Origin of the sequence: Streptomyces anulatus (assembly GCF_014650675.1) — a bacterium.
Lineage (GTDB): Bacteria > Actinomycetota > Actinomycetes > Streptomycetales > Streptomycetaceae > Streptomyces > Streptomyces anulatus.
Genome location: NZ_BMVK01000013.1, coordinates 56,123 through 170,354, shown reverse-complemented (window position 1 = coordinate 170,354; position 114,232 = coordinate 56,123). Strand labels below are relative to the sequence as shown.

Below are 114,232 nucleotides of genomic sequence, written 5' to 3'. Positions count from 1 at the left end.
CAGACCCTCTCCGTACAGGCGCAGGACCGCGCGGGCAACCGCGGCCCGCGCACCGACTACACCTTCCGGGTCGCCCGGGAACCGGCCCCGGTGGCCCACTGGAAGCTCGCCGACGCGGCGGGCTCCCGTTCGGCCGCCGCCGAGAACGGCTCCGCCGCCCGGGCCGGTACCGGGGTCACGTTCGGCGCGCCCGCGCCGTCCGGCACCCCGCTCACCTCCACCGCCTCGCTCGACGGATCGGGGCACGGATTCCTGACCCCGGGCGCCCCGGTCGTCACCGGCACCGCGAAGGACTTCGCCGTGGGCGGCTGGGTGCGCCCGGCGCGGGTGGACGGCACGCGTACGGTCCTCTCGCAGGACGCCGGCACGGCGCGCGCCTTCACCCTGGGGCTGACCCCGGTGGGCTCCGGGCCCGCCTGGTCGTTCTCCGTCGGCGGTGCGCGGGTCACGGGCGGGCTGCCCGAGGCCGGCGACTGGGCGTACGTGCTCGGCCAGTACGACGCGGGGAGCGGCACGGTCCGGCTGTATGTGAACGGCCGCGAGGTCGGCGAGGAGACGGCCGCCGTCCCCGTGGCGGGCGAGGGCGACTTCCAGATCGGGCGGGCCCGGGGAGCGCAGGGCTACCGGGACCGCTGGCAGGGCGAGATCGGTGACGTACGGGCGTTCGACCGCATCGTGGTGCCGGGCGAGCTGACGGCCCTCGCCACCCGTACCGCGCTCCGGGTCGGCCACTGGGCGCTGGACACCGCACCGGACGGCCTCGCCCCGGAGACGGGCGGGGGCGCGCCCCTGAAGCTGGGCGCCGGCGCCTCGGTCTTCCGCCTCGACGACGACCCCTGCGACATCTTCGACCCGGACTGCGTCCAGGACTGGCCGCTGGAGGGCGACGGGCACCTCGGCCTCGACGGCGTCTCGGGCCACGCGGCCACCGACGCGCCCGTCGTGGACACGGCCGGCAGCTACACCGTCAGCGCCCGCGTCCGGCTCACCGACGACGCTCCGGCCGGGCCGATGACGGCGATCTCCCAGGGCGGCGAGCACGGCGACGCCTTCAAGGTGCGCTTCGACCCGGAGAACTCCAGCTGGGACCTGGTGCTGGCGCACGCCGACGAGCCGGGGGCTCCGGAGACCGTGCTCAGCCGGATCGAGCAGCCGGACGGCGGTTTCGGGGTCGGGCACCGGGTGACCGTCGTCCATGACGCCTCGGCGAACGAGGTGTCCTTCTACCTCGACGGGGTGAAATACGCGGAGGGCGGCACGGCCGCGTTCGACGCGCCCTGGGAGAGCACCGGCGGGCTCCAGCTCGGCCGGGCCCGCACCGCCGAGGGCTGGGGCGAGCAGCTGAAGGGCGTGGTGGACAGCGTGTACGCCTACGAGGGCGTGCTGTCCGAGACGGAGATCCGGCAGCTGCCGTAACCGGAGGTGTCCCGGCTCGCGCGTACCGTACGGAGGGTGTGGGCTGGGACACAAACGGGAGTGCTCCCGGGCTGTGCGGGCAACAGCCCCGTACGGGCAGTCCGGAGCGACACGCCGTACCGGGTGGTGAGCGGGACATCTCACCATCTGGTATGGACGGGTCTATTCCGGACTGCTCGTTAAACTGAGCCGACCGCAGTAATGACTGAGCGAGGAGCGCACGTGGGCCTTGTCGTGCAGAAGTACGGAGGCTCCTCCGTAGCCGATGCCGAGGGCATCAAGCGGGTCGCCAAGCGAGTCGTCGACGCCAAGAGGAACGGCAACCAGGTGGTTGTCGTGGTGTCCGCGATGGGCGACACGACGGACGAGTTGATAGACCTCGCCGAGCAGGTGTCTCCGATGCCTACCGGCCGTGAATTCGACATGCTGCTGACCGCCGGTGAGCGGATCTCCATGGCCCTGCTGGCGATGGCGATCAAAAACCTGGGCCACGAGGCCCAGTCGTTCACGGGCAGCCAGGCCGGTGTCATCACCGACTCGGTCCACAACAAAGCGCGCATCATCGACGTCACGCCGGGCCGCATCCGGACCTCGATCGACGAGGGCAACATCGCCATCGTCGCCGGGTTCCAGGGCGTGAGCCAGGAGGGCAAGAACATCACGACCCTCGGCCGCGGCGGGTCGGACACGACCGCCGTCGCGCTGGCCGCCGCGCTGGACGCCGAGGTCTGTGAGATCTACACCGACGTCGACGGCGTCTTCACCGCGGACCCCCGGGTCGTGAAGAAGGCGAAGAAGATCGACTGGATCTCCTTCGAGGACATGCTGGAGCTGGCCGCGTCCGGCTCCAAGGTGCTGCTGCACCGCTGCGTCGAGTACGCACGCCGTTACAACATCCCGATCCACGTCCGCTCGTCCTTCTCCGGACTGCGCGGCACCTGGGTCAGCAACGAGCCGCAAGGGGACCAGCAGGTGGAGCACGCGATCATCTCCGGAGTCGCCCATGACGTCTCGGAGGCCAAGGTCACCGTCGTCGGCGTCCCGGACAAGCCGGGCGAGGCGGCCGCGATCTTCCGCGCCATCGCGAACGCCGAGGTCAACATCGACATGGTGGTGCAGAACGTCTCCGCCGCGACGACCGGCCTGACGGACATCTCCTTCACCCTGCCCAAGGCGGAGGGCCGCAAGGCCATCGACGCCCTGGAGCGGACCAGGAGCAGCATCGGTTTCGACTCGCTCCGCTACGACGACCAGATCGCGAAGATCTCCCTGGTCGGCGCCGGCATGAAGACCAACCCGGGCGTCACGGCCGGATTCTTCGAGGCGCTGTCCGACGCGGGCGTGAACATCGAGCTGATCTCGACATCCGAGATCCGCATCTCGGTGGTCACGCGCGCCGACGACGTCAACGAGGCCGTGCGCGCCGTGCACACCGCCTTCGGTCTCGACAGCGACTCCGACGAGGCCGTCGTCTACGGAGGCACCGGCCGATGACCGGACACCGCCCTTCGCTCGCGGTCGTCGGCGCGACCGGGGCGATCGGCGGTGTCATGCTCCGGATCCTCTCGCAGCACGCGGACGTCTGGGGCGAGGTCAGACTCGTCGCCTCACCGCGCTCGGCCGGCCGCAAGCTGGCCGTGCGCGGTGAGGAGAGCGAGGTCCTCGCGCTCGCCGAGGACGTGTTCGACGGCATCGACGTGGCCCTCTTCCTGGTGCCGGACGAGGTGTCCGCCCACTGGGCCCCGATCGCCGCCTCCAAGGGCGTCGTCGTCATCGACGACTCGGCGGCCTTCCGGCTCGACGACGACGTGCCGCTGGTCGTCCCGGAGATCAACCCCCATGCCGCCCGGCTCCGGCCGCGCGGCATCGTCGCGTCCCCGAGCTGCACCACGCTGTCGCTGATCGTCGCGATCGGCGCGCTGCACGCCGAGTTCGGGCTGCGCGAGCTGATCGTCTCCTCCTACCAGGCGGTCAGCGGTGCGGGCCGGGACGGTGTCGCGGCCCTGCGCGAGCAGTTGGCGCTGGTGGCCGGCACGGAGCTGGGCACCCACCCCGGGGACGTACGCCGGGCCCTGGGGGACGGTACGGAAGCCACGGCGAGCCCGTTCGCCGCACCCGTCGCCCTGAACGTCGTGCCCTGGGCGGGTACGGACGCCGGGGACGGGTGGTCCTCCGAGGAGATCGCCATCCGCGAGGAGTGCCGCAAGGTGCTGGGCCTGCCGGATCTGAAGACCACCGCGACCTGTGTGTACGTCCCCGTGGTCGCCACGCACTCGATGTCCGTCCACGCCCGCTTCGAGAACGAGGTCGCCGTCGACAAGGCGCACGAGATCCTGGCGACCGCACCCGGCGTGGTGCTCTTCGACAGTCCGGCGTCCGGAGATTTCCCCACTCCGTCCGATGTAGTGGGCACCGACCCCACCTGGGTGGGCCGCGTCCGGCGTTCGATGGACGACCCGCGCGCCCTGGAAATGTTCCTTTGCGGTGACAATCTCCGAAAAGGTGCGGCTTTGAACGTGGCGCAGATCGCCGAATCGGTCGCCGCCGAATTCCCCCGCGGTTGATCGAACCTGTTTTGTAGGATCTGTGAACGCCCTATGAGTAATTTGCTGGTCTGAACCTCTTGAGCTGGGACGTTGTCGTATCCGACGATGATCTCCCGGCCATCTGCAACCGCACCTCGGCCGGGCTGCGTCTATGCGGTCACTTCTTGCGTGGCCAGACGCGACAACGGGGCATTTGGGGAAGAGCAGGTACGTATGAGGGCATGTCGCACAGCGTCGAACGTGGCGCCGTACGCGTACAACCCTGACGGGGGGAAGCGTGTCCAACAGGCGTGGCAGAGGTTCTCGACATCACAGTGGTGGGCCCGTTGCGAGGCGCGTCGGTGCGTCCGCTCCGGCGGCCCCGTGCGCCCGGCGGCATGCCGGTGATCGCGCCCATGCCCGCCGCGCGCCCGGCACAGTTGCCCTCGCAGCGCGGGGGTGCTGAAGAGACGGTGGCAGCTGGAACCACGGTCGACCATCTCACCGAGACCTATCGCGCCCACTACCGTTCGCTGCTCGGCCTCGCGGCCCTGCTGCTGGACGACACCGCGTCCTGCGAGGACGTGGTGCAGGAGGCGTTCATCCGCGTGCACTCCGCGCGCAACCGGGTCCGTGAACCGGAGAAGACCCTCGCGTATCTCCGGCAGACGGTGGTCAACCTCTCGCGCTCCGCGCTGCGCCGCCGCATCCTCGGGCTGAAGCTGCTCTCCAAGCCGATGCCGGACATGGCGAGCGCGGAGGAGGGCGCCTACGACCAGCTGGAGCGGGACGCGCTGATCAAGGCGATGAAGGGGCTGCAGCGACGCCAGCGCGAGGTGCTGGTGCTGCGCTACTTCGCGGACATGACGGAGGCCCAGGTCGCCGAGACGCTGGGTGTCTCGCTGGGCTCGGTCAAGGCGTACGGTTCCCGGGGTATCGCGGCGCTGCGCGTCGTGATGGAGGCTCAGGCATGAGCGGGCCCGAGCAGCGCGACGAGCACAGGCACGAGAATGACCCGACGGGAAACGGAATTGTGAACCACGGGCCGGAGAAGACTCCGCACACCGATCCGGACCGGCCGCACGAGGGGAGCGCGGGGCCCGAGCCGGGCGAGACCCCGGAACCCGCGCCACCCGCGCGGGTGGACAGCGAGGTCACCGAGGACCCCGACGGGCAGGGCCCGGGGCGGGGGACGGCGGAAGCCGCGGCGGACACGGGCGCGGATGCCGCGCAGGAGCCCGCGGAGGCCGCGGCGGAGACCGCCGCCGGTAAGGACACCGACACCGCCTCCGGCTCCGACACCGCCTCCGGCTCCGGCAAGGACCCCGGCAAGGACCCCGGCAAGGACCCCGGCTCCGGCTCCGGAGCGCCGGACGACGACCTCGTCGGCACGCTGACCGACCTCTTCGCCCGTGACCGGGGCGCACCCGCCTCCGACGAACTGGACGAGGTGGCCCTGCGCCGCATGCTGCACGGTGCGGTCCGGGAGCTGGCCCCCTCCGAGGGGACCCTCGACCACCTCCACCGCGCCGTCCCCGCCCGCCGGGCCAGGCGACGGCAGGCCGTCGTCGGGGCGGCCGCGGCGGCCCTGCTGATCGGCACCGCCGTCCCCGCCTTCGTCCACGTCGCGACCTCGGACGGCCCGTCCGCCGCCCGCCCCGCCATCGCCGGACACGGCGAGCAGGCCCAGGGCGGCAACGGGGACGAGACCGGCCCCGAGGCGCCCGGCCGGCGGACCGCGGAGCCCACCGAGCGGGAGAGCGAGGGCAGCGCGGGCGAGGCCGACCCGGACCCCAGCCCCACCGAGGGCGAGGGCAGCGACCCCGACGGCACGGCGACGGGCGTGGCGACCGACTCCCCGAGCGCGGATTTCGCCTCCCTGCCGGTCTGCGACCCGAGCCAGCTCGGCGTCGCGTCCGCGGGTACCGACGCACCGGGAGCCGACGGCACGGTCTACGGCAGCTTCAAGATCGCCAACGTGTCCGGCACGGACTGCACGGTCAGCAGCAACGGCACGGTGGGCTTCACCGCCATCGGCGCGGCCGACCCGCTGAAGATCGGCGTGGTCCAGCACGCCGCGGGCGACGCGGCCCCCGGGCTGCCCGACCCCTCGCAGGAGCCGGGCACGGTGCTGTTGAAGCCGGCCATGGCGTACGAGGTGCGGTTCGCCTGGGTGCCGACCGACACCTGTCCGACCGTGGGCCCCTCACCGAGCCCGACACCGTCGGCGGACGGGGCGGGCGGATCGGTCGGCGAGGGGGGCACCGATCAGACCTCCGGCGTCGACACGCAGTCGCTGCACGAGGACGGCGGAGCCACGGCGGAGGGCAGCGTCGCTGTCACGCACACCCCGGAGACGGGAGCGCCCACCGCGGAGACGAAGATCCCCAACGCCTGCTCGGGCACGATCTACCGGACGGGCGTGCTCCCCACGTCGTAGCCCGGCCACGGTACGGCCGCGCCTACCGTACGGCCGCGCCGCCGCGTCGCGGTCCGGCTACCGTACGGGCGTGCCCGCCACGTCGCGGTCCGGCGAGGCCGGGTCCTCCGGGGCCGGGGCCGCCGGGCCCTCCGGGCCAGCGGCGGGGTCCTCCGGGACGAGGCCGAGCTCGATGTCGCGCAGGGCCTCCGCCTCGCGGCGTACCAGCCGGAACCACATGAAGAGCACGAAGCCGGCGAAGACGAACCACTCGCCCGTGTACCCCAGGTTCTGGAAGGCCTTCAGATCGAGGCCGCTGCCCTCGGGGGCCGCCGCGGGCACCGGCTTCATCGCGCCGCCCGTACCCCCCGTCTCGGCCTCGGGAAGCGTCACCCAGGCGTCGTACACGTCGTACGGCACGAGGTTCACCAGGGTCGCGGCGCTGATCATGCCGACCTGGCCCCCGGGCAGCCCGCCCCGGGCGTTGACACCGTCACTGCGGGAGTTCTCGGAGGCCTGGAGGTCGCCGGTCACCGTGACCTCGCCTTCCGGCGCGGCGGGCACCCGGGCGCCGGTCGCGGAACCGGGCAGCCAGCCCCGTACCACCGGCAGGGCCTTGCCGCTGTCCGTGCGCAGCATGTTCAGGACGTAGAAGCCCTGACGATCGTCCAGCTTGCGGCCGGGCACCAGGAACTGGTCGGCGTACGTGCCGGTGGCGACGGCCGGGCGGCCGGACGTCACCTTGTCGACGGGCAGCAGCTCGTCCAGGGGTTTCGCGGCCCGGGTGCTGGGATCGGGCTGCTTCTCCGCCTGTTCGTGCGACTGCACGCGGTCCTCGAAGCGGCCGAGCTGCCAGGTGCCCATGAACACGCAGAACGGGATGGCCAGCACGACGAAGAGGTTGATCCCCCACCATCGCGGGGTCAGCAGGAACCGGTACACCCCTCAAAGGTACGGTTCCCCGCCCCGGGTTCCCGGAGCGGGGTCCGCCATTTATCCGGTTCTTACGCCGCTTCCGGCCCCGGGGCGCCGACGACGGCGCCTCCCCCCAGGTGCTTCAGGGCGAACTCCAACTCCAGCCGCACCTGCTTGATCCGCTCCTCCACCACCAGCGAGCCGTGCCCGGCGTCGTACCGGTACACCTCGTGGACCGCGCCGCGCGCCGCCAGCCGGTCCACGTAGTTCTCCACCTGACGGATGGGACAGCGTGGATCGTTGACGCCCGCCGAGATGTAGAGGGGGGCGCGCACCGCGTCGACGTACGTCAGCGGGGACGAGGCCTCGAAGCGCTCGGGAACCTCCTCCGGCGTGCCGCCCAGCAGCGTGCGGTCCATCGCCTTCAGGGCCTCCATCTCGTCGTGGTACGCCGTGACGTAGTCCGCGACCGGCACCGCCGCCAGGCCCAGCGCCCAGGAGTCCGGCTGGGTGCCGAGCCCGAGCAGGGTCAGATAGCCGCCCCAGGAACCGCCCGCCAGGACCAGGCGCTCCGGGTCCGCGAGCCCCGACGCCACCGACCAGTCCCGCACGGCCGCGATGTCCTCCAGCTCGATCAGGCCGACCCGGTGCTTCAGCGCGTCCGTCCAGGCGCGGCCGTAGCCGGTGGAGCCCCGGTAGTTGACCCGCACGACCGCGAAGCCGTGGTCGACCCAGGCGGCGGGGCCGGAGGCGAACGCGTCGCTGTCGTGCCAGGTCGGCCCGCCGTGGATCTCGAAGATCGTGGGGAAGGGGCCCTCACCGGTGGCGGGCTTCTGCACGAGGGCGTGGATCCGGCCGCCCGGCCCCTCCACCCAGGCGTCCTCGACGGGCACCGACGCCGGGGCCTTCGCGCCCGGCGGGTCCAGGACCACCGCGCCGCTCGTCGACCGCACCACGGGCGGCCGCTCGGCCGAGGACCACAAGTACTCCACGGTCCCGTCCGGACGGGCCGTGGCGCCCGACACGGTGCCCGCGGGGGTCTCCACACGCACGGGAGCCGGGGCCCCCGGCTCGTACCGCCACAGCTCGCTGCGGGCCTCGAAGCTGTGCTCGACGAGCAGCGCGGAGCCGTCCGGATACCACTCGGCCCCCACATCGCCCGGCAGGTCGACCGGCAGCACGGTCTCCGTGCCCGCGACCGGGTCCCAGATCATCGGCTCCCAGCGGCCCCGGCGCTGATGCCCGACGAGGAGCCGGGTGTCCCCGGCCACCGGCGCGAACCCCAGCACGGCGAGCCCCAGCTCCTTCGTGCCGCCCTCGGTGTCGTCCAGCTCGGCCACCGTGGAGCCGTCGGGACGCACCACGCGCAGCGCGGAGTGCATCGCGTCGCCGTGCTCGGTGTGCTCCAGCGCGATCAGGGTCCCGTCGTGGGAGAGGTCCCCGACCCCCGCGGACTCCCGGTGCCGGTAGATCTCCACGGGCTCGCCGCCCGGCGTCGGCACCAGATGGACCGTCGTGCCGTCCTCGTCGGTCGAGCGCCCGATCACCGCCGAACCGTCCCGCCCGATGGCCAGACCCGCCGGGTAGGAGGGGGCGAGACCCGGGGCGGCCGGCTCGTCCTCCCCGCCGCCGAACGGCTGGCGCATCCACACCCCGAACTCGTCGCCGTCGGTGTCGCTGAACCACCAGACGGCTTCGCCGTCCGGCGTCAGCACGCCGTCCGTCGTGCCGTTCGGCCGGTCCGTCACCTGGCGCTGCCGCCCGCTCGACCGGTCCCACGCGTACAGCTCGTAGGTCCCGGTGGCGTTGGAGACGAACAGCGCGCGGTCGGGGGCGTCCTCGGCCCAGTCGGGCAGGGAGACGCGAGGCGCACGGAACCGCATCTCCCAGTCGGGCACTGCTGCATCAGTCGTCATACCCCCATCCAACCCGATCCCGGGAGCAGGCCCGTAGCGGGATTCCGATCGCTATCGGGGGGCCGGCCCGGATCGAAAGGCGAGCGAAGCACTCCTTGCGGACGCCCGTGCAATCGACCGCTTCGGGCGATATTTCCCGAACCATTTCTCTCCGCTTCTCTCCGCCCTCCTGGGAATGGACAGCACCGAATAACCTCTCGCTTCACTCCCACCCCATCGGTAGCTTTCCGGACATGTACTCCCCGACTCCTGACGACTGGCACGACACCAACCGCGCGCGCTGGGACGAACGCGTGCCGATCCATGTGGCGAGCGACTACTACGAGCTGGAAGCGTTCCTGGCGGGCAAGGACGTGCTGCGCGCCTTCGAGCTGGCCGAGGTCGGCGACGTCACCGGGAAGACCCTGCTGCACCTCCAGTGCCATTTCGGCCTGGACACCCTCTCCTGGGCGCGGCGCGGCGCCGCACAGGTCGTGGGCCTCGACTTCTCCGAGCCCGCCGTCGAGACCGCCCGGGGCCTGGCCAGGTCGCTGGAGCTGGGCCCGGAACGGGCGTCGTTCGTCGCGGCCGACGTGTACGACGCACCGGCCGCCGTCCCCGACTCCGCGTACGACATCGTCTACACGGGCATCGGCGCGCTGGGCTGGCTGCCCGACCTCGACCGCTGGGCCGAGACCGCCGCCTCGCTGGTCGCGCCCGGCGGATTCCTCTACCTCGCGGAGTTCCATCCGCTGACCGACTCGATGGACGAGACCGGCTCGGTCGTCACCGACGACTACTTCAGCCGCGACGCCTGGGTGGACGAGACGCCGGGCACGTACACCGACCTGGACGCGCCGACCGTGCACAACCGCAGCGTCGAATGGCAGCACCCGGTGGGCCGGGTCGTGACCGCGCTCGTCGCGGCCGGGCTGCGCATCGAGTTCCTCCACGAGCACGATTCCACGCTCGTCCAGCGGTTCAGCACGCTGGAGCGCCACGAGGACGGCCACTACCGCTTCCCGGCGGGCCGGCCGAGGATCCCGCTGATGTACTCGATCAAGGCGTCGCGCCCCGCGGCGCGTCAGGGATAGCCGCAGGCCGGCGTCGCCCCTCCGGGCTTCTCCGGCCGATTGTCAGTGGCGGGGTACACACTCGTTTCCATGACCGACACGACAGGCGTAACGGCGGGCGGAGCCACGCCCGGTACGGCTTCCAGCACCACGCCCGGTACGGCTTCCAGCACCCCGCCCGGAACGACGACGGCAGCGCTGCGCGGCGCGGTCGAGGCGTACTGGACGGCAGCCGAGGCGCGCGACTGGAGCGCGTTCGGGGCGACCCTCGCCGAGGGCGTGGTGTACGACCTGCCGCAGACGCGGGAGCGGATCCTCGGCAAGGAGCGGTATCTCCGGTTCAACCAGGAGTATCCGGGCGACTGGCACGTCCGGGTCGAGCGGATCGTCGCCGACGCGGAGGGCCGGCAGGCCGCGGCCCGGACCGGTTTCACCGTGACGGGGGATCAGCCGGGGGCGCAGCCCGAGGAGATGGACGCCATCCACTTCTTCACGTTCGACGAGGAGGGGCTGATCACCGGGGTGACGGACTTCTGGCCCGAGTCGTACGAGCCTCCGGCCGGCCGCGAGCACCTGGTCGAGCGCTACTGAGAACGGCGGCCCACCGGTCACCCGGTGAACCGCCGTTCCGTAGGCGGAGATGCGCAGCAGCTACACGGCCGAGCGGAAGGCGGGCAGATAGCCGCCCGACTGCCCCGCGGCCTTGGGGTGATACGAGTTGTAGATCGGCACCGAGACGCTGTGGAGCCAGGCGTCGCCGGAGCACAGCTCGTGCCCGGTGAACTCGTCGACCACGCTGGAGAAGGTGAACCCGGCGTCGGCGGACCGCTTGGCGATGACGTCGTTCAGAACGTCCGACGCGTTGTTGATCGCGGCCCGTTCGGCCTCGGTGAGCCCGGCGAAGCAGCTGCCGGCCAGCTTGTAGAAGCGCGGGTAGCCGAGAACCACGACCTGGGCCTGCGGCGCGCGGGCCCGGATGCCGTCGTACAGCGAATCGAGGCTGCCGGGCAGGGAGTTGTTCATCTGCGAGACGGCGTTGTTCACGCTGCTGATGCAGGTGGCCTCGCTCGACAGCACGCAGTCCTGCATGACGTCGGCGAACCCGACGTCATTGCCTCCGGCGGTGACGCTGACCAGGGAGGTGGACGAGCTGAGCACCCCGAGCTGGCTGCTGGCCACGGACGAGGTGGTCGCTCCCGAACAGGCGACGAAGTCGAACGACGCGGGGGAGTTCGCCGCCTGCCACAGATACGGGTAGGCGTTGGTGCTGCGCCGGCAGTCACCGCTGTCGGACAGGTAGCTTCCGGCGCCGACGCCCGAGGAGTAGGAGTCGCCGAGGGCGACATAGCCGCCCGCGGCGGCCGAGTCGGCCGCTGAGGCCGGTCCCGCGGCGCCGAGCGCGGCCACGGCGGCGAGCGCGAGAGTGACGACGGACGCACGAATTCTTCGTACTGACATGGCTGCCAGCCCTTCGAAGTGTGGGGGGATGAGGGGATGGAGAACGCACGGTGGGTGACAGGTGGGGGAGAGGGAGCGATGGAGTTTCTAGCAGCTCCCGGTACCCGCCGGTAATGCCCGCGCGAGAAGTCGTCTGATATGCCCGAATGATCGTTCGGCGAGCCATGCTCCGCGCGTAGATAAACGCCCAACTCCTGGCCAGAACCTGCAAGTTCAAGGGCGCCCCGCGCGCCCCGGAGGGGTCGGACGTGCGGCGACGCGCCGCACGGAAGGGCCCTGCCCGGGCCCCGGCGCGTGGGTGATTTCATCCGGACGGGTCAACTCCGGGCAGCACCGTACGATCGAGCCGCCGGCCGATGGCGGAGCGTTGGAGCAGGGGCCCAAGAGTGTGGGCAGGAAGGCTGACGAAGGTGTGACCGGGACAGGCGCGCTCGCCTCGGAACGCGAGGGAAGCAACTCAACTGCTCTACCCGGACGGTGACCCCTGGCTACCTGTCGGGTGCTCGCCGGCGCCGGGGAGCAATGGCACGCAAGTCCCTAGAGGCCGCGTAGCGCCTCGTACAGGTCGCCGTAGGCGGCCCAGCAGTCGATGCTGCCGTTGTCGTACGGGCTGCCCATGTACCAGTCGTCGTCATCCACCGGCTTCACGAGACACAGACTGTGGAACCCGAGAACGATCTCTGAGGGTGGCATGTCGTGGGTGTCGCCGAAGCCGACCCACTTCACTGGCCGATCGGGATCCAGGGCGACAGCCTCTCGGTCTCCCGATACGTCGCGGATCCGCTGCAGAGTCCATCCCCGGGGAAGTCGCGCGTCGGCCATCTGCGGATGATCTCACTCGCCCGGAGCGACTGGTCACGCAGATAGACACGCACAAAGCCGGAGGGCCGGTACTGAAATCAGTACCGGCCCTCTGACCTGCTGCTTAGCTGTCGGGGTGGCGGGATTTGAACCCACGACCTCTTCGTCCCGAACGAGGTTCGAGCAAGATCGGTACCTGCGCATATCGTAAACGTGCAGGTCAGGAGATTGGGCTGAGGCGGTGCCGAGGGGGCTCGGTTGGCACCCCGTCGAAGATCATCTCCCAGAATTCTCCCAGCGCGGTTCTAGCCTCGCGCTTTCATGAAGCGGGCCGTCCGACAAGTGGTCAGGTAAGCGAAAAGTGCCTCTGAACGGCAAGAATGAGGATTGTCGAGGTCCTTGTTCCCGCTCCAGCCGGAGGCACTTCTCAGGTGAAGAAGCGTATCGGGTCGTACCCGCGTGTCCGTATCGAGGGCGGGGGCCGGGCGGTGGTCTCGCAGGCCGGGGGCGTGCTGCAGGTCGAGACGGTCCGCACGGCCGGCTCGGACACCGCGATATCAGCGGCGCTGACGCCGTGGCGGAAGGCTCGGGTGGTGCACGATCCGGGCAAGATCCTGCTGGACGTGGCGCTGGCCGTCGCGCTGGGCGGGGACTGCCCCGCGGATGTCGCCATGCTGCGGGCCGAGCCGGCCGTGTTCGGAGCCGTGGCCTCCGACCCGACGGTCTCCCGCCTCATCGACACCCTCGCAGCCTCCGGGGAGAAAGCCCTGTGGGCAATCCGTGCCGCGCGGGCTGAAGCCCGCCAGCGGGTATGGCGGTTGGCCGGCAGGGAAGCGGCCGACGCGGGCGAGACGGTGACCGTGGACCTCGACGGTGTGCTGGTGGTCGCGCACTCGGACAAGGAGGATGCGGCCCCGACCTGGAAGAGGACTTACGGGCATCACCCGCTGATGGGGTTCGTCGACCACGGGCCGGGCGGCACGGGTGAGCCGGTCGCGGCCCTGCTCAGACCACGCAACGCGGGATCGAACACGGCGGCCGACCACTCACCGCCACCCAACTGGCCCTGGCCCAGCTGCCGAAGAAGTACCGGCGCGGGCGCCGGACCCTGATCCGCACCGACTCCGCAGGCGGCACCCACGACTTCGTCGCCTGGCTCTTGCCAGCGACAGCCACGCTCGTCCGTTGGCGTTCCACGTGACCGCAGCCAGGCGGGCGATGCGCCGTCGTTCGAAGCGGTGCTGGCAGGCATTCGTGTCCCGCAGCTTGGGGAGGGACGACCGAGGGTCCGGCCGAACGCTGTTCTGGCGGACCGCGCGTATTTGTCCCGTGCGATCCGGAGCCATCTCCGTCGGCGCGGGATCCGTGCCGTCATTCCCCAGCCGTCCGACCAGGTAGGTCACCGACGGCGACGCGGTCATGTGGGAGGCCGGCCTCCCGCCTTCGACGCCGAGGCGTACAAGCAGCGCAATGCTGTCGGGCGATGCATCGCCCGGCTCGACAGTGGCGTGGTCTCGCAATGAGAACGGACAAGCTGGCCATTGTCTACCCGGCTGCACTCCACCTTGCTGCCATTCTCATCTGGGCCAGGCGATAGCCCTCTGTCTCAGCGATGGTCATCCGGCGCGCACTCGGGTCAGGTGAGGTTCATGACGGGACCTTCAGCGAGTTCCCGTATGTGAGCCGGTCGTGGGCGCACGGCATTCTGGCCGGGCGCGGAAGGGGAAGGTCTCGCCGCTGGGCGGGGAGGCTCTGCGGTCAGACCAACAGGGGGGAAGAGTCGTTCAAGAGGTCCGGCCGTGGCGAATGGATCGCCACGGCCGCGCCACACCCACTCTTCTTCGGGCGACAGTTAGCAGTGCAAGCCCTCACCACGTTTTCCTGTGCCACTGGACCGGTTCGACATAACCTGGAACAGTTCGAGCAGCGCCAGCTGTTCGGTGCCGGTCTACAACACCCCATAGAGTGAGACCGGGGGCGTGTCGTATATCTGAGACGCCCCCGGTCCAAGCCTTCGATCGGAATGTGAAGAGAATGTGGATCGAGCGAATCGCTGAGGCTACACACTGGGAGCCGCTTCGGATCGATATTCCCTGGAAAAGCATCGAAGAAGATCTTGGTACTCAACTGCCCGAAGATTACAAGAAACTCGCCGAGACGTTCGGCAAGGGAGAATTCTCGGAGTTCTTGCGTGTTTTCACCGTCGATGCCACGAGGCAGTTCGACCTGGTCAGGATCTGGAAGAAGTATCTCGAGGGTGGCCCGCAGAGCGGCCCAGATCCCGCCTTCAAGCCCTACCGGATGTACCGGCCAGGGCGGCGCGGCCTCATTCCCTGGGCGTTCGGTGAGATGAAGTGCAGCTACTTCTGGCTGGCGTCCGCGGATGAGGATCCGGCGAGATGGCCCATCGTCACACAGGGAGATCCGTATCCCTGGCACGAAGTGAACATGTCCACTTCCGAGTTCGTCTGCCGAGTGCTGACCGATCCCGATTTCGAGCCGTTCTCGATCGCGAGGCAGTTTCCGGAGCCTGACTTCTATCCGATGGACTGAAAAGTCATCTCATTGGCGAGTCTGCGGTAGCAGATGAGTGTGCAGGCGATGCTGGTGAAGGCCAGGAAGTGATCGGCCTTGCGTTCGTATTTCAGCCCTGCCCAGCGCGCCTACTCGAGGTCTATGGCCGAGTCCGCCGATGGCTCACGGCCCATCGCCTCGGACGGCGTGGCCTTGATGCTGCCCGGAGCCCAGCCAAGGACTTCTTCGAAGCTTCGGGCAACAATCGGGGTGGGCAGGTCCCCACGGTCGCCTCCGAAGGTCCTGAAGGTCGCCTCACTCAGCCAGGTGCGGCGCGCGAGTTCACGTTCCGAGATGCCTTCGGCCTCACGGAACTCGATGAGGCTCTCGCCAGCCGCGCAGATTCCTCTCCGCTCATGACCGCAGTATGTCGCAGAGCCCAGGCTGGGACAGCCCGCTGACTTCTTCGCCCTCGCCATGCAACCGGCGATCGTCACCAGCCCTGACCTGCACGCCAATCCCATGACAGAGTCAGATATCAGACAAAGACTCGTATACCGCCCTCTGGGGCCATGACCCGATTCGGGCGATCGTCGACTACTGCTCGACCTGCATGCGACGGACCAGACGACCCTCGAACTCGTACACATGACGGACCTCCTCTCGAGCAAGGACGGAACCGCCCGGGTCGCGAGCCACCAGTCTGACCGCGACTTCGATCCGGCCGTCGCCCCGTTCCCGAAACTGCACAGGCGTGAGAGACAGCCGAAGCTGAGCCCACTGGCGAATCCAGTAGTCGCGGACCGACGCCCGTCCTTCGAGGTGCCCGCCTTCCCAGCCGTTGGGCCACTGGACATCGGGGGTCATGGCCGCGAGGACCCGATCGATCTCGCGGGCGTTGAACGCCTCGTACAGCTCGCGGAGCTCCCGCGATCGGGCGGACGTCGACGGCCTGTCGTCACTATGGGGCACTGAATCGTCCTCTCGCCAGAACACGCGTGTTGCGCTGGTGCTGCGGGCTCGACGTCGCCGACCTTCGCGATCGTCAGCGGCCGAGCGGGTCACAGTCCACCAGCCGCTCGGATGCTGGCTCCGGTGACATAGCTGGCCTCGGAGCCGAGCAGCCAGACGATGGCCGGAGCGATCTCGTCGGGCTCTCCGGCTCGGCCCAACGGGATGCGTGCGGCAGCGCGCCCGGCGCGGTCCGGATCCCCGGCATCGGCGTGGATCCTCGTGTGCACCGTGCCCGGCGCCACGGCATTGACCCGGATCCCTTGATCGGCGACCTCCTTGGCGAGTCCCACGGTCATCGCTTCGACCCCGGCCTTGGCTGCGGCGTAGTGGACGTAGTCGTGTGCCGAGCCCAGCGTGGCTGCTGCCGAGGAGACATTGACGATTGCCCCACCGTGTCCGCCGCGGGTGGTGGACATTGCCCGGACCGCCTCACGCGCGCACAGCAGCGCGCCGACGAGGTTCACGTCGACGACCCGGCGCAGCACCGCGATCGGGGTGTCCGCCAAGTCTCCAAGATGTGCGGTCAGTCCGGCGTTGTTCACCAGTCCGGTGACGGCGCCCAGGTCCGCGGCAGCGGCGAACAGCTCGGCAACGTCATCCTCGTCGGTCACGTCGCCGGCCACGGCGACGGCTCTCACGCCGTGGTCCTGTGCTGCCGCGGCAGCCCTCTTGGCCGAGGCGCGGTCGTCGCGGTAGCCGACGATCAGGTCGTGTCCTGCACGCGCCAGGTGCGCGACGGTGGCGGCGCCGATCCCTCGCGCCCCGCCGGTGACGATCGTAAGCGGACGGACTGCCGGTGGCACGGGTCCCGCGGTTCGGCTTCGTGTGTCACTCATGGTTGTCAGTCCTGTCGTGGCTGGTGTCTGCACTCCAGGTCTCCCAGAGGGCTGCGTAGGAGGTCGCGGTGGTGACGAGGTGGTCGTGGTGGCCGAGCTCGGTGATGCGGCCCCCTTCCATGATGGCGATGCGGTCAGCGTCTCGGGCAGTCTGGAGTCGGTGGGCCACGGCGATGATGGTGCGGCCCTGGATGGTGGCGGCGAGGGCTTGTTCGGTGCGGCGAGCGGTCGTCGGGTCCAGCAGGGCGGTGGCCTCGTCGAGGACGAGGGTGTGGGGATTGGCGAGCAGGACTCGGGCGAGCGCGACGTGTTGGGCCTGGGCGCCGCCGAGCCGATGGGTGCCGAGGTCGGTGTCGAGCCCGTCGGGGAGGTCGTCGAACCAGTCTGCGCCGAGGACGTCGAGGGCCTCGAGGAGCTCGGCGTCGGTGGCGTGAGGTGCCGCGATGGTGAGGTTGTCGCGCAGAGGGTCGGCGAACACGTGGTGCTCCTGGGTCACCAGGACGATGTGCTGGCGAAGCTGCTCGGGTGCGAGGTCGGCGACGTCCGCACCGCCCACGGTGACCCTTCCTGATCGGGGACGGTCGATGCCGGCAATGAGGCGACCCAGGGTGGTCTTGCCTGCTCCCGACGTCCCCACGACGGCGAGATGCTCGCCGGCCCGGACGTCGAGGTCGACACCGTGGAGGACGTCGGCCCCGTCATAGGCGTAGCGGACGTCGGTGACGACGATGTCCTGGTCGGTGGGGACGGCCGTGACGCCCTCGGCGCTGCGTCGTGGCGGTTCCGCTGACGAGGCGAGCCCCTCGATGCGGGCGAACGAGGCGGCGCTGCTCTGCAAAGTCTCCACCCAGATCAGGATCGTGTCGATCGGGGTGGTGAGCTGGCGCAGGTAGAGGACGACCGCGACGACGGTGCCGAGGTTGAGCTGGTGGTCGAGGTAGAGCAGGCCGCCCACGCCGAACGCGGCGCCGACGGCAAGGGCGGTGGAGGCGTCGATGGTCGGGAAGAACACGCTCCGCAGGCGAAGGGTGCGCAGCTGGGCCGCTGTCGCGGCAGCGATCGCGGACGAGCAGTCGGCGGCCCGCCGCTCCTGCAGGCCGAGCGCTTCCACCGTCCGGGCGCCGGCGGCGGTGCCGGCCAGGACGTCGGCGACCTCGGCATGCGCGGCTGCCTGGGCCAGATAGGCCGACCGGGCGCGGCGCAGGTACCAGCGCAGGACCACGGGGATGGCGACGAGTGCGACTAGTCCGACGGCGCCCAGCACGGGGGAGAGCAGGACGACGGCGACGATGATGATCAGCGCCTGGGCAAGGGCGAACACCATCTCTGGCGCGGCGTCGCGCAGAGCGAACGACACCAGGCCGGCGTCGGTCGTGGCACGTGAGGTCAGGTCGCCGGTGCCGGCCCCTTCGACAGCTCGTGCAGGGATCCGCATGAGCCGGTCGGCCAGCTGCTCGCGCAGTCGGGCGGCGGTCCGTTCGCCGAACCGGTAGCCCAGGCGGCGGGCCTGGTGCCCGATCAGGAGCTGCGCGGCCGCGGCAAGCACCACGAGGAGGCCCAACCGGTCGATGGTCGCGACCCCAGCCCCGGCCTGCACCTCGTTGACGATCTGCCCGAGCAGCCACGGCCCAACCAGACCTGCGCCCGCCGCCGCGCAGTTGGCGAGCAGCACGGCGATGAATGCTGCGCGGTCGGAGCGGATGAGCCGCCACGCAGCACGGCGGACCTCGCCGGGCTCTGCCACCGGCAACGGCTGCGCGCTCATGCCTGGATCTCGGGGTCGTGGGCGCTGGTGGCCGGTCGTCCGCGGTGGACCAGAGCGGCGTAGGCGGGGTTGGCCAGCAAGTCGGTGTGGGTGCCACTTGCGACCACCCGACCGTCGGCGAGCAGGTGCACTTCGTCGGCTCCTTGCAGCACGAGCGCGGACGTCGAGGTGACCAATGTGGTCTTGCCGCGACGGTGGTGGATGAGGCGGTCGACGATGGTGGCCTCCGTGGCGGCGTCGAGCGCCGAGGTCGGGTCCACCGCGAGCAGGACGGTCGGGTCGGCAATCGTCGCCCGAGCGAGCCGGACGCGTTGGCGTTGACCGCCTGAGAGGTTCCGTCCCCCGGAGTCGATCCTCGACCCGAGGCCCTCGGGCAGGCCCCGCACCACGTCGTCGGCGGTGGCTGTGTGCAGCGCGTCCAGGATCGCAGCCTCACCGAGGCCGGTGACGTCGAGGCGACCGGCCACCACCTGGGCCAGTGACCCGGCGAACAGGGCGGCGTCGTTGTCGGCCACCAGTACCTGCTCGTGCAGTTGGGCGGGATCGAGCTCGGAGGTCGGCTGCCCGGCCCAGGTGGCACCTGGGCGGAAGCCGCCGAGCCGGTCGACGAGGGCTACGGCGTCGGAGTGCTGGGCGGTGGCGACCGCAGCGAACGTCCCCGGTGTGATCCGCAGCCCGGAGGCCTCGTCGATCAGGTCTCCCCGCCCCGGGGGCACCGCCGTGCCGGTGCTGTCGGGGCGCACGTCCAGGAAGTCGGTCACCCGACGTGCGGCCACGAGAGCCTGGCTGAGGTCGAGCGCGCCCTCGATGAAGGAGGCCACCGGCACCGCCAGCACCGCGGCGTAGCCGGCGACCGCGACCAGTTCGCCCACCGTGATGCTGCCCTCGACCGCGAGCCGGGCGGCCAGCCACACCACCGCTGCGGAGAACAGTGTCGGCAGCCCCAGACCGGCTGCCTGGATCACGCTCGTGACGCGGCCGACCCGATAGCCGTGCTGCAGCAGCCGCTGCGACTCGGCGCGGAAACGTTCGGCGTAGAGCGCTTTGCCGCCCAAGCCGTTCAGGACGCCCAGCCCCGCGACGATGTCCACGATCCGACCCGTCACGCGGCCCTGCTGCTCGCGATACGGCGTACCGACTGTCCGGAGCCGGCGCGTCGCCGGGCCCACGACCATGGCCAGGACCGGAACCCCCGCCAGCACGACCACAGCCAGTGGCACCGAGATCCGCAACAGCAGCATCGCTATCACCACGTAGGCGAGCACCGCACCGACTCCCGGCCCGGTCGCGGTGAGGCTGCGCCCGATCGTCCACGCGTCCCCACCTCCGATGGCCACGACCTCCCCGGTGAGCGCGCGACGCGCCATCGTGTCTCCCAGACGGATGCCGTGGGCGTTCACCTCTGACACCGTCCGCAGCGCCGCATCCATGCGCACCCGGGTCATGGTGCGATGCCGCCAGATGCTCAGGCCCGCCAGGACGCCCCCGACCAGGAGCAGGACAGCCGTCCACCCAAGCACCACGTTCTGCTGGCTCTCCGCGAGGCTGTCGATCGCACGGGACAGCACGTACGGCGGTAGGGCGAGCCCCACCATCCAGGCGCTGCCGAGCACCGCTCCGAGCGTGACCCGGCCGCGCTGCCGAGACACGAGCCACGCCAAGTACGACCACGGGCCACGGGTGTGGGGGCGCGTCGGCGGCACGGTGCTCCGGCGCATGTGTCGGCGTCCCCATGCCTTGCCCGTCTGGACCACGACGACCAGCATCACGGCGAGAAGTGCGGCGGAGGTCGCCGGGACGAGGTCCAGAGGCAGCGTGTAGCTCATCACGACCCGAGCCGCAGCATCGATGAGGAAGGCCAGTCCGAAGCCCCAGGTCATGCCCCGCATCGCTCGCCGAAAGGTCTCGCTCGTCTCCCAGGACCGGTGCCAGTCCTCGGCGGGCGCCGGGGGCATGAAACCGACGGTCGCCGTGAAGACGAGCGGTCGTGCCCGCAGCAGCGACAGCAGGACCCAAACTCCGACGAAGCCGGTCAGATAGCTTTCGCGGGCCATCAGGGGCCGCGAGTCGGCAGTCATGAGGCCGATCGCAGTCCCGACGGTGATGAGCCCGAGAGCGAAGAGGCTACCCCCGGGGACGCGCCGCCGGAGGACCAGGCCGGCGCTCAGGCGGAGCATAGGCAGGGCGGCCCCGGCGAGGAGCGCTGTCCAGACGGATGCGCCCAGTGCGCGGAGCACGTAGTAGGACGCGAGCGGGACGACGAGGTCGATGAGGAGGAAGCCGGTGAAGGCGGCCGGACCGCTTCTCGAGGCCCTCATCGTGGCTCCGTGGCCTGCAGTGCACGTCGGACGATGGTGACCAGGTGCTCGGCGTGGCCTCGTGCGTCAGCCGTCGGGTCGCAGGCGGCGCGGGCCGCGGCGGCGTCGATCGACGCCCGCATCGTCATGGCCAGAACCCCGGCGTCCACATCCGCGGCCTCACCCGTCGCCTGCCCTCGCTCGATCAGCTCTCGCAGGTGGGCGCTCAAGGGATCCTCGCCTCCCCGGGGGCCGTTCGCAGGTCGCATGTTCGCCGCCACCTCCATGACTGCGCGCACGTGCCTCGGATGGTCGGCGACGAAGGTGAGGTTGCTCCTGATGTAGGTCGCGAGCTCGCCGATCACCGAGTCGCTGTCGCCCGTCGCCTGGCCGATCTGCTCGCCGGCCTCGCGGTAGAGGGAGGTCACCACCTCGCTCAACAAGTCCTCCTTGGTTGGGAAATGGTAGGTCACCACTCCTTTGCTGACGCCTGCGCGGCGAGCAACCTCGGCGACGGACGTGCCTGCGAACCCCAGCTCTACCAGCACGTCCACCGCGCAGTCGACCAGCTCGGCCTTCAGGGCCAGGCCGCGGGGCGACGGGGTGGGTGAAGGTGTCGTACGCAGGTGCGAATCTGACACCGCCGTCCTTGCAGGGTGGACGACCTCAGCGCGATGCCGGAGCGTTCCGGATGGCCTGCGCGGTGGCGCTCGGGTCGTAGTCCTGGGGAACGCCGCCGACGAGGATGATGTCGCCCTGGATGTGGCGGGAGCGGAGGGGTGCGATCTCCCGGTAGGCGGGAGAGTCCCACCAGTCCCTGGCCTCGTTGATCCCGGGAAAGCCGATCACCACGACGTGTCCGGCCCACGCGCCCTCCTTCACCTCCGGTGGCGTGCCGTGCACGAGGAAGCGGCCCCCGAAGGGCTCGAACGTGCCGGCGATCCGCTCCATGTACTCGGCGATGTCCGGGTGCGGCTCGGCGTCGCGCAGATGGGCGATGGCGTAGGCAGTCACAGAAGGTTCCTATCTGGAGAGGGCCGGTTCGCGTGAGCGTCAGTCGAGCGGTCTGAGTTGGCGTGGCCGTGAAGCCGGTGGACAAGGAAGTCGAGGATCTCGTCGCGTGCCGTGGCGGTCGGTTCGCCCTCGCGATCGACGAGGTGAACAGTGACCACGCTGTGGGGATAGGGAACGTGAGCAGCGAAGAACGGCGGTACATCACGATTCGCGGCAGTGTCGGGGAGTTCGCGGCTGACGAAGGAGTCGCCCAAGGCTTGCGCGTAGGTATCGAAGCGCGCCCTGGTGCAGACCTTGTCACCCTCGAACCGGTAGGCCAGGACGGTGAGATCGTCACGGTCGAGACGTTCCTTCACGGCGGTGAGCTCGGCGTCGCTGATCTCCAGGACACCCGGCTCATCCAACGGCAGGGACGGCTGGCAGGCCACCGGCGCGACGACGGCGCTCTCGAGCATCATGGTGATGGCGAAGTTGCCGGTGAAGCACATCCCGACCGCGCCCACACCTGTTCCCCCGCACTCACGGTGCGCCGAGCGAGCGAGGGCCATCAACCACGTCGTGACGGGGCTCGACTCGCCACCGCCGAGGGCGCGGAACTCCTTCGCGACGCAGAGACGACGAAACACCTGTGCCCCGCTGTTGGCGTCACCGAGGGCGCCGTCGGTGCCGAAGAGGGAAGGCAGGTAGACCGTCATGCCACGATCGCGGACCCATCGGGCGAAACGAGCGACGTGTGGGCTGATGCCGGGCATCTCGTGCATCACGATCACACCGGGACCGTCACCGCTGACATACACGCGACGTACCTGGCCGAGGAGCGAGATGGACCGGACGGTGAAGTCGGCGAGGTCGTCGTCTTGGGTCACGTCGTGATCCGTCATAGAGATCCCCCTGCGATGGATCGTCGCGGAGTGCGGCCGATCTGGTGACTACGATGGATCACGATGAAGTCCTTGAGAGAGCGAGACCGGCCATATTCCGGGCGGTTCGAGACATGACCTCGGTCCGCGTACTGGATCTCGAGGGAGCGATGGCCACCTCCGTGGCCATCACGGCTGATGTCCTCGACACCGCGAACCGGCTGGCCCTCCGATCGGGACAGGCCGATCAGTTCGACGTCCAGCCCTGGGTCGCCAACGACTATGGAGACGCCACGGAACCGGTGGATCTCGTGGTCGTCCCTGGCCTCGGGATGAGAAACACCCAAGAGGTTCGCAGCCGACTCGCAGCGCCCGATGCCAGAGCGGGGGCGCACTACTTGAAGGAAGCCGCCGCAGCAGGTAGCGAGATCGCAGCCTCGTGCGCCGGAGTGTTCCTCCTCGCCGAAGCCGGCATCCTCGATCAGCGACGTGCGACTACCACCTGGTGGCTGGCGCCGCTGTTCGCCTGCAGGTACCCCGCAGTTCGGTTGACACCTGCTGATCTCGTCGTCACCGACGGCCCGGTGACAACCGCAGGCGCAGCCTTGGCGCACCTGGACCTGATGCTGACGCTCGTAGGGCGTCACGGTGGGGAGGCGCTCGCCCGGGGGTGCGCCAGGTACCTCGCGGTTGACCGTCGTCGGTCGCAGTCTCCCTACGTGATGCCCGAGACAATCGAGGGCGCCGACAGCGATGTCGCAATCGCGCGGTCATGGGCGCTCCAGCACCTCGACACAAGCATAGGAGTGAGGGACTTGGCCGCTGCCGCACACCTCAGTCCGCGCACCTTCACCCGCAGAATCAGCGAAGCCACAGGTATGTCGCCTGCTCGATTCCTACGACGCCTGCGTGTCGAGCGAGCTGTCGAGCTTCTGCACAACACTGACCTCGCCGTCACCGGAGTCGCCCATGCAGTCGGGTACAGCGATCCGACGGCACTTCGACGGGCCATGAGCCAAGAGCTCGGCATGAGCCCCCGGACAGTCCGCGGACAACGCACCCGCGCTCACTGAAAGACATCCGCGACCGGCGCGCCCCATCGCTTTGCACGAGAGCGTCGGAAGGCCGTCGGCACTCGGCTCGGCCGAGGGTCCTTCAGCGGACCAAATGGCCGGAGGGCGTCAGTCACCAGAGCAGGAGGGTCATCCGCACGATCGGAGATGTCGGCTATGGTCGTCGCCCGAACGAGTCGAGCAGCCGGATCTGTGGTGACGCGTCAGCAGGCAGCGTTCCGCTCGGACCGGCGCCATACGCTCCGAAGGCAAGCATTTCGTCCAGATGCGGCTCGACCGTGTTCAGCACGCCGACAACAGTCTGCGGATCAAGGGTCTCGTCGAGACGCGCGGCACGCAGGAGGTCCCACGCATGCACTACCAGGTCGACGAGACGGAATCGCACGTAGGCAGCGACGGGAACATTTCCGTTCGGGCCCGCGACCTGTTGCTCGGGCGACGTCGCGAAGAATGCCTGTGCTTGGCGCTGTGCGGACTCACTCACGTCAGCGACTGGGTCACCGCCGACCTGCTTGGCTGCGAGCATGGCGTGGGCCTCGTCGCGCCCAACGCCTGCCAGCAGAAGTGCGGTGAAGCGATTCCCCACCACCACGTGCTCAATCAATTCGCGTACCGAGACTCCCGACGGCGTCGGTTGCTCCGACGAGTCCGCGGGCAATTGGCGCACAACTCGTTCGAACTCTGCCGAAGCTGCCCTGATCAACTCCATGTGCTACAGGCTAGCGGCACGAGCCACTCGTCCGGGAGGCGACCAACCCGAATTGCCTGCATACCCCCGGCAAGGGTTCGGCCGGTTCCACTCCACGAGCTGCGTCTCGCGAGGGAATCCCGTACTGGTCACGCTCTGGTGACTATCGGGCGCACGCTGAGCGTGCCACAACAGGATCGATCAGCGGGACGCAGTTCGGTGGAGCCGTCGAGCACCGCGATCGGTCGGTCAACGTCTCCAGAGTAGGTGGTGGACCACCCCGCTGGGGCTGGAGCTTCGGCGTTTCCGTGACCTGGTGGAGACCGGGGCGATGAGCCTGTCGGAGGTCTCCAAGGAAACCGGACTGAACTGGCGGACGGTCAGCAAGTACCTGTCCGCTGACTCGTCCGCGCCGCCGCGCCGGGTGGCAAGTGGTCAGCCGCGCAAGCGAGTGGTCGACGAGGTCGCTCCGCTGATCGACGCGATGCTGCGGGCCGAGGTCCTGATGAAGGACGCGGTGATTCACGAGCGGCTGGCCATGGAGTACGGGTTCACCCGGGAGCTACCAGCGGGTCAAACTCCTCGTGCAGGAAGCCCGCCCAAGGATCGCGGAGGAACTGGGGATCACCCGCGAGAGCTGGCAGGGATGCATCGCAGGTTCGAGGTGATCCCGGGTGCTCAGGCTCAGGTGGACTGGGGCGATGAGGGCAAGCTCCTCGCCCACCTGGGCATCCCGAAGGTGCACTCCTTCCACATGGTGCTGTCGTACTCTCGTGATCCGTTCTGCTGCTTCACCACCAGCCTGGACCTGCAGACGTTCTTCGAGTACCACCGGCGGGCATTCGCGCGCCTCAACGGAGTGTCGATGACGATCGTCTACGACCGCACCAAGACAGTCGTGCGCCGTCACGTCGCCCCGGGTGAGGCGCATCCCCACGATGCGGTCTGCTCGCCCGGGGCGAACTGGGAGGCGATTCGGGCGAAGTGGGCCTCCAGCCAGGCGCGTTCGAAGGTTTCCATGGCAGTTCCCTCTCATCCGTTCCGTCCGGGGGCCGTGCGGGGAAGTCCAGGTGGTCAGCGTGTGCGAGCGCGTCCGAACAGCAGCCGGTCGGCGGCGAGCGCGTCGTCCAAGTAGGTGTCGAGGCGGGCGGCGTCAGCGGTCTGCGGCAGTGGGTCCAATCCGAGCAGGAGGACGGCCCCGCTGTTGCGGGCGACCAGTTCGGTCCAGGGCCGGCGGGTGGGCAGCCGTAGCTTGCGGGCGGTGCCGGGAAAGCTCATCAGCACTTGCCCGCCGACGACCTGCAGGCATCGGGTGAGCTCGCGAACGGGCGCCCGGGAGCTGGCCAGGCCGCCGAGGCTGTCGGAGAGCCGACGCATCCGGGCCTCAACCGCCTCGGCAGTGTCGGGGCCTGTGAAGGCCGGGCTGTGGGTGATCAGGATGTGCGCGACCTCGCGGCCGTCCGGACTGGTGCCCGGCCAGGTCCAGGAAGCGAGCGAGACCAACAGCCGCAGTTCCGGACTGGATGGGGTGAGGATGAGGGTCATGACGTCGTCCCTCCCTCAGCTTTGAAACAGGACCAAACGACTTTCCCGACCGGGATGCGGTCCAGAACGCCCCAGTCGTCGGCAAGCACGCTCACCAGCGTCAGGCCGCGTCCGGACAGGTCCGTGTCGGCGGCCTGGCGCACCGCGGGGAGCCGGCGGCGGCTGTCGTGCACTTCCAGCCGTACTTCTCCCTCGTCGGCATCCAGCTTGACCAGGAAGCCGTGGTCGGCGAGGGTGCCGTGGACCAGGGCGTTCGTGGCGAGCTCGGAGACGCAGAGCCGGATGTCCTCGGCGCGGTCGTGCAGGCCCCATCCGGCCAGGGCATCCCTAACGAACTTCCGTGCCTGGCCGATCGATTCGGGCCGGGCCGTGAAGAATCGCCGGGTCGTCTCGGTCATCGCCGTCCTCATGACTCGGCGTCCAGAACGCGGGTACTCCCTGCGCTGCGTCGGCGACCGGGACCGTGGTGGGAGACCGGCAGGTGTGTGGTGCAGGGGCGGCGGACCAGCAGCAATCGGGAGCCGGCCGTCTCGATCCGGTGTCTGCGCTGGGCGGCTATGGCCTTCGGCCCCAGGTGCGACATGGCCGGGGCGATCACGCCATAGACGTCCGGCAGGGCCAGCACGTCCAGCAGCCCGGTGAACGCCGCCGAGTCGGGCCCAGAACTCACGTCACGGTCGGTGAAGACGCCGGAAAGTTGCAACTCGTGGCTGCGGCAGTACTCGGCCAGCGACGCGGCCAACGCCGCATGCCGGGCCGCGGGCACCTTCACCAGCCGCAGGAGGCCGTAGACGACCGGACCGTTGACCTGGCGATGCTCCGTGAGGGGTTCCATGCTGAGGACCGTCCAGAATGCTCGACAACTGATGACCCCTTCAGCGTGGCTGCCCGCCAACCCCGGGCCAATCACTGCCCGTTCTACTTCCGTTCCACTTCCGTCCCGCCGACTGCACGGAGCGTGCTTCGATGGCTGGCGGAAGGGAGCGACGTGTGGCGACCGTGCACCAGTGGACCGGCCTGGAGGCCAAGGCCCTGCGTCTCGCCCTGCGACTGAGCGTGCGGGCCTTCGCCCAGCAGCTCGGCCTGGCCGTCGCGACGGTCTCCAAGTGGGAGTCCAAACTCACCGGCACCGAGCCCAGACCCGACACCCAGGCCATCCTCGACACCGCGCTTGGCCGCGCGGACGCCGCCGTCCACCTGCGCTTCGAGACGCTCCTGTCCGAGATGACCAGCCCCTTGACCTCCGCTCGGCGACGTATTGCCGCCTTCGGCCCCCGGGCCTGGGAGTACGAGTCGTGGGCCGACGACCTCGACCGGGTCGTGGTCGCCCTGTCCCGGCAGAACTTCACCTTCGCCGACAGCCTCCTTGCGCGGTGGCTGGGCCGGTTCAAGGCCCCCGAGCTGGACGAGAAGGGCCTGTATCTGTTCGCCCGTTCGACCGCCCTGCTCGGCGACCTCAAGCGCGACCAGGGCGTCGTCCTGGGCCCGTTGTCGGCCCAGCACTCCTACGCAGGCGCCCGATCCGTCTTCACCCAGCTCGACATCCCCCGCCGGGTCGCCCAGCTCGACCTGTCTCTCGCGGTGGTCACCGAGATGTCCGGGGAGCTGGAGAGCGCCGCCCGCAACTACGAAACCCTCGCCGTCGACGACCGGCTATCGCGGCGTGACCGGGCCCGCGCGAGGCTGTGGGTGGGTACCGCGCTGAGCAAGGACGGCAACCACGAATATGCGAGCCGCGTCATGCAGGCCGCGACCCGCGACTTCGAAGACCTCCAGGAACCCGACGACTGGTCGGTGGCCCACCAAAAGCTTGCCCTCGCCGCCCGCGGCGCCGGCGACCTCACCCAGGCCCTACATTTCATCGACATCGCCCGCCACTGCGGGACCACCGAATCACCGATGCAACGCGTGCGACTGGACACCGCTCATGGCCACATCCTGCTCTCCGACATGGCGACCCGGGATGATGGACACCTCGTCCTCGACCAGGCCGCCAAGGTGGCCGCGCAGTACGGACTCGTGCACCAACTGCGCAGTATCGAGGGCATCAAGGCCATGAGCGAGGGGCCGACCGGCCCCCGGCAACGGTGACCAGGGAGAAGCGCGTGAGCGACAACCAGCAGAGCATCACCGAGGACCAGTGGCGCCAAGCCAAGCTGATCTGGGACTACCACCAGATGCAGCACGAGCTGCGGCCCGTCAATGTGGCGATCGGGCTGGGCAGCCACGACCTCGGTGTCGCTGCCCACTCCGCCGAGCTGTATCAGGCCGGGCTCTTTCCGACCCTGGTGTTCACCGGCGGCAACAGCCCGACCACCGCCCAGGTCTTCCCGCGCGGCGAGGCCGTCCACTTCCGCGAGCACGCCATCGACCTCGGCGTCCCCGCCGAGGCGATCCTGCTGGAACCGAACGCCGGCAACACGGGACAGAACATCACCTTCTCCCGGGAGGTCCTCGCCGCCGCCGGCATCACCCCGACGACGGTGCTGCTGGTCTCCAAGCCCTACATGGAACGGCGGTCGTTCGCGACCGCCCGCAAGCTGTGGCCCGACGTCGAGATCCTCTGCGCGTCGGAGCCGCTGGAGTTCGACGATTACGTGAAGTCCATCGGCGACGAGAAGCTCGTCCTGGACATGCTCGTCGGTGACCTCCAGCGGGTGATCGAGTATCCGAAGCTCGGTTTCGCCATCGAGCAGGAGGTCCCGGAGGACGTGCATGCCGCGTACGAATTTCTCATCCACGACGGCTTCACCAGCCGCCTCATCACCTCGTGACCTGCCCCAGCCGGGCGGGCTGTGTGCCGTTCACCAGCCGAATTTCCTGCCTCGGCTGACCACGCTGGCCAAGCTGTTCGCGGCGGACTACTGGATCGTCCTGGACGACGTGCAGTTCACCCGCCGCGACTACCAGCATCGAGCCCGCCTCGCCGACCTCGGCGACCCGGCCCGCCACCAGTGGCTCACTCTCCCCACTCACCTGCCCCAGGGACGTTCGACCCTCATCAGGGACGCGGCAATCGCCGAGCCGGAGCGGACCCGCCGCCGGACCGCGGGGATGCTCCGGCAGCACTATGGCGCCAGCCCGCACTGGCCCGCCCTCGCCCAGGCTCTGGACCCGGTGCTGGATGCCTTCACCACCGGCCGGACCGCTGCCGCCGCCGAGACCTCCACCCGCGTACTGCTGGACCTGCTCGGCTGGAAGGGCAAGATCCTCACCAGCAGCCGACTGCCCTCCCGGCCGGGCCGGTCCCAGCGGCTTGCGGACCTCGCAGCCGCAACCGGAGCCCGCTCGTATCTGTGCGGGACCGGCGGCATGGGATATCTCGACCAGACCCCCTTCGCCGTCCAGGGCATCGACGTGACACCGTTTCGGCCCCCGCCCTGCAATATCTGGGCCTCCGGCCGCCGTATCAGTGCTCTGTGGGCCCTCGCCGCGCTCGGGCCGGACGCTATGGCTGCCCGCCTCCGGGCGCTCGCCGCCGACCAAGCCGTCCTGCAGCCCGCAGCTTGACCACGATGTCTCCTCGACCACGAAACACCCAGCCGACTTGGATCTGAGCCATACATGGGTTTCGTCCGGAGCTAGGGGTTGAGGCGCAAATACTCCGGATGATCCCGGCATCGGAAACCGGGGACCGTCGGCCATGTTCCGCTCGCTCTTTGGTCAGCGCCGGTGCGACGGTGACCGCGGTTGAGGTGCAGCGACGCCCGCTGGAATGACTGGAGCGCTGTGCGCTTGTGCCGCACTACGGGCCTTGGCCGCCTGGGCCCGAGGACTGGGGGCATGACGCTCGGCGAGGCGGCGGACACGCCAGGTCAGGGCACGGGTGGGGCTGTGGGCGTCATCCAACGGGCGTTGGCCGAGTGCCTGGTCCAGAACGGTGGCCGCGTTGTGCCCGGCGGCTTCCGCTTCGGCGAGCACGGTGGTGAGCGCGTCCCAGGCAGGGTCGTTCAGGATGCGCTCGGCGTGATCAGGGGCCGCCTGCTGGAGGTGGCGGGCGAAGCGCTGCTGCATCTGGAGGCTGGGGGCACGTCGTGCGAGGCCCGCCAGGACCGGCTCGGCGATCTGCCCGTACGCGATCTGCAGATGGACGAGAGCCTGCTCGGCTGCTGCCTCTTGCTGGGCGTGTCGGCGCGTGCGATGCCAGTGCATCGCGAACGCCACCGCCGTGAGCACGGTGTCCACAAGCATGGTGAACGTGGCCCCGTCGCGGTTTGCGGGCCTCTCGCGCAAGATCGCTTGGACACTGCGACGCAGGACGCGGGTGCTGTCCAGGTCGGCGGCGATGCGGGAGCGGGTGGCGCGCTCGAAAGCGAGGGCGGCCTTGCCGAGTTCAGCCCTCACTGCGGTAGGCGCGGTGATCGCCAGGATGTCCAGTGTTGTGCCGAGCGCGACCAGCTGCCCCTGGGCGGTCGGATCGTCGCCGCGTATGAGGTGGTGGGGGATGCGTTCGGCGGCGGCTGTCGCCTGATGCCACGGGTCACCCGGTCGGGCAGCGACCGGCGCAGAGCTAGTGACGGCGAAGCTCTTGCGGACCTTGGGCAGGGACAGGTCGGGGGCGAGGGTGGAGCCGGCGTAGAAAACTGGCTCGCCCTTGTCGTTGGTGTCCTCGGGCAGAGCGAAGTTGCAGCCGAGCGCGTCGCCGGAGGGACCGAGCTTGAGGCGCACGGTCACGCCCGTCGCCTCCAGCAGGGCGAAAAACTCGGCCTCGTCGGATGCCGCCGCGACGGCCCGGCGAACCCGTAGGCGTAGAAGATCTCGGGAGGTGGCGTCCTGGCCCAGACGCTTGGCCTTGAAGTGCTCCTTGCTGCTGTGGCGCTTGGCGCCGGTGCCGTCGCCCTGTTTCAACCGCCTGAGACCGTAGTCGACCTCGATCTTGCGGGCCTCGCGCTGGACGGCACGCTGGTCGTAGCCGCGCTCGGGACGCCGGCCGTCCTGGCGTACGAGGGTCGCGGCGATGTGGATGTGGTCGTCGGCGTGGCGGACGGCCACCCATCGGCAGGCTTCGTCGTCCCCGGCGGGTGCGATGCCCGCGGCGGCCACGATGCGGCGGGCGATGTCGGCCCACTGGGCGTCGGTGAGGATCGGGTCCTCGGGAGCGGTGCGGACGGGACAGTGCCACACGGTGTCCCTGGGCGCTTTGTCGCCGAGCATCCGCACGGGCTGGTCGAGCTGCGCGACGAGCTGGGCCATCGCGTCCTTCGGATCGCGGTGGGGACTGCGGCCGGGGTCAGGGGCGAAGCCGTTCCAGGAGGCCACGAGGTGCGGGTCGACGTGTTCGTTGGCGCGGCCCTTGCCGAAGAGGTAGCCGATCGTACGGCTGGTGGCCTTCGGGCCAGAGCTGAGGATGATCTTCGGTATCACCCGCTCACCGCCCCTCGGTTACCTGGGCAATGGCGGTGTCCAGTGCGGCGACGGACGCGTCGATGCGGTCGAGGAGACGTTGGACGGCGGCGGGGTGGGGCCAGGAGCCGTCCTTGTGGAGGTGCCAGGTGAGCTGATTGAGGTTGTTGCCGATCTTCCCGAGCTGGCCGTTGGCGGCCATGAGCGCCTTGATCATGGTGCGGTAGTCGGCTACTGAGGCGGTGGGATCCTCGGCGCGGGCGGCGGCGAGCGAGCACTCAGCCACGTAGCCGCCGAGCGCCATGTGGCTCAGAGCGGCGGCGTTCTTCACGAGGGTGAACTCGTCTTCGTTGTAGCGCGGGTGGACGCGGCGCTCGCGCAGCTGCTTGTCGCGCAGGCGGCGGCGATGCGTGGGCTTAGATGGCGGGGTCGACGACTGCTTGCTGGTCCCGATCACGGTCGGCCTCCCCAGGCCGGCCGACTCCGGTGCCGCCTCGGCGCCGGACGCCTCCGCCTCCCGTGGGGCGGAGGCCGGGTAAGGACTCCTTACCCGACAACTTGCTGCGCTGTCGGGGTCGGTGGTCATCTCCTGCTGTTGGGATGGGAGTTCGTGACGCTGGTCGTGCACGGGCTGGTTCTCCGAGGGTGGCTGGGAGCGGAGTGATCGCTGGGCCCGTGTCCTCGTGCTCGTCGGCACAGGAGGGCACGGGGCAAGCGCAGAGATCAGGCGGCGCCGGAAAGGGCTGTAGCTGGGTGCTGTTCCTGCTGTTGGTCGGCATCGTCGAGTCCGCCGAGAGGCTCGCCCTCGACGCCGCCGTACGTGACGGGCTCGGCGTTGGTGGTGCGCTCGGCCCTCAGCTGGTCACGCACGATGCGGGCTCGCTTCTGGCCGATCTCCAGTGCGCTACGCAGACGCATGGCTGTCAGTCGGTCGTCACTCCAGTCGGCGGTCAGGAGCCGTGCCTCGTCTAGGACTTCGGCGTCGGTGCGGGGGCGGTCGGCGGTCGACTTGGCGGTGGCTCGACCCCGACCGGCCGCCCGACGCGGCGAAGCCCCGGTCGACGCCGACACGGCGGCCGACTGCCGTGATCGGCTAGAGGTGGCCGAGGTGTCGGCCTCAGTCGGCCCTGTCACGAGCCCCTCCACGACCTTCGTGGGAGTCGGCTCGGGTACCTGCGCCGGGCCGGATTTGGGCTGGTCAGTGGCGTGCACGTCGGCTCGTTCGCCGTCCGACTCGATGGCTGGACGGCCGGCCGGCTGGGCAGAGGCCATTTCGGCAGAGTCGGCCGACTCGGGGTTGTGGTGCAGCACCTTTGCCACGAGGTCCGATCCGAAGTAGATCGACCCGACCGGGAGCGAGGTGGCCAGCAGCACGAGGGCCCAGTTCGCGGGGTCCCAGTCGGCCAGTCGGCCCCACCGCGTCGACTCGGTGTGCAGGGTCGGCATGAGGCCGTGCACGTAGTTCAGCAGGAGGCTGGCGAGCGTGTAGGTCGCAAGGACCCGGAGCGCGAACTTCCGGTCCGCACCCGTGAGCACGAGCGTGGCGACCAGTGCGAGGGCCATAAGGCCGTCGACCACGATCGGGTAGAGCAGGGCGGCGGTGGTGTCCGCGCCGATGGTGCGGGCCACGTCGGACAGTGCGTTCCACGAGACCCGAAAGGCCATGAGGACCACGGCTACCAGCCCGAGGACCAGGGTGGTACGTGCGCCTGTCCGGCGAGCATCTCGTGGAGCAGTAGCAGGGTGATGCCGATGCGAATCGCTTCGGCCGAGGAGGGCGGTGATGCGGGCAAACAAGCGGGGTACTCCAGGTGGGCTCGGGGGCGGCGGCCTTGGCGCAGGGGAGGGCAGGGGGTGGCCGCCGTGAGGTGTGATGTCTCGTACCACTCGTCGCGTGCCTGGTCAGGACAGGTACGGGTGGCGTGGTGATGTCGACTCGACTCGTTGCGGCTCTCCCACTCGTCCCCGCGCTGACCTGCGCGGGGACGAGTGATGCGAGTGGAGTCGGGTCAGGCTGCGGTGTCGGGCAGCGGCTCATCCGCCGGCCGGGCTTCCTCGGCCACAGCCCTGGGCTCGGGGCAGTAGCGGGCCCAGGTGTCGAGGAATTGGTTCCGCGCGAAGCCCTTGGCCTGGGTGCCGTCGGGGAAGCGGCGGTTGGCTGAGCCGATGCCGTACGGCTTCAGGAGCAGCTGCAGTCCCCGTGGAGTCAGCCCGTTGGCGCCGTACTCGGCCCAGGGAGCTTCCCGATCCGCGTTCAGGGATTCCAGCAGATGCTTCGTGCTCAGCACGGCCGGGTCGCCCACAGCGGCGAAGGCGCGGCGGATCCCGACCAGGAGGCGGGTGCGTAGACCGCCCTCCTCGTCCTGACCGGCCTCGTAGTCGGTCATGGTTCGGCAGGCGGTGCGGGCGAGCGCGGGCCAGTCGCCCCCGGCGAGGTCGGCGATGATGACCAGCGGTTCCCAGGTGTCTGCCGCGCGGTCCTCGACCGGCATGGGGGGCTCCGTGGCCATCGCCTGCTCGTACAAGGGTTGCAGCCAGGCGTGCAGGCGGTCGCGGATCTCGTTCAGGGCAGGGGTGTCCCGGTTGGTGCGGAAGGACGCCACCTTCTCCCCTGCCGCGCGGCGGCGCATCCGGATCACCACCGCCCGGTCCATGATCGTGTCCGGCAGGTCACCGATCCCGGCGAGCGCGGCCATGGCGAAGGTGGGGAACTCCTGCACCTGGTGCTCGGGCCCGGATACTCGCAGAGTGGGCCGACCACGCTGGTGCCCCGCGTTGATGAGGCCGCGGACCTCCTCGTTCTTCTCTGCGGCCTTGGTGGTACTGAACATGGTGTCGGCCTCGTCTACCAGGAGAGTCGGCGGGTCGTCCCCGTCGATCGAACGGAAGATCGCCGCTGCGCTGGCGTTGACCGTGATCAGGCGGTTGTGCACGGTCTCGGTCACCACGTCCAGCAGCCTGGACTTGCCGCAACGCTTCTCCGGCGCGACGATCGCCAGGCGCGGCGCGTGCTGCCAAGCGCGCTGCAGATGCGTCGCCGCGACCCACAAGGCCACCGCCGTGACGGCCTCCTCGCTCGGCATCGCCACGTACCGCTTTACCTGCGCTCGAAGGGCATCCAGGATTTGCGCTCCTTCGGACAGCGGCGGTGGCGAGGGGCAGTCGTCGCTGTCCTCCTCTGGCGAAGGCGCAACGGGGCCGGCCGGTTGGCCGGGCACGGCGACTGGAGGCCACGAGGTGCCGGAGCCGTTGGGACGGGATGGCGTATTCGGCTGGGGATCGGTCATACTTGGCATCAGCTCCTCTGCTTGCGGGCCATATGGGACGGCAATCCCGGTCTCCGCAGGTTGATCGCTAGGGATGGCGGTTGAGAGGTTTGCGCTTGAGCCCCCTGCATCGCCGGGGGCTTCTTTCATGTCACGTGCGGTCGTGCGGGCTCCTCGGGTTGATCGGGTGGGACCACCACTATGCCATATCAATTGCGGATCGCAGAAGTGTTCTGCATCTCGCAGTAAGCATGTTACTGTTAGGGGGTCCTTGCAAATGGCAGGGGAGTGCTACGTACGGAAGGGGGCGGCCATGGCGGATGAAGACCCGCCGCAGGGCGTACTACTCAGCGGTGAGGGCAACGTCGCTGTGCGCATCAAACTGGAACGCGAGGCGCGCGGCTGGAGCACCAACGCCCTGTCCGACCGCATGAACGAGGCCGGCTTCGAGATGAATCCGTCCGCGGTCTGGCGGATCGAAAACGGCAAGCGCCGCATCAACCTCGACGAGACCATCGGCTTCGCCGAGGTCTTCGGCCTCGACCTGCGCAACCTCGTCGGCCCCCCGCAGCTGGCCGCCAAGGCCCGCGCCATGGAGCTCATCGACGAGATCATTGACGCGTTCCGCGCGACCCAGAGAGCCAATTTGGCTTTCACCGAGGCGCGCGACGCCCTCGACGCCTACCTCGCCGAGTATCCCGATATCCGCGAGGAAGCCGACGTGATGGTCTCCAACGCCATGGCGGAGGAGGCCAGCAGGACCATGCTGAAGATGCACGGCCCTCCGCATGGCGGAGACGTCGAGCCTGCTGACGAGGTATAGCCCCCTGCTCCCTCTCCCGTACTGGGACCGCAAACCCCCAGTACGGGCAGTCCAACCTCATCCCTAGCGATCGACCGGCGGGTCGGCGTTGCCGCGCCCCATACCCGCCAGAAGAGGACCCATCCCTTGCGCCAACCCGCGATAGCCCCTGCCTCCGCACTGACTTCGCATGCCGAGGCCGCCCTGCCGCGCCTCTATGCCCCCGAGGAGGTCGCCGCCGTACTCGGCTGCTCCGCCTGGTGGGTCAAAGACCGTGCTCGTCGGCGACTCATCCCGTTCACCCGCGTCGGCCGCGCGTACCGCTTCTCGGACGACCACCTCGCGGAGATCATCCGCATGCACGAAGAGCGTCCGGTCCGGACTCCGCAGCGCCCTGGTACCCCTGCGCCGCCCCGGAAGCCTCGCGCTCGGCAGCAGCCCGATACGACCGTGCCCACCGTCCGCCTCAAGGCCCGGCCGCCACGCCGGACGACCAAGCCCCAGTACGGCACCGCTGCTTAACGCACCCCACACAGCAGAAGGGAGAGAAATCTGTGGGTTACGCAGAAAAGCGTGGCGGCTACTGGCGCGGCCGCTACAAGATCGAGGACGGCAAGTACGGCACCGTCGCCGATTCCACGGGCGTCGTGGTCAAGTTCGCTACCAAGCGCGAGGCCAAGCAGGCTGCAGACGCGGAAGAGGTGACCGTTCGGCGCGGTGAGTGGCGCGACCCGGGCCTTGGTCACGAGACCTTCGGCGCATACGCCAGCCGCTGGTACGCCGGCCAGGACCTGGCCGCCTCGACCATGCAGAACTACAAGCGCCACATCGAGGAGCACCTGCTCCCCGACTTCGAGGACAAGGCGCTCGCGGGCATCCTGCGCACGGACGTCGACGCATGGGAGAAGAAGGAGCGGGCCGAGTACGCGGCCTCCAGCGTCAAGACCTGGCGCTCGACACTCCACCTGATCTTCGAGGACGCGATCGACGAGGGTCTGCTCACGTCCAACCCGGCGGCCCGTCGGCGCGGGCGAGGCAAGCGAGCCGGCCGTTCCCGTGACCGCGGCCCGGAGAAGGTCGTCACCGACGCACTCGGCATCCTGCTCACTGCAGAGCGGGCCGCCCTACTGTCCGGACGCGACGACGAGTTCGTCGCCACGGTCCTCAAGGGCTACACCGGCAAGCGCTGGGGTGAAATCGTCGGCTTGGAAACGGTGTTCGTCCGGCGAAACGCTATCCGGGTTGAGTGGCAGCTGTACGAACTCGACACCGGCGAGCTGGTGCGCTGCCCGCCCAAGGATGACAGCTACCGCGACATCGACTCGACGGACTGGTTGTCGGCCCTGGTCTTCAACCACATTGCCCGCACGAAGCCGATGCCCTGCCCCTGCCACGGCAGGACGTACGTCTTCCGGGGCCAGGGTGTGGCGCGTACCGGCGGACACCAGGGCGCGAAGCTCGGCGATGTCGCCCGCCGTGCCGAAGTCTCCACAGGCACGGTCTCGAACGTCCTCAACCATCCCGACCGTGTACGCGAGGAGACCCGCATACGAGTCGAGCTCGCCATCGCAGAGCTCGGGTTCGTACGTGGCGGTGCTACGTCTGCGCATGCTGCTCACTGGCGCCGAAACGGCTTCGCCACCTGGCTTTTCACCCCGGCGTCCTCCGGCTGGTACCCGAAGAAGGCGCCCCAGGAGGCCCGCCCGGTGCCGATCCTCGGCGACCCGTGGCCCGGCATCCCAGCCCGAGGCCGAGGGGCAGCCGCTCGGGCTGACGCCTGCTGGCTACCGATCGCGAAGGGCCTCACGCCGCACGGCCTGCGCCACACGCACAGGACGATGATGGAGGACCTCGGCACGGAGAAGGTCCTCATGGACGAGCGCATGGGCCACATCGACGGCTCGGTCTCCGCGCGCTACGCCCACGTCACGCCTGGAATGCGCCGACGCCTCATGCTCGGCCTCACCGAGCAGTGGGAGGCGGCACTCGCCGCCAGGTGTGCTCTGCACCCGCGTTCCCCGGTATCTGCGCTGGACCGGCTCCTGCAGGGTGGCGGCTGAGGAGGCAGAGGCAGGCCCAGCCCTCCCTAGGAGGGCTGGGCCTCGCCAGGTCCCCAGGTGTCTCCCTTGCGGATGTTGCAGATCCAATGGGCTGCCTGCAGGTTCTCGGCTGTGTGCGCGCCGCTCTCCGCGACCGGCTGGATGTGGTCGAGGGTGGCGGACCACGGGTCGGGCCACTCAGCGGAAGGGTTCATGGCGCGGTGGCACAGCTTGCATACCCATTGATCGCGATCGTAGATGTCGACCGGGTCCACCTGATCAGCGCCTGCGTTGAGAGTGCCATAGCCGCGCATGCGGGCCTGGTAGCTGTTGCGGGCCCGGGTGGAGCGCCGCTGCTTTTCCGAGCGGGCGGCATATGCCGGAGTCCAGAGGGTGGGTGTCGGTTCGGCGACGCAGACCCAGGCTTCCCAGTCGTAGGTCTTCGCGCCTTCGTACACGTCACGGAAGATCTCGTTCTGCCAGTGCCACTGCCGGCCGTCGTCTCCCTCGAACGAAGTCTGCTGGACGAGGGGGTGTTCTTGGCCGGGCACCTTGGTCCACCACAGGATGCGGTCCGTGTAGGCCAGAAGCGCGCCGGTCTGCTGGTGGATCGCGACCATCGGCTCTGCGTGGGGTTCGGAGTTTGCCCGGACCAGCGCGACGATCTCGTCAGCGCCCAGGGACGTTGCGGTGGCGTACGCCGTGACGGAGTCGTGCCGCTCGATGACATCGCCTTCGATGGGGCTCAGCCCGTAGAACGCGTAGGGGAAGTCGTCGTCGGCCGCCCTGGTGCCGAAGACCTGCGGTTCCCGTGCAGCCGCGAACCGGACACGCTGGTCGGCATCGGCGGAGGATCGGTCACCTCGATCAGGTATGGCGGCCAAGTCGATCTCACCCTTCGCGATCCGCGTCCTCGTGCGCCGCTTGAGAGTGGTGTTGCACCGACCCGAGCAGACGTGCCGATCGCGGTGCTCCCAGTGCGCGCTCTTTGGCACGGGCACTCCGCAGATCCGGCAAGGTTCGCCGCCCGTGGCACGTTCCGCAGCCGCGAGGATGGGGTTCCAGTAAGGATCACCAGGAACCTTGCGGGTCCTGGCGGGGTCGGGCACCGGAGGCGTCCCCGGTGTGAGCGTCTGCATCGGGCGCCGCACCTTCGGCGCGTCCTTCGGGCGTTCGACCCGCTGCCTCTTGGCAGCCGAGTTACGGCAAGGATCGGAGCAGTACTTCTGGCTGCGCGGGCGCCAATATTCCATCACCGTGCCGCAGACCGAGCACGGGCGACCCGCTCGTTCAGAGGCGCTGTTGTCGGCGTCGTCGGTGCTGCTGAGGCTGTAGTCGACAGGCTGTCCTCAGGTCGAGTGGTCGACTGAAGTTCGCGACCGCGCAGGTGCGAGCGGACACGTGGGAGGCGTGCCTCCCTTGCCGGGCGATCGGCCGCTGGGAGAAGCCGACCAAGATCTTCTCCCAGTTTTCTCCCAAACGATCTCCAGGAACGAGTCAGGGGCCTGATCCACTAAGTGGATCAGGCCCCTGACCTGGTGTTTCAGCTGTCGGGGTGGCGGGATTTGAACCCACGACCTCTTCGTCCCGAACGAAGCGCGCTGCCAAGCTGCGCTACACCCCGATGTCCACCGGTCTCCCGGCGACATCGATTACTTTAGCCCACCGGCGGCCGGAGGCGAAATCCGGTTTCTCCGGTGCTGGAACCACCCCGCCACGTTCGGCCGGAGGTGGTCGACGGCGGTGATCAGGACGCCCAGGGCGGCGAAGAGGAGGCCGAGGGCGAGGGCCTGGGTGAGGACTCCGGCGTAGCCGTACGTGTCGACGTCGAGGAACGGGTATGGGTAGCGGGCCGGGGCGCCTGGGGAGAGCAGGGCTCCGCGGGTCAGGGTGAGGCCCAGGTAGGCCGCGGGGGCGGACAGCCAGAGCGGGATGTGGGCCACGCGCAGGGTCCGGGGGGCGGTCAGCAGGAGCCAGTCCGTGGCGACGGCCAGGGGGGTCACCGTGTGGAGCAGGAGGCTCACGGTGGTGGACCAGCCGGCCCCGGTGTTCGGGTCGCCCCGGAGGGCGCTCGCCGGGGAGCCGTGGTTCACCAGCACCAGGTGGTACATCAGCCCGGTGACCGCGGCGAGCAGGAGCACCCCACCCGACAGCCTCGGCGACAGTGGCGGGCCGCCCCGCCAGGAACGTACGGCCGACCACCCGAGAGCACCCGCGACCAGGATGTTCGCAAGGACCGTGAAGTGGATCAGCGTCGGTGGCGCGTAGCCGGTCGACAGGGCGATGGCCGGGCCCGCGACCGCTGCCCCGCACGCGGCCGCCCGCAGGGCCGTGGCCCAGGGGCGGCGGGGCCCGGCGGGGTCCGGGAGCACCTCTGCCGCCCGGGGGCGGGGGAGCAGTGTGGCCCGGGGCGCGGTCATGATTCGTACCGTAAGCGGGTGGGAAGACCCCCGCGATTCGTCCGCCCGCCGAGCGTGAAGGCGGACCGCCCCGAGCTCGCCCGCTGTGCGTGGGAGTGAACCGTTCCGCGCCCGCCGCGCCTACCCCGCCGAGCGGGAAGGTGAACCGCCCCGCGCCCCCGCTCAGGCCTTCGGCGTCAGTGTCAGCAGGGTGACCTCGGGCGGGCAGGCGAAGCGGACCGGGGTGTAGCGGTTGGTGCCGCAGCCCGCGGAGACGTGGAGGTAGGCGCGCCGGTCGCCCACCGTGTGGCTGGACAGGCCCTTGACCCGGTCGGTGTCCAGGTCGCAGTTGGTGACCAGCGCCCCGTAGAACGGGATGCACAGCTGTCCGCCGTGCGTGTGGCCCGCCAGGATCAAGGGGTAGCCGTCGGCCGTGAAGGCGTCCAGGGAGCGCAGGTACGGGGCGTGGACCACGCCGATGGAGAGGTCGGCGCCGCTCGTGGGGCCGCCCTGGACCTCGGCGTAACGGTCCCGCTTGATGTGCGGGTCGTCCAGACCGGTGAACGCCAGCTCCAGGCCGTCGAGCTTGAGCCGGCCCCGCGTGTTCGACAGGTTCAGCCAGCCCGCCTCGTCGAAGGCGTCGCGCATCGGCTCCCACGGGTTGTGGACGACGCCGACCGCGGGGGCGTTGCCGTTGAGGCCGTGCTTGCCCCGGGCCTTCTCCAGGAGGTAGCGCGCGGGGTTGCGGAGCTTGGGGCCGTAGTAGTCGTTGGAGCCGAAGACGTACACCCCCGGGAACTCCATCAGCGGGCCGAGCGCGTCGAGCACCTCGGGCACGGCCTCCGGGTCGGAGAGGTTGTCGCCGGTGTTCACGACGAAGTCGGGGCGCAGTCCGGCGAGCGACTGGAGCCAGGCGCGCTTCTTGCGCTGCCCGCTCACCATGTGGATGTCGGAGACCTGGAGCACCCGCAACGGGCGCGCCCCGTGCGGGAGTACGGGGACGGTGACCCGTCGCAGGCGGAACGAGCGGGCCTCGAATCCGGCGGCGTAGGCGAGTCCGGCGGCGCCGACCGCCGCGCCGACTGCCGTGACTTTCAGGGGTACTCCGTAGCGTGCGCGCATGCGCCCATCGTCGCAGAAGCGGTGCCATGAGCGGAAAACCGGTGGGGCGGCCGGAAAACCTGCGGGCGGCTCCGGCCCCGCACCTGTCACAATCGCGGCATGACCACGCTCAAGTCCAAGCTCAAGGAAGACCTCCACACGGCCATGAAGGCGCGTGACGAGCTGACCTCGTCCACCCTTCGGCTCACCCTCACCGCGATCACCAAGGAAGAGGTCAGCGGCAAGTCGGCGCGCGAGCTCTCCGACGACGAGGTGCAGAAGGTGATCGCCAAGGAGGCGAAGAAGCGTCGTGAGGCGGCCGAGGCCTTCGCCCAGGGCGGCCGGACCGAGCAGGCCGAGCGGGAGAAGGCGGAGGGCGAGCTGCTCGACAGCTACCTGCCCAAGCAGCTCTCCGACGACGAGCTGAACGCGATCGTGGCGTCCGCCGTCGAGGAGGCGAAGGCCGCCGGGGCCGAGGGGCCGCGTGCGATGGGCGCCGTCATGAAGATCGTCAACCCGAAGGTCGCCGGGCTCGCCGAGGGCGGCCGGGTCGCCGGAGCGGTGAAGAAGCTCCTCGCCGGCTGAGGCGCGCGGAGCGGAGAAGAAAAGGGTGGGCGCCCCGGTCCAGGACCGGGGCGCCCACCCTTTTCCGTCATCCGACTACGAGTACAGGTACGAGTGCGGGTACGGGTACTCGTGCGGGTCAGGGGCCGTTCTGTCCGCCGTCCTGGCCCCGTCCGCCGCCACCGCCCGGTCCGCCGATCACGCCGTCCGGGAGTTCGATGCCGGGGAACCGGTCGCCGGGCTTGGCGTCGTCGCGGTCCTCGTCGCCGCGGTCGCGGTCCCGGTCGCGCTTCTCCTTGTCCTTGTCTTCCTTCTCCTTGCCGCGGGGGACGGCGACCGGGTTGAACCCGGGAGTCTCCGCCGCGTCCAGCGCTCCGGTCATCGCGATGCGCCAGATCGGCCCGGGCAGGCAGCCGCCGCAGACCTTGTCGTAGACGCGGCCGCCGATGGTGACGTTGAACATCGAGCTCTTCTCGCCGACGTCGTCACCGACCCACACCGCGGTGGAGAGGTTCGGCGTGTACCCGACGAACCAGGCGTCCTTGCGGTCGTTGGTCGTACCGGTCTTGCCCGCGTTGTCACGGTCGCTGAGCCCGGCCTGCGTACCGGTGCCGTCCTCCACGACGCCCTTGAGCATCTGGTTGATCGTGTCCGCGGTCTTCTCGCTCATCGCCCGCGAGCAGGACGTCTTCGGCACGGGGATCTTCTTGCCCTGCGGGTCCTTGATGGACTCGATGGCGATCGGCGTGCAGTACGTGCCCCGGTTGGCGAACGCGGCGTAGGCGCCGGCCATGGAGAGCGGGGTGCTGACCTCACCACCGAGGGTGATCGAGGGGTACTCGCCGACCTTCTTGCCGTCGCCCCGCTCGTAGCCGACCTTCTTGGCCATCTCCACGGTCTCGCAGAGGCCGGCCTTCTGCTCCAGCAGCGCGAAGTAGGTGTTGATGGACTTGCCGAGCGCGCTCGTCATGTCCCAGGTGCCCTTTTCGGACTCCAGCTCGTTCTGCAGGGGCCAGTCCGCGTAACCGGCCGGCGAGCCGGCGCAGTTCCGGAAGTCCCGCTCCTTGAGCGTCATCTTCCAGTCCGTCGAGAACGTCGTCGCCGGGGTGATGCCCTTCTCCAGCGCCGCCGCCGCGGTGAACGGCTTGAACGTCGAGCCCACCTGGAAGCCGTACGTGCTGCCGCCCATCTTGTTGCTGACGGCGAGGTTCAGCACGGTCTCGTTCTGCTTCTGGTCCAGGCCGTACGGGCGCGACTGGCCCATGGAGAGGATCTTGCCGCTGCCCGGCTGGACCTGCACCACGGACGCCGCGAACTTGTCGTCCTTGTAGACCCTCGCGGTGGCGGCCTCGTTGGCCGCCTTCTGGGCGCGCGGGTCCAGCGTGGTCCGGATGGTCAGACCGCCGAGGTTCCAGAGCTTGGCCCGGTCCTCGTCGGTCTTGCCGAAGGCGGGGTCGGTGAGGATCGTCTTGCGGACGTAGTCGCAGAAGAAGCCGGAGCCGCTGACGGCGGTGATGCAGCCGTTCTTCGGCCGGGAGACCTTCAGCTTGATGGGCGTCTCCATGGCCTTGTCGGCCTCGGCCTGCGAGATGTCCTTGACCGCGGCCATCCGCGCCAGCACGATGTTGCGGCGCTTGGTCGCTTCCTCGAGGTCGTTGACCGGGTCGTAGCGGCTCGGCGACTGGACCAGTCCGGCCAGCAGCGCCGCCTCCTCCAGCTTGAGGTCCTTGGCCGGCTTGGAGAAGTAGCGCTTGGACGCGGCCTCGACGCCGTACGCCTGCTGCCCGAAGAACGTGATGTTGAGGTAGTTCTCCAGGATCTTCTTCTTGCCGAGCTCCTCCTCGACCTGGATCGCGTACTTCAGCTCGCGGACCTTGCGGCCGAGCGTCTGCTGCGTGGCCTCGGCGACCTTCTCCGGGTCGTCGCCCGCCTCCTCGACGAAGACGTTCTTCACGTACTGCTGGGTGAGGGTCGACGCGCCCTGCGCCGCCCCGCCCGCCTGCACGTTGCGGTTCATCGCGCGGAGGATGCCCTTGAGGTCGACCGCGCCGTGCTCGTAGAAGCGGGAGTCCTCGATCGCGATGATCGCGGCCTGCATGTACGGCGAGATGTCCTTGAGCGGGACCACCGTGCGGTCGCGGGAGTACACCGTGGCGATGGTGCCGCCGTCACGGTCCTGGATCGTGGTCCGCTGACTGAGCGGTGGAGTCTTGAGGTTGGAGGGGATCTCGTCGAATCCTTCGACCGTCCCCTTGGCGGCGAGCCCCAGCGCTCCGGCTGCGGGCAGCGCGATGCCTGCCAGGACAGCTCCGGAGAGCGCGGCGACACCGAGGAACTTGGCGGCCTGCTGGGTCGTGGTGAGACCCCCGCCCGAGCGCTTCTTTGGCATAGGGGGCAGCCTAATCCGTAGTGATGAACGTGTCGCAGGAGCAGGGGTCTCTCGGAGCGTTCGGGTACCGGACCGTGACATCCGGACGGGTCGACCACCTGTCGACCACCTGCCGACCGCGTGCCGGACGCCTGTCGGGCGGACCGGCCGCGGTCTTCCGGCGGGAGCGTGCCGCGCATCGCGGCACGGGCGCGCGGACGCGGGGCGCCTACGCCCTACGTTCTCATTCGCCGGACAGACGGACAGGCCTTGGCCTAAGCTGCTCTCAACTGTCACAGCAGTCCGGTTCCGTATCAAGCCCCCTGCAATCCCATGCGCATCTTCTGGTCATTCTTCGCCCGGCGGATGAGCAACCGCATTGTCCTTCACGTAGCCATCGAGGCGCTCCCGAAATCGCCCCGTATGTCGCGAGAAGTCCCTTGCAACTTGAGTGCACTGTCCCCTTTTCGCGGAGATAGTCGCGCATGTCCTCGGCTCACTCCCCTGGGTGATCTGCCGCATACGCATAGTCCGTTCGGACCATTCAAGATTGGGCCCGAAGGGGGTGTTGTGCTGTCCCCACCTTCCGTAACGTCCTCAACTGGCAGCGGTGAATATGCCGCTACCGCCGTGGGGGAGCCTCGATTCGGGAGAGGACGGCGCCGGGATGGGCTGGGTAACCGACTGGAGTGCGCAGGCAGCCTGCCGCACTACCGATCCGGATGAACTGTTCGTACAAGGGGCAGCGCAGAACAGGGCCAAGGCGGTGTGCACCGGATGTCCGGTGCGGACCGAGTGCCTGGCCGATGCGCTCGACAATCGCGTCGAATTCGGCGTGTGGGGCGGAATGACGGAGCGGGAACGCCGCGCACTGCTGCGGCGCCGGCCCACCGTCACGTCCTGGCGCCGACTGCTGGAGACCGCACGCAGCGAATACGAGCGGTCCACCGGCATTCTGCCCGGAGTCATCGGGCTGGAGGACGAGGAACTGCACGAGACGTACGCGGCCGTCGGGTAGCCGTCGGCACCACCGAGCCGGCCCGGGCCACCAGGTCAGGGCTGCTGTGCCGTCAGGTCGCGGCCGCTGTGCCACCAGGTCGGGGGCACAGCGCCGTCAGGTCGGGGCCGCGTCGCTCCGGATGGTGCTCGTGCTGCCCCGGCGGTGGGGTCCGCGTCGCTCCGGCGCGCGGTGCCGGCGTCGCTCCGGCGGGTCGTGACTACGCCGCTCCGGCAGGGGCCGGCGCGGAACCGTCCGCCAGGCGGTCGCCGATGGCCCGGAGGCCGTCCAGGTCGTGTACGTCACCGGGCAGCGCCGCCACGGCCGTCACCGGCACCTCGGGGTGCAGCGCGGTGAAGCGGTCGCGGGTGCGATGCTCGCGGGCGACGACCTGCATGCGCTCGGCGTGCAGACGCAGCAGACCCGCCGTCAGTTCCTCGACGCCTACGGCCTCGTCGGCGGTCGCGCCGGCAGGGCCGGCCGCGTCCGCAGGGCTCGCCGCACGGCCAGGGCTCGCTGCGTGGTCAGGGGTGGTCGCGGATGTCGCGATGTTCTCGTGGGGCGGCTCGTTCTCCGTCGTGTCCTGGTGCTCGGCTGCGGGCTCGGGGCCGGACGCCTGCCCGGCCTCGGGGGAGAGGGGCGGCTCGGTCGGTCCGGAAGAGGTGACCGCTGGGTCGGGGGCTTCCTGGTCACCAAGGCCAGCTTTCCCGGCCCTCTGATCCACAATGCGGGCGTCGCCAAGATTTTCTGCGGCGGCCAGCGCCTGCTCGGCGGAGAGCCGCGAAGCCTCGCTGCCGTGCACACGGTTGAGGACCAGACCGGCCAGCGGCATCTTCTCGGCGGCCAGCCGCTCCACGAAATACGCGGCCTCGCGCAGCGCGTCCTGCTCCGGCGTCGCCACCACGAGAAAGGCCGTGCCGGGCGCCTGGAGCAGCTTGTACGTGGCGTCCGCGCGGCTGCGGAAGCCGCCGAACATGGTGTCCATCGCGGCGACGAACGTCTGGACGTCCCGCAGGAACTGGCCTCCGAGCAGCTTGCCCAGCGTTCCGCTCATCATCGACATACCGACATTGAGGAACTTCATTCCGGCCCGGCCGCCCACCTTCGCGGGCGCCATCAGCAGCCGGATGAACTTCCCGTCGAGGAACGACCCGAGCCGCTTCGGCGCGTCCAGGAAGTCCAGCGCGGAGCGCGAGGGAGGGGTGTCGACGATGATCAGGTCCCACTCGTCGCGCGCCCGCAACTGCCCGAGCTTCTCCATCGCCATGTACTCCTGCGTACCGGCGAAGCCGGCCGACAGGGACTGGTAGAAGGGGTTCTCCAGGATCGCCCTGGCCCGTTCGGCGTCCGCGTGCGCTTCGACGGTCTCGTCGAAGGTCCGCTTCATGTCCAGCATCATGGCGTGCAGTTCGCCCTCGCCGTCGATGCCGTCGACCCGTCTGGGCACGTTGTCCAGCCGGTCGATGCCCATGGACTGGGCGAGCCGGCGGGCCGGGTCGATGGTGAGGACGACGACCTTCCGGCCGCGCTCGGCGGCCCGTACGCCGAGGGCGGCGGCGGTCGTGGTCTTGCCGACCCCGCCGGAGCCGCAGCACACGACGATCCGGATGCCCGGGTCGTCCAGCAGCGCGTCCGTGTCCAGACCCGCCTCGGCCGCATCCGTACCGGATGTGTCCGCTGTCATGCGTCCCCTTCCTCCCCCGCGCCCTGCTTACGGAGCTCCGTGGCCAGGTCGTGCAGCGCGGCGAGGTCCACCCCGTCGCCGATCAGCGGCAGTTCCGCCGTCGGCAGCCCGAGACCGGCCAGCACCGCGCGCTGCTCCCGCTCCAGGCCGACCCGCTCGGCGTGCTCGGCCGCCTGCTCGACCAGGGGCCGCACGAGCGCCGCGGAACCGGTCACCCCGGCCCGGGTCAGCGTTTTGGCGATCTCCTTGCGGCGGCCGCCCGCGGCGGTGCGCAGGGCGTCCTCGTCGAGCAGGTGCGGGCGGACCATGTTCACGAAGACGCTGCCCACGGGCAGTTCGGCGGCGCGCAGCTCGGCGATGCCGTCCGCGGTCTCCTGGACCGGCATCTCCTCCAGGAGGGTCACCAGGTGGACCGCGGTCTGCGGGGACTTCAGGACCCGCATCACGGCCTGGGCCTGGTTGTATATGGGTCCGATCCTGGCCAGCCCGGCGACTTCGTCGTTGACGTTGAGGAAGCGGGTGATCCGGCCGGTCGGCGGGGCGTCCATGATCACGTGGTCGTAGACGAACCGGCCCTGCTTGTCCTTGCGGCGTACGGCTTCGCACGCCTTGCCGGTCAGCAGGACGTCCCGGACGCCGGGCGCGATGGTGGTGGCGAAGTCGATCGCGCCGAGCTTCTTCAGTGCCCGGCCCGCGCTGCCGAGCTTGTAGAACATCTGGAGGTAGTCGAGGAGGGCGCGCTCGGCGTCGATCGCCAGCGCGTACACCTCGCCGCCGCCCGGCGCGACGGCGATTTTGCGCTCCTCGTAGGGGAGCGCGTCGGAACCGAAGAGCTGGGCGATGCCCTGCCTGCCCTCGACCTCGACGAGGAGGGTGCGCCTGCCCTCGGTCGCGAGGGCGAGCGCTAGGGCGGCGGCGACCGTGGTCTTACCGGTGCCGCCCTTGCCGCTGACGACCTGGAACCTGCTCACGTATTCGAGCCTAACCAGTCCGGCCCCGGCCTACGCACGGGACCGTACGTGCCAGGCGTTACAGTCGGGCCCATGACCAAGTGGGAATACGCGACCGTGCCCCTTCTCGTGCACGCGACCAAGCAGATTCTGGACACCTGGGGCGAGGACGGCTGGGAGCTGGTCCAGGTCGTTCCCGGCCCGAACAACCCCGAGCAGCTCGTGGCCTATCTGAAGCGGGAGAAGGCGTAGTGGCGGGCGCTGTCGAGGCGCGCCTCGCCGAGCTCGGCCTGACCCTGCCCGCCGTCGTGCCGCCGCTGGCCTCGTACCAGCCGGCCGTGCAGTCCGGGGTGTACGTGTACACCTCGGGCCAGCTGCCGATGGTGGACGGCAAGCTCGCCGTCACGGGCAAGGTCGGGGCCGAGGTCACGCCGGACGAGGCGAAGGAGCTCGTGAAGACCTGCGCGCTCAACGCGCTGGCCGCCGTGAAGTCGGTCGCCGGCGACCTGGACCGGATCAAGCGCGTCGTGAAGGTCGTGGGCTTCGTCGCCTCGGCCTCCGACTTCACCGGCCAGCCCGCCGTGATCAACGGCGCCAGCGAGCTGCTGGGCGCGGTCCTCGGCGACAAGGGCGTGCACGCCCGCAGCGCCGTGGGCGTCGCCGTGCTGCCGCTGGACGCACCGGTCGAGGTCGAGGTCCAGGTGGAGCTCGACGACGCCTGAGGTCCCCTTCCGCCCGCGCTTTTCGATCCCGTCCGGTCACCTCGACCGGGCGGGATCGGTCGTGTGGGTACGGGGTATGCCGTGGGGGTATGGGGCACGCCCGGCGTGTACGGGGCATGTCGGGCCTCCGCGACGATCGGGAAGCCTCTCGAACGGCGATCAGGGACCTCTCGAACATCGGCGCGGTTCCGGATAGCCTCCGGCCATGTCCCAAGGTCAGTGGTACCCCCCGGAATGGCCCGACCGGATCCGGGCCCTCGCCGCCGGTGAGCTGACGGCCGCGGCACCCCGGCGGGCCGCCACCGTGATGCTGCTCCGCGATCCCGGCGGGAAGGGCGGCGCGCCCGGTGGCCCTGTCGTGCACATGCTGCGGCGGCGGACCTCCATGGCGTTCGCCGGAGGCGCGTACGCCTATCCGGGTGGCGGAGTCGATCCGCGCGACGACGACCGGCTGATCGGGTGGGCCGGGCCCCCGTTGGAGCAGTGGGCCGACCGGCTCGGCGTGGCGACGGTCACCGAGGCGCAGGCCGTCGTCTGCGCGGCGGTGCGCGAGACGTTCGAGGAGGCGGGCGTCCTCCTCGCCGGGCCGACCGCCGGGACCGTGGTCGGGGACACGACCGGGGAGGACTGGGAGGCCGACCGGGAGGCGCTGGTCGCCCGGGAACTGTCCTTCGCGGAGTTCCTGGACCGGCGTGGCCTGGTGCTGCGCTCGGACCTGCTGGGCGCCTGGGCGCGCTGGATCACCCCGGAGTTCGAACCGCGCCGGTACGACACCTGGTTCTTCGTCGCGGCGCTCCCCGAGGGGCAGCGCACCCGGGACGTCTCCACCGAGGCCGACCGCACGGTGTGGATCGCCCCCGCCGAGGCGGCCCGCCGCTACGACCGGGGCGAGCTGCTGATGATGCCGCCCACCGTGACCACGCTGCGGGCCCTCGCGCCGTACAGGACGGCCGCCGAGGCGCTCGGAGCGGCCGACGGGCAGGACATGACCCCGGTCCTCGCGCAGGCCCGCCTGGAGGGCGGGGAGCTGGTGCTGAGCTGGCCGGGGCACGACGAGTTCACCAAGCACGTGCCCGCGGCGGGCCCGGGGGGCGGTGGAGCGTGAGCGACGCAGCGGCCCTGCCCGGACAGCCGCGCGGAACCGTGGCCTCCGGCCCGGCGACCGCCCGTACGGTCAACATCCTCGCGCCCAACCCGTCCGCGATGACGCTCGATGGGACGAACACCTGGATCGTGGCCGAGCCCGACTCCGATCTCGCGGTCGTCATCGATCCCGGGCCGCTCGACGACGTACACCTGAGGGCCGTGATCGGGGCCGTGGAGCGGTCCGGGCGGCGCGTGGGACTCACGCTGCTCACCCATGGCCACCCCGACCACGCGGAGGGTGCGGGCCGGTTCGCCGAGCTGACGGGGACGAAGGTGCGGGCCCTGGACGCGGCGCTGCGGCTGGGCGACGAGGGCCTCGCGGCGGGCGACGTGATCACCACCGGCGGCCTGGAGCTGCGGGTCGTGCCGACGCCCGGGCACACCGCGGACTCGCTGTCGTTCCATCTGCCGGCCGACCGGGCGGTGCTGACGGGCGACACGATCCTCGGCCGAGGCACGACGGTGGTCGCGCACCCGGACGGGCGGCTCGGCGACTACCTGGACTCGCTCAGGCGGCTGCGGTCGCTGACGGTCGACGACGGCGTCCACACGTTGCTGCCGGGCCACGGTCCGGTGCTGGAGGACGCGCAGGGGGCGGTGGAGTTCTACCTGGCCCACCGTGCGCACCGCCTCGCCCAGGTGGAGACCGCGGTGGAGTCCGGGCACCGTACGCCGTCGGAGGTGGTGGCGAAGGTGTACGCCGACGTGGACCGCTCCCTGTGGCCGGCCGCCGAATTGTCGGTGCGGGCGCAGCTGGAGTACCTGACCGAGCACGGGCTGATCCAGAGCTGATCCGGAGCTGATCCAGAGCTGATCCGGAGTCGGCCTGGGGCTGACCTGGGGTCGACCCGGGCTGACCTGGGCTCGGCACGGCGAAGGCCCCGCCGACGGGCGTACCGGAGTGCGTACTCCGCTACGTGCTCCGGTCGGCGGAGCCCTGTGCGTACGGGGGCGGGGTCAGCGCGAACGCTTCGCCAGCCGCTCCACGTCCAGCAGGATGACCGCACGTGCTTCGAGGCGCAGCCAGCCGCGGCCGGCGAAGTCCGCGAGCGCCTTGTTGACCGTCTCGCGGGAGGCGCCGACCAGCTGGGCCAGCTCCTCCTGGGTGAGGTCGTGCACGACGTGGATGCCTTCCTCGGACTGCACGCCGAAGCGGCGCGACAGGTCCAGGAGGGCGCGGGCGACACGGCCCGGCACGTCGGAGAAGACCAGGTCGGACATCTGGTCGTTGGTCTTGCGCAGCCGCCGGGCGACCGCGCGCAGCAGCGCGGTGGCCACCTCCGGGCGGGCGTTCAGCCAGGGCTGCAGGTCGCCGTGGCCCAGGCCGAGGAGCTTGACCTCGGTCAGCGCGGAGGCGGTCGCCGTACGCGGGCCCGGGTCGAAGAGCGACAGCTCCCCGATCAGCTCGCCGGGACCGAGCACGGCCAGCATGTTCTCGCGCCCGTCGGGCGAGGTGCGGTGGAGCTTCACCTTGCCCTCGGTGACCACGTACAGGCGGTCACCCTGGTCGCCCTCGTGGAACAGCGCGTCTCCGCGCGCGAGGGTCACCTCACTCATCGAGGCGCGGAGCTCCGCGGCCTGCTCATCATCGAGCGCCGCGAAAAGCGGGGCGCGCCGCAGAACGTCGTCCACGAGTTCTCTCCTTGTCGGCCTGTTCAGGGAACCGTGGTCCCCATCATGCCGGACGGTAAAACAGTGCGATCAATCACAAACCAGTTTGACGCACGGGCGTGCCGGACCCTACGGCAGGGGGCCGATCGGGGGTGGATATGCCGTGACAGCGGTGGTTGTCGGTGCCTGGCTCTAGGCTGGCCGGGTGTCCAGAACGCCGGGGAGAGCGCAGGCCAAGGGGGCTGACGGGGTGCCGAAGGGCGGCGATTCCGCTGTGGGCGAACAGCCCCGGCCACGCCCGGAGAATGCCGCGAATGGCTCCCTCGGAGGCGCGCACGGCTCACCCGGAGAGCCGGGGAAGCCGCTCCGGAAGTCGGCCAGGAGGTCCGCAGTGTCATCGTCGTCATCGCCAACGCCCGGTAAGTCCAGCAAAACCGACAAACCTGGCAAGTCCGACAAGGCTGCCGCAGTGCGCAAGGCGGCCAAGGCGACCACGGCGCGCAAGGCGCCGAAGGCGGAGTCGCACCTCGCGATGGTCCGCCGGGCGCGCCGGATCAACCGCGAGCTCGCCGAGGTCTATCCGTACGCCCATCCCGAGCTGGACTTCCGTAACCCGTTCGAGCTTCTCGTGGCCACGGTCCTCTCCGCCCAGACCACCGACCTGAGGGTCAACCAGACCACCCCCGCGCTCTTCGCCGCCTACCCCACGCCCGAGGACATGGCGGCGGCCGTGCCGGAGGAGATGGAGGAGATCATCCGGCCGACCGGGTTCTTCCGGGCGAAGACCAAGTCGCTGCTCGGACTCTCGGCCGCTCTCCGGGACGAGTTCGGCGGCGAGGTCCCCGGACGCCTGGAGGACCTGGTGAAGCTGCCCGGCGTCGGCCGCAAGACCGCCAACGTGGTCCTGGGCAACGCCTTCGGCGTCCCCGGCATCACCGTCGACACGCACTTCGGACGTCTGGTGCGGCGCTGGAAGTGGACCGACGAGGAGGACCCGGTGAAGGTCGAGGCGGTCGTCGCCGGGATCTTCCCCAAGAGCGAGTGGACGATGCTCTCGCACCGGGTGGTGTTCCACGGCCGCCGGATCTGCCACGCCCGCAAGCCCGCCTGCGGGGCGTGTCCCATCGCCCCGCTCTGTCCCTCGTACGGAGAGGGCGAGACCGATCCGGAGAAGGCGAGGAAGCTCCTCAAGTACGAGATGGGCGGCTATCCGGGCCAGCGGCTCAGCCCGCCCGCCGACTACCCGGGAAAGCCCGCGCCCGCGCTCGGGGCGGAGTGAGGGTCACGCCCCCGCCTCCGCCTTCACTCCTCAGGACGGAACGGCTCGGAACGAAATGGCCGACGACAGGCGTTGTGAATCAACGGGGGTGCCCATGACGCACGCGCAGACACACCGCATGACACAAGCCGGGAACGGCTCCGCCGAAGGGCTGGGGTACACCAGCCCGGGAGGGCCGGGAGGGCCGGTGCCGGGAGGCAGGGACGCCGAGGCCGGGGTCGCCGTGACCACGGACGGCCTCCCCGCATGGCTCGACCCCGTCGCCCGCGCCGCGCGCAGCGTCCAGCCGCAGCAGCTCAGCCGCTTCCTGCCGCCCGAGAGCGGGGCGGGCCGGCAGTCCGCCGTCCTGGTCCTGTTCGGCGAGGGGGAGCGGGGGCCCGAGCTGCTGCTGATGGAGCGCTCCGGGACGCTGCGCTCCCACGCCGGGCAGCCCTCCTTCCCCGGCGGCGCACTGGATCCCGAGGACGGCGACCAGGCCACCACCGGACCCCTGCGGGCGGCGCTGCGCGAGGCCGAGGAGGAGACCGGGCTCGACCCCCGCGGCGTACAGCTCTTCGGCGTGCTGCCCCGGCTCTACATCCCGGTCAGCAGCTTCGTCGTGACACCCGTGCTCGGCTGGTGGCGTGCGCCCAGCCCGGTCGGGGTGGTCGATCCGGCCGAGACGGCCCGGGTCTTCACGGTCCCCGTGGCGGATCTCACGGATCCCGCGAACCGGGCCACGGCCATCCACCCGAGCGGTCACAGCGGCCCGGCATTCCTGGTCGAATCGGCTCTCGTCTGGGGTTTCACGGCCGGAGTGATCGACCGGATTGTGCACTACGCGGGATGGGAACGCCCCTGGGACAGGGCCAGACAGGTGCCGCTCGACTGGCGCGCATGACACGCTGGCTGTCCTGCTGCGCTGTTCCGGGCCCGGCCCGGACCCCGTCACCACCGACGGGCCAGGTGACGAAACTGCGAGGCTACAGACGGTGAACGTGCTGGACATCCTGCTGCTGCTGGCTGCCGTGTGGTTCGCGGTCATCGGCTATCGCCAGGGTTTCGTCGTCGGCATCCTGTCGGTGATCGGCTTCCTCGGGGGCGGTCTCGTCGCCGTCTACCTGCTGCCGGTCATCTGGGACCGGTTGACCGAGGACGCCGAGGTCTCCACCGCCGTCGCCATCGGCGCGGTCGTCATCGTGATCATCTGCGCCTCGATCGGCCAGGCCTTCACCACCCACCTGGGCAACAAACTCCGCCGGTACATCACGTGGTCGCCCGCGCGCGCCCTGGACGCCACCGGCGGGGCCCTGGTCAATGTGGTGGCCATGCTGCTGGTGGCCTGGATGATCGGCCTGCTGCTGGCGGGCACCTCGCTGCCGACCCTCGGCAAGGAGGTCCGCCAGTCCTCGGTCCTGCTCGGGGTCGACCGGGTGATGCCCGAACAGGCGCCCAGCTGGTTCCAGGACTTCTCCTCCGTCCTCGCGCAGAACGGCTTCCCGCAGGTCTTCAGCCCGTTCGCCAACGAACCGATCACCGAGGTCAAGGCCCCGGACCCGGCCCTCGTGGGCAGCCCGGTGGCAGCCCGCGCCAAGAGCTCGATCGTCAAGGTCGTGGGCACGGCCCCGAGCTGCGGCAAGGTCCTCGAAGGGACCGGCTTCGTCTTCTCCGAGCGCCGGGTGATGACCAACGCCCATGTGGTCGGCGGCGTGGACGAGCCCACCGTCCAGATCGGCGGCGAAGGCCGGCTGTACGACGCGAAGGTCGTCCTCTACGACTGGCAGCGCGACATCGCGGTCCTGGACGTCCCCGATCTCCGGGCCAGGCCGCTGCAGTTCACCGGTCCGGACGACGACGCGGAGACCGGCGACAGCGCGATCGTCGCGGGCTTCCCCGAGAACGGCGCGTACGACGTGCGCTCGGCCCGCGTCCGCGCCCGCATCGACGCCGACGGCCCGGACATCTACCACCGGGGCACGGTGCGCCGCGATGTGTACTCGCTCTACGCGACGGTGCGTCAGGGCAACTCGGGCGGCCCGCTGCTCACTCCGGACGGGAAGGTGTACGGAGTGGTGTTCGCCAAGTCGCTCGACGACCCGGACACCGGCTACGCGCTGACGGCCGACGAGATCCGCGAGGACATCGAGATCGGCCGCGAGGCCAACCAGCAGGTCGACAGCCAGGGCTGCGCCCTCTGAGGGCCGTTCCCGGCGGGCGCGGCCGGCGGATCGTCAGTTACGGGGGTGTCGGAGCCGTGCCGAGACCCAGCGGGCCCGACGGCGGAGGATGCGCGGAATCCCGAGACGGGAACGGTGAAGGTCATGCACATCGTGCACCCGGCCGCGGGGGCCGCCCCCCTCATGAGTGCTCACACCGGCTGACGCGGTGGAGCGGCGGTTGCGTGCTTCGTCAGTGAAGTCGTGCGTCCAGCCCATACCCCGACGTCTGCCCGTGACCCAAGGTCGGTAATCGTGTGGGAGTCAGCCAATTGGCCTATGCGGCAGGCAATTGGCTGTTCGTCGGACACACGTGCCCGTGACGGGCGGGCGGCTACCGGTCGGGCTCGGGGTCCTTGAGCCAGTTGATGAGTTCGGTGGAGAAGCCGATCGGATCCTCCTCGTGCGGGAAGTGCCCGACACCGTCGAAAAGTCGCCACCGGTAGGGCGCCTCGACGTACTGGCCGGACCCGGCCGAACTACGGGTGCGGACCGCCGGATCGAGCGACCCGTGCAGGTGCAGCGTGGGCACCCGGACCGGGCGCTTCATCCGCCGGTTGAACTGGATCCCGTCCGGCCGCGCCATCGACCGCACCATCCAGCGGTACGGCTCGATCGAGCAGTGGGCGGTCGAGGGGATACTCATGGCCCGCCGGTAGACGTCCAGGGTCTCCTCGTCGGGGAACTCCGGGGTGCGGGGGCCCGCCCAGTCCTGGATGAGGCTTCCGACCAGGGCGGCGTCGTCCGCGAGGAGCTGACGCTCCGGCAGCCACGGGCGCTGGAAGCCCCAGACGTACGAACCGGCCCGCGACTGCGCGAAGTCGGACAGCATCGACGAGCGCCAGCGGCGCGGATGCGGCATGGAGGAGACGACGAGCCGGCGCACCAGCTTGGGCCGCATCACGGCGGCCGTCCAGGCGAGGTAGCCGCCGAGGTCGTGGCCGACCAGGGCCGCGTCGGACTCGCCGAGGGAGCGGATCACCCCGGTGACGTCGAGGGCCAGGTTGGCGGGGTCGTAACCGCGCGGCGTGCGGTCGCTGCCGCCCACTCCGCGCAGGTCCATCGCGACGGCCCGGAACCCCGCGTCGGCGAGCGCGGGCAGCTGGTGACGCCAGGTCCACCAGAACTGCGGGAAGCCGTGCAGCAGGAGCACCAGCGGCCCCTCGCCCATTTCCGTGATGTGGAACCGGGCGCCGTTGGCCGCCACGTCGCGGTGGGTCCAGGGGCCGTCGAGGCGCACCGGACCCCCGGCGATGGTCCGGCCCGCGGGGCTCGGGGCCGGTCCGGCCGAACCCTCCGGGTCCACCGGACCCGTCGGGCCGAATGCGCTGGAATCGGGAACCGTCATGTGGACGAGCGTGCCACAGCGTCGGCCTTGCCCTTACCGGAGTCCTTGCCGGAGCCGCCCTCGATGCTCTTCTTCGTCAGGGAGCTGCCGGAGCGCTCGATGATCGCGTCGGCCGCGATCGACGGGCGCGGGTGCGGCTTGGCCTTCTGCAGGACGGCGGCGGTCTGCTTGGCGGAGGCGATGGACTTCTCCGGCGGCTTGATCTTCTTGAACTTCCGCAGGCCGATGAATCCGATCAGGGCGGCCAGGAGAATGAAGGCGCCGGCCACGATCAGGAAGGACCACGCCAGGCCCAGGCCCAGGTTGTGGATCCCGTACGCGGCCGCGAAGCTCAGCATCGGCATCGTGAACAGCAGCAGCACGCCCGCGGCGATGAACGCCGCGCTGCCGATCGCCCCGCGCTTGACGTCCTGGCGCACCTCCGCCTTGGCCAGGGCGATCTCGTCGTGCACCAGCGCGGACATCTCGGCCGTCGCCGAGGCGACCAGCTGCCCGATGCTGCGGTCCGCACTGCCCGCGTAGTTGCCGGGGTCGCTCATCCCTGACTCCCTCTCCGTCTTCGACACATCCGATGTCAGATCATGCCGGACTGTTCGGCTTGTTGCGCGCTGCCCCCGCCCGCTCTTCGGCGAGACGGCGGTGTTCGGCCGCCTTCCGCTCGTGAATGACGGCCATCCGCAGGTGATATTCCGGATCATCCTGCTCATAGACGTCGGGTACCCCGGATTCGTCCTCGTCCAGCTCCTCGGCCGCGATCAGTGCCCGGTACTTGCGTACCCGGATCTTGAGCAGCACACAGGCGAGCAGGGCCGCGATCAGCGAACCGAGCAGTACGGCGGCCTTGATCTCGTTGACCATCTCCGGATCGCCCTCGAAGGCGAGCTCGCCGATGAGCAGCGAGACCGTGAACCCGATGCCGGCGAGCGAGGCGACCGCGAAGACATCGGCCCAGGCCAGGTCCTTGTTCAGCTCCGCCTTGGTGAAGCGGGCGGCGAGATAGGTGCCGCCGAAGATACCGACGGTCTTGCCGACGACGAGACCGAGGACGACGCCGAGCGTCTCGGGCCGGGTGAAGACGCCGGCCAGCGCCTCCCCGTTCAGCGCGACCCCGGCCGAGAACAGGGCGAACAGCGGGACGGCGATTCCGGCCGACAGCGGGCGGACCAGGTGTTCGATGTGCTCGCCGGGGGAGTGCTTCTCGCCCTCGCGACGGGTGCAGCGCAGCATCAGACCCATCGCGACACCGGCGATGGTGGCGTGGATGCCGCTGTTGTACATCAGGCCCCAGATGACCAGGGCGAGCGGAACGTAGACGTACCAGCCCCGGACGTCGAAGCGGAGGAGGAAGTAGAAGACGGCCAGGCCGAGGACCGCCCCGCCGAGCGCCATGAAGTTCAGGTCCGAGGTGAAGAACACCGCGATGATCAGGATCGCGAAGAGGTCGTCGACGACGGCCAGGGTGAGCAGGAAGGCGCGCAGCGCGGACGGCAGCGAGGTGCCGATCACCGCGAGGACGGCGAGGGCGAAGGCGATGTCGGTGGCGGTGGGGACCGCCCAGCCGTCCGTCGAGCCGCCGCCGACGACCGTGGTGAGGGCGTAGACGAGGGCGGGCACCGCCATGCCGCACAGGGCCGCCACCACCGGGAGGGCCGCGGCCTTCGGATCGCGGAGTTCGCCCGCGACCAGTTCGCGCTTGAGCTCGACGCCGGCGACGAAGAAGAAGACGGCGAGCAGTCCGTCCGCCGCCCAGTGCGCCACGGAGAGGTCCAGGCCGAGGCTGCCGGGGCCGAAGTGGAAGTCGCTGACCGCTCCGTACGAGCCGCCGAAGGTGTTCGCCCAGACGAGTGCGGCCACCGCCGCCACCAGCAGCAGTACGCCGCCGACCGTCTCGGTACGGAGGGCCTCCGCCACGTAGTTCCGCTCGGGGAGCGAGAGCCTGCCGAGCAGCGGGCGCCGGGGCGGCGCGGGCGGCGCGGGTGTGGGCGGGTTGGGCGGTACCACGAGAGGACCTCCAGGTCAGGGCGGCATGAGGGCATGACTGATGGACATGCCGACCAGACTTCCCGGCGCCCCTGTGGAGATGTTCTCTGCAGTTGTCGGTGAAGCGCCCACTCTACCGGGGGCGTAAAGAGCGGGACCGTATTGGGTGATCTTCAGACTAAATGCCCGATGGGCACCCGGCGCGTTGCCGGATGCCCATCGGAGCCGTACTCATGCGTCTGTTCCGTGCTGTCGGTCCTAGTCCTCGGACGAGGAGGACGGCAGCTGGGTGGTGATCAGGTCCATCACGGAGGAGTCGGTCAGCGTGGTGACGTCGCCCAGTTCGCGGTTCTCGGCGACGTCGCGGAGCAGACGGCGCATGATCTTGCCGGAGCGGGTCTTCGGCAGCTCGGCGACCGGCAGCACCCGCTTGGGCTTGGCGATCGGGCCGAGGGTCGCGCCGACGTGGTTGCGCAGGTCGGCGACCAGTTCGTCGGAGGAGGTCGCGGTGCCACGCAGGATCACGAACGCCACGATGGCCTGGCCGGTCGTCTCGTCGGCGGCGCCGACCACGGCGGCCTCGGCGACCGACGGGTGGGAGACGAGGGCGGACTCGACCTCGGTGGTCGAGATGTTGTGCCCGGAGACGAGCATGACGTCGTCGACCCGGCCGAGCAGCCAGATGTCGCCGTCCTCGTCCTTCTTCGCACCGTCTCCCGCGAAGTACTTGCCCTCGAAACGCGACCAGTAGGTGTCGATGAACCGCTGGTCGTCGCCCCAGATGGTGCGGAGCATGGAGGGCCACGGCTCGGTGAGGACGAGGTAGCCGCCCCCGCCGTCCGGTACCTCGTTGGCGTCGTCGTCCACGACGGTGGCGGCGATGCCCGGCAGCGCGCGCTGGGCGCTTCCCGGCTTCGTCTCCGTCACGCCGGGCAGCGGCGAGATCATCATCGCGCCGGTCTCGGTCTGCCACCAGGTGTCCACGATGGGGCACTTGTCGGCGCCGATGTTCTTCCGGTACCACATCCACGCCTCGGGGTTGATCGGCTCACCGACCGAACCCAGGACGCGCAGCGAGGACAGGTCGAACTTCGCGGGGATATCGTCGCCCCACTTCATGAACGTACGGATCGCGGTGGGCGCCGTGTAGAGGATCGTGACGCCGTACTTCTGCACGATCTCCCAGAAGCGCCCTTGGTGCGGGGTGTCCGGGGTGCCCTCGTACATGACCTGCGTCGCGCCGTTGGCCAGCGGCCCGTAGACGATGTACGAGTGCCCGGTCACCCAGCCGATGTCGGCGGTGCACCAGTAGACGTCGGACTCCGGCTTGAGGTCGAAGACCGCGTTGTGCGTGTACGAGGCCTGGGTGAGGTAGCCGCCGGAGGTGTGCAGGATGCCCTTCGGCTTACCCGTGGTGCCCGAGGTGTAGAGGATGAAGAGCGGCTGCTCCGCCTCGAAGGCCTCGGGGGTGTGCTCGGCGGACTGCCGGGCGGTGATCTCGTGCCACCAGACGTCGCGGCCCTCGGTCCACGCGGTGTCTTCGCCGGTGCGGCGGACGACGAGGACGTGCTCGACGTTCTCGAAACGAGATACGGCGTCGTCGACGGCGGGCTTGAGCGCGGACGGCTTGCCGCGGCGGTAGCCGCCGTCGGCCGTGATGACGACCTTGGCGTCCGCGTCCTTGATACGGGCGGCGATGGCGTCGGCCGAGAAGCCGCCGAAGACCACGGAGTGCGCTGCGCCGATGCGGGCGCAGGCCAGCATCGCGATGGCGGCCTCGGGGATCATCGGCAGGTAGACGGCGACCCGGTCGCCCTTGCCGACGCCGAGTTCGGTCAGCGCGTTGGCGGCCCGGGAGACCTCGTCCTTCAGCTCCGCGTAGGTGATGGCCCGGCTGTCGCCCGGCTCGCCCTCGAAGTGGATGGCGACCCGGTCGCCGTTGCCCGCCTCGACGTGGCGGTCCACGCAGTTGTACGCGACGTTCAGCTTGCCGTCCGCGAACCACTTCGCGAAGGGCGGGTTGCTCCAGTCGAGGGTCTCGGTCGGCTCGGTGGCCCACGTCAGGCGGCGGGCCTGCTCGGCCCAGAAGCCCAGCCGGTCCGCCTCGGCCTGCTCGTACGCCTCTGCGGTGACGTTGGCGTTGGCGGCCAGCTCGGTAGGCGGAGCGAATTTCCGCTCTTCCCGAAGCAGGTTGGCCAGGCTCTCGTTGCTCACGACTTCTCCCAGTCCCAGGGTGTCCGTTGTGTCCCGGGGCATAGCTCATCAGGCGCGGGGCCAGGTGACAAGGGCCTGCCGGGAATTGGTTTAGACCTGTGTCTTCGTGTATGGAGCCATGATCCCGCTCCGCGGTCGAGGGTCGCCGTACGACGCGTGGCGCACGGCGGTTCCGTCCCCGCCGGGTGTGTCGGGATGCATCGGGGTGCGTCGGGGTGCGTCGAGGTGTGATGCGGGGCGGGGTCACCTGATTGCACGGGCCCGGGACTCGCCCGGTTCAGGCCGGAGGCGTTCGGGCTAGTTGGTAACTCTTATCAGTGAATAGGCAGCTTTTCATTCGGTATGTCGCCCTTGCTGTGCGGAACCGCGTGCGAATTTGGCCGCGCCGTGTCGGCACTTCAACGCAAATAACCTGCAAGGAAGAGGGTGGGCGGATGATGGCCGCCACGAAGAGGATCGTCTTGGGCGTCATGTCCACGGCCTTGGTCGCTGTTCTCGCGGGCTGTTCCGGAACCGGGTCCGGAGGGTCCGGGGGCGCCGGAGCCGATGCGGAGAAGGGTGCCCACGGCGCCAAGGAGAACCCCCCGGCCGCCGCCCCGAAGAACGCGGTCAAGCTCATCGGGGACGGATCCACCGCCTTCACCGGGGTCCAGCCGAAGGTGCCGGCCGTCGAACGCCTGGCACCCGGCGAGAAGCCTCCCCAGTTCGTGGTGTTCTCCTGGGACGGTGCCGGAGAGGACAGCCAGAAGCTCTTCTCGCACTTCCGCGGCGTGGCCAAGAAGTACAACGCCAAGATGACGTATTTCCTCAGTGGCGTGTACCTGCTGCCGGAGGAGAAGAAGGACCTCTACAACCCGCCCCAGCACGCCCCGGGCCGTTCCGACATCGGCTTCAACGACACCGAGGGCATCCGCGACACCCTCAACGAGGTGCGTGCCGCGTGGCTGGAAGGCAACGAGATCGGCACCCACTTCAACGGCCACTTCTGTGGTGCGGACGGTGGCGTCGGGACCTGGTCCGTTGATGAGTGGAAGAGCGAGATCAGCCAGGCGAAAGCTTTCGTCAAGAGCTGGAAGACCAACACTCCGGAGCTGAAGGGCGAGGCCCCGCTGCCCTTCGACTACGACAAGGAACTGGTCGGCGCCCGCACCCCCTGCCTCGAAGGCCAGAAGAACATGGTCGCCGCCGCCCGGACCATGGGCTTCCGCTACGACTCCAGCGGCGTCGGCAACCAGGTCTGGCCCAAGAAGAAGGACGGGGTCTGGGACATTCCGCTCCAGCTCGTTCCGATGCCGGGCCGCGCCTTCGAGACCCTCTCGATGGACTACAACTTCATGGTCAACCAGTCCGGTACGACCACCCAGGGAGACCCCTCCCAGCACGAGTACTGGGGCAACCAGATGCGGGACGGGCTGCTTCAGGCCTTCGACCGCTCGTACAACGGCAACCGGGCGCCCCTGATCATCGGCAACCACTTCGAGTCCTGGAACGGCGGCACCTACATGCGCGCCATCGAGGAGACCATCGCGAAGGTGTGCACCAAGGAGGGCGTGCGCTGCGTGTCCTTCCGCCAGCTCGCCGACTGGCTGGACGCGCAGGACCCGAAGGCGCTGGCCAAGCTCACCACGCTCGGCGTCGGCGAGGCGCCCAAGACGGGCTGGTCGTCCTACCTCGGCACCCAGCAGGCAGCCGTGAAGCCCGCGGACAAGGGCACGGAAAAGGCCCCGGACCAGGCTCCGGCCGAGAACGCCGGAAAGGCTCCGGGCGGGGACGCGGGGAATTCCCCGGGCCAGGCTCCGGGCGGAGACGCCGGGAAGGCCCCGGGCGGGGATGCGGGAGATGCCCCGGGGCAGTCCCCGGGTGGTGACGCCGGGGACGCCCCGGACCAGGCCCCGGACCAGGCCCCGGATCAGGCCCCGGATCAGGCCCCGGATCAGGGTGACGCGGGAGCGGATCCCGCAGGAGCGACTGGCTGAAGCACCGAGTGAACAACCGGCCGAAACATCGGCCGGCCGCGCTCGCCGCATCTTCGCCGACCATTCGCCTGCCACTCGCCGGCCGCCTTTCGGCGGCCGGCGCATGTGGGCGGCAGACGTGGTGGGACGGGGCGAGCGAGGACGGCGGGCGAGAACGGCGGGCGTGGTGGCGAGGGTGGGGGCGGCGAGGAGGGCCCACCACGTGAGGCGTCAGGCGGGTGCGGTCACGCCCGCTCCGGTGCGCCGTTCGTCGAGCACGAAGGCGGGGTCGACCTGGGCGGCCAGGTCGGCGCCGGTCTTCTCGTTGCCCCAGCTCTCGGCGTTCTTCAGGTGGAAGTGCACCATCTGGCGCGTGTAGCGCTCCCAGTCGCGCAGCCCGTACGAGTCCTCGGCGGTGTCCTGCAGTGTCTGCAGGGCCATCCGGTTGTCGGCCTCCAGCAGCTCGAACCTGGACGGCCGCCCCTTCTCCATCGACCGTACCCAGTCGGAGTGGCCGATCCCGATCAGCAGGTCGTCGCCGACTTCCGCGCGCAGGAACTCCAGGTCGTCCGGGCCCTGCACCTTGTTCCCGACGACCTTCAGGGCGACGCCGAAGTCGCGTGCGTACTCCTTGTACTGGCGGTACACCGACACCCCCTTGCGGGTCGGCTCCGCGACCAGGAACGTCATGTCGAAGCGCGTGAACATACCCGAGGCGAACGAGTCCGAGCCCGCCGTCATGTCGACCACGACGTACTCGTCGGGGCCGTCGACCAGGTGGTTGAGGCAGAGTTCCACGGCCCCGACCTTGGAGTGGTAGCAGGCCACTCCGAGGTCGGACTCCGTGAAGGGCCCTGTCGCCATCAGCCGGACGTCCCCGTCGTCGAGCCGCACCGTGCGCGAGCAGGCCGCGAAGATCGGGTTGTCCTCGCGGACCCGCAGCAGCCGGGAGCCCTCGCCGGGCGGAGTTGTCTTGATCATCGTCTCGGCGGAAGCGATACGGGGGTTGGCGCCCCGCAGATAGTCCTTGATGAGGGGGAGGTGCGCACCCATGGCGGGCAGCGCGGCGGCCTCTGCCTCGTCCAGACCGAGAGCGGCCCCCAGGTGCTGGTTGATATCGGCGTCCACGGCGATGACGTGGGCTTCGTTGGCGGCGAGGTGGCGGATGAAGAGCGAGGACAGCGTGGTCTTTCCGCTGCCGCCCTTCCCGACGAAAGCGATCTTCATGTTCACCTAGGGTAGTGGGTCGATTGCGGTGTGCTGTCACTGTTCGTGAAGATGGCCACTTGGGGGTGGCGCGGGTGTGGTGGGCGCGTAGCCTCGCTACTTATGAGTACGACTGCCTCAGACCCCCTCGCCGCGCTCGGTTCCCTGCCCGGCGTTCCCGATGCTGTGGACTCCGTGCGCAAGGCTGTCGACCGGGTCTACGGTCATCGCGTCATGCGGCGCCGCAGCAATGAGGTCACGGCCGAAGCCGCACTGCGGGGTTCTCGTGGTTCGGCCGCGCTGGCCGGTGCCGACTGGAACCTCGAAGAGGTGCGTCGGCGTACCGACTTCAGCGGTGAGGACGAGGCGCGTGTGGTCGGCGCCGCGCTGAGGCTTACCGCAGAGGCGGGGCAACTCCTCTCCATCTGGCGGCAGTCGCCGCTGCGGGTGCTGGCTCGGTTGCATCTGGTGGCGGCCGGCGGGGCGACTCCCGACGACGCGGTGGGGCGCCCTCGGCTGGCGGGCGAGTCCGTCGACGAGCCGCTGATCGAGGCGCCGCTTCCCGGGGCCGAAGAGGTCGCCGGACGGCTCGAAGGGCTCTCGCAGCTGATCATTGCGGGCGGCAGCGCCCCCGCGCTGGTCACGGCCGCCGTGGTGCACGGCGAGCTGCTGGCGTTGCGCCCCTTCGGCTCGCACAACGGTCTGGTGGCCCGGACGGCTGAGCGCATCGTGCTGATCGGCAGCGGGCTGGACCCGAAGTCGATCTGCCCGGCCGAGGTGGGGCACGCGGAGCAGGGCCGGGCGGCGTATGTCGCGGCGTTCGAGGGCTACACGGCCGGAACCCCGGAGGGTATGGCCGCCTGGATCGCCCACTGCGGGCGCTCCGTCGAGCTGGGTGTGCGCGAGTCGACCGCGGTGTGCGAGGCGCTTCAGCGCGGCGCCGCCTGAGAACCCCCGTCGCGGCTGCGGCCCGGGCGCCCGATGCTGCCTGGTGCCGGATGGTGCCGGATGGTGTCCTTGGGGCCGAGGTGACCTCGGGTGCGGATGCGGCCTCAGGTGGGGCCGAGGTGGCCTCAGGGGGCGGCGCGGCCCCAGGCCCGACGCGGTCTCAGTTCCGACGCAGGCTCAGGTCCGGTGCGGCGGGCGTCGGAGGGGCGAGGCAGGCGTCGGAGGAGGATGGCTGCCGGGCGGCCGAAGGGTGATGGCGCGGGGCAAGGGTTGCGGCGGTACCGATGTGCGGTACCGCCGCTGGCACGTCCGCCCAGTTACCAAGCGTCCTCGTAGTTTGCCCATCAGGTCGGGTACTTTGCCCGTCACCTGGTGCGGCTGGCCCGTAATCGACGGGTCGACGTCGCGTGGGTGCTCGGCTTTCGTGCTCGGTCCGTGGGGCCGTTCTGCGTTACAGGTCATCCTCGCGGATGTCCTTGGTCTCGCGGGCCGTTAAATCCTTTGTACTCCAGGACCAGGGGAAGGGAAACCCCTGGCCCCGCTTCTTTACTTTTAGGTTCAATCAAGGGCGAATCGGGCGGGGGAGGTGAGGTGAGGCGAGGTGCGGCTCCGGTGGAGTGGCCTCGCCTCACCTCGCTGTGCCTCGCCCCGTTTCACCCGGGCAGGGTGGCGCCGGCGGTGCGTCGGCGGCTGGCGTACCAGACCAACCCGGCGGTGACGGCCGCCGCGCCGACCGCGGCCGCAGCGACGAGGGCGGGGCGGGGCGGCATCGAGAAGGCGGGCAGTCGCTGCTTGAGCCGGACCGGGCGGTTGAAGACGAGAATCGGCCACTCGCGAAGGGTCGCTTCGCGGCGCAGCGCGCGGTCGGGGTTGACCGCGTGCGGATGGCCGACCGACTCCAGCATCGGTACATCGGTCGCGGAGTCGCTGTAGGCGTAGCAGCGCGAAAGGTCGTACCCCTCCGATACCGCGAGCGCCTTCACGGCCTCGGCCTTGGTCGGTCCGTAGGCGTAGTACTCGACCTCGCCCGTGAAGCAGCCGTCGTCGCCGACGACCATGCGCGTGGCGACGACGCGGTCGGCGCCGAGCAATTCGCCGATGGGTTCGACGACTTCGGCGCCCGAGGTCGAAACGATGACCACATCGCGTCCCGCCGTGTGGTGTTCCTCGATGAGCGTGGCGGCCTCGTCGTAGATGATCGGGTCGATCAGGTCGTGCAGGGTCTCGGCGACGATCTCCTTGACCTGCTGGACGTTCCACCCCTTGCAGAGGGCGGAGAGATATTCACGCATCCGCTCCATCTGGTCGTGATCGGCGCCCCCGGCGAGGAACACAAACTGTGCGTACGCAGTGCGCAGTACAGCGCGGCGGTTGATCAGTCCGCCTTGGTAGAAGGACTTGCTGAAGGTCAGCGTCGAAGACTTCGCAATGACCGTCTTGTCCAGGTCAAAGAAGGCTGCTGTGCGCGGCGAGAAGCAGTTTTCCACAACGCTGAGCATAGGGGCCCACCATTCGGCGTAAACTCCGGCGCGTGGGTTTGCCTGAGAAGGCCCTCGGGTACACCATGGAAGTCACGGATCGTTCGCGACCGTGCTAACCCGGTCCGACTCCTCCCCCCCCCGAGTCGGCCGTGGGGACGACCCCCGCTCTCCCCCCCGGCGGGGGTCGTCGCATGTCCGGACGCGTTTTAGGGGCGGAAACCACCTGAGCCTCCCGTCTGGCCGTCATCGGCCCGATCGTGCGAGCCGGGTGTTGTGCGACTCGTCTCGTCACAGTGTGTAGCCAGAGGGCTGCGCTCCGGAAGTCGCTGGTTCGGGTTACGGAGTTATTCACAGCCCGGAAGTTGTCCACAGTTTTTCATCAAGATCCACATGATTTTCCGCGGTGCTGCACGTTGATTCCACCCGCGAAGTCCGCGGGTGCCGGAATCGCGCATCTCGGAAACGCTCCGAGAACACCGCGAACCGCACTGAAGGGGCAGTGAGAAGGGGGCGGAGATCGTGGCTGGATCCATCGCAGGAGAAGGGGCGGCGGTCGCCGAGGGGCGGCGCGGAGGCCCGCTGATCGTGACGGAGGACGTGGAACTGCTCGACGACCTGCTGCGGCTGTGCGCGGCGGCCGGAGCCGAGCCGGAAGTTCATCACGGGCCGCCCGGACGCCGTGGCGGCTGGGAGCGGGCTCCGATGGTGCTGGTCGGAGACGACGCCGCCGCGCGTTGCCGGGGCGCTGGCCGCAGGAAGGGGGTGATGCTGGTGGGCCGGGACCAGGACGACCCGGATGTGTGGCGGCGGGCTGTGGAGATCGGGGCCGAGTATGTCCTGCGGCTGCCCGATTCCGAGAGCTGGCTCGTCGATCAGATCGCCAACGCCGCCGAAGGAGTGGGGCGGCCCGCGTTCACCGTCGGCGTGATGGGCGGGCGGGGCGGCTCCGGCGCATCAACGCTGGCCTGCGCCCTTGCCGTGAGTGCGGCGAGGTCCGGTAGGCGGACGATGCTGATCGACGGCGACCCGTTGGGTGGCGGGATCGACGTCCTGCTCGGCGGCGAACGTGCCGAAGGCATGCGGTGGCCGGATTTCGCCCAGTCGAAGGGCCGCCTCGGGGGCGGAGCCCTGGAGGACTCACTGCCCGCGCTCCACGGGCTGAGGGTGCTGAGTTGGGGTCGGGACGACGAGGTGGTGATCCCGCCGCAGGCGATGCGTGCGGTGCTGGCCGCCGCGCGGCGACTCGGTGGGGTGGTGGTCGTTGACCTTCCCCGCCGGGTCGACGAGGGAGTCGCCGAAGCATTGGCCCAACTCGATCTCGGCCTGCTCGTGGTGCCGGGCGAACTGCGTGCGGTAGCAGCGGCCAGGCGCGTCGCGGCCACGGCCGGAATGGTCCTGGACGACCTGCGGGTGGTGCCCCGGGGGCCGTATGCGTCAGGTCTGGACGGGCGATGGGTCGCCCGGGCCATCGGTCTCCCGCTCGTCGGTGAACTTCCTGTGGAATCGGGCCTTCTGGTCTCCCAGGACGATGGCACTCCGCCCGGCGGCAGTGCCCGGGGCCCGTTGGCCCGGTTCTGTTCGGCCTTCTGGGAACAGGTGGCGGCGGCCGGTGACACCAGCCCCGTGACCGGCCCGCCCGGGGGAGGTGCGGCATGACGGACGAACTGCTCGACGCCGTACGCCAGCGGCTGGCACGCAGCGGTGCCGCTCCCACTCCGGCCGGAGTGGCCGCAGCTCTGCGGGCCCAGGGGCGGCTGCTGGGGGATGCCGAGGTGCTCGGGGCCGCGGCAGAGCTGCGTGGCGAACTCATCGGCACGGGAGTGTTGGAGCCGTTGCTCGCGGATCCGGAGGTGACCGATGTGCTGGTCTCCGCACCGGACCGGGTGTGGGTGGACCGGGGTGGTGGGCTCCAGCTGACGGGCGTCACCTTTCCGGACGCGGCTGCGGTGCGGAGGCTGGCCCAGCGTCTCGCCGCAGTGGCCGGCAGGAGGCTGGACGACGCACGGCCATGGGTGGACGCGCGACTGCCTGACGGCACACGGATGCACGCCGTGCTGCCCCCGGTGTCCGTCGGCTCGACCTGCCTCTCGCTGCGCGTGGTGCGGCCACGGGCCTTCTCGCTGGCGGAGTTGGTGGACGCGGGCACGGTGCCGCCGGGCGGAGACCGGATCCTGCGGGCCCTCGTGGAAGCGCGGATCTCCTATGTGATCAGCGGCGGCACCGGGGCGGGCAAGACGACGCTCCTCGCCAGCCTGCTGGGCGCGGTCGGTGTGAACGAGCGGATCGTGCTCGCCGAGGACTCCGCCGAACTGCGGCCGGACCATCCGCATGTGGTCCGCCTGGAGTCCCGTCCCGCCAATCAGGAGGGAGCGGGCCGGGTGACTTTGCGAGATCTGGTGCGGCAGGCGCTGCGCATGCGGCCCGACCGGCTGGTGGTCGGAGAGGTGCGGGGCGCTGAAGTCACCCAGCTGTTGGCCGCATTGAACACTGGGCACGAAGGTGGGTGCGGCACCGTCCACGCCAATGCCGCTGAGCATGTCCCCGCCCGACTGGAGGCGCTGGGCACTGCCGCCGGTCTCGACCGGGTTGCTCTGCACAGCCAGTTGGCGGCCGCGCTCTCGGTGGTCGTGCATCTCGTGCGGGACCGTGCGGGGCAGCGGCGGGTCGCCGAGGTGCACGTCCTGGAGCGGGACGCGGCGGGCCTGGTCCTCACGGTTCCGGCTCTGAGTTGGGGTGTCGGCGGATTTGTTCCGGAGCTGGGATGGGAACGGCTGCGGTCGCTGATCGGGGGTGCGCTGTGACGGGGACACCGTCCGCGTACGCGGCTCATGCGGTGGCTCTCTGCGCGGGATCAGCGGTGTGGCTCGCGATAGTGCGGGACACGGGTGTTCGGCGGGCGCGGGTGCTGTTCGTGGACGCTCCCACCGAGCCGCGTCGGACATGGAGCCGGTGGCCATGCCTGCTCAAGGCCCTGGAGCGCGTGACGGAGTCGGCCCGGGGGCATCGCGAGTGGTGGTGCGTTCCGGTCGCGGTGCTGCTTGCGGTGCTGGGAGGTTCCGTGCTGCCGCTGGTCGGGGGAGCCGTGGCGGTCCCGTTGGTGCGGCGGTGGCTGCGGAGGCGGGCCGGAGCACGGGAGGCGGAGAGGGCCGCGGCCGCGGTGGCGGCGTTGTGCGGAGCCGTGGTCGGGGAGCTGCGGGCCGGCCGTGAGCCGGGCCAGGCGTTGCTGGTGGCGCTGCGCGAAGGCCTGGCGGAGGACTGCTCTTCGGTGACGCCCGCTTCCACCGGCCGGCTGGGGGAGGCGGAGGCCGCGGTGCTGGCGGCGGCACGGTTCGGCGGTGACGTGCCGGCGGCTCTTCGGCAGGCGGCACAGGGCCCGGGGCTGGGAGGCCTGTCCGGGATGGCCGCGTGCTGGCGAGTGGCCGTGGACGGCGGGGCCGGGCTGGCGACCGGGCTGGAGCGCCTGGAGGCCACGTTGCGAGAGGACCGGCGCAGACGGGAGGAGCTACGCGCTCAACTGGCGGGAGCGTGGTCGACGGTCGTGGTCCTGGCACTGCTCCCGGTCGCGGGTCTTGGGCTGGGAGCGGCACTCGGAGCCGACCCCTTGCGCGTGCTGCTGCACACCCCGGGTGGCCTGGCCTGTCTGGCGGTGGGGGCGTCCCTGGAGGCGGCCGGGCTGTACTGGGCCTGCCGGATCGTGCGGGGAGCGGAGGCGGCGTGAACGCGGCGGACGGAGAAGTTCTCCACAGCCTGGGGATGTCGGCGGCGGTGCTGGGCGCGGCGGCCCAGCTGGCATCCGTGGCCTCCGCCGGATTCCGGAAGCGAGCGGTTCGCGGGCGGGGCGCACTGTTGTTGGGGACGGTCATTGCGGCACGGCCCGGCAGGTGGAGCCGGCTGGTCGCACCGTTGCGGGCGAGCTGTGGTTCGGGTCCTTCCGAGGCCGCCCGGCGGTGGGCGGCTCCGGCCGGGGCCTGGCTGGCCGGATGGATTCTGGTCGGTGGTGTGATGGGCTGCGCGGTCGGTTCGGTCGCGGCGTACGGGATGTGGCGGTGGCGGCGGTCCCGCCCTCGTACGCGTCCCGGCGACAGCCATCCGGAGAGGGCCGTGATCGCCCGGCAGCTTCCGCTGGTCGCGGATCTGTTGGCGGCCTGTATCGCGGTCGGGGCAGGCCCTCGGGAGGCTGCCGAGGAGGTGGGTGAATCCATCGGTGGCCCGGTCGGCGACCGGCTGGCCCGAACCGCCGCCGAGATCCGCCTCGGCGTTGAACCGGCCGAGGCGTGGGGTCGGTTCGGGGAGATACCGGGCGCAGGCCCGCTGGCCCGCTGTCTGCACCGGGCAGGTTCGACGGGGGCCCCGGCCGCAGAGCCGGTTGCCAGGCTGGCCGAGTCGATGCGTGCCGAGCGAGCTGCTGCGGCGGTGGCGCGGGCGCAACGGGCCGGGGTGCTGATCACCGCGCCGGTCGGTCTCTGCTTCCTCCCCGCCTTTCTGGCGGTCGGGGTGGCGCCGGTGATCATCGGCCTGGCCGGCGACCTGCTCGCGACCGGCCGTCCGGGCCGGTGAGGTTGCGCGGGCCGGGTATGCCTGCGCGGGGTTCGCGGCCGACCACGACCTGTCGGTCATTCATTTTCGCTGTCACTCACGGGTGTTCCGTTCGGGCGCCCGCTCGTCATCGATGCTCATCGGGGGATGAAATGGAAACGAAGTTCTGGGACCGGGCCGTCGACGTTCTGCGCGGAGGCCGACGGTCCACAGGAGTGCCGGACCGGACGGCGAAGTGGGCCGCACGGTGGGCGGGGCGGCTCGGCCGGTCCGACCGGGGGATGACCACGTCCGAGTACGCGGTGGGAACCATCGCCGCGTGTGCCTTCGCGGCGGTGCTCTACAAGGTGGTGAACAGCGGGCCGGTGATGTCGGCGCTGCAGTCACTGGTCGAGGACGCGCTCGATGCGAAGTTCTGAGACCCCGCCGGGGTCCTGCCCGGGGAAGGGGCCCGTGGCGTCGGACCGCCGCCTTTCCCGGGGGCGGGACCGGGGGCTGCGCGGGCGCCGGCCCGCGAGTGGCGACGGGTGCGGAGACAGGGGTGCGGTGTCCGCGGAGGCGGCCGTGGTGATCCCGGTGCTGGTGACCTTCGCCATGGCGCTGCTGTGGGCGTTGCTGGCGGCCTCGGACCAGATCCGGTGCGTGGACGCGGCGCGGGCGGGGGCACGGGCGGCTGCCCGCTCGGAGCCGGAGGCGGCGGTACTGGAAGTCGCGCGTGACGCGGCGCCCCACGGCGCCCGGGTCGAGGTGCGGCGGGCCGGAGACCTGTGGCGCGTCCGGGTGGAGGCCCCGACCCCGGGGCCGGGCGTGCTGGCCCTGACGTTGAGCGCCGAGGCGGCTGCACTGGCGGAGGACACGGTCGGGGGTGCCGGGCCATGAGGGCGAGGGGAACCGCAGGCCAGGGGCTGGACGGGCTGGGCGGGCGTCGCCGTCGGGGCAGGTTCCGGCGGTGGGCCCGGGCCCGGGTCCAGGCCCGGCACCAGGCCCGGGACCGGGCCCGGGATGAAAGTGAGGGGGAGGGCAGCGGGATGGGCCGTGGCGGGGACCAGAGGGTGGGTCGGATCGCGAACCGGGATGCGGGTCTTGGCGCGGACCGAGGCATGGCGACGGTGTGGGTGGCTGTCACCGCGGCTGGTCTCTGCGCCGTGTTCGCCGTGGTGCTCGCGCTTGGCCAGGCCGTGGCTGCCCGTCATCGGGCGGGTGGGGCCGCGGATCTGGCGGCCCTCGCGGCTGCGGACCGGGCACTGGAAGGGGTGGTGGTCGCGTGTGAGACGGCCCGCAGGGTAGCCCTTGCGCAAGGGGCTGAGCTCGTTCGCTGCGCGGTGCACGGGGAGATCGCCGATGTGACTGCCCGCTCGGGATTCGGGCCCTACCTCCCCACCGTCAGGGCCCGGGCCGGACCACCGGCGGATCCCTGGGCCGGACCACCGGCGGATCCCCGGGCGGGACCACCGGTGGATCCCCGGGCCGGGCCCTGACCACGACTCGATCCCGGGGCCGGAACTCCGGCTGGCCCCCGGACCTGTCCACCGGCCTATCCCTGGGCTAGGCCATGCCCACGACCGATTCCCGGGCCAGAACTCCGGCCGATTTCCGGGCCGGGCCTTGACCACGATCCGATCCCTGGGGCCGGCTTCGGCGTGGTCCTGCTGTTCGATGAAGTCGGTCCGACAGGTGTGGTTGGTCCGTCAGTGGGTTGTCGGTCCGTCAGGGGGCGTCGGTCCGTCAGGTGTGGTCGGTTCGTTCGGTTCCGGGGGTGCGGCCCTGAGGAGTTCGGTGAGCAGGCGTACGGCTCCGCGTTTGTGCAGGGGTTCGTTGCCGTTGCCGCACTTGGGGGACTGGATGCAGGAAGGGCAGCCCGCCTCGCACTCGCAGGACGCGATGGCCTCCCGGGTCGCCGTCAGCCACGTACGGGCGGTGTGGAAGGCTCGCTCGGCGAATCCGGCTCCTCCTGGGTGGCCGTCGTACACGAAGACCGTCGGCAGCAGGGTGTCCGGGTGCAGCGGTACGGACACGCCGCCGATGTCCCAGCGGTCGCAGGTGGCGAAGAGCGGCAGCAGGCCGATCGAGGCGTGCTCCGCGGCGTGGAGTGCGCCGCCGAGGATCTCCGGATTGATGCGGGCCGCGTCGAGCTGGTCCTCGGTGACCGTCCACCACACGGCGCGGGTGCGCAGGGTGCGGGGCGGCAGGTCGAGCTTCGTCTCGCCCAGGACTTCCCCGGTGATCAGCTTCCGGCGGAGGAACGAGACGACCTGGTTGGTGACCTCGACGGAGCCGTAGCAGAGCCGCCCCTGCCCCCAGGGGATCTCGGTGTCGGTCTCCAGGACGGTGATGGCCGTGGTGTCGCGGGCGACCGTCGAGTACGGCGGGTCGGCCTGCTCGACCAGGGCGACGGAGTCCTCCAGGTCCAGTTTCCGGACCAGGTGGGTGCGGCCCTGGTGGAGATGGACGGCCCCCTCGTGGACGGCCGTGTGGGCGGCGGCCGCGTCGACGGTGCCCAGGAGGCGGCCGGTGCCCTCCTCGACGATCTGGATAGGACGCCCACCGCCGCCCCGGATGTCGGCCAGGTCGGCGGCCCGTTCGCGCCGGGTCCAGTGCCAGCCCGACGCCCGTCTGCGCAGCAGCTTCGCCGCCTCCAGTTGGGGCAGCAGTTCGGGCACGGCGGGGCCGAAGAGGGCGATGTCGGGCTCGGTGAGGGGCAGTTCGGCGGCCGCGGCGCAGAGGTGGGGGGCGAGGACGTAGGGGTTGTCCGGGTCCAGCACCGTCGACTCGACGGGCTGCTGGAACAGCGCCTCGGGGTGGTGCACCAGGTAGGTGTCCAGCGGGTCGTCCCGGGCCACGAGAACGGCCAGGGCGCCCTGCCCCGAGCGGCCGGCCCGGCCTGCCTGCTGCCAGAGGGACGCCCGTGTGCCCGGGTAGCCGGAGATGACGACCGCGCCGAGGCCGGAGACGTCGATGCCCAGTTCCAGGGCGGTGGTGGCCGCCAGACCGAGCAGTTCGCCGGAGTGCAGCGCCCGCTCCAGGGCCCGGCGCTCCTCGGGGAGGTATCCCCCGCGATAGGCGGCGACCCGCTTCGGCAGTGAGCGGTCGACCTCCGCGAGGCGCTCCTTGGCGATCACCGAGATCAGTTCCGCGCCGCGCCGGGAGCGTACGAAGGCGACCGAGCGGACGCCCTGGAGGGTCAGGTCGGTGAGCAGGTCGGCGGTCTCGGCCGTCGCGGTACGGCGTACGGGTGCGCCCTTCTCGCCGTGCAGGTCGGTCAGCGGGGGCTCCCAGAGGGCGAAGACCAGCTCGCCGCGGGGGGAGGCGTCGTCGGAAACCTCCCGGACCGGCAGGCCCGTCAGACGCCCGGCTGCGACCGCGGGGTCCGCCGCAGTGGCGGAGGCCAGCAGGAAGACCGGATCGGCCCCGTAGCGGGCGCACAGGCGGCGTAGGCGGCGCAGGACCTGGGCGACGTGGGAGCCGAAGACGCCCCGGTAGGTGTGGCACTCGTCGATCACGACGAACCGTAGGGCACGCAGGAAGGACGCCCAGCGGGGGTGGGACGGCAGGATCCCGCGGTGCAGCATGTCGGGGTTGGTCAGGACGTAGTTCGCGTACTGCCGCACCCATTCGCGTTCCTCGACGGGGGTGTCGCCGTCGTAGACCGCGGGCCTGACGGCGTTGCCGAGCGGGGCCGCGAGCGCCTTCACCGAGCGCCGCTGGTCGGCTGCGAGGGCCTTGGTGGGGGCGAGGTACAGGGTGGTGGCCCCGCGGCCGTTGGGGGCCTCGGAGCCGTCCAGGAGGGTGCTGAGGACCGGCGCGAGGTACGCGAGGGACTTCCCGGAGGCCGTGCCGGTGGCGATCACGACCGATTCGCCGTCCAGCGCGTGCTCCGCCGCAGCCGCCTGATGCGCCCACGGATGGGCGATCCCGGCTTTTTCGATCGCCGAGATCACTTCTGGCCGGATGCGATCCGGCCAGATGGCATGGGTTCCCGATCTCGGGGGCAAGTGCTCCGTATGAGTGATGCGCGCGGCCCGGCCCGCCCCTGCGGCGAGCCGGTCGAGGATCATGGCGGGAGAGGGGCGCGAGCCCCCACTCTCGGGTGGTTGTCCGGGACGGTGATTCTTGGCCATCGGCACCGAGTGTGTCACTGGCGTGACGGACAATGGTCCCAAGGCGTCGTGCATGGCTGCTGGTAAGTGATTGAATGCCATCGCGGCTGGCGATCCGTCCCCTGGCCTCCGTCGGGGAGACCGAGGGGCGACCGCTCGATAGCAAGGTGCTGGAGGATCCGTGGACCTGTCCCTGTCGACTCGCAATGTGTCCGGCCCTGGTGGCGACCGTACGGTCGTCGAGGTCGGTGGCGAGATTGATGTGTATACCGCGCCCAAGCTGCGCGAGCAGTTGGTCGAGTTGGTGAATGACGGCAGCTACCACTTGGTTGTCGACATGGAAGGCGTCGACTTCCTCGACTCCACCGGCCTCGGCGTGCTCGTGGGCGGCTTGAAGCGTGTCCGGGCCCATGAGGGCTCGTTGCGCCTGGTCTGCAACCAGGAGCGCATTCTCAAGATCTTCCGGATCACAGGTCTGACCAAGGTGTTCCCGATTCACACCACGGTCGACGAGGCTGTCGCCGCCACCGACTGAGGTCGGAGCGGACCGGCCCCCGGGTCGGTCGGCAGGCAGTGAACAGGCCGACAGCGGCAGCGCATGGGCCGTGACGGGCAGGCGGTCGACCCTCGGGTCGGCTGTCGGCTTTGTCGGTTTCCGGAAGAGGAGAGCAGGGGTGCCGGGCGACACGCCCGGGGCCTCTGAGGCGTACGCCCGATCGTTCGAGGGGGATGTCATGGCCACCGTTGAACTCCGCTTCAGCGCCCAGCCTGAACATGTCAGGACGGCCCGCCTGGTGGCGGCCGCCGTGGCGCGCAGGGCCGGTGTCGACGAGGCGGTGCTCGACGAGGTCAGGCTCGCCGTCGGGGAGGCGTGCAGCCGCGCGGTCGGGCTGCACCGCAGTCACGGCATCACCGCGCCGGTCAGCGTCGCGCTGACCGAGGAGGAGAAGGCGTTCTCCATCGAGGTCGGGGACAGTGTTCCCGGCCCCGGCGGGGATCCCGCCGGGGCCGGGGCGCGCAACGGCTCCGGTGCGTCCGGAGCGGGGCCGGACCGGCCCGATCCCGAGGCGGACGGTGAGGGCGAGGACGAGATGGGCCTCGCGGTCATCAGCGGTCTCGTCGACGACGTGGAGGTCCGTTCCGGTGCGGGCGGCGGAGTGATCCGCATGAGCTGGCCGACGGCCGACGCCACCGCACGACCCTGAGGGCCCGCGCCTGTGCCCGTACCCATACCCGCGTTCGCACCCGCGTTCGCATGTTCGCACCCGCGTCCGTGGTCGTTGTTCCAGGTGCCGAGGCCAGTGTCTGAGGCTAGTGCTGAGTGCTGAGTGCCGGGACCCGTCCTGTTGTCCCGGCACGTTGAGACCCGTGGGTCTTGAGGTGCGTGGGAGATGTTTCGTTTTTTCAGGCCCTGCTGAGCAGGGCCTTTTTTCTTGATTCTCTTCGCAGTAATGTGCCTGCCCCATTACTGCATTCGAGCAGGATCTCTCCGCTGATCTTTCGGCGTTGGGGGGAGAGCGATCAATTCTCTTCCCGCCCACTGTTTTGATCAGGTTCCGCTCCCTACAATCCGTCCACGACTTGAGCGCTGAGCGTCAAGGAGGACGTATGGCGGAGTTCTTCACCACCCCAATGGCAGCACTGACGCAAGAATCCGCGTTTTCCGACCGACCCGTCTCCCTCGCGGCGGCGGTACTCACCGACGGCAACCGGCTGATCGTCATCGTGGTGGCGGTCGTCGCCGTCGCCGCGCTGATCGTCGCCCAGCTGCTCGTACGCCAGGTCCTGGCGGCCGGCGAGGGCACCGAACGCATGAAGGAGATCGCCGCGGCGGTCCAGGAGGGCGCAAACGCCTATCTGGCCCGGCAACTGCGCACGGTCGGTGTTTTCTCCGTCGTCGTGTTCTTCCTCTTGTTCCTGCTGCCTGCCGACAACTGGTCGCAGCGCGCCGGGCGTTCCCTCTTCTTCCTGGTGGGTGCGCTTTTCTCGGCGGCGACCGGATACATCGGCATGCGGCTCGCCGTGCGGAGCAATGTGCGGGTGGCCGCGGCCGCGCGTGAGGCGACCCCAGCGGAAGGGGAACCGGAAAAGGATCTCACCGCTGTCTCGCACAAAGCGATGAAGATCGCTTTCCGTACCGGTGGCGTGGTCGGAATGATCACGGTGGGACTCGGTCTGCTCGGGGCCTCCTGCGTGGTGCTCGTCTATGCCGCCGACGCGCCCAAGGTGCTGGAGGGATTCGGTCTCGGCGCGGCGCTGATCGCCATGTTCATGAGGGTCGGCGGCGGGATCTTCACCAAGGCCGCGGATGTCGGCGCCGACCTGGTGGGCAAGGTGGAGCAGGGCATCCCGGAGGACGACCCGCGCAACGCCGCCACCATCGCCGACAACGTGGGCGACAACGTCGGTGACTGCGCGGGCATGGCCGCCGACCTCTTCGAGTCGTACGCGGTGACGCTCGTCGCCGCGCTCATCCTCGGTACGGCCGCGTTCGGCGACTCCGGTCTCGCCTTCCCCCTGATGGTCCCGGCGATCGGTGTCGTCACCGCGATGATCGGAATCTTCGCGGTGGCCCCGCGCCGCGCCGACCGCAGCGGGATGACCGCGATCAACCGCGGCTTCTTCATCTCCGCGGTGATCTCGCTCGCGCTGGTGGCCGTCGCCGCCTTCACCTATCTGCCCTCCTCGTACGCCGAACTGGGCGGGGTCACCGACGAGGCGATCGCCGGGCACGGTGGCGATCCGCGGATCTTCGCCCTGGTCGCGGTGGCCATCGGCATCGTCCTGGCCGCGCTCATCCAGCAGCTCACCGGCTACTTCACCGAGACCAATCGCCGCCCGGTCCGGGACATCGGAAAGTCCTCGCTCACCGGCCCGGCCACCGTGGTCCTGGCGGGCATCTCCATCGGCCTGGAATCGGCCGTCTACACCGCGCTGCTGATCAGCCTCGGCGTCTACGGGGCGTTCCTGCTGGGCGGTACGTCGATCATGCTGGCGCTCTTCGCGGTCGCGCTCGCCGGGACGGGGCTTCTCACCACGGTGGGCGTCATCGTGGCCATGGACACCTTCGGGCCGGTCTCGGACAACGCCCAGGGCATCGCGGAGATGTCCGGGGACGTCACGGGGGCCGGAGCCCAGGTGCTCACCGACCTGGACGCGGTCGGCAACACGACCAAGGCCATCACCAAGGGCATCGCCATCGCCACCGCCGTCCTCGCGGCGGCGGCGCTCTTCGGGTCCTACCGCGACGCCATCGCCACAGCGGTGGACGAGGTCGGGGCCGGGGCGGGCGAGCTGGGGCTGAGCCTGGACATCTCGCAGCCCAACAACCTCGTCGGCCTGATCCTGGGCGCCGCGGTCGTCTTCCTGTTCTCCGGACTGGCCATCAACGCCGTGTCCCGGTCCGCCGGAGCCGTGGTCTACGAGGTCAGGCGGCAGTTCCGCGAGCATCCCGGGATCATGGACTACTCGGAGAAGCCGGAGTACGGGCGCGTCGTCGACATCTGCACCCGTGACGCCCTGCGCGAACTGGCCACGCCGGGCCTGCTGGCGGTCCTGGCGCCGATCGGGGTCGGCTTCACCCTCGGTGTCGGCGCCCTCGGCTCGTACCTCGCCGGCGCGATCGCCACGGGCACGCTGATGGCCGTCTTCCTCGCCAACTCCGGCGGCGCGTGGGACAACGCCAAGAAACTCGTCGAGGACGGCCACCACGGCGGCAAGGGCAGCGAGGCCCATGCCGCGACCGTCATCGGCGACACGGTCGGCGATCCGTTCAAGGACACGGCGGGTCCGGCGATCAACCCGCTGCTCAAGGTGATGAACCTGGTCGCCCTGCTCATCGCCCCGGCGATCGTGCAGTTCAGTTACGGAGCGGACGCGAATCCCTGGGTGCGGGCGCTGGTGGCCGTCGTCGCCATCGGGATCATCGTCGTCGCGGTCTACGTCTCCAAGCGGCGCGGCATCGCCGTCGGCGACGACGACGCCTCGGGGGACGGAGGCCCCTCGATCCCCGCGCCGGATCCCGCGGCGGCCCCGTGAGGCGTACGTAGCGAGCTGCGCCGGGCGCGCGTAGCGGTGTGACGCGTGGTCAAGGAAAGGGCGGGCGGTGCGTGCTGACGTGCCGTCCGCCCTCGTCCGTCTCCTCCGCGCCCCCTTCCGTCGTCGTCCGTCGTCGTCCGGTGTCGTCCGCGTCGGCGGGGTCGATGATCAGGAGCAGCCTTTCGGATGAGTGACCGATCGCGTGTCCGATTCTCCGCGCGAGTGGCATCTCCCTCATTTCCCTTGGTGCAAATGGCTTCAAAAGCATGCACACCGGATGACCGGCACCCGGCTGTCGTCCCCTCGGCGTGTAAGTTCCGGGGCCGAGAGCCTTGGAAGGGACCAATCCGGTGAACAAGAAGCTTGCAGCCGCACTGTCCGGCGGTGCGGTACTCGTACTGACGCTGTCGGGCTGCAGCGACGACAGCGACAACAAGGTCAACGACTGGGCCAAGAAGGTCTGCGACCAGGTTCAGCCGCAACTGCAGAAGATCGCCAACGCCAACGCCTCCATCCAGCAGCAGACCGCGGACAACAGCAAGCCCGCCGACGTCCAGAAGACCGACTCGGCCGCCTTCCAGCAGATCTCCCAGGCGTACAAGTCACTGGGCGCCGCCGTGGACTCGGCCGGCCCGCCGCCGGTCGACGACGGCGAGACCACGCAGAAGGAAGCGGTGAAGGAGCTCAACGCCTCCTCCAAGGCGTACGCCGACCTCAAGACCGAGGTCGACGCGCTCGACACCAAGGACCAGGCGAAGTTCGCCGACGGACTGAAGGGCATCGCCGACGAGCTGAACAAGATCAGCACCAGCGGTGACCAGGCTCTGAAGAAGCTCCAGTCCGGCGAGGTCGGCGTCGCGATGTCGAAGCAGAAGGGCTGCCAGAAGCCGACGGCTTCGACCGGCCCCTCCGGCTCCGCGGCGGCCGGCTCCGACGCCTCCACGGAAGGCACGGACGCCGACAAGAAGGATGCGACGGAGCAGGACGCGACGGAGAAGGACTCCGCGGACAAGGACTCCGCGGAGAAGAAGGGCTGAGCGCCGTTCTCCCGGCCCGGACACCCGGTGGGTGCCCGGGCCGCTGCCGTTGTCGGTGGGAGCGGACACAATGGGTGGGTGAGTAAGAGCAGCCTTCCCGCACCCGACCACGCCGCCGCCCTCCGTGAGGCCCTGCTCGCCGCGGACTTCACCGCGGACGGGCTCCTCGACCGCCTCGGCGCGCCCGCCTATGCCGCCCTCGCCCGCAGCGAGACGGTCCCCGCCCTGCGGGCCACCCGGGGCGACACCCCGCTCGACACGCTGGTGCGGCTGTTCCTTCTGCAGCGCCCCGTCGCCGAGGAGCGGGCCCGTGCCGCCCTGCCGCTCGCCGAGTGCGTCGCGGACGGCTGGGTGAGCCGGGCGGACGGGACGGTCCGTGCGGGCGTCGACGTACGGCCGTACGGGGGGCCGGACGGCGAGGACTGGTTCATCGTGTCCGACCTCGGGTGCGCGGTCGGCGGTGCGGGCGGGATCGGTTCGCGCGAGGAGGGCGTCGTCCTCGGTGTCGGCGGGGCCTCCACCACCCTCGCCGGGATCACCGTCCGGACGCCGGTCGCCTCGGCCCTCGACCTCGGTACGGGCTCCGGCATCCAGGCGCTGCACGCCGCCCAGCACGCCACCCGGGTCACCGCCACCGACCTCAACCCCCGTGCCCTGGAGTTCACCCGGCTCACCCTCGCCCTGTCCGGCGCCGCCCCCGCCGACCTGCGCGAGGGCTCGCTCTTCGAGCCGGTGGGCTCCGACACGTTCGACCTGATCGTCTCCAACCCGCCCTTCGTCATTTCGCCCGGCGCCCGCCTCACCTACCGGGACGGCGGCATGGGCGGCGACGACCTGTGCCGCACGCTGGTGCAGGAGTCCGGCGACCATCTGAACGAGGGGGGTTACGCCCAGTTCCTCGCCAACTGGCAGCACGTGGAGGGCGAGGAGTGGCAGGACCGGCTGCGCTCCTGGGTGCCGCAGGGCTGTGACGCCTGGATCGTCCAGCGCGAGGTCCAGGACGTCACGCAGTACGCCGAGCTGTGGCTGCGGGACAGCGGTGACCACCGAAGCGACCCCGCCGAGTACGCCGAGCGGTACGAGGCGTGGCTCGACGAGTTCGAGGCGCGGGGCGCCACGGCCGTCGGATTCGGCTGGATCACGCTGCGGAAATCCGCCGCGGCAGCGGCCGGGAACCCCTCGATCGTCGTCGAGGAATGGCCGCACGCGGTGCAGCAGCCGCTCGGACAGGCCGTCCAGGAGCACTTCGCCCGCCAGGACTACCTCCGCGACCAGGACGACGCGGCGCTGCTCGCCGGACACTTCGTCCTCGCCGCCGAGGTGGTGCAGGAGCAGGTCGGCATGCCGGGCGCGGAGGACCCCGAGCATGTGGTGCTGCGTCAGCACCGCGGCATGATGCGGGCGACCAAGGTCGACGCGGTGGCCGCCGGGTTCGCGGGCGTGTGCGACGGCTCGCTGCCCGCCGGACGGATCCTGGACGCCATCGCGCAGTTGATGGCGGAAGACCCGGTGCTCCTGCGCGACCGCACCCCGCAGGCGATCAGGCTGCTGGTCGAGGAGGGCTTCCTGGAACCGGCGCCCGGCGCCGTACCGCAGGGCCAGTAGGGCGCCGAGGGTTCGGCGGTCGCGGAGCCGGTAGGCCGCGGAGGAACCCGAGGGTGCGGAGGCTGTGGGCCAGTAGGCCGCGGAGCCAGTAGGCCGCGGAGGGGACCTGAGGGTTGGGAGGCCGCGGAGGTACGGCGGCCGGTGACCCGGATGCCGTGTCCGTACGACCGTGATCGCGACCGCTTCCCGTTCCGGTACGGAGTAGGAACGCCCCCCGGTCGGGCGGTGTCGTCCTTGTCACCAGTGGGTTCCCGCTCGGCCCGCTCTCCGACGCGCCCGGACCGCACATTCCGGTCGTATGCGGCCCAGGGTGCCCCGTATACGGCCGATGGTGTTCCGCCGGTCGGCGGGGGAGTGCTGTTCACCCTGGGTTCGTGTGGGCGATGCCCCGGGGTGACAACCTCCCCGTGCCGGACCGCCGAGGTCCGGCTCCGGGACCGGTCGGTCCGCCCCGGGTGGTTCGCCACGACGGTCCAGGAGTACGACATGGAGAGCGTCTCAGCAGTCTTCGCCGGCACGGCCCTGGCGCTGTTCGGGGCCGCCCTCCTGATCTGGACCGGGGCGCGAGCCCTGCACCGCGCGCCGGTGGCGCACGGTGTGAGCCCCGTCGCCTCCACCGCACTCACGACCCTCTTCGGCGTAGTTTTCCTCGGCCTCGGCGTGTGGTGCTTCACGCTCGTCTGATCCCCGCCCCCGGCAGGGCGGCGCCCGGGCCGACAGGTTGCCCGGCGGACACCGCGACCACCTCCGAAAAGACACTGGCCAAGCCTCCGCGCGGCGCGGACCCGGCGGTCCGGGCGGCAGGAATGGCGGAAGTCGGGTTACCGTTCGAGTGGCCGTTGCGGGCTTTTGCCGTTTGACACGGGGGCGGGTTGTACCGTCACACTCCGCAGCGACAGCACCGCGGGCAGCGTCATGACGCTGCCCGGATGCCCATCGAGTGTCGACCGGAGAGAAGAGCGAAGTTGTCCCCGACCAGCGAGACCGCACAGGGCGGCCGCCGACTCGTCATCGTCGAGTCGCCTGCCAAGGCGAAGACGATCAAGGGCTATCTCGGCCCCGGATACGTCGTCGAGGCGAGCGTCGGGCACATCCGCGACCTCCCGAACGGCGCGGCCGAGGTCCCGGACGAGTACACCGGCGAGGTACGCCGCCTCGGGGTGGACGTCGAACACGACTTCCAGCCCATCTATGTCGTCAACGCCGACAAGAAGGCCCAGGTCAGGAAGCTCAAGCAGCTGCTGGCCGAGTCCGACGAACTCTTCCTCGCCACCGATGAGGACCGCGAGGGCGAAGCCATCGCGTGGCACCTGCAGGAAGTCCTCAGGCCCAAGGTCCCGGTCCACCGGATGGTCTTCCACGAGATCACCAAGGATGCGATCCGGGCCGCCGTGGCCAACCCGCGCGAGCTCAACCAGCGCATGGTCGACGCCCAGGAGACCCGCCGCATCCTCGACCGCCTCTACGGCTACGAGGTCTCGCCGGTCCTGTGGAAGAAGGTCATGCCGAAGCTCTCGGCGGGCCGCGTCCAGTCCGTCGCCACCCGGCTCGTCGTCGAGCGGGAGCGCGAGCGCATCGCCTTCCGCTCCGCCGAGTACTGGGACCTGACCGGAAAGTTCGCCACCGGCCGCACCGGTGACGCCTCCGACCCCTCGACCCTCACCGCCCGCCTCAGCGCGGTCGACGGCCGCCGCATCGCCCAGGGCCGCGACTTCGGCCCCGACGGACAGCTGAAGGCCGGCTCCGCCCAGACCCTGCACCTGGACGAGACGAACGCCCGCGCCCTGGCCGCCGCGCTCGCCGACTCCTCCTTCGCGGTCCGGTCCGTCGAGTCGAAGCCGTACCGCCGCTCCCCGTACGCCCCCTTCCGGACGACGACCCTCCAGCAGGAGGCGAGCCGCAAGCTGGGCTTCGGGGCGAAGGCGACCATGCAGGTGGCGCAGAAGCTGTACGAGAACGGCTTCATCACCTATATGCGTACCGACTCCACGACCCTCTCGGACACCGCGATCTCCGCGGCCAGGGCCCAGGTCACGCAGTTGTACGGGGCGAACTACCTCCCCGAGAAGCCGCGTACGTACGCCGGGAAGGTCAAGAACGCGCAGGAGGCGCACGAGGCGATCCGCCCCTCCGGCGACCGCTTCCGCACCCCCGCCGAGACCGGCCTCACCGGCGACCAGTTCCGGCTCTACGAGCTGATCTGGAAGCGGACCGTCGCCTCCCAGATGAAGGACGCGACCGGCAACTCCGTCACCGTCAAGATCGGCGGCCGGGCGAGCGACGGCCGGGACGCCGAGTTCTCCGCCTCCGGCAAGACAATCACCTTCCACGGCTTCATGAAGGCGTACGTCGAGGGCGCGGACGACCCGAACGCCGAGCTGGACGACCGTGAGCGCCGGCTGCCGCAGGTGGCCGAGGGCGACGCGCTGTCCGCCGACGAGATCACGGTCGACGGGCACGCCACCAAGCCCCCGGCCCGCTACACCGAGGCCTCGCTGGTCAAGGAGCTCGAAGAGCGCGAGATCGGCCGCCCCTCCACGTACGCCTCGATCATCGGGACCATCCTGGATCGCGGTTACGTCTTCAAGAAGGGCACGGCGCTCGTCCCGTCCTTCCTGTCCTTCGCCGTGGTCAACCTGCTGGAGAAGCACTTCGGCCGGCTCGTCGACTACGACTTCACCGCCCGCATGGAGGACGACCTCGACCGCATCTCGCGGGGCGAGGCCCAGTCCGTGCCGTGGCTCAAGCGCTTCTACTTCGGCGCCCAGCCCGGTGACGACACCGCCGGGATCGGCGCGGCCTCCGACGCGGGCAACGGCGACGGCGACCACCTCGGCGGGCTGAAGGCCCTGGTCACCGACCTCGGCGCGATCGACGCCCGGGAGATCTCCTCCTTCCCGGTCGGCAACGACATCAAGCTCCGCGTCGGCCGCTACGGCCCGTACATCGAGCGGGGCGAGAAGGACGCCGAGGGCCACCAGCGTGCCGACGTGCCCGAGGACCTGGCCCCCGACGAGCTGACCGTGGAGCTCGCGGAGGAGCTGCTGGCGAAGCCCAGCGGCGACTTCGAGCTGGGCGCCGACCCGGTCAGCGGCAACCAGATCATCGCCAAGGACGGCCGCTACGGCCCGTACGTCACCGAGGTGCTGCCCGAGGGGACGCCGAAGACCGGCAAGAACGCGGTGAAGCCGCGGACCGCCTCCCTCTTCAAGTCCATGTCCCTGGACACGGTCACCCTCGCCGACGCCCTCAAGCTGATGTCGCTGCCGCGCGTCGTCGGCGAGGACGCCGAGGGTGTCGAGATCACCGCGCAGAACGGCCGCTACGGCCCGTATCTGAAGAAGGGCACCGACTCCCGGTCGCTGACCTCCGAGGACCAGCTCTTCGACATCACCCTCGAAGAGGCCCTCGCGATCTACGCCCAGCCCAAGCAGCGCGGCCGGGCCGCGGCCAAGCCGCCGCTGAAGGAGCTCGGCACCGACCCGGTCAGCGGTGCGCCGGTCGTGGTGAAGGACGGCCGCTTCGGCGCGTACGTCACCGACGGCGAGACCAACGCGACGCTGCGGACCGACGACAGCGTCGAGGACATCACGCCGGAGCGCGGCTACGAGCTGCTCGCCGAGAAGCGCGCCAAGGGGCCCGCCAAGAAGAAGACGGCCAAGAAGGCCCCGGCGAAGAAGGCGACGGCCAAGAAGACGGCCGCGAAGAAGACGACGGCCACCAAGACCACGGCCGCCAAGAAGACCGCGGCGAAGAAGACGACGACGGCCAAGAAGGCGACGACCGCCAAGACGGCCGCCAAGAAGACGACGACGGCGAAGAAGACGGCTTCGGCCTCCTCCTCCGCCCCGTCGGACGACTGACCCCGTCGCGCGGATCGCACCAGGCCGCCCGGTACCTCGATCCCCGTGATCCAGGTGCCGGGCGGCCTGGTGCGTGAGGGGGCCGGGCCGGGCGGTGCGTGAGCGGGCCGGGCGGCGGTGTGCAAAAAAGGTCTCGCGCACCATGGCCGGAAGCTGTCTGCGTCCATATGTTCGGACGGGCCGACGGTCACCGCACCGCTGCCGATAGGCTGGGCGGATGACGCGAGCCGAGCAGCCAACGGTCGTGAGCCCCACCTCCGACACACTTGCCGCAGACTCACGCGAGCGCGCCGTACGGGCCCTGTTGCGTATTCCCCCGCTGAAGCGGTTGTGGAGCGCCCAGCTCGTCGGCGGTATCGGCGATGCACTCGCCCTTCTCGTGCTGGTCCTGCTGTCGCTGCAAGCGGCGGTCCTTGAGGGCTCATTCGGCACCGGATACCGCGGGGCGGCCTTCGCCGTCGCCGCCGTCTTCGGTGCCCGGATCCTTTCCACCCTGTTCTTCGGAGCCGTACTCCTGGGGCCCCTGACGTCCCTCACGGGGCCCGGCGGAAAGCTGGACCGGCGATGGCTGATGATCGGGGTGGACGGGCTGCGCCTGGCGCTCCTGGTCGTCGCCCCGCTGTGGATCGACTGGACGCCCGACAAGGCGCTCATGATGATCCTCATCACCGTCTTCGTGACCGGCGCCGGTGAGCGCCTGTGGGCCGTGGCCAAGGACAGTGCCGCCCCGGCGCTGCTGCCCGCCCCGCCCCTCGAAGGTGCGGCCGTACGCCCCCTGCCCGACCACCTCGACGCCCTGCGCCGCCTTTCGCTGCGCACGAACTTCCTCGCCGTGCCCGCCGCCGCGGTGGTCCTGCTGGCCGCCACGCTGGTCGGCAACCTCCTGGGCTCGGGCCTGGAGTGGTTCTCCTTCCACCAGGCGGCCCTGGGGTCCTACGTCGCGGCCGGGCTCTTCTCCGCCTCCATCTCCACCCTGTACTTCCTTCAGTTCCCGGCCACGCAGACGCCCCGGCCGCGCTCCCCGCTGGAGGGCCTGCGCCGCCCGGCCACCGGCAACGGCCCCGACAAGGGCCGCACCGGCGCCGTCCCCCTGCTGGTCGCGGTCTGCGCGGCCCTCGCCGGAACCGTCGCCGCCGCAGCGGCCGTCTCCGTACTGCACGCCTACGACCTCGGCGGCGGGCCCGCGACGTTCGCGCTGCTGGTCCTCGGACTGACCGGCGGCACCGCCCTCGGCATCCGCACCGCGCGCCACGTGCTCCCCACCCTGTCGCGCCGCCGCCTGCTGGCGATGGCCACGACCGTCACCGGCCTCGCGCTTCTCGCGCTCGGCCTGGTGCCGGACACCGCGACCGGGATCGCCATCGCGCTGCTCGCCGGTTACGCCGCCGGGGTCGCCGCGAACACCGGGCACACCCTGATCGACCAGGAGACCGAGGCGTTCCGGCAGGCCCGGACCACCGAGCACCTCCAGGCCGTCGTCCGGGTGCTCGTCGCGCTCGGCGCGGTCGCGGGCCCCCTGCTGGCCGCCGCGATCGGACGGCACCGCCTGGTCGCCGGCGACTTCGTCTTCGCCCACGGCGGGGCCGCGTTCACCCTGATGCTGCTCGGCGCGCTGCTGCTGCCCGTCGCCGCGCTCGTCCTCGCCAAGACGGACGACCGGGCGGGCGTGCCGCTGCGCCGGGACCTGCGCGAGGCGCTGCGCGGCGGCGACCCCGCGGTCGCGCCCGCCGCCACCGGCTTCTTCCTCGTCCTGGAGGGCGGCGACGGAGCGGGCAAGTCCACTCAGGTCGAGGCGCTCGCCGACTGGATCCGGTCCAAGGGCCACGAGGTCGTCGTGACCCGCGAGCCCGGGGCGACCCCCGTCGGCAAGCGGCTGCGGTCGATCCTGCTCGACGTGTCCTCCGCGGGTCTGTCCAACCGGGCCGAGGCCCTGCTGTACGCCGCCGACCGCGCCGAGCACGTCGACTCCGTCGTCCGCCCGGCGCTGGAGCGCGGCGCGATCGTCATCTCCGACCGTTACATCGACTCCTCCGTGGCCTACCAGGGCGCGGGCCGGGACCTGGCCCCGACCGAGATCGCCCGGATCTCGCGGTGGGCGACGAGCGGCCTCGTACCGCATCTGACGGTGCTGCTGGACGTCGACCCGGCGACCGCGCGGGAGCGGTTCACCGAGGCGCCGGACCGGCTGGAGTCGGAGCCCGCCGAGTTCCACGAGCGGGTGCGGTCCGGGTTCCTGACCCTGGCCGCCGCCGACCCGACCCGCTATCTGGTGGTGGACGCCGGCCAGGAGCCGGAGTCGATCACCACGGTCGTACGTCACCGGCTCGACCAGCTCCTGCCGCTCTCCGAGGCCGAGATCGAGGCCATCGAGGAGGCCCGGCGCCAGGCCATCGAGGAGGCCAGGCGCAAGGCGGAGGAAGAGGCCGCCCGCAAGGCCGAGGAGGAGCGCCTGGAGAAGGAGCGCCAGGAGCAGCTCGCCAGGCTGCGCGCCGAGGAGGAGGAGCGCAAGCAGCGCGAGCTGGAGGAGGCCCGCCGCCGCGAGGCCGAGCGCCAGGCGGAGGAGGCCCGGCAGCGCGCCGAGGAGGCCCGCCGCCGCGCCGAGGAGGACCGGCTCCGGCTGGAGGCCGAGGAGCGGGTCCGCGAGGCCGAGCAGGAGCGTCTGCGCAAGCAGGCCGAGGAGGAGGCCCGGCTCCGCAAGGAGGCCGAGGCACAGCGCCTGGAGAAGCAGCGCAAGGCCGAAGAGGCCCTGATGCGCGCCGAGGAGGCCCGTCGCCGGGCCGAGGCCGAGGCTGCCGCCCGTACGGAGGCGGCCCGGGCCGAGGCCGACCGGGCGGAGGCCCGGCGTGCGGAGGAGGCGCGGGCGTCCGGCACCTCCCGTACGGAGACGTCCTCCCCGTCGTCCTCGTCCTCGTCCTCGTCGTCGGCCTCGCGGTCGTCCTCCCGGTCGGAAGGCCCGTCCGTTCCGGAGAACGAGCTCACGGTGCCCACGCCGATCGTGAACCCGAACGAGATCACGCAGCCGGTCCCGGCGGTCCGGCCGGAGGACGACCGTCCTTCCGGATCCGGTACGGGCACGGGTGCACGTTCGGGTTCCGCTCTCGGGGACGACGAGACGGCGATGCTGCCGCGCTACGCGGACCAGCGGCCGGCGGACCGGCCGCAGGCCCGGGAGGCGGACGAGACGGCCGTGCTGCCGCCGGTCTCCGCCGATCAGCCCTCCGACCGGGTGCCCCAGGGCTTCTTCCGGGACGAGAGCCCGGCGTCCTCGCCCGCGGAGAGCGAGAACGAGCGCACCCGGGAACTGCCGCAGGTCGAGGACCCGAACGCCGGGGAGACCCCGGACCGGCAGCAGGGCCGCCGCAAGCGCCCCCGCCCGGACTGGGCGGAGGAGACTCCGCTGGACGATCTGCCGACCCTGGCGGACGAGCTGCTCGGGGGCCAGGAGGACGACGGCCCCGCACGCCGGGGACGCCGCCCGCGCGGCTGACGCCCCCCGCCCCACCGCCGACGGTGAAGTCCCGGCCCGTCCGCCCCTCCCGGGGCGGGCGGGCCGGACTGTCAGTGGCGTCCCCCACAATGGAGAGCGACGGGACGGACGGCCCACCGTGCCCCCTCCGTCCTCCCGCCGAACGACGCTCGAACGCCACCGCCGCACCACAGCACGGCACGACACCACCGGAAGGGCGGTGACCCATGACCGTATGGGACGACCTGGTCGGACAGATCCGCGTGCAGGAACAGCTCGCCGCCGCCGCCAAGGACGCCGACGCCCTGGTCACCGCCGTGTCCGACGGCAAGCCGCTGGACCAGGGCTCGAAGATGACGCACGCCTGGCTGTTCACCGGACCGCCCGGTTCCGGCCGGTCCACGGCGGCACGGGCCTTCGCCGCCGCGCTCCAGTGCACGAGCCCGGACCGGGCGCTGGGTGGCGTACCCGGCTGCGGGTTCTGCGACGGCTGCCACACCAGCCTGATCGGCACACACGCCGACGTCCAGATCATCCGTACGGATCTCCTCTCCATCGGCGTGAAGGAGACCCGCGACCTGGTCCGGCGCGCCCAGCTCTCCCCGGCGGTCGGCCGGTGGCAGGTCATCGTGATGGAGGACGCCGACCGCCTCACCGAGGGCGCGGGCAACGTCCTGCTGAAGGCCGTCGAGGAGCCCGCGCCGCGCACGGTCTGGATGCTGTGCGCCCCCTCGCTCGAAGACGTCCTGCCCACGATCCGCTCCCGCTGCCGGCACCTCACCCTGAGCACCCCGCCGGTGGAGGCGGTGGCCGACGTCCTGATCCGCCGCGACGGCGTCGACCCCGAGCGGGCGCACTCCGCGGCGCGCGCCACCCAGGGACACATCGGCCGGGCGCGCCGTCTCGCGACGGACGAGCGGGCGCGGGCGCGGCGGGCGGCGGTGCTGAAGGTTCCGCTGCGGGTCGCCGACGTCGGCGGCTGCCTCAAGGCGGCCCAGGAGCTGATCGACACGGCCACCGACGACGCCAAGCAGATGGCGGAGGAGGTCGACGTCAAGGAGACCGAGGACCTCAAGGCGGCGCTCGGCGGGGTGGCCGGGGGCCGGATGCCGCGGGGTACGGCGGGGGCGATGAAGGAGCTGGAGGACAAGCAGAAGCGCCGCAAGACGCGTACGCAGCGGGACAGTCTCGATCTGGCGCTGACCGAGCTCACCGGGTTCTACCGGGATGTGCTGGCGCTCCAGCTCGGCTCCCGGATCGCCATCGCCAATGTCGACGTGCAGGACTCCCTCGACCGGATCGCGGAGTCCTCGACGCCCGCGCAGACCCTGCGCAGGATCGAGTCGGTGATCGCCTGCCGGGACGCGATGGACCGCAATGTGGCGCCGCTGCTCGCAGTAGAGGCGATGACGATGGCGCTGCGGGCGGGCTGAGAGGATCCCGCAGTGGGCCCTGTTCACCCGAATGAGCAGGGAATCGGACGACTCGTCACCCGGCGGATACGCTCCCTGAATGGATACCAGGCGGCTGCTCCGCACCTTCGCCATCGGGATCGGCACTGCCGGCCTCCTCATCTCCGGCTGCAGTGGCAGCGGCTCGTCGCCGAGCGCTTCGGCCACCGGCACCGCGGCGCCCGAGGGGCTGTCGTCCTACTACGCGCAGAAGCTGAGCTGGCGCGACTGCGGGGTGGAGGGGTTCGAGTGCACGACGATGAAGGCGCCGAAGGACTACGACAAGCCGGACGGTGGAGACATCGAACTCGCTGTCTCCCGTAAGAAGGCCACAGGACCGGGCGAGCGGATCGGCTCCCTCCTGGTGAATCCGGGCGGCCCCGGCGGCTCCGCGATCGGCTATCTCCAGGGGTATGCGGCACTGGGCTATCCGGCCCAGGTGAGGGCCCGGTACGACATGGTGGCGATCGACCCGCGCGGCGTGGCCCGCAGCGAGCCCGTCGAGTGCCTCACGGGACCCGAGATGGACGTCTACACCCAGGTCGACCAGACGCCCGACGACGAGGCGGAGGTCCGGAAGCTGAGCGCGTCCTTCGAGAAGTTCGCGGCGGGCTGCGAGAAGCGGTCCGGTGAGATCCTCCCCTACGTCTCCACCGTGGACACGGCCCGTGACATGGACGTCCTGCGAGCCCTGCTCGGCGACGAGAAGCTGAACTACGTCGGAGCGTCGTACGGGACCTTCCTGGGCGCGACCTACGCGGACCTCTTCCCGGAGCGGGCCGGCCGCCTCGTCCTGGACGGGGCGATGGACCCCTCGCTGAAGGCGGTCGACATGAACCGCGACCAGACGGCGGGCTTCGAGGGGGCCTTCCAGTCCTTCGCCGCCGACTGCGTCGAGCAGCCGGACTGCCCGCTCGGCACCACGTCCACCGCCGACGCGGCGACCGCGCTGAAGCAGCTCTTCAAGGACCTGGACGCCAAGCCGATCCCGACCGGCGACGACCGTGAGCTGGGCGAGTCCCTGGCCACCACCGGGGTGATCGCCGCCATGTACGACGAGGCGGCCTGGCCGCAGCTCCGCGAGGCGCTGGCGGGCGCGCAGCGGAGCGACGGCTCCGGCCTCCTGTCCCTCGCCGACGGCTACTACGAGCGCGGGCCGAACGGGAAGTACGCGAACCTGATGTTCGCCAACGCCGCCGTGAACTGCCTCGACCTGCCGCCCGCCTTCGACGGCCCCGACGCGGTCGAGAAGGCGGTCCCGGACTTCGAGAAAGCCTCCCCGGTCTTCGGACGCGGCTTCGCCTGGGCCTCCCTGAACTGCGCCTACTGGCCCACCGAGGCCACCGGCACCCCGCACCGCACCGAGGCGAAGGGCGCCGACCCGATCGTGGTCGTCGGCACCACCCGCGACCCGGCCACCCCGTACAAGTGGTCCCGGTCCCTCGCCGAGCAGCTCTCCTCGGGCACCCTGCTCACCTACGAGGGCGACGGCCACACCGCGTACGGCCGGGGCAGCGACTGCATCGACACGGCGATCAACACGTACCTCCTGGAGGGCACTCCGCCCGCCGACGGCAAGAAGTGCACCTGACCCCCTGCCCCTCCGACCAGCCCTGACCAGCGCAAACACCTCCGGGGGTGCCGTGTGCGGAGCACCCCCGGAAACTGTGTAGACTTGGCTCCGCTGCTGATCGCACCATAGTGCGACAGGGCGCGCCGCCTTAGCTCAGTTGGCCAGAGCAACGCACTCGTAATGCGTAGGTCTCGGGTTCGAATCCCGAAGGCGGCTCCATTCGAAGCCCAGCTCAGACCTCTCTGAGCTGGGCTTCTTTGGTTCAGCGGACGCGGCGGCGACGCCGTGAGCGTTCCGCGCGGCTGCCGGGGGTCTCACTTCTGGTCTCAGACGGGCCCGTGGAAGGCCCCGGCGCGAAGGCGTTGCCCATGCGGAGCATGGCGTCCTTGGAGAGGGCTGAGCGCCCCTTCACGTAGCGGCGGGTCTGGCTGATCTGGGTGTGGCGGAGGATCTCCATGGTGGTCGGCATGTCCACCCCCAATTCGTTGAGGATCGTGCCGGCGGTGTGGCGGCTGCCGTCGTAGAGCCGCCGATCGCTGATCCCTGCCTCTTCAAGCAGTTCCTTGAACTCCTCCCAGTCCGCCCGGGGATCAATCGGCCGCCCGTCCGGGCGCGTGAACACTGCGTCGCACTCCTGCCACTCCTCACTGGCCGCCGCCCGTTGGACTGTCTGCTGCTCCTTGTGTTCTTGGAGATAGGGGATGAAGGGGGCGGGGATGGGGACGGCGTTGCGGCTCTTCTTGGTCTTGGGCCGGGTGAAGGCGAGCCCGCCACCCTTCCGCTCTGGACAGGTGCTGGCGTGGCGGGTGCAGCCCTTCGGGCACGGCTTCGGGCAGCCGCGCTTGTAGCCCTTGTGCGTGGTGCAGTCCGCTGGGCAGGGATCGAAGCGGTGCAGGCGCTCGCCGCAGAGGTGCGGGGCGGCGCAGCCGTGCCGCCAGGTGAGGCGCTGGAGCTGCCACTGCGGGTGGAACAGTTCGGCTTCCAGGTCCACGTACTTCCACCGGAGTCCCAGGCTCTCGCCCTGGCGGAAGCCCATGCCGATGCCGACGAGCCAGCGCATGAAGGTGGGCCGCTTCGCCGCAGCGAGGAGGAAGGCTTTGGCCTCTTCCATGGTGAACGGGTTCGCTTCGGTCTCGTCGACGGTGGGCGGGTCGACGAGGGTGGCGACGTTTTCCACGATCATCCGGCGGCGGTGGGCGATTTTCAGGGCGCGGGAGAGGATGCGGTGCACCTTGAGGACGTGGGACGGGGCGTGGCCGGCGTGGAGCATGTCGGCGTAGCAGCGTTCCAGGTGCTCGGGCTGGAGCTTGTCGATCCGGTGCTGCCCGAGGCCGGGGATGATGTCGTTGCGGGTCTTGGACCAGTAGTCGTCCAGGGAGCGGGGCTTGAGCTTCAGGCTCGCGATGGTGGTCAGGTAGGTCGTCATCCACTGCTCGACGGTGGGCTTGCGTCCGGCGACGGGTGCCCGGCCCTCGTCACGGAGCTTCTCCAGTTCACGGACCTTGCGCTTGATTTCAGGCTCGGTCCTGGCACGTCGGTGGCGGCGGTCGGGGCTGCCGTCGTTCTTGGTGCCCATGGTGACGCGGCCGTGCCACCAGCCGTCGCTGCCGAGGTAGATGGATGATTCGAGGTTGGCCTTGCGGGGGCTCATCGTGCTCCTTGCGCGCCGAAGCGCGGGCCGGAGGATGTCTCCGGCCCGCGCTTCGGGGTCATGGTCAGTGGGTGGTGGTCTCCGACGGCATCTCGGCGACGAACGCCTTCAGGACGGTGACCTTGATGCGGCGGCAGCGACCCTGCTTCACGTACGCCAGGACTCCGTCGGCCATCAGCTCGTAGACGGTGGACCGGCCGAGCCGGAGAGCTTCGGCGGCTTCCTCGGGGGTGTAGAGAAGGGGCTCGATGACTCGCGTGGCGGTACTCAAGGGAACATGCCTCCTCGGCGGCGGTGCTGGGGGCTCCCTGCCCCCTTCCTGTCAGGTCCGCTACCTCCGCTACCTGCGCTACCGCCCTGGTCAGGGGCCTGATCGTGGTAGCGGATGGGGTAGCGGTAGCGGATGGATGCCGCTACCGGCCCCGCCCCGTGGTGGGGTGGGGCCGGTAGCGGGTAGCGCTCAGGTAGCGGAGGGGAAGAGGGTTGCCGCTACCGTTTCCGGGTCGCTGACCTGCGCGGTAGCGGAGGTAGCGGAGGTAGCGGCTCCTGAGGGGGGTGGGGGGCAGTACCGCTGCCAGGCGTCGTGGAGATCGGCGGCGTAGTAGCCCTTGAGGACCGTTCCGGCGGTCTTGATGTTGCGGGCCTTGACCGGGGTGTTGTCCTCGGTCATGTACTCCCCGAGCATCTTCGCCAGGCCCCGGGAGTCGAGCGGCCGTCCGCTCATGTCCGCCCACGGTGCTTCGTCCAGCGCGCACAGCCGGTCCAGGATCGCGACGGTCGGCAACCGGTCGATGCCCGCCATCACGTGGTCCCGCAGATCGGTGAGCAGCCGGATACCGACACTGCCCTTGTCGTCGGCGCGGGCGGCGTTGACCAGCTCCAGGCAGGCGGTGCGGGCGCGTTCGGGCCAGTCGCCCCCGGCCGCGTCCGCGACGGACAGCAGCGGTTCCCACACATCCGCCGGCCGGTCCGTGACACCTTCCGGCATCTCGGGCCAACGTCCGGCGATGTCCTCCCGTACGGTGTCGGCCCACTGAGCGAGCCGCTCGCGCAACGCCTGCCCCTCGGCTTCGTGGAGCCTGGCCCGGAAGGGCTCCACGGTCTCATTCCGTGCTCGGCGGCGCATGCGGATGATGACGGAGCGGGTGGTGATGGTGTCGGGCAGGTAGCCGAGACCAGCGACGGCAACGGCGGTGTAGGAGGGAAACTCCACCACCGTCTGATTGCCCCCGTCCCCGATGCACCGGTAGGTGACCCCGGAGCGGCGGTGACCGGCGTTGAGGAAGCCACGTAGCTCCTCGTTATCCCCTGCCTTGGGCCCGAAGACGGTATCGATCTCGTCGAACAGGATCGTCGGGCGCCCAGCCGGATCGGAGACGGACCGGAACAGTGCCGCGGCCCGGGCGTTCACGGCGAGCATGGGACGCGGCACCAGGGTCTCCACCACTTCCAGGGCCCGAGACTTCCCCGACCCGGGTTCGGGGGAGAGGAAGGCGAGGCGGGGGGTGGAGTCGAACGCGTCCAGCAGGTGCGCGTGTGCGTCCCACAACGCCACGGCGACGTAGGCGGCTTCGCGGGGGAAGACGTTGAAGCGGCGGTGGAAGGCTTCCACCTCGTTGAGCAGCGCCGCACCGTCGATGGGCGGGTTAGGGGTGTTCATGCGGCGTTCCTCCGGTGCTGCTCGGTGTGCGGGCAGTGGTCGACGCGGGCGCGAGAGGTCAGGGCGCTGACGGCGTTGCGGCCTCGGGCTTGTTCGTGGTGGCCGCAGGCGCAGAGCGAGTCGGCGACGGGGATCTGGTTGCGACCGAGCCCCCGCACCGTGAGACCCGGGCGGATGCCGGTCACCGTGACCGTGTGCGGGTCAGGGAGAACAGCAACGGGGACGCCCTGACGGGCGACGACCTTCGCCGCGCCACTGCCGGACCTGGCCGGGGCCGGTTCGGCGGAGCGGGGGCCGGTGGTGGTCGGGGTGAGGCTCTTCAAGGCGGAGCGGGGAGGTGTGTTCATGCTGTCCTCGCCTGCGGGCTGTTGCGGGCGATGGACCAGTTCAGACCGCTGCGCACGGTGGACTGGCACTGGCGAGCGGACAGGCCGGCCGACTCCCCTGCCTCCTGAAGAGCCTCCTCGACCACCGACCGGTCCAGGTCGCCCCACGCGATGAACCGCCCCAGAGCTCGCGCCGCCGACAGCAACGTGCAGTCGCGCTCCCCGGTCGGCGCGGCCCGCACGGTCGCGGTCTCCGCCCGCAGCGCCGCCACCGCGTACCGGGACGCCCGGGGAGAGGCAGCTACGGCCGACAACTTCCGGGATGCCTGGCGTGTTGTCAGGAGCGCGTGCAGCCAGTCCGGGAGCGGGATGGGGGGTGTGGGGTCGGTGACGGTGTAGGGGCCGATGGCGGTGAAGCTGCCAGCGGCGACGACGTAACCGCCGTGGGCGCGGGTGTCGATGAGCTTGCCCAGTCGGCCCGCGCTGTTCCCCAGCCTCATCCCGCGCGGGGTGGTGAAGTACAGGTGGTGCCCGCCGGACGCGGTCCGGGTCCGGTAGGTGGTGGGGACGGGCTGCCCGGCGCGCTCGCAGAGCGCCTTAAAGGTCGTCACGCCGTGAGGCGTGTCCGTGCTGCTGTTCCGCTTGGGCATGTCGAGGTCGATGACCAGCAGCCCGGACGGGCCGGTGGCGATTCCGATGTTGAACGGGCGGTCGGACCAGGCCCGGCGGATGCGGTCCGGGTCGGTGGTGGCCCGGTCCTCCCACTTGCGGTGACCGCCCGCACAGTCCCCGATCAGCGGGCAGACCGCCTCGCCGTGGAGGGCGGGGCGCTTGTCCGCGGGACGGAGCGGGAAGACGTGCCAGCCGTACTCAGCAGCCTGTAAGGCTGCGGAGAGCATTGCGGTTGGTACGTGATGCGTCATGCTGGAGGTCTCCAGTTCTGTGAGAGGCACTGGCAGACGAGGGCGGCCCCAGGCTTTGGCGAGACGGGGGCCGCCCTCGGTCGTACCTGAGGCGGGTTGGCGGGGCGGGTCGCTACTGGGTGATGTTGGAGCGGGAGAGCATGCCGCGTGCGGTGGAGGTGATCTCGGTCCGCTGTACGACGGTGCCTTCGTAGACGTTGGTGGTGGAGGCGGAGCGGGCGCGGGCGACGGCGGCTCCGGCGGCGGTGATGACGGCGGCGAGTCCGGCGAGCGGGAGGGTCACGGTCAGCACTCCCATGAGCGTGACGGAGGCCAGGCCCTGGAGGGCGAGCCAGGCTCCGCACCCGAGGCCGGTGATTCCGGCGCCTACGCCGATGGAGGCGACGGCGACTCCGGCCGCCCACTGCGGGACGATCCGGGAGTCGGGCTGCGCAACTGGGGCCGCGGTGCCGTACGCCGGGGTCGGGTTGGGGTCGCGGTAGCTGGTCGGTGTGGGGGCCGGGGCTTCCTGCCGGTAGGCCTCGTGGATCAGGCGGGCGGCTTCGGCGGACGCTTCGGCGGTGCTGAGCGGTCGGCCGGCAGAGGGGCCGGGGTTCTGGGGGTGGGCGGTCACGGGCTCTACCTCCGTGGGTGTCAGGGCCGGTGCGGGCTGCACCGGGACCGGCCCGTGGTGCCTGGTGTCAGGGGGGTGTCAGGCGGAGGCGTCAGGGCGCGTGACACCCGCTCCCGCCTAGGGGTTTGGGTGTCACGCGCCCGTGACGGTGTCAGGTGTCAGGCGGCGGCCAGAACGGGCACGATCCGCCACCGGCCGGTCTGGTTCGTCGGCTCAAGGCGGCCTTCCATCGCGGCGTCCTTGAGGCGGGCGGAGACCCACGGGCGGCTGTAGCCGTTGGCGTCGCACCAGTCCATGAAGTCCTTCGGTCCGACGACCATCTGTCCGGCCGTCTCGAACTCGTCGAGCGCCCGGGCGAACAGCTCCCGCGCCTCGTCCGGGGACGGCTTGCGGCCGGTCTCGGCACCGAACAGCGGGGTGTCGTCACCCTGCTCGGCCGCGGGGAGATCCTGCTCCGGGTCCATCGCCGCATCCTCCGCGTCCAGTGCCTGGCCGGTCATCACGTCGTCGTCCTGCTCCGGCATTCCGGTCTGCCCCTGCTCGTCGGTACGGGCACGGTCGGTGTACGCGCGGCCGGCCACCGCCGCGGCAGCCTTGCTCGTGATCGGGTCGGCCTTGGCGCCGTTGCGCACGGCCCACTGCGCGAGCGTCTCCATGATGGACACCGCCCGGGGGGTGAACTGCCGGGTCCGGCCCGGGGAGGCGTACCGGTCGGGGTCGATTCCGCCGGCCACGGCGTAGCAGTAGCCCGGCTTCCGGTTGCCCCACGCTCCGGGGTGCGCACCCTGGTCGATGACGGACTCCGGCAGGGAGAACCCTTCGTCGCGCGGGTCGCAGCCGAGCGCGATCACGGCGGGGAGGGAGGCGCGGGTGCTCGTCGACATCTGGTCGTAGGACGGGCGCTGGAGGGACACGATCAGCGAGCAGCCTGCCGAGCGTGCCTCCTGCGCGATGCCGGTGAACGCGTCGTCTCCGAGCGCGCGGAGCGTGTTCGCGGCCTCTTCCATCCACGCGACCATGTACGGCATCCCGGGGCAGCCGCACGCCGTGCGGTCCGGCCGGCAGGAGTGCGCCGGGTCGGTCTGCTTCTCCGCGGCCTGCACCGACCACTGCCGGTAGGAGTGCTTGCCGAGCCACCCGGTCCGGGCGGGGATGACCTGCTGGAGCGCCTCGACCATCGCCTCCGTACCGGCGCCGCCCTCAACCGCCCAGTCGTAGGCGGGCAGCAGCGGCCGGAAGTCCTGGAACGCCTTCGGGTCGGACAGCCACATGATGACGTCGCTGCGCGACAGGATCTCCGTCTGGAGGTTCAGCGCGGCGTCGCCCTTGCCGGACCCGGTACCGCCCGCGATCAGGAAGTGATTCGCGTTCCGTCCGACTGTCGGGTCTCCGGGCAGCCACACCATCAGCGGGGAGCCGTCGTCGTACCGGCCGAGGATGAGCGGGTCCGTGATCGAGCCGCCGGGCAGCGACGGGCCGTCGTACTCCTGCACTTCGGTCAGCATGTCCTTGGGGACGATGACCAGCTCACCGCGGCGCGCTGAGTCGGGGTCGGGCTGGAAGCGCACCGCGGACTGCGGGAGGTCCAGCGCGGACGCGATCCGCACCAGAGCCTTGGCCACGTCGTCGGTGGTCTGCTCTCCACCCTCAAGGGCGATCTTCGCGGTAACCCGGTTCGGCTCCACCTCCGTGCGCCCGATCATCGCCTTGGCCAGACCGACCTTCTCCAGCAGCCCCTTGTCCCCGGACCCGGTGGCCGCGCCGCTCTCCGTCGAGCGCAGCGCCATACGGACGTTCCAGGACAGGGCGAGCACCGCACCGCCCATCAGGTAGGTGTCCGGGAGGATGCCGGAGAGCGGACCGGCCAGAGCGGCACCGGTCATCCACGCGGACCCGGCCGCAACGGTGATCGCGGAGTGCAGGCGACGCTGCGCGCTCGTCTCCCGACCGGCCCACCACGTCGCGCCGGTCAGCGCCACGGCCGACAGGGTCAGCCCGACCCCGGCCGCGGCCGACTCCGCCCACATCAGGTGGGCGCCGCTCCCGGCGACACCGACTCCCGCCATGCCGAGCCACGGCGGCAGGTGCGGCATCGCCCGGTTCAGCAGGTAGACCCCGACACCGCTCCGGGTCCGCGTGGTGCGGGTGGTCGTCTTCATCGCTTCCCTCTCCAGTTCCCGTTCCATGTCTCGTCCGTCCTGATCAACCCACCGGGCGCTCACTGCTGGCCCCACGTCATGCGCGGCTGCGGCGGGCGGCTGCCGCGGGCGCGGTGCGCGTTCAGCTCTCCCTCGTACTCCTGCGAGAAGGTGGCGTAGCAGGCCGCGGCGAGTTTGGCCGCGTTGCGGAGCTCGTCGGCGGCGCGCTGCATCTTCCGGGAGACCTTGAACGCCCGGATCTTCGAGCCGCCGATCCGTCCGTCCGGGTCCGGCACCGTGGCCAGCACCGCCTTGAGGATCTCCGCACCCATGGCCACCTCGAACGAGAGCGTCACGGCCGCGGCCCGGAGGGTGTTGCAGTAGTTGCGGATCTGCGCGGGGGAGTTGAACTCCGGGGCGGGCAGCAGGCTCTGCGACTGCCCACCGCCCCGGGGGCCGGGGACGTTCTTGGTGTTGTTGAACGTGACGTTGATCGGCGGAACGAACGTGCTGCCCATCGCGCCGACGAATCCGCCGGCCGCCGCGCCCGCGGAGGAGAACTTGCTGTCCCGGGTGCTGCTCTGACCGGTGCGGGGTGCTGTCGTCATGTGCGTGTCCTCACTGGTTGGTGGTGCGTCAGGCTGCGTCGTAGTCCGCGTTCACGTCGTGCTGAGGGGTGCGCGCTTCGGCCGCTTCGGAGATCGCGGCGGACACGGCGAGCTGCGCAAAGATTTCGGCCCTGCGGAAGCTGTCGGGAGTGATGGCCCCGAAGCGGGGCGTGTCGCTGGCGATGAGGCGCTCGGCGGCGGCGCGGTATTCGGCGGCGTTCATGAGGGGGTGTCCTCTCGGTTCAGCGGAAGGTCGTGGCAGGTGACGCACATGCCGAGCGAGCGCGGGATGCAGTACCCGGCGTCGAGGCGGCAGGTGGGGCAGGTGCGGCGGGCGAGCATCGCCGCGGCCAGGGCGGCGGCGCGGGCCGGTGTCATCGGGCGGACCGGTTTGGCCCGGTCGACGCGGTAGAGGAAGGCGACCAGCGGAGCCCGCCGGCGGCGTGGGCGGTGGAGTTCGGCGACGACGTCCTGACCACCCGGCCGCAGCCCCAACGCGCGGAGCTGACGGCGGGTAGCCAACCCGTCGGGGGCGAGCCGCCACCGGTAGGAGGGCAGAGTGGCCATCACACGGCGGCGGGTTCGACGGCCCGCAGGTGGGGCCGGAAGGACCCTTCGTCGTCGCGGACGGCGAGGATCTGCTTGCGTCCCCACGACTCGCTCATGCCGAACGCCTCACCGAGCGCACGGGCGCTGAGGGGGCGGCCCGCCTGTGCGGATTCGGCGTACGCACGGCGCGCGTCCTGCCGCATCCGCTCCAGCTCCGCCTCCTCGAACTGCTCCCGGTGCAGCACCTCTTCGGGCGTCTCCTCCTCCGGTGTGCGGAGGGTGTGCGGATCGCTCCCCCGCACAGCTACCGCATCCCCCGTGACCTGCGTGGACGGCTCCGGGGCGGGGGCGTGTGCGGAGGGTTCGGCGTGATCGGCTACCGGGGTCTGAGCGGGGTGTGTGGGGGTGTGCGGGGCGGGTGTGGATTCCTGCCCGTCCGGCACCCGCACAGCCTCGGCGGCGGGGCGGTGGTGCAGCACCTTCGCGACCAGATCGGACCCGAAGAAGATCGCCCCGACCGGCAGCGACGTCGCGATGAAGACGAGTGCGTAGTGCGCGCCGTCCCAGTCTGCGAGGCGAACCATGCCCACCGCCTCGTGCAGAGCGGGGACCAGGCCGTGCACGTAGTTCAGGACCAGCGACGCGGCGGTGTACCCGCCCAGCACCTTGAGGGCGAACTGGCGGTCCTTGCCGACCAGGACCAGAGTGGCGATGAGCGCGAGAGCCATCAGGCCGTCGATGACGAACGGGTAGAAGTTCGCCGCGGTCTCATCCGCACCGATCGCGCGGGCGACGTCGCGGAGCGCGTTCCAGGACACCCGGAACGCCATGCAGACCACAACGACCAGAGCGGCGACCAGGAAGATCTTTCCGGAACGCTTCACGCCGCCACCGCCGCACCGGGGGCAAGGTGGTGCAGCGGGCGCCGGACGCGGCGGGTGCGCCGGCCGTTGGGGCGGGGCTGCTTGAGCGGGAGGGCCTGCATCAGGCTCTCGGCGTAGGCCGCGGTCTCCGGGTCGCTCTCCCGCAGGTCCGCGAGGACTTCACGGGCGACGTCCAGACGGGCCGCCCGGTCCTTGGCGGACTCGGTGGGCGAACCGGTGAACAGCTCCAGGTCGATGCCCAGAGCCAGCTCAACGAACTCGGTCGCGGTAACAGGCTCGCGACCAGCAACGATGGTCTTCATGAGTCGTTCTCTCCCTGTGAAGGTGTGACGGCTCAACAGCGGCCCCGGTGTTCCCGCACCGGGGCCGCGCTGCGTCGTGGTTGGGGTGTCAGGCGGTGGCGGCGACGCGGACGAGTTCGTCCGCAGCCTCGATCGCGGCCCGGCGGTAGAAGTCGAGAAGTTCGCGGTTCTCGGTGTTCCGCAGGGCGTACGTCGCGCCGGCCGCGTCCCGGGCGACCCCGGCAAGGTCGGGGGCCAGGATCGCCAGCGTGGTCAGCGGTGCGGTCAGAGCGGAGCGGGTGTTGTGACTGGCCGCGCGGGCCGCTTGGTAGTCGGCGTCCGAAGCGCCGGACAGCCGCAGGTCCTCACGGACCCACATCGACCGACGGTGATCGGCCAGCGCCACCGTGAGCGCGGTGACAGCCGCGATCCGGTCCCGCCGCTCCTCGTGCTGGCGGACGTCGGCACGGTCGGTGCGGGCGGTGCGCTGCTGGAGCACGTAGGCGGTCACCGAACCCAGCAGGGTTCCCACTACCGCGATGACGCTTCCCCACATGGCAGGTTCCTCTCGTCGGCTGCACCCGCCGCGAGTGCGGCGGTTGTGCGTGCCCCGTGCCGGATTCGATCCGGCGTCGTCGCGGCTCCCGCATGGCGGGCGCGGGGCTTCGGTTCTCCGATTCGCTCGGCGCCACTCGGTCCGGGGAGATCCGAAGTCCCGGACGTCTGGGGTGGTCTGTGCCGTAGCGGTTCTTTCGAGTCGGTGGCGTGTCCCCCATGTGGGGTGTTGGGCCCCGGTGTGACGGGGGCCTCTTCTCGGCCGACTGGTCTCCACTCGCCTCGGCCGGAACGGTCACGGCCGCCGTGCTGCGGTGGATCACGCTGTTGAGTTTTAGCGTGACGGAATCGACCCCCTCCGGAGATTCCGGATCGGGCGATGGCCACAACAAGAGACTGGACCGGTGGACCGGTCCAGTCAAGCGTTACTTGTGTGCGCCACCACCCCGGCGTGATGGAAAGTGCAGGTGGCGTGGTGTTTCGAGCAACAAAAAAAGCTGAACCGGTGGACCGGTCCAGCTGTCTCTGTTGCTCGGTGGTTGCCTACATGGCGTAGGTGTCCACCTGCTCGAAGAGCGACGAGGGTGTGACGCCCTCCTCGCAGACCAGCGGCTTCCCTTGGTCGTCATACGCCGTGTGCAGCAGCACGGCTACGGGTGCGCCCTGCGGCACCCCCAAGCGTTCCGCCTCCGTCTCCGATGCGCCGCGCACAGTGGTGACGTCTACGCCCTCGGCCGGGGCCCGCCCGGTCTGGCGTCTGATGTAGCGCGTTGTGCCTTCGGCGATCGGGTTGGGGTCGGCGAGGCGCGGCGACACTTCTGCGACCTCCGGGGGGAACCAGGCCTCAACGCAGCTATTCGGCGTTCCGTCCGGGAGCTGGAGGACCCGAACGCGTCGAAGCGCCGTCGTCCCGGAGGAGAGGCCGAGGGCAGTGGCGACGTGGGCGGGGGGTTCCGCCCAGTCGGGCTCACCGACGCGAAGGAACGGCATTCCGCCCAGGATGCGCGCCGAACCTGCACGGCGAGCGCCAGCAGGGCGGGCCACGGGCGTCTCCGTGACGACGAACCCGGTTCCCTGCTTGGCCACGACCACGCCATCGTTTCGCAGTACATCGACGGCCTTGATGGCGGTGGCTCGTGACACATCCCACTGCTCGGCCAGCTCTCGGCCCGACGGAATCGTGGCCCCGGGGGCGATCTCACCAGCGGCGATGCGGGCGCGCAGGAACTCTGCGATCTCTTCGTACTTCAGGACTGCCATGGCTTCCCCTATTTCCTGCGCTGGACTGGTCCACCGGTACACACGATACTGCGACCATGTCGAATCTCGAATTGGCACCCTCCGTGATGCGGTTCTATGGCGAGACGGTCAACGAGGACAGCCGTCTGCGTAGCTCGGCAGACGGCCGGATGGAACTGGTCAGAACTCAGGAACTCCTCCGACGCTTTCTGCCCCCCGCGCCGGCGCGCGTGCTCGACGTGGGCGGGGGGACGGGGATTCACGCTGAGTGGCTGGTGAAGGACGGCTACGACGTCGCCCTAGTAGATCCGGTGCCCCGTCACGTTGAGGCTGCGTCGGCGGTGTGCCCGGCGGTTGTCGGTGACGCGCGCGACCTGCCCGAGCCGGACGACACCTACGACGTCGTGCAGCTTCTCGGTCCGCTCTACCACCTGCCCGATCCGGCCGACCGGCAACGGGCGCTTGCGGAAGCCTCTCGTGTGGTCAAGCCTGGCGGGCTGGTCGCCGCTGCTGCGATCAATCGCTATGCGTCGCTCTTCGAGCACGTCACGTACGCCCACCTGCACACCGAACGGATTCACAACTCCGTCTCCAAGATTCTGGAGACGGCGGTCTACGACGGAGCGCGCGGGTTCACCCTGTCGTACTTCCACCGGGCCGAAGAGCTGGTGACAGAGCTGGTCGCCTCCGGGCTGGAGGATGTGCAGGTCTTCGGCATCGAGGGCCCCGCCTGGTCGCTGGTGAAGGCGGCGGAACAGCAGCCGGGCGAAGGTCCCACGGATGAGCTGATTGCCTCAGCCATGGAAGCGGCCCGCATGGCAGAGCCCTACCCCGAGCTTCTTGCCGCCAGCTCCCACCTGCTGGCCGTGGGAAGAGTTCCGCTTAGCACGACCAACTGACCGCCCATGCCCGTGGGCGGAGCTATGAAGCTCGCTCACGGGCATGAAATTGGTTCACATTCAACTTTCAAGCGAATGAATCAGCAGTCCTTGAACCTCCTGCAAGTCGAGAGGCATAAGCTCAGGGCTCTCCCTAAGCGTCTTACATACTGCATTCATGAAATTAGCCATGCCGCTGAATGGGGTCTTGGAGACAAAGCCGGAAAGTACTCGCTTCCCCTGAACCAACTTTTTCCAATCTCTCTCCCAATTGTCTTCAATGTAGTCATCTACCTCCGTTTCAAAATCCTCGATCCTGGCGATTCGTGCATTTAGTAGCTCTACCTGGTGCCGCAACGCAGATTCGTAGTCATTGGGATTCGGTGGGCGAGTTCCTGGAACGGCAGATTTGACCTTCTCTTCCACGAGTAGAGCCCGCACCGATTCTTTTTCGGATGCGGCTAGATGCGACAATGCTGCTTCGGTCTCTGCGGCTGTAATGCTTCCTGCTGCGTTGCATATTGTGCGGCTGATTAGCTCGCCGTCCAAAAATATGTTTTCGAACGTTCTTCTACTCCAAGTGAAACCTTCTCGGCCAGTAGCCATCTTTCCTGCATTTATCAGGTCTAGGTCACGAATCGCCAACCACGGAAGAAGCTGCTCGCCAGCAGAAAGCGTCCGAACCGTTGCATCGACACCGTCCCTGTTCCCTGCAATGTAGATCAGTGATCGCGCTGTTTCGACTGGAAAGATAAGCTCCAGATATCTTTTATCTGTAGGCCCTTCCACGACGATGATTCGATCATGTTGGAGCCATGCGCTAGGGGTGACTCCAAGGTCGTTAAGCAATTCCAAACGGGATGTCTTGTCTTGGATCCTCGTTGCTTGGTTACCTTCGTCACCACCCGAAGCTATGCTGATCAGCGAGTCGACAGGTGCAGAGTTGATTAGATTGGGCGAATGGGTCGATAGCCAGAGTTGTGAGCTATCGCTGCCCGTTTCGATCATCTCTAGGATGGTCGTCTGCAAGGCGGGGTGCAGATGCAGCTCTGGCTCGTCTACCAAAAGAATGCCACCCGACATGGCGAGCCTGCGAACCATGTACATAAGGCCCAGTGCCTCGTGCTCGCCACTCGATAGATCGCTCAGTGCGTGATGATTCCCGTTCTGTGCGTCGACGAACATGGCGAACCCGCCACTCCGCGTATAAGAGGGGCGTTTTATCCTCTTCCCAGTAGCTCGAAAGAAGCTGTCGGAGATTTCATCAAACTTAGATACATGCCCATCGGTGATATTACCTTCGCGCTCGTCTATCAGATCAGCGTAGTCGAGCGCGGCAAGGAAGTCAGGAATGCTGTCTAGGCTAAAGGTGGTCCATTGGTTAACCATCGAGTCAATGGCGCTAGTGCGAATCTGTTCAGCCGACTCCTGGGAGAGTGTGTTCGGATCAAGGGTGCTCATATCGCGTCGGCTAATAGTGCGCTCGGCTGGGATTACCGAGATCTTGGAGAAGGGGTTAAGTGTTCTGCATTTCTTTGATCGCAAGGTTTCAGCCCATACAGTGTCATTCGCAAAGCGCGCTTCGCCGAATGCCGGTATCACTGTTCCTAGCGTAATGAACTCTGGGCACGGTGGAGTATCTGTCACGTCCAATGTTTCATAGAGAAGGGCTCGCTCCTCATTGGTCAGCCTGATTGTTATCGACACCTCGGCTTCTTCGCCCCATGGTCCGACTATGTTGCTCTGATTGAAGTCAACAGGCAAATCCCAAGCCAGGCTAGCTGCGAGAAAAATCGTAGACTTCCCGGAGCCGTTTCTCCCGGATAGGGTCACGAGAGGCAGATTGCCCACGTCGGAGATTTCTATACTTTTGATGCCTTGAAAGTTCGCTACTTTCAATGACTGAATTCTCATGAGTGTCCCATCGAGTCACAAGCGCCTGATCATCTGATCCAAAATGCCTGGATGCCGCCGTCCCCGGACGCCGAGTGCCGATACGTGGGGGAGTGGGTGTCGACCAAGCTCCGCTGGCGGCTCACCGTAGACGACCGCGAGCTCCAAGCGCTGAAGGTCTACGCGGATGGCCCGGGTGAGGACACCATCGTCTGCTACGAACCGGCCGTCTGATCCATTCGGCACGCCAACTCGCAAGGCCATGCTGCCTACGAGGACAGTCGTACTGCTGCTGTGAGGTAGAAGGCACACCCAAGTTGTTCGGGGCGAAGCGGTCTCAGTCTTGGTCTCGATCCTCGGTGCGTCCGCAGTCATCTGTCCGCGTCCATATGCGGCGATGAGGCTGTCTGACCAGGAAGTTCGTCGTACTGAAGGACGTCGACGGACGCCCGTGGAGCAAGATCGGACAACTCGTAATGCGTAGGTCTCGGGTTCGAATCCCGAAGGCGGCTCAGTCAAACCCCAGGTCATGTAACCCGTGACTTGGGGTTTTCTGTTGCTCGGGTGCCGGTGAGGGCGGCATCGGCATCCCTGGAAGCGCGCTCGTCGGCATCCGCCAGCCAGAACCAGACCGGCGGGAAGGCCAACTCGATCAGGGCCAGCGCCACTTGGAACGGGTGCGGCCAGCCGTGCACGGCCAGGGAGAGGATCCGCCCGATGCCGCCGAGCAGGAACACCGCGGCGAGCCATCGCACCACGCGTGCCGGGACGGGGTCCTGCCGGGCCGCCCACAGCCAGACCAGCCCGTAGCCGACGAAGATCGCGCCGAAGAACCGGCCCAGGCTGTCGAGGGTCGCGCCCGCGTCGGACTCGCCGGGAATCGCGGCATTGCCGCCGATCACATGGAACAGGCCGATGGCCACACAGGCGACGCCCATCAGCCACGCGAACATCCGGAGTGCTCTGGCCATGACTCCACCCACTCTTGGTTGACGTGTGTCTACTAAGAGACAGCTAAGTGCTGCTAGTAGACACATGTCAAGTAGTCTTCCGGTGTGCCTCCACGCCGACGCCTCACCCCCGCCGACCGCCGCGCCCAGCTGCTCGCCGTCGGTGCGCGCCTCTTCGCCGCCGCCCCGTACGACGACGTCCTGATGGAGGACGTGGCCCAGGAAGCCGGGGTGTCCCGTGCCCTGCTCTACCGGCATTTCCCCAGCAAGCACGCGCTCTTCGCGGCGGTGTACCAGGAGGCGGCCGACCGGCTGCTGGCGGCGACCCGGTTCGATCCGGAGGCCACGCTCGTCGAGCAGCTCACCCAGGGCCTGGACGCTCACTTCGACTACTTCATCGCCAACCGTCATGCCGTGCTGGCCGCGAACCGGGTGCTCGCGGGGGACCCGGTCATCCAGACGATCATGACGGATGAACTCGACGCCCTGCGCTCACGCCTGCTCGGCGTACTCCCGCTCGCCGACGAGCGCATGCGCGAGGCGGTCTCCACGGTGTTGAAGGCGTGGCTGGTGTTCGTGCAAGTGCTGTGCGTGGACTGGCTCACCCGTGAGAGCTGCACGCGCACCGAGCTGCGCGACACCTGCGTCGGGGCCGCGGTGGGGGCCCTGCGCCCGCTGCTCCCCATGGACCCCGCACCCGACTGGCCGCCCCGGTAGAGGGAGCGCGCCCGAGCGGACCGGGCGGCGTGGAGCGGGTGGGGCGGGGCGCCTGCCCGGCTGTCGTCATTCTCGGGATGATTCCCGCCTGGGTCACTCCTCCAGGCCGTTGCCCCAGATCCATGCGGCGATGCCGACCCGATTGCGGACGCTCAGCTTGCGCTGGACGTTGGCGACGTGTGTCTTGGCCGTACCGGCCGAGATGAACAACTCGGCCCCGATCTCCGCATTGGTCATCCCCTTGGCGACCAGGCGCGCGACCTCCGTCTCCCTGCCCGTCAGCGCGTCCACCGGCTGTACGGGCCTGGGCCTGCCGGCGTCGCGGTGGTGCTGCAGCAGGGCGACGGTGAGGGAGGGGCTGATCAGTGTGTCGCCCGCCATCGCGGCGCGAACCGCTTCCACCAGCAGCGTGGGGCCCGAGCGCTTCAGCAGGAAGCCGCAGGCGCCGTTGCGCAGCGCGGTGTGGACGTACTCGTCGAGTCCGAAGGTCGTCACCACCACCACGCGCATCGGATGCTCGGCATCGGGCCCGGCGAGCCGCCGGGTGACCTCCAGACCGTCCAGGCGCGGCATGCGGATGTCGGCCAGCACGACGTCCGGGTTCAGCTTCGCGGCGAGTTCGACGGCCTGCTGTCCGTCGGACGCCTCGCCGATCACCTCCATGTCGGGCTGGGCATCCAGGATGAGGCGGAATCCGACGCGTACGGATTCCTGGTCGTCGGCGAGGAGTATGCGAACTGTCACGGTCGGCACGGTAGTTCGAGTTCGCTCCGGTCAGCCACCAGGACCGTGCGCGCGCCATGTCTGCCGCCCGGTGTCCGTCGTCGGGCACGTCTGCCGTCGGGCACGTCTGCCGTCCCGTATGTCTGTCGTCCCGTACGTCTGCCGTCCTGCGCATCTGCCGTTCGGTAGATGTGCGGGACGGACCGGACAGGAATGCTGATCAGTGATTTGATCCAAGGAGGAAGCATCATGACTCAGGTGATCGAGCACATGGCATCACGGGCCGCGGGCGGTGTACGGGGCCGGGTGCGCGGGCGGTTCAACTGGACCGGCGCGATTGGCTACTTGGCCTTTCTCGCGCTTCTTCTCTACGGGCTCGCCCACGTCTACTGGGCCTTCGGCGGGGACGGTTTTCCGTTCGGCGCCGACGACGCCAACCCGGAGTACTCGGCCTTCGAGCACGTCGGCCGCGACCGGCTGGCGCCGTGGATCGCGGGCGGGTTCCTGGGCAGCGCGGCGGTCGCTCTCCTCCTCGCGCTCCCGGGCAAGCGGCGGATCCCCGCCCGGGTGCTGGTGGGCGCCTCCGTGTTCTCGGCTGCCGCGGTGTTCTGCACGCTCGCCGATTTCCGCATCCTCGGCAATCTCGCCTACGTCTTCATGCTGAAGTTCGGCGCGATCAACTGGACCGTGATCAACCAGCTGTTCGCGGTGGTCGCGGTCGGCCTCCTGGTCGCCTCCGCGATCATCTACCAACGCCGCACGTCCGGTGCCTGCACCGGCTGCGGGCGTACCGACGCGGGCGCGGGCTGGACCTCGCCGGAGGCCGCGGCGCGCTGGGGCAGGCGGGCCGTGTACACGGCGGTCGTCGTCCCCCTGCTGTACGCCAGCACCCGGTGGGCCTGGGCCCTGGGCATTCCGCTCGGCATCTCCGAGGAGCTGTGGGAGGAGGGCAAGAAGGACAACCTCTGGATCGCGGGCGCCGCGCTCGCCACCATGGGGGCGCTCGGCTCGCTGCTCACCCTGGGCCTGGTGCGGCGCTGGGGCGAGATCTTCCCCCGGTGGATGGTGGGCCTCAGGGGCCGGCGGGTGCCGTTGAGCCTGGCCGTCGTCCCGGCCACGCTGGTCTCCGTCCTGGTGACGATCGCCGGGGTCATGTACATCCGGCTGCACTTCCAGGGAGCGTTCGACAACCAGAAGGACGACTGGGGAGCCACGGTTCCGGAGATGATCTGGCCGGTGTGGGGATTCGCCCTGGCGGCCGCCACGCTCGCCTACTACTTCCGGCGGCGCGGGGTGTGCAAGCGCTGCACCCGTGGCTGAGCCGAGCGGATACGGATCGGTGCGGCGATGCGATGTGCTCAGTCCAGGGGCAGGACTGCGGTGACCCGCCAGCCGCGCTCCCCGTGCTCCCCGTGCTTCTCGTGTTCCCCGTGCTTCTTGTGTTCCCCGCGCTCCCAGTGAACACCGAACTCCACGGTTCCCCCGAGCGCCCGGGCGCGTTCGGCGAGTTCTCTCAGGCCGCTGGCCCCGGGCCGTTCACGGTCGCCGAGATGCCCGCCGGCCGTCTCGCCGCCTGCGGGAGGGCCGTTGGTCACGGACACGGTGAGCACCGGCTGCGGGCGCTCGGGTCCTGGTGTCACGGACACGGTCACCCACGGTGCGGTGCCGGCGTGCCGCCGTATGTTGGTCAACGCCTCCACCACCACACGGTGGGCCGTGCTCGCCACTTCACGGGGGATCCGGCCGATCAGCTCGGGCGACCGGTCCATGTCCAGGCGCACTTCGGCCCGGCCGGCCGTGCGGAACCGGTCCACCGCATCCACGATGTCCTCCAGGCCGTACGCCACCGGCGGCGACGCGTCCGTCGCGTCCCGGCCGGCCGGGGCCGTTCCGTCGGAGGACCTGAGCATGTGGACCGTACGGTCCATGGAGCCGAGCGCCTGGAGGCCGGAGGCCTCGATCTGCCGGAGGAGCGGCAGAACCTCCTCCGGACGGTCCGCGCCGATCACCTGGGCCGCCTGTGCCAGCACGACGATGCCCGAGACGTCGTGGGCCACGAAGTCATGGAGGTCGCCCGCCAGTTGGAGGCGCTGGTTGCGGCGGGCCTCGTGCACCGCCCGGATCCTTCGTGTCTCCAGGGTGCGCAGCCCGCCGCCCGTGGCGGCCGCGGCGATGGCGCCGAGCGCGAAGAACGAGCTCTGCGCGGCTGCTTCCATCACGGTCGGGGGGAGTTGGAGCCGCAGGAGCGCCGTCGACGCCAGGGCTCCTAGGACGGTGCAGAGCACGAAGGCCTGCCGGGTACCGGCGTACCGGGCGACCAGGCAGACGAGCAGCAGAAGCCCCGTGATCTCCACCAGGGTGGCCACGCCGGTCGCCGTCTCCAGGGTCGGGGGGTCCCCGAACAGGGTGCCGAGGGCGGAGCTCACGGCCACCGAGGCGGCGGCCACCGGGATGATCCGGTCCCTGGTGTGCAGGGAGGCCACGGCGAGTACGCCCAGCAACGCGACCGTCATGGGCAGGGCCGCGCGCCAGCCGGCCGACGGGCCCGCCAGCAGACCGGCCGGCACCACGCAGAACGCCAGGACCGCGCAGACCGGGCCGACGGCACGCTCCCGGAGGCGGCCTCGGGCGCGGGTCCCCGTGTTCGTCCCCATCGCCCGGATTCTACGTACCCGCCTTCCTCTTCCTCTTCTTCCTCTTCTTCCTCTTCTTCCTCTTCCTGTTCACCTTCCTGTTCGCCTTCCCCCTTCCTTACGTCGGTCCGGGGCGGCCTGAACCCCGAACTGCCGGTCCACGACGCGATATTCTTCAACGCGGCAGGCCTCAACCGCCCTGCCGCGGATGCACCCCATCACCCAACTCCCCGTCGACCGACTCTCCATCGCCCAGAGCCGTACAGCCCGAAGGATGACCGGATGAACGTCGGCGCCCACCGCACCGCACCGTCAGCGAACGTCGTCGCGGACGGATGGCTGCGTCGCTACCCCGCGACGGCGGGCGTCCGCCGCAGGCTGCTGGTCCTGCCGCACGCGGGCGGTTCGGCGGGCTTCTTCCACTCCTGGGGCACCGCGTTCGACAGCGGTACGGAGCTTCTGGTCGCGCGCTATCCAGGACGCCAGGACCGGCTGGGCGACCCCTGCATCACGGCGATGGACGAGCTGGCCGACCGGGTGACCGAAGCGATCCTCCCCTTCCACGACGTGCCGCTGTCCCTCTTCGGCCACAGCATGGGGGCCTCGCTCGCCTACGAGGTGGCGCTGCGCCTGGAGCACCGGCACGGGAGGGGCCCGGCGGCGCTGCATGTGTCGAGCCGCAGGCCGCCGCACCGCCTGACCCCGCGGGCCCTGCACGAACAGGGCGACGAGGCGCTGATCGAGGAGGTGCGCCGGCTCGGCGGCACCGACGAGTCGGTCCTCCGCGACCCGGACCTCCGGGAGATCATCCTGCCCGCCATCCGCGGCGACTTCACGATCGTCGGGACCTACGGGCCGCGCCCCGCCGATCCGGTCGGCTGCCCCGTGTACGCGTACATCGGGGACGAGGACCCGGGCACCTCGGTGGAGGACATGTCGGCGTGGTCCGACGTCGCGCCAGGCGGCTTCCGGCTGGACGTCCTGCCCGGCGGCCACTTCTACCTGGTCGAGCAGCACGAGCCGCTGCTCCGGTCGGTCCTCGCCCGCCTGCACCCCGCCGACGACGGCCCCCGCCTTCCCCGACCCTGACTCCGGCCGGATCCGCATGAAGGGCCGGTTGCCGGGGCTCCTATCCTTGGCGGGCGCGCACGGCTCCGGCCGGGCGCGAACGACCGCAAGGGACAAGGCCATCGGGGGATCGGGTCAGCATGGGCGAGGGTACGGGCAAGGACAGCGGGCGGTACACGGCGATGGAGGGCATACGTCCGCTCGCGGCCGGTGACCCGGCCCGGATCGGGCCGTATCCCCTGCTCGGCCGGCTCGGTGCGGGCGGGATGGGCCGGGTGTATCTGGCCCGTTCGGCGGGCGGGCGCACCGTCGCCGTGAAGGTGGTCCACGAGGAGCACATCGCGAACGGGGAGTTCCGGGCCCGGTTCCGCCGGGAGATCGAGGCGGCCCGCCGGGTCGGCGGGCGCTACACCGCCCCCGTGCTCGACGCGGACGCGGACGCCGAGCCGCCGTGGGTGGCCACCGGCTATGTGCCCGGCCCCTCCCTCGAACAGGCCGTCCGGGTGCACGGTCCGCTGCCCGCCGAGTCGGTGCACGCCCTGGCCGAGGGGCTGTTGAGGGCGCTGCGCGGCATCCATGCCGCCGGGATCGTCCACCGGGACCTGAAGCCGTCCAACGTCCTGCTCACCGTCGACGGCCCCCGGGTCATCGACTTCGGCATCGCCCGCGCGCTCCAGGTCTCCGTGGAGTCCCTGCTGACCAGCACCGGCATGGTCATCGGCTCGCCCGGTTTCATGGCGCCCGAGCAGATCCTCGGCGAGGAGACCGGGCCCGGGGCGGACGTCTTCTCGCTCGGCTGTGTGCTGATGTACGCGGCCACCGGACGCCTGCCGTTCGGGGCGGGTGTGAGCAACCAGCACGCGGTGATGTTCCGGATCGTCCAGTCCCCGCCGGATCTCGCCGCGGTGACGGACGCCCCCCTGCGCGAGCTGATCGAGCGCTGCCTGACCAAGAGCGCCGCCGAACGCCCGGGTGTGGACGTGCTGTTGGAGGGCCTGATGCCCCCGGCCGCCCCGCACGGCGCCTGGCTGCCGCCGGTGCTCCTGGCCCGGCTGGCACAGCAGTCGGCACTGCTGCTCGACGCGGAGGTGCCGGACGCGGAGGTGCCGGATGCGGTGGAGGCAGTGGAGGCAGTGGATGCGGCGGCGGGGCAGGACGATCTGGACGGCCCGGAGGTCGGGGACGTAGCGGATGTAGCGGACGTACCGGAGGCCGCGGGCGTAGCGGAGGTACCGGAGGCCGCGGACGTACCGAAGGGTGTGGAGCCCCCGGCCGATTCCGCTTCCGATTCCGTTCCCGTTCCGGTGGCCGCTGCCGCCCCTCGTGACCTCGGCACGGTCGATCTGCGGCCGGCGCCGGCATCGGCATCGGCATCGGCATCGGCGAAGGGCGACGAGCCCGGGCCGACGCCCGCTGTCCCGCCCGCGTCGGCCGGGGTCGGAGTACGGCCGAGGCGCAGCCGCCGCCGTACCTGGATCGTCGCGGCCGTCGTCGTCGCCGTGCTGGCCGCCGGCGGTACGACCGCCTTCCTCAACCGCGACCCCGGGGGCGCCGCCGACGCCCGGGGCGGAGGGGCCGTCGCGCCGCCCGCCGCCAGTGACGACCCGTCTGGTCCTGCGGCCTCGCCCTCCGGGAAGAGCGACGACCCGGACGACAAGGACGGCGCGAAGGACGGCGAGAAGGAGAAGGGGAAGGAGAAGGGCCAGGGCGCGGACGGCGGCAACGGCGACGATGCGGAGGGCGGGCAGGACGCCGGCAGCGGTGACGGCTCCGCTTCCGGAGGGGGTTCGTCCGGGGACGAGGGGGCGGCGCCCTCCGGCGGTGGCGGCGATCAGGGCGGGGCGGGTTCGTCGGGGTCGGGCGGCTCCGGGGGCGCCGCGAAGCCGCCCGCCCCGGACCCGGATCCCGCCCCGGACGGCCGGGTGCCGCAGCAGTTCGTCGGGACCTGGTCCATCGCGTCCCAGTACAACGCCCTGCAGCCCCACACCGTGGTCGTCCGCCGGGTGTCGCCGGGGCAGAGCGCGGTCACCCTCATCGCCGACGTACAGGGCTCCGGGCACTGCGAGTACACGGCGAAGCTGACGTCCGTGGCGGACGGCGGGCAGCGGATCAACGTCGGCACCGCCGTGGTGGACCAGGCCCGCTCCACCGGAATGTGCCGCGACACCGACCCCTCGTTCTTCGCCGTCGCCGGGTCCGGCATCCAGCACGACGTCGGCCCCGCCCACGGCAGCGGTTACCGCTACAACCGCGCCTGACCGGCACCGGTCAGGCCGGCACCGGTCAGGCCGGGGAGGTCAGTCCGGCGACTCGCCCGGGTACGCGTTCTCGAACGCCGCGTGGAACAGAGCTGTGACGTCCTGCCCGGTGAGGCCCTCGGCGCGGGCCCGGTCCAGCCACTCGGCGAGCGCGGAACGCAGCGGTGAGCCGGGGCCGGACTGGGGCTGGGCGAGGGAGCGGGTGATGAACGTGCCCGCTCCCTGGCGCACCTCGGCGAGCCCCATGCGTTCCAGTTCGCGGTAGGCCTTCAGGGTCGTGTTCGGGTTGACCTTGGTGGTCGCGGCGACCTGG

101 protein-coding genes, 2 tRNA genes and 2 pseudogenes (2 of these 105 cut by a window edge) are annotated in these 114,232 nt (G+C 70.2%); 52 read left to right on the top strand and 53 right to left on the bottom strand.

Annotated elements, in window-relative coordinates:
• The 5 genes from IE272_RS28010 to IE272_RS27990 form a co-directional block, all read left to right on the top strand.
• Positions 1–1,416: the 3' portion of a LamG domain-containing protein gene (locus IE272_RS28010; RefSeq protein ID WP_190008617.1), read on the top strand. 705 nt of this gene lie to the left of the window's left edge; only the last 1,416 of its 2,121 coding nucleotides appear in the window; its start codon lies beyond the left edge, outside the window; the stop codon is at positions 1,414–1,416.
• Positions 1,417–1,638: 222 nt separating this feature from the next.
• Entirely contained in the window at positions 1,639–2,910 is a 1,272-nt protein-coding gene (locus IE272_RS28005; protein ID WP_007452996.1) for an aspartate kinase, read from the top strand.
• Positions 2,907–3,980: an aspartate-semialdehyde dehydrogenase gene (locus tag IE272_RS28000; protein ID WP_050362477.1), complete on the top strand. Its 1,074-nt coding sequence runs from the start codon at positions 2,907–2,909 to the stop codon at positions 3,978–3,980. Before IE272_RS28005 ends, IE272_RS28000 begins: the two co-directional genes overlap by 4 nt.
• 359 nt (positions 3,981–4,339) lie before the next feature.
• A complete protein-coding gene (locus tag IE272_RS27995) occupies positions 4,340–4,915 on the top strand; it encodes a SigE family RNA polymerase sigma factor (RefSeq protein ID WP_026237792.1) in 576 nt (191 codons plus the stop codon).
• On the top strand, positions 4,912–6,381 hold the full coding sequence (locus tag IE272_RS27990; RefSeq protein ID WP_190008615.1) for a hypothetical protein: 1,470 nt from the start codon (positions 4,912–4,914) through the stop codon (positions 6,379–6,381). The genes IE272_RS27995 and IE272_RS27990 overlap by 4 nt, the downstream gene beginning before the upstream one ends.
• 57 nt (positions 6,382–6,438) lie before the next feature.
• Here IE272_RS27990 and IE272_RS27985 read toward each other — a convergent pair whose 3' ends face one another.
• Both IE272_RS27985 and IE272_RS27980 read right to left on the bottom strand, forming a co-directional pair.
• Positions 6,439–7,302 (bottom strand): SURF1 family protein, encoded by an 864-nt coding sequence (locus IE272_RS27985; protein ID WP_057664824.1) that lies wholly within the window; start codon positions 7,300–7,302, stop codon positions 6,439–6,441.
• 62 nt (positions 7,303–7,364) lie between these two features.
• Positions 7,365–9,191 carry a S9 family peptidase gene (locus IE272_RS27980; protein WP_056701818.1) on the bottom strand — a complete coding sequence of 609 codons (1,827 nt, stop codon included), beginning with the start codon at positions 9,189–9,191 and terminating at the stop codon, positions 7,365–7,367.
• 233 nt (positions 9,192–9,424) lie between these two features.
• Between IE272_RS27980 and IE272_RS27975 the strand changes: the two genes are divergently transcribed.
• Complete coding sequence (locus tag IE272_RS27975; RefSeq protein WP_050362483.1) at positions 9,425–10,264, top strand: class I SAM-dependent methyltransferase; 840 nt, start codon at positions 9,425–9,427, stop codon at positions 10,262–10,264.
• Between the two features lie 177 nt (positions 10,265–10,441).
• Positions 10,442–10,834 carry a nuclear transport factor 2 family protein gene (locus IE272_RS27970; RefSeq protein WP_190008673.1) on the top strand — a complete coding sequence of 131 codons (393 nt, stop codon included), beginning with the start codon at positions 10,442–10,444 and terminating at the stop codon, positions 10,832–10,834.
• 60 nt (positions 10,835–10,894) lie between these two features.
• Here the strand turns inward: IE272_RS27970 and IE272_RS27965 are convergent, their stop codons facing one another.
• The gene (locus IE272_RS27965) at positions 10,895–11,701 is read right to left on the bottom strand and encodes an SGNH/GDSL hydrolase family protein (protein WP_050362484.1); all 807 of its coding nucleotides are present in this window, start codon (positions 11,699–11,701) and stop codon (positions 10,895–10,897) included.
• Positions 11,702–12,933: 1,232 nt separating this feature from the next.
• Here IE272_RS27965 and IE272_RS27955 point away from each other — a divergent pair.
• Positions 12,934–13,697: pseudogene (locus tag IE272_RS27955) on the top strand (transposase); the annotation flags it as partial.
• A gap of 839 nt (positions 13,698–14,536) precedes the next feature.
• Positions 14,537–15,055: an SMI1/KNR4 family protein gene (locus IE272_RS27945; protein WP_124277677.1), complete on the top strand. Its 519-nt coding sequence runs from the start codon at positions 14,537–14,539 to the stop codon at positions 15,053–15,055.
• Between the two features lie 558 nt (positions 15,056–15,613).
• Here the strand turns inward: IE272_RS27945 and IE272_RS27940 are convergent.
• The 7 genes from IE272_RS27940 to IE272_RS27910 form a co-directional block, all read right to left on the bottom strand.
• Positions 15,614–15,988 (bottom strand): nuclear transport factor 2 family protein, encoded by a 375-nt coding sequence (locus tag IE272_RS27940; protein ID WP_124277676.1) that lies wholly within the window; start codon positions 15,986–15,988, stop codon positions 15,614–15,616.
• 89 nt (positions 15,989–16,077) lie between these two features.
• Entirely contained in the window at positions 16,078–16,866 is a 789-nt protein-coding gene (locus IE272_RS27935) for an SDR family oxidoreductase (RefSeq protein WP_124277675.1), read from the bottom strand.
• Entirely contained in the window at positions 16,859–18,631 is a 1,773-nt protein-coding gene (locus IE272_RS27930) for an ABC transporter ATP-binding protein (protein WP_190008613.1), read from the bottom strand. Before IE272_RS27930 ends, IE272_RS27935 begins: the two co-directional genes overlap by 8 nt.
• Entirely contained in the window at positions 18,628–20,949 is a 2,322-nt protein-coding gene (locus tag IE272_RS27925) for an ABC transporter ATP-binding protein (protein WP_229897766.1), read from the bottom strand. Before IE272_RS27925 ends, IE272_RS27930 begins: the two co-directional genes overlap by 4 nt.
• Positions 20,946–21,569, bottom strand: coding sequence for a TetR/AcrR family transcriptional regulator (locus IE272_RS27920; RefSeq protein ID WP_190008611.1), 624 nt, complete (start codon positions 21,567–21,569; stop codon positions 20,946–20,948). Before IE272_RS27920 ends, IE272_RS27925 begins: the two co-directional genes overlap by 4 nt.
• A 25-nt stretch (positions 21,570–21,594) precedes the next feature.
• A complete protein-coding gene (locus IE272_RS27915; RefSeq protein WP_190008609.1) occupies positions 21,595–21,942 on the bottom strand; it encodes a DUF1330 domain-containing protein in 348 nt (115 codons plus the stop codon).
• Positions 21,939–22,823: a dienelactone hydrolase family protein gene (locus tag IE272_RS27910; protein ID WP_190008607.1), complete on the bottom strand. Its 885-nt coding sequence runs from the start codon at positions 22,821–22,823 to the stop codon at positions 21,939–21,941. Before IE272_RS27910 ends, IE272_RS27915 begins: the two co-directional genes overlap by 4 nt.
• A 53-nt stretch (positions 22,824–22,876) precedes the next feature.
• Between IE272_RS27910 and IE272_RS27905 the strand changes: the two genes are divergently transcribed.
• A complete protein-coding gene (locus tag IE272_RS27905; protein ID WP_229897764.1) occupies positions 22,877–23,875 on the top strand; it encodes a GlxA family transcriptional regulator in 999 nt (332 codons plus the stop codon).
• Positions 23,876–24,029: 154 nt separating this feature from the next.
• Here the strand turns inward: IE272_RS27905 and IE272_RS27900 are convergent, their stop codons facing one another.
• Entirely contained in the window at positions 24,030–24,584 is a 555-nt protein-coding gene (locus IE272_RS27900; protein ID WP_097241813.1) for a TIGR03086 family metal-binding protein, read from the bottom strand.
• A gap of 310 nt (positions 24,585–24,894) precedes the next feature.
• Here IE272_RS27900 and IE272_RS27895 point away from each other — a divergent pair, with 310 nt between their 5' ends.
• On the top strand, positions 24,895–25,698 hold the full coding sequence (locus tag IE272_RS27895; RefSeq protein WP_444544793.1) for a hypothetical protein: 804 nt from the start codon (positions 24,895–24,897) through the stop codon (positions 25,696–25,698).
• Here IE272_RS27895 and IE272_RS27890 read toward each other — a convergent pair.
• Genes IE272_RS27890 through IE272_RS27880 form a run of 3 tightly spaced genes read right to left on the bottom strand, consistent with a single transcriptional unit; the run spans position 25,638 to position 26,943 of the window.
• Positions 25,638–26,108, bottom strand: a complete 471-nt coding sequence (locus IE272_RS27890; RefSeq protein ID WP_190008605.1) for a hypothetical protein — start codon at positions 26,106–26,108, stop codon at positions 25,638–25,640. The two genes, IE272_RS27895 and IE272_RS27890, sit on opposite strands and share 61 nt — an antisense overlap.
• Entirely contained in the window at positions 26,105–26,506 is a 402-nt protein-coding gene (locus IE272_RS27885) for an ATP-binding protein (protein ID WP_190008603.1), read from the bottom strand. The genes IE272_RS27890 and IE272_RS27885 overlap by 4 nt, the downstream gene beginning before the upstream one ends.
• A gap of 8 nt (positions 26,507–26,514) precedes the next feature.
• Complete coding sequence (locus tag IE272_RS27880) at positions 26,515–26,943, bottom strand: hypothetical protein (RefSeq protein WP_190008600.1); 429 nt, start codon at positions 26,941–26,943, stop codon at positions 26,515–26,517.
• Between the two features lie 155 nt (positions 26,944–27,098).
• On the opposite strand from IE272_RS27880, the gene IE272_RS27875 reads away from it, so the two are divergent.
• From IE272_RS27875 to IE272_RS27865, 3 genes are read left to right on the top strand one after another with little or no spacing between them, the layout of a single operon-like run.
• The gene (locus IE272_RS27875; RefSeq protein WP_190008598.1) at positions 27,099–28,199 is read left to right on the top strand and encodes a helix-turn-helix domain-containing protein; all 1,101 of its coding nucleotides are present in this window, start codon (positions 27,099–27,101) and stop codon (positions 28,197–28,199) included.
• Between the two features lie 14 nt (positions 28,200–28,213).
• Entirely contained in the window at positions 28,214–28,882 is a 669-nt protein-coding gene (locus IE272_RS27870; protein WP_190008596.1) for a YdcF family protein, read from the top strand.
• Positions 28,824–29,618: a WbqC family protein gene (locus IE272_RS27865; RefSeq protein ID WP_190008594.1), complete on the top strand. Its 795-nt coding sequence runs from the start codon at positions 28,824–28,826 to the stop codon at positions 29,616–29,618. Before IE272_RS27870 ends, IE272_RS27865 begins: the two co-directional genes overlap by 59 nt.
• A gap of 153 nt (positions 29,619–29,771) precedes the next feature.
• Here the strand turns inward: IE272_RS27865 and IE272_RS27860 are convergent, their stop codons facing one another.
• The 4 genes from IE272_RS27860 to IE272_RS27845 form a co-directional block, all read right to left on the bottom strand.
• The gene (locus tag IE272_RS27860; protein ID WP_190008592.1) at positions 29,772–31,472 is read right to left on the bottom strand and encodes a relaxase family protein; all 1,701 of its coding nucleotides are present in this window, start codon (positions 31,470–31,472) and stop codon (positions 29,772–29,774) included.
• Between the two features lie 4 nt (positions 31,473–31,476).
• Positions 31,477–31,908, bottom strand: a complete 432-nt coding sequence (locus tag IE272_RS27855; protein ID WP_229897762.1) for a plasmid mobilization protein — start codon at positions 31,906–31,908, stop codon at positions 31,477–31,479.
• 266 nt (positions 31,909–32,174) lie between these two features.
• A complete protein-coding gene (locus IE272_RS27850) occupies positions 32,175–33,146 on the bottom strand; it encodes a DUF2637 domain-containing protein (RefSeq protein WP_268254207.1) in 972 nt (323 codons plus the stop codon).
• A gap of 314 nt (positions 33,147–33,460) precedes the next feature.
• On the bottom strand, positions 33,461–34,738 hold the full coding sequence (locus tag IE272_RS27845) for a DUF3631 domain-containing protein (RefSeq protein ID WP_190008586.1): 1,278 nt from the start codon (positions 34,736–34,738) through the stop codon (positions 33,461–33,463).
• Positions 34,739–35,030: 292 nt separating this feature from the next.
• Between IE272_RS27845 and IE272_RS27840 the strand changes: the two genes are divergently transcribed.
• From IE272_RS27840 to IE272_RS27835, 3 genes are all read left to right on the top strand, one after another.
• On the top strand, positions 35,031–35,540 hold the full coding sequence (locus tag IE272_RS27840; protein ID WP_097241820.1) for a helix-turn-helix domain-containing protein: 510 nt from the start codon (positions 35,031–35,033) through the stop codon (positions 35,538–35,540).
• 126 nt (positions 35,541–35,666) lie between these two features.
• Positions 35,667–36,041: a helix-turn-helix domain-containing protein gene (locus IE272_RS38880; protein ID WP_373304198.1), complete on the top strand. Its 375-nt coding sequence runs from the start codon at positions 35,667–35,669 to the stop codon at positions 36,039–36,041.
• A 32-nt stretch (positions 36,042–36,073) separates the two neighbouring features.
• The gene (locus tag IE272_RS27835; RefSeq protein ID WP_128862468.1) at positions 36,074–37,579 is read left to right on the top strand and encodes a LacI family DNA-binding transcriptional regulator; all 1,506 of its coding nucleotides are present in this window, start codon (positions 36,074–36,076) and stop codon (positions 37,577–37,579) included.
• Positions 37,580–37,605: 26 nt separating this feature from the next.
• Here the strand turns inward: IE272_RS27835 and IE272_RS27830 are convergent, their stop codons facing one another.
• The 4 genes from IE272_RS27830 to IE272_RS27815 form a co-directional block, all read right to left on the bottom strand.
• A complete protein-coding gene (locus tag IE272_RS27830; protein ID WP_190008584.1) occupies positions 37,606–38,697 on the bottom strand; it encodes an HNH endonuclease in 1,092 nt (363 codons plus the stop codon).
• Positions 38,698–39,108: 411 nt separating this feature from the next.
• Positions 39,109–39,182, bottom strand: a tRNA-Pro gene (locus IE272_RS27825).
• Between the two features lie 28 nt (positions 39,183–39,210).
• On the bottom strand, positions 39,211–39,978 hold the full coding sequence (locus tag IE272_RS27820; RefSeq protein WP_190008582.1) for a Pr6Pr family membrane protein: 768 nt from the start codon (positions 39,976–39,978) through the stop codon (positions 39,211–39,213).
• 162 nt (positions 39,979–40,140) lie between these two features.
• Positions 40,141–41,079, bottom strand: a complete 939-nt coding sequence (locus IE272_RS27815; RefSeq protein WP_050362490.1) for a metallophosphoesterase — start codon at positions 41,077–41,079, stop codon at positions 40,141–40,143.
• A gap of 99 nt (positions 41,080–41,178) precedes the next feature.
• Here IE272_RS27815 and IE272_RS27810 point away from each other — a divergent pair, with 99 nt between their 5' ends.
• The gene (locus tag IE272_RS27810; protein WP_190008580.1) at positions 41,179–41,643 is read left to right on the top strand and encodes a GatB/YqeY domain-containing protein; all 465 of its coding nucleotides are present in this window, start codon (positions 41,179–41,181) and stop codon (positions 41,641–41,643) included.
• Between the two features lie 118 nt (positions 41,644–41,761).
• Here the strand turns inward: IE272_RS27810 and IE272_RS27805 are convergent, their stop codons facing one another.
• Positions 41,762–44,011 carry a transglycosylase domain-containing protein gene (locus IE272_RS27805; protein WP_050362491.1) on the bottom strand — a complete coding sequence of 750 codons (2,250 nt, stop codon included), beginning with the start codon at positions 44,009–44,011 and terminating at the stop codon, positions 41,762–41,764.
• 646 nt (positions 44,012–44,657) lie between these two features.
• Between IE272_RS27805 and IE272_RS27800 the strand changes: the two genes are divergently transcribed.
• Positions 44,658–45,008, top strand: coding sequence for a WhiB family transcriptional regulator (locus tag IE272_RS27800; RefSeq protein WP_006126397.1), 351 nt, complete (start codon positions 44,658–44,660; stop codon positions 45,006–45,008).
• Positions 45,009–45,207: 199 nt separating this feature from the next.
• Here the strand turns inward: IE272_RS27800 and bagB are convergent, their stop codons facing one another.
• Positions 45,208–46,671, bottom strand: a complete 1,464-nt coding sequence (gene bagB, locus IE272_RS27795; RefSeq protein ID WP_057664886.1) for an ATPase BagB — start codon at positions 46,669–46,671, stop codon at positions 45,208–45,210.
• On the bottom strand, positions 46,668–47,642 hold the full coding sequence (gene bagA, locus IE272_RS27790) for an ATPase BagA (RefSeq protein ID WP_050362493.1): 975 nt from the start codon (positions 47,640–47,642) through the stop codon (positions 46,668–46,670). The genes bagB and bagA overlap by 4 nt, the downstream gene beginning before the upstream one ends.
• 72 nt (positions 47,643–47,714) lie before the next feature.
• Here bagA and sp36 point away from each other — a divergent pair, with 72 nt between their 5' ends.
• From sp36 to IE272_RS27770, 4 genes are all read left to right on the top strand, one after another.
• A complete protein-coding gene (gene sp36 / locus IE272_RS27785) occupies positions 47,715–47,873 on the top strand; it encodes a Sp36 family protein (protein WP_003967454.1) in 159 nt (52 codons plus the stop codon).
• Positions 47,873–48,343, top strand: a complete 471-nt coding sequence (locus IE272_RS27780; RefSeq protein WP_190008578.1) for a RidA family protein — start codon at positions 47,873–47,875, stop codon at positions 48,341–48,343. The genes sp36 and IE272_RS27780 overlap by 1 nt, the downstream gene beginning before the upstream one ends.
• A 205-nt stretch (positions 48,344–48,548) precedes the next feature.
• Entirely contained in the window at positions 48,549–49,448 is a 900-nt protein-coding gene (locus IE272_RS27775; protein WP_190008576.1) for an NUDIX hydrolase, read from the top strand.
• Positions 49,445–50,281: an MBL fold metallo-hydrolase gene (locus tag IE272_RS27770; protein WP_190008574.1), complete on the top strand. Its 837-nt coding sequence runs from the start codon at positions 49,445–49,447 to the stop codon at positions 50,279–50,281. The genes IE272_RS27775 and IE272_RS27770 overlap by 4 nt, the downstream gene beginning before the upstream one ends.
• A gap of 165 nt (positions 50,282–50,446) precedes the next feature.
• Here the strand turns inward: IE272_RS27770 and IE272_RS27765 are convergent, their stop codons facing one another.
• Complete coding sequence (locus IE272_RS27765) at positions 50,447–51,121, bottom strand: Crp/Fnr family transcriptional regulator (protein ID WP_003967450.1); 675 nt, start codon at positions 51,119–51,121, stop codon at positions 50,447–50,449.
• Between the two features lie 448 nt (positions 51,122–51,569).
• Between IE272_RS27765 and nth the strand changes: the two genes are divergently transcribed.
• The 3 genes from nth to IE272_RS27750 all read left to right on the top strand — a co-directional run bounded on the left by nth (position 51,570) and on the right by IE272_RS27750 (position 54,556).
• The gene (nth, locus tag IE272_RS27760) at positions 51,570–52,379 is read left to right on the top strand and encodes an endonuclease III (RefSeq protein WP_229897759.1); all 810 of its coding nucleotides are present in this window, start codon (positions 51,570–51,572) and stop codon (positions 52,377–52,379) included.
• A gap of 94 nt (positions 52,380–52,473) precedes the next feature.
• Complete coding sequence (locus IE272_RS27755) at positions 52,474–53,259, top strand: NUDIX hydrolase (RefSeq protein ID WP_190008572.1); 786 nt, start codon at positions 52,474–52,476, stop codon at positions 53,257–53,259.
• Positions 53,260–53,350: 91 nt separating this feature from the next.
• Positions 53,351–54,556 (top strand): MarP family serine protease, encoded by a 1,206-nt coding sequence (locus IE272_RS27750; RefSeq protein WP_190008570.1) that lies wholly within the window; start codon positions 53,351–53,353, stop codon positions 54,554–54,556.
• Positions 54,557–54,589: 33 nt separating this feature from the next.
• Here the strand turns inward: IE272_RS27750 and IE272_RS38875 are convergent, their stop codons facing one another.
• The 5 genes from IE272_RS38875 to acs all read right to left on the bottom strand — a co-directional run bounded on the left by IE272_RS38875 (position 54,590) and on the right by acs (position 60,158).
• Entirely contained in the window at positions 54,590–54,793 is a 204-nt protein-coding gene (locus IE272_RS38875; RefSeq protein WP_073740733.1) for a hypothetical protein, read from the bottom strand.
• 115 nt (positions 54,794–54,908) lie between these two features.
• Positions 54,909–55,922 (bottom strand): alpha/beta fold hydrolase, encoded by a 1,014-nt coding sequence (locus IE272_RS27745; protein WP_050362498.1) that lies wholly within the window; start codon positions 55,920–55,922, stop codon positions 54,909–54,911.
• Positions 55,919–56,461 carry a phage holin family protein gene (locus tag IE272_RS27740; RefSeq protein ID WP_050362499.1) on the bottom strand — a complete coding sequence of 181 codons (543 nt, stop codon included), beginning with the start codon at positions 56,459–56,461 and terminating at the stop codon, positions 55,919–55,921. Before IE272_RS27740 ends, IE272_RS27745 begins: the two co-directional genes overlap by 4 nt.
• Positions 56,462–56,501: 40 nt before the next feature.
• Positions 56,502–57,923 carry a Na+/H+ antiporter NhaA gene (gene nhaA, locus IE272_RS27735; RefSeq protein WP_050362500.1) on the bottom strand — a complete coding sequence of 474 codons (1,422 nt, stop codon included), beginning with the start codon at positions 57,921–57,923 and terminating at the stop codon, positions 56,502–56,504.
• 237 nt (positions 57,924–58,160) lie between these two features.
• Positions 58,161–60,158, bottom strand: a complete 1,998-nt coding sequence (acs, locus tag IE272_RS27730) for an acetate--CoA ligase (protein ID WP_050362501.1) — start codon at positions 60,156–60,158, stop codon at positions 58,161–58,163.
• Positions 60,159–60,550: 392 nt separating this feature from the next.
• On the opposite strand from acs, the gene IE272_RS27725 reads away from it, so the two are divergent.
• Entirely contained in the window at positions 60,551–62,092 is a 1,542-nt protein-coding gene (locus IE272_RS27725) for a polysaccharide deacetylase family protein (RefSeq protein ID WP_190008568.1), read from the top strand.
• A gap of 210 nt (positions 62,093–62,302) precedes the next feature.
• Here IE272_RS27725 and IE272_RS27720 read toward each other — a convergent pair whose 3' ends face one another.
• Positions 62,303–63,298, bottom strand: a complete 996-nt coding sequence (locus tag IE272_RS27720) for an ATP-binding protein (RefSeq protein ID WP_050362503.1) — start codon at positions 63,296–63,298, stop codon at positions 62,303–62,305.
• Positions 63,299–63,400: 102 nt separating this feature from the next.
• Here IE272_RS27720 and IE272_RS27715 point away from each other — a divergent pair, with 102 nt between their 5' ends.
• A complete protein-coding gene (locus IE272_RS27715) occupies positions 63,401–64,225 on the top strand; it encodes a Fic family protein (protein ID WP_073958105.1) in 825 nt (274 codons plus the stop codon).
• A gap of 653 nt (positions 64,226–64,878) precedes the next feature.
• On the opposite strand, the gene IE272_RS27710 is transcribed toward IE272_RS27715, so the two are convergent.
• Positions 64,879–65,724, bottom strand: coding sequence for an HAD family hydrolase (locus IE272_RS27710; protein ID WP_032791512.1), 846 nt, complete (start codon positions 65,722–65,724; stop codon positions 64,879–64,881).
• Between the two features lie 501 nt (positions 65,725–66,225).
• Here IE272_RS27710 and ssd point away from each other — a divergent pair.
• The 7 genes from ssd (at position 66,226) to IE272_RS39240 (ending at position 71,720) form a co-directional block, all read left to right on the top strand.
• Positions 66,226–67,362: a septum site-determining protein Ssd gene (ssd, locus tag IE272_RS27705; protein ID WP_050362506.1), complete on the top strand. Its 1,137-nt coding sequence runs from the start codon at positions 66,226–66,228 to the stop codon at positions 67,360–67,362.
• Complete coding sequence (locus IE272_RS27700; RefSeq protein WP_190008565.1) at positions 67,359–68,507, top strand: TadA family conjugal transfer-associated ATPase; 1,149 nt, start codon at positions 67,359–67,361, stop codon at positions 68,505–68,507. Before ssd ends, IE272_RS27700 begins: the two co-directional genes overlap by 4 nt.
• Positions 68,468–69,424, top strand: a complete 957-nt coding sequence (locus tag IE272_RS27695; protein WP_373304197.1) for a type II secretion system F family protein — start codon at positions 68,468–68,470, stop codon at positions 69,422–69,424. The genes IE272_RS27700 and IE272_RS27695 overlap by 40 nt, the downstream gene beginning before the upstream one ends.
• Positions 69,421–70,263 carry a type II secretion system F family protein gene (locus tag IE272_RS27690; RefSeq protein ID WP_190008561.1) on the top strand — a complete coding sequence of 281 codons (843 nt, stop codon included), beginning with the start codon at positions 69,421–69,423 and terminating at the stop codon, positions 70,261–70,263. The genes IE272_RS27695 and IE272_RS27690 overlap by 4 nt, the downstream gene beginning before the upstream one ends.
• A 131-nt stretch (positions 70,264–70,394) precedes the next feature.
• Positions 70,395–70,661, top strand: coding sequence for a DUF4244 domain-containing protein (locus IE272_RS27685; protein WP_050362509.1), 267 nt, complete (start codon positions 70,395–70,397; stop codon positions 70,659–70,661).
• A gap of 127 nt (positions 70,662–70,788) precedes the next feature.
• Entirely contained in the window at positions 70,789–71,121 is a 333-nt protein-coding gene (locus tag IE272_RS27680) for a TadE family type IV pilus minor pilin (RefSeq protein ID WP_373304196.1), read from the top strand.
• A complete protein-coding gene (locus tag IE272_RS39240; RefSeq protein ID WP_308433880.1) occupies positions 71,118–71,720 on the top strand; it encodes an Rv3654c family TadE-like protein in 603 nt (200 codons plus the stop codon). The genes IE272_RS27680 and IE272_RS39240 overlap by 4 nt, the downstream gene beginning before the upstream one ends.
• Before the next feature lie 210 nt (positions 71,721–71,930).
• Here IE272_RS39240 and sftH read toward each other — a convergent pair whose 3' ends face one another.
• Positions 71,931–74,441, bottom strand: a complete 2,511-nt coding sequence (gene sftH, locus IE272_RS27670; protein ID WP_190008555.1) for a DEAD/DEAH box helicase — start codon at positions 74,439–74,441, stop codon at positions 71,931–71,933.
• A gap of 79 nt (positions 74,442–74,520) precedes the next feature.
• Between sftH and IE272_RS27665 the strand changes: the two genes are divergently transcribed.
• The 11 genes from IE272_RS27665 (at position 74,521) to IE272_RS27615 (ending at position 91,591) form a co-directional block, all read left to right on the top strand.
• On the top strand, positions 74,521–74,874 hold the full coding sequence (locus IE272_RS27665) for an STAS domain-containing protein (protein WP_003967428.1): 354 nt from the start codon (positions 74,521–74,523) through the stop codon (positions 74,872–74,874).
• Positions 74,875–75,073: 199 nt separating this feature from the next.
• Positions 75,074–75,544, top strand: a complete 471-nt coding sequence (locus tag IE272_RS27660; RefSeq protein ID WP_190008553.1) for an ATP-binding protein — start codon at positions 75,074–75,076, stop codon at positions 75,542–75,544.
• 403 nt (positions 75,545–75,947) lie between these two features.
• Positions 75,948–78,377 carry a sodium-translocating pyrophosphatase gene (locus IE272_RS27655; RefSeq protein WP_056701654.1) on the top strand — a complete coding sequence of 810 codons (2,430 nt, stop codon included), beginning with the start codon at positions 75,948–75,950 and terminating at the stop codon, positions 78,375–78,377.
• Positions 78,378–78,727: 350 nt separating this feature from the next.
• On the top strand, positions 78,728–79,414 hold the full coding sequence (locus IE272_RS27650) for a small secreted protein (RefSeq protein WP_190008551.1): 687 nt from the start codon (positions 78,728–78,730) through the stop codon (positions 79,412–79,414).
• Between the two features lie 78 nt (positions 79,415–79,492).
• On the top strand, positions 79,493–81,019 hold the full coding sequence (locus IE272_RS27645) for a DUF7059 domain-containing protein (RefSeq protein ID WP_073958097.1): 1,527 nt from the start codon (positions 79,493–79,495) through the stop codon (positions 81,017–81,019).
• Between the two features lie 486 nt (positions 81,020–81,505).
• Positions 81,506–81,703, top strand: coding sequence for a hypothetical protein (locus IE272_RS27640; protein ID WP_032791540.1), 198 nt, complete (start codon positions 81,506–81,508; stop codon positions 81,701–81,703).
• Positions 81,704–81,984: 281 nt separating this feature from the next.
• On the top strand, positions 81,985–84,882 hold the full coding sequence (gene topA / locus IE272_RS27635; protein ID WP_073740722.1) for a type I DNA topoisomerase: 2,898 nt from the start codon (positions 81,985–81,987) through the stop codon (positions 84,880–84,882).
• Positions 84,883–85,099: 217 nt separating this feature from the next.
• Positions 85,100–88,369, top strand: coding sequence for a dTMP kinase (tmk, locus tag IE272_RS27630; protein ID WP_190008549.1), 3,270 nt, complete (start codon positions 85,100–85,102; stop codon positions 88,367–88,369).
• Between the two features lie 206 nt (positions 88,370–88,575).
• Positions 88,576–89,781, top strand: a complete 1,206-nt coding sequence (locus tag IE272_RS27625) for a DNA polymerase III subunit delta' (RefSeq protein ID WP_050362517.1) — start codon at positions 88,576–88,578, stop codon at positions 89,779–89,781.
• Positions 89,782–89,860: 79 nt separating this feature from the next.
• Complete coding sequence (locus tag IE272_RS27620; protein ID WP_073958094.1) at positions 89,861–91,390, top strand: alpha/beta hydrolase; 1,530 nt, start codon at positions 89,861–89,863, stop codon at positions 91,388–91,390.
• A gap of 124 nt (positions 91,391–91,514) precedes the next feature.
• Positions 91,515–91,591: transfer RNA gene (locus IE272_RS27615), tRNA-Thr, on the top strand.
• A gap of 43 nt (positions 91,592–91,634) precedes the next feature.
• Here IE272_RS27615 and IE272_RS27610 read toward each other — a convergent pair.
• From IE272_RS27610 to IE272_RS27545, 14 genes are all read right to left on the bottom strand, one after another.
• On the bottom strand, positions 91,635–93,023 hold the full coding sequence (locus IE272_RS27610; RefSeq protein ID WP_190008547.1) for a tyrosine-type recombinase/integrase: 1,389 nt from the start codon (positions 93,021–93,023) through the stop codon (positions 91,635–91,637).
• Positions 93,024–93,087: 64 nt separating this feature from the next.
• Positions 93,088–93,294: a helix-turn-helix domain-containing protein gene (locus IE272_RS27605; protein WP_190008545.1), complete on the bottom strand. Its 207-nt coding sequence runs from the start codon at positions 93,292–93,294 to the stop codon at positions 93,088–93,090.
• 189 nt (positions 93,295–93,483) lie between these two features.
• Positions 93,484–94,683, bottom strand: coding sequence for a DUF3631 domain-containing protein (locus IE272_RS27600; protein ID WP_190008543.1), 1,200 nt, complete (start codon positions 94,681–94,683; stop codon positions 93,484–93,486).
• Positions 94,680–95,030 carry a hypothetical protein gene (locus IE272_RS38870; protein WP_229897756.1) on the bottom strand — a complete coding sequence of 117 codons (351 nt, stop codon included), beginning with the start codon at positions 95,028–95,030 and terminating at the stop codon, positions 94,680–94,682. Before IE272_RS38870 ends, IE272_RS27600 begins: the two co-directional genes overlap by 4 nt.
• Positions 95,027–95,908, bottom strand: coding sequence for a bifunctional DNA primase/polymerase (locus IE272_RS27590; protein ID WP_229897754.1), 882 nt, complete (start codon positions 95,906–95,908; stop codon positions 95,027–95,029). Before IE272_RS27590 ends, IE272_RS38870 begins: the two co-directional genes overlap by 4 nt.
• Positions 95,909–96,044: 136 nt before the next feature.
• On the bottom strand, positions 96,045–96,545 hold the full coding sequence (locus tag IE272_RS27585) for a hypothetical protein (RefSeq protein ID WP_190008539.1): 501 nt from the start codon (positions 96,543–96,545) through the stop codon (positions 96,045–96,047).
• 158 nt (positions 96,546–96,703) lie between these two features.
• A complete protein-coding gene (gene traB, locus IE272_RS27580) occupies positions 96,704–98,704 on the bottom strand; it encodes a plasmid transfer protein TraB (protein WP_190008665.1) in 2,001 nt (666 codons plus the stop codon).
• 59 nt (positions 98,705–98,763) lie between these two features.
• A complete protein-coding gene (gene traA / locus IE272_RS27575) occupies positions 98,764–99,291 on the bottom strand; it encodes a plasmid transfer protein TraA (RefSeq protein ID WP_190008537.1) in 528 nt (175 codons plus the stop codon).
• Between the two features lie 28 nt (positions 99,292–99,319).
• Positions 99,320–99,514, bottom strand: coding sequence for a hypothetical protein (locus tag IE272_RS27570; RefSeq protein WP_190008535.1), 195 nt, complete (start codon positions 99,512–99,514; stop codon positions 99,320–99,322).
• The gene (locus IE272_RS27565; protein ID WP_190008663.1) at positions 99,511–99,858 is read right to left on the bottom strand and encodes an RRQRL motif-containing zinc-binding protein; all 348 of its coding nucleotides are present in this window, start codon (positions 99,856–99,858) and stop codon (positions 99,511–99,513) included. The genes IE272_RS27570 and IE272_RS27565 overlap by 4 nt, the downstream gene beginning before the upstream one ends.
• Positions 99,858–100,724, bottom strand: a complete 867-nt coding sequence (locus tag IE272_RS27560) for a DUF2637 domain-containing protein (RefSeq protein ID WP_190008533.1) — start codon at positions 100,722–100,724, stop codon at positions 99,858–99,860. Before IE272_RS27560 ends, IE272_RS27565 begins: the two co-directional genes overlap by 1 nt.
• Positions 100,721–101,026, bottom strand: a complete 306-nt coding sequence (locus IE272_RS27555; RefSeq protein WP_190008531.1) for a hypothetical protein — start codon at positions 101,024–101,026, stop codon at positions 100,721–100,723. The genes IE272_RS27560 and IE272_RS27555 overlap by 4 nt, the downstream gene beginning before the upstream one ends.
• Positions 101,027–101,114: 88 nt before the next feature.
• Positions 101,115–101,561, bottom strand: coding sequence for a plasmid transfer protein KilB (gene kilB / locus IE272_RS27550; RefSeq protein ID WP_190008529.1), 447 nt, complete (start codon positions 101,559–101,561; stop codon positions 101,115–101,117).
• Positions 101,562–102,103: 542 nt separating this feature from the next.
• Positions 102,104–102,820 (bottom strand): GntR family transcriptional regulator, encoded by a 717-nt coding sequence (locus IE272_RS27545; RefSeq protein ID WP_190008527.1) that lies wholly within the window; start codon positions 102,818–102,820, stop codon positions 102,104–102,106.
• A gap of 56 nt (positions 102,821–102,876) precedes the next feature.
• Between IE272_RS27545 and IE272_RS27540 the strand changes: the two genes are divergently transcribed.
• Positions 102,877–103,698 carry a class I SAM-dependent methyltransferase gene (locus IE272_RS27540; protein ID WP_190008525.1) on the top strand — a complete coding sequence of 274 codons (822 nt, stop codon included), beginning with the start codon at positions 102,877–102,879 and terminating at the stop codon, positions 103,696–103,698.
• Positions 103,699–103,758: 60 nt separating this feature from the next.
• Here the strand turns inward: IE272_RS27540 and IE272_RS27535 are convergent, their stop codons facing one another.
• On the bottom strand, positions 103,759–105,591 hold the full coding sequence (locus IE272_RS27535) for an ATP-dependent nuclease (protein ID WP_190008523.1): 1,833 nt from the start codon (positions 105,589–105,591) through the stop codon (positions 103,759–103,761).
• Positions 105,592–105,639: 48 nt separating this feature from the next.
• On the opposite strand from IE272_RS27535, the pseudogene IE272_RS27530 reads away from it, so the two are divergent.
• Positions 105,640–105,804 (top strand): annotated as a pseudogene (locus tag IE272_RS27530) (HNH endonuclease); the annotation flags it as partial.
• A gap of 293 nt (positions 105,805–106,097) precedes the next feature.
• Here the strand turns inward: IE272_RS27530 and IE272_RS27525 are convergent.
• Entirely contained in the window at positions 106,098–106,541 is a 444-nt protein-coding gene (locus tag IE272_RS27525) for a DUF4345 domain-containing protein (RefSeq protein WP_190008519.1), read from the bottom strand.
• An 84-nt stretch (positions 106,542–106,625) separates the two neighbouring features.
• On the opposite strand from IE272_RS27525, the gene IE272_RS27520 reads away from it, so the two are divergent.
• Positions 106,626–107,237: a TetR/AcrR family transcriptional regulator gene (locus IE272_RS27520; protein ID WP_190008517.1), complete on the top strand. Its 612-nt coding sequence runs from the start codon at positions 106,626–106,628 to the stop codon at positions 107,235–107,237.
• A 93-nt stretch (positions 107,238–107,330) separates the two neighbouring features.
• On the opposite strand, the gene IE272_RS27515 is transcribed toward IE272_RS27520, so the two are convergent.
• Positions 107,331–107,981, bottom strand: a complete 651-nt coding sequence (locus IE272_RS27515; protein WP_056702662.1) for a response regulator — start codon at positions 107,979–107,981, stop codon at positions 107,331–107,333.
• 228 nt (positions 107,982–108,209) lie between these two features.
• Here IE272_RS27515 and IE272_RS27510 point away from each other — a divergent pair, with 228 nt between their 5' ends.
• Entirely contained in the window at positions 108,210–109,280 is a 1,071-nt protein-coding gene (locus tag IE272_RS27510) for a hypothetical protein (RefSeq protein WP_190008513.1), read from the top strand.
• Positions 109,281–109,318: 38 nt separating this feature from the next.
• Here the strand turns inward: IE272_RS27510 and IE272_RS27505 are convergent, their stop codons facing one another.
• On the bottom strand, positions 109,319–110,614 hold the full coding sequence (locus IE272_RS27505) for a sensor histidine kinase (protein ID WP_190008511.1): 1,296 nt from the start codon (positions 110,612–110,614) through the stop codon (positions 109,319–109,321).
• Positions 110,615–110,875: 261 nt separating this feature from the next.
• Between IE272_RS27505 and IE272_RS27500 the strand changes: the two genes are divergently transcribed.
• Entirely contained in the window at positions 110,876–111,682 is an 807-nt protein-coding gene (locus IE272_RS27500) for a thioesterase II family protein (RefSeq protein ID WP_050362523.1), read from the top strand.
• Between the two features lie 119 nt (positions 111,683–111,801).
• Positions 111,802–113,919: a serine/threonine-protein kinase gene (locus IE272_RS27495; protein ID WP_190008509.1), complete on the top strand. Its 2,118-nt coding sequence runs from the start codon at positions 111,802–111,804 to the stop codon at positions 113,917–113,919.
• Between the two features lie 39 nt (positions 113,920–113,958).
• Here IE272_RS27495 and IE272_RS27490 read toward each other — a convergent pair whose 3' ends face one another.
• Positions 113,959–114,232, bottom strand: partial view of a GntR family transcriptional regulator gene (locus IE272_RS27490; protein ID WP_050362526.1) — the 3' portion only. Its footprint extends 131 nt past the window's final position; only the last 274 of its 405 coding nucleotides appear in the window; the start codon falls outside the window, past its right edge; the stop codon is at positions 113,959–113,961.

What these genes read in the sequence shown, in the direction of transcription:
- IE272_RS28000 (WP_050362477.1), top strand. Translation starts at nt 2,907, where the DNA reads ATGACCGGACACCGCCCTTCGCTCGCGGTCGTCGGCGCGACCGGGGCG.
- IE272_RS27995 (WP_026237792.1), top strand. Translation starts at nt 4,340, where the DNA reads ATGCCGGTGATCGCGCCCATGCCCGCCGCGCGCCCGGCACAGTTGCCC.
- IE272_RS27990 (WP_190008615.1), top strand. Translation starts at nt 4,912, where the DNA reads ATGAGCGGGCCCGAGCAGCGCGACGAGCACAGGCACGAGAATGACCCG.
- IE272_RS27980 (WP_056701818.1), bottom strand. Translation starts at nt 9,191, where the DNA reads ATGACGACTGATGCAGCAGTGCCCGACTGGGAGATGCGGTTCCGTGCG.
- IE272_RS27975 (WP_050362483.1), top strand. Translation starts at nt 9,425, where the DNA reads ATGTACTCCCCGACTCCTGACGACTGGCACGACACCAACCGCGCGCGC.
- IE272_RS27965 (WP_050362484.1), bottom strand. Translation starts at nt 11,701, where the DNA reads ATGTCAGTACGAAGAATTCGTGCGTCCGTCGTCACTCTCGCGCTCGCC.
- IE272_RS27945 (WP_124277677.1), top strand. Translation starts at nt 14,537, where the DNA reads ATGTGGATCGAGCGAATCGCTGAGGCTACACACTGGGAGCCGCTTCGG.
- IE272_RS27935 (WP_124277675.1), bottom strand. Translation starts at nt 16,866, where the DNA reads ATGAGTGACACACGAAGCCGAACCGCGGGACCCGTGCCACCGGCAGTC.
- IE272_RS27930 (WP_190008613.1), bottom strand. Translation starts at nt 18,631, where the DNA reads ATGAGCGCGCAGCCGTTGCCGGTGGCAGAGCCCGGCGAGGTCCGCCGT.
- IE272_RS27925 (WP_229897766.1), bottom strand. Translation starts at nt 20,949, where the DNA reads ATGAGGGCCTCGAGAAGCGGTCCGGCCGCCTTCACCGGCTTCCTCCTC.
- IE272_RS27910 (WP_190008607.1), bottom strand. Translation starts at nt 22,823, where the DNA reads ATGACGGATCACGACGTGACCCAAGACGACGACCTCGCCGACTTCACC.
- IE272_RS27905 (WP_229897764.1), top strand. Translation starts at nt 22,877, where the DNA reads ATGGATCACGATGAAGTCCTTGAGAGAGCGAGACCGGCCATATTCCGG.
- IE272_RS27900 (WP_097241813.1), bottom strand. Translation starts at nt 24,584, where the DNA reads ATGGAGTTGATCAGGGCAGCTTCGGCAGAGTTCGAACGAGTTGTGCGC.
- IE272_RS27895 (WP_444544793.1), top strand. Translation starts at nt 24,895, where the DNA reads ATGAGCCTGTCGGAGGTCTCCAAGGAAACCGGACTGAACTGGCGGACG.
- IE272_RS27890 (WP_190008605.1), bottom strand. Translation starts at nt 26,108, where the DNA reads ATGACCCTCATCCTCACCCCATCCAGTCCGGAACTGCGGCTGTTGGTC.
- IE272_RS27885 (WP_190008603.1), bottom strand. Translation starts at nt 26,506, where the DNA reads ATGACCGAGACGACCCGGCGATTCTTCACGGCCCGGCCCGAATCGATC.
- IE272_RS27880 (WP_190008600.1), bottom strand. Translation starts at nt 26,943, where the DNA reads ATGGAACCCCTCACGGAGCATCGCCAGGTCAACGGTCCGGTCGTCTAC.
- IE272_RS27865 (WP_190008594.1), top strand. Translation starts at nt 28,824, where the DNA reads ATGCCGCGTACGAATTTCTCATCCACGACGGCTTCACCAGCCGCCTCA.
- IE272_RS27845 (WP_190008586.1), bottom strand. Translation starts at nt 34,738, where the DNA reads ATGACCGATCCCCAGCCGAATACGCCATCCCGTCCCAACGGCTCCGGC.
- IE272_RS27840 (WP_097241820.1), top strand. Translation starts at nt 35,031, where the DNA reads ATGGCGGATGAAGACCCGCCGCAGGGCGTACTACTCAGCGGTGAGGGC.
- IE272_RS27830 (WP_190008584.1), bottom strand. Translation starts at nt 38,697, where the DNA reads ATGCAGACGCTCACACCGGGGACGCCTCCGGTGCCCGACCCCGCCAGG.
- IE272_RS27820 (WP_190008582.1), bottom strand. Translation starts at nt 39,978, where the DNA reads ATGACCGCGCCCCGGGCCACACTGCTCCCCCGCCCCCGGGCGGCAGAG.
- IE272_RS27815 (WP_050362490.1), bottom strand. Translation starts at nt 41,079, where the DNA reads ATGCGCGCACGCTACGGAGTACCCCTGAAAGTCACGGCAGTCGGCGCG.
- IE272_RS27810 (WP_190008580.1), top strand. Translation starts at nt 41,179, where the DNA reads ATGACCACGCTCAAGTCCAAGCTCAAGGAAGACCTCCACACGGCCATG.
- IE272_RS27805 (WP_050362491.1), bottom strand. Translation starts at nt 44,011, where the DNA reads ATGCCAAAGAAGCGCTCGGGCGGGGGTCTCACCACGACCCAGCAGGCC.
- IE272_RS27800 (WP_006126397.1), top strand. Translation starts at nt 44,658, where the DNA reads ATGGGCTGGGTAACCGACTGGAGTGCGCAGGCAGCCTGCCGCACTACC.
- bagB (WP_057664886.1), bottom strand. Translation starts at nt 46,671, where the DNA reads ATGACAGCGGACACATCCGGTACGGATGCGGCCGAGGCGGGTCTGGAC.
- sp36 (WP_003967454.1), top strand. Translation starts at nt 47,715, where the DNA reads ATGACCAAGTGGGAATACGCGACCGTGCCCCTTCTCGTGCACGCGACC.
- IE272_RS27775 (WP_190008576.1), top strand. Translation starts at nt 48,549, where the DNA reads ATGTCCCAAGGTCAGTGGTACCCCCCGGAATGGCCCGACCGGATCCGG.
- IE272_RS27755 (WP_190008572.1), top strand. Translation starts at nt 52,474, where the DNA reads ATGACGCACGCGCAGACACACCGCATGACACAAGCCGGGAACGGCTCC.
- IE272_RS38875 (WP_073740733.1), bottom strand. Translation starts at nt 54,793, where the DNA reads ATGGGCTGGACGCACGACTTCACTGACGAAGCACGCAACCGCCGCTCC.
- IE272_RS27745 (WP_050362498.1), bottom strand. Translation starts at nt 55,922, where the DNA reads ATGACGGTTCCCGATTCCAGCGCATTCGGCCCGACGGGTCCGGTGGAC.
- IE272_RS27740 (WP_050362499.1), bottom strand. Translation starts at nt 56,461, where the DNA reads ATGAGCGACCCCGGCAACTACGCGGGCAGTGCGGACCGCAGCATCGGG.
- acs (WP_050362501.1), bottom strand. Translation starts at nt 60,158, where the DNA reads ATGCCCCGGGACACAACGGACACCCTGGGACTGGGAGAAGTCGTGAGC.
- IE272_RS27725 (WP_190008568.1), top strand. Translation starts at nt 60,551, where the DNA reads ATGATGGCCGCCACGAAGAGGATCGTCTTGGGCGTCATGTCCACGGCC.
- IE272_RS27720 (WP_050362503.1), bottom strand. Translation starts at nt 63,298, where the DNA reads ATGAAGATCGCTTTCGTCGGGAAGGGCGGCAGCGGAAAGACCACGCTG.
- IE272_RS27715 (WP_073958105.1), top strand. Translation starts at nt 63,401, where the DNA reads ATGAGTACGACTGCCTCAGACCCCCTCGCCGCGCTCGGTTCCCTGCCC.
- IE272_RS27710 (WP_032791512.1), bottom strand. Translation starts at nt 65,724, where the DNA reads ATGCTCAGCGTTGTGGAAAACTGCTTCTCGCCGCGCACAGCAGCCTTC.
- IE272_RS27700 (WP_190008565.1), top strand. Translation starts at nt 67,359, where the DNA reads ATGACGGACGAACTGCTCGACGCCGTACGCCAGCGGCTGGCACGCAGC.
- IE272_RS27695 (WP_373304197.1), top strand. Translation starts at nt 68,468, where the DNA reads ATGGGAACGGCTGCGGTCGCTGATCGGGGGTGCGCTGTGACGGGGACA.
- IE272_RS27685 (WP_050362509.1), top strand. Translation starts at nt 70,395, where the DNA reads ATGGAAACGAAGTTCTGGGACCGGGCCGTCGACGTTCTGCGCGGAGGC.
- IE272_RS39240 (WP_308433880.1), top strand. Translation starts at nt 71,118, where the DNA reads ATGAGGGCGAGGGGAACCGCAGGCCAGGGGCTGGACGGGCTGGGCGGG.
- sftH (WP_190008555.1), bottom strand. Translation starts at nt 74,441, where the DNA reads ATGGCATTCAATCACTTACCAGCAGCCATGCACGACGCCTTGGGACCA.
- IE272_RS27660 (WP_190008553.1), top strand. Translation starts at nt 75,074, where the DNA reads ATGGCCACCGTTGAACTCCGCTTCAGCGCCCAGCCTGAACATGTCAGG.
- IE272_RS27655 (WP_056701654.1), top strand. Translation starts at nt 75,948, where the DNA reads ATGGCGGAGTTCTTCACCACCCCAATGGCAGCACTGACGCAAGAATCC.
- IE272_RS27640 (WP_032791540.1), top strand. Translation starts at nt 81,506, where the DNA reads ATGGAGAGCGTCTCAGCAGTCTTCGCCGGCACGGCCCTGGCGCTGTTC.
- tmk (WP_190008549.1), top strand. Translation starts at nt 85,100, where the DNA reads ATGACGCGAGCCGAGCAGCCAACGGTCGTGAGCCCCACCTCCGACACA.
- IE272_RS27625 (WP_050362517.1), top strand. Translation starts at nt 88,576, where the DNA reads ATGACCGTATGGGACGACCTGGTCGGACAGATCCGCGTGCAGGAACAG.
- IE272_RS27620 (WP_073958094.1), top strand. Translation starts at nt 89,861, where the DNA reads ATGGATACCAGGCGGCTGCTCCGCACCTTCGCCATCGGGATCGGCACT.
- IE272_RS27610 (WP_190008547.1), bottom strand. Translation starts at nt 93,023, where the DNA reads ATGAGCCCCCGCAAGGCCAACCTCGAATCATCCATCTACCTCGGCAGC.
- IE272_RS27600 (WP_190008543.1), bottom strand. Translation starts at nt 94,683, where the DNA reads ATGAACACCCCTAACCCGCCCATCGACGGTGCGGCGCTGCTCAACGAG.
- IE272_RS38870 (WP_229897756.1), bottom strand. Translation starts at nt 95,030, where the DNA reads ATGAACACACCTCCCCGCTCCGCCTTGAAGAGCCTCACCCCGACCACC.
- IE272_RS27590 (WP_229897754.1), bottom strand. Translation starts at nt 95,908, where the DNA reads ATGCTCTCCGCAGCCTTACAGGCTGCTGAGTACGGCTGGCACGTCTTC.
- traB (WP_190008665.1), bottom strand. Translation starts at nt 98,704, where the DNA reads ATGAAGACGACCACCCGCACCACGCGGACCCGGAGCGGTGTCGGGGTC.
- traA (WP_190008537.1), bottom strand. Translation starts at nt 99,291, where the DNA reads ATGACGACAGCACCCCGCACCGGTCAGAGCAGCACCCGGGACAGCAAG.
- IE272_RS27570 (WP_190008535.1), bottom strand. Translation starts at nt 99,514, where the DNA reads ATGAACGCCGCCGAATACCGCGCCGCCGCCGAGCGCCTCATCGCCAGC.
- IE272_RS27565 (WP_190008663.1), bottom strand. Translation starts at nt 99,858, where the DNA reads ATGGCCACTCTGCCCTCCTACCGGTGGCGGCTCGCCCCCGACGGGTTG.
- IE272_RS27555 (WP_190008531.1), bottom strand. Translation starts at nt 101,026, where the DNA reads ATGAAGACCATCGTTGCTGGTCGCGAGCCTGTTACCGCGACCGAGTTC.
- kilB (WP_190008529.1), bottom strand. Translation starts at nt 101,561, where the DNA reads ATGTGGGGAAGCGTCATCGCGGTAGTGGGAACCCTGCTGGGTTCGGTG.
- IE272_RS27545 (WP_190008527.1), bottom strand. Translation starts at nt 102,820, where the DNA reads ATGGCAGTCCTGAAGTACGAAGAGATCGCAGAGTTCCTGCGCGCCCGC.
- IE272_RS27540 (WP_190008525.1), top strand. Translation starts at nt 102,877, where the DNA reads ATGTCGAATCTCGAATTGGCACCCTCCGTGATGCGGTTCTATGGCGAG.
- IE272_RS27535 (WP_190008523.1), bottom strand. Translation starts at nt 105,591, where the DNA reads ATGAGAATTCAGTCATTGAAAGTAGCGAACTTTCAAGGCATCAAAAGT.
- IE272_RS27525 (WP_190008519.1), bottom strand. Translation starts at nt 106,541, where the DNA reads ATGGCCAGAGCACTCCGGATGTTCGCGTGGCTGATGGGCGTCGCCTGT.
- IE272_RS27510 (WP_190008513.1), top strand. Translation starts at nt 108,210, where the DNA reads ATGACTCAGGTGATCGAGCACATGGCATCACGGGCCGCGGGCGGTGTA.
- IE272_RS27505 (WP_190008511.1), bottom strand. Translation starts at nt 110,614, where the DNA reads ATGGGGACGAACACGGGGACCCGCGCCCGAGGCCGCCTCCGGGAGCGT.
- IE272_RS27500 (WP_050362523.1), top strand. Translation starts at nt 110,876, where the DNA reads ATGAACGTCGGCGCCCACCGCACCGCACCGTCAGCGAACGTCGTCGCG.
- IE272_RS27495 (WP_190008509.1), top strand. Translation starts at nt 111,802, where the DNA reads ATGGGCGAGGGTACGGGCAAGGACAGCGGGCGGTACACGGCGATGGAG.